A 113,395-nucleotide genomic window follows, 5' to 3' on the forward strand; every position below is an offset into this window, starting at 1 on the left:
ATGCCTTGCTCACCGGGATCGGTGAAGGTGCTGAAAAAACATTGGTCAGCGCCTTGGCGACGGCAGCGGATCGTGGCACCGCTTTTGGCTGGTTCACGATGATTTCAGGGCTGGGGGCGATTCCCGCCGGTTTTATGTTCGGCGTTATCTGGCAACAATCCAACGCAGGCGTGGCGTTTGGGGCGTTCGGCGTGCTGGCAATCGTCAGCGCGGCGCTGTTGCAGATGCTGGTGCCGAAACAACGAGCGATGGCTTGAAACTCCATTCATCAACTTGGCGCCGAGCCGTTTGCGATAGCCAGTGCAATCAACAGGGCACCGACCGAACGGGACGTGGCTGCGTCGTGCTGGCATGTCGGGCGTCTTCCTCCGCATGCAGATAAATCGACGTTGTGCCGATCGAACTGTGTCGGAGATTTTGTTGAATGTGATGCACAGGCGTGCCGGCTTCGGCCTGATGGGTGGCAGCGGTATGGCGCAACCAATGGGTTGACGCCCGCCGCACCCGAGACGCTTTACCACTGTCCTGGGACTCCAACGCGTCGGCGATACGCCGGAAGGTGTCCTTGACGATCTGATAGATCGTCGTGGGGGTGAGTGACGACGAGCGCCCGGCAATCCCTAGAATGGCGGGCATGCGGCCGCTTTCAGCGGGCAGCGGCGCAAGCGCATAGAAGCGCCGATATCGCGCGAAGTCCTCCATCAATTCGTCACTGAGCGGAATTTGCCCTTCGACGCCGCCCTTGCCGACGGTGCGCAACCACCAACGGCCTCGAACACGCTGAAAATCGTTTTCGCAGGACGCGGCAGCCTCCGAAACCCGAAGCGCGGATTCGTACAGGAAGCGGAGCACCCAGCGAGCGCGTTCGTAGCGTTGGCATTCGCGCTCGGAGGCACGGGGCCAGTCATCAAGCGCTTGAAGGACATCGTCCCAGAGCGCCCGATCCAGATAGCGTTCCATTGTCCGACGGCTGCCGCGGCGCGCCCGTCGACGCTGCAGGACAAACGGACTGCCGGCGAGGTAGCCCGCCCGCACGAGGTAGTTGAATAGCCCAGCCAGTATCCCTAACGCCTGGCGCCGACTGCGCTCGCCAAGCGGTCCGGCGAACAAACGTCGGTGCTCGCCTCGACGGCCCAACCCCGCATCGCACCACGCCGCTGGCGGATCGGCCAGAAAGGTCTCGTAAGCGATCACATCCTCGCGTGTCAGGCTGGATACAGGCTTTCCGCGCACCTGCACGGACCAGAGCAGGAGCCGCTCGGCCTCCTTACGGTAGCTGCGGAAGGTGTGCGGTGAGTCGTGGTATTCGGCGAGCCAGAGTCCCATGGCCGCTACGTCGTTATCGGCGGCGATTTGACGCGCGACACCCACCGGTGCGCGGTTGGTGCCCGCCCGGCCGGAAAGGGCGGGCGACAATTCTTGCTGTCCCACCAAGTTCAGAAGAGGACTGCTCATGCTTTCCCATGTGCCGATATGCGAAGTTTGCAGCGTACAGCGAGAAGACCTTTGATTATACCAATTATCGTAAATTTCAAGGATAAATCATTACAAGTATAACGTAATACTGTAATATACATTTATCATGTCCTTCTAATTCGACCCTCCGAGCGACTGGAACTACCCATGAGCCGTGTCAGCGATACCCGCCAACGTACCCGTGAAGCCGCTGCCCAGCTCGTTGCCGGCGGCAAACGACCCCACGAAATCACCGTCGACCAGATCTATGCGGCCATCCAGCAGGGCAGCCGAACCACCATCAATGATGAGTTGAAGTTGTGGAAGGACGAGCGAACGAAGGTCGATGCACTCGGAGCGGATTTGCCACCTGCGGTGGCCGACGCCATGCGATCGCTTTGGGTCGCCGCTGTGGAACAGGGAGAGCGGACGTTTGCCGAACAGAGGGAAGCGCTGGAAGCGGAGTTGACCTCCACCCAAAGTGAACGCGATGAAGCCGCGGCATCGCGCGATGCAGCGATGGTCGATGAACAGCAACGAAGGCAGCAAGTCGCCCAACTCGGCGAGCAACTAGATGAACTGCAGCAGCACTTGGTCGCTGAAAGTGCGACCAAAAACGATGCGCTGGGCCAAGTCCACGCGTTGCAGCAGGAAATCGCCAGTTTGCGTACGGAGTCCATGCGTCAGCAGGAAACAGCAGCTGCGGCCCGGGAGAAGCAAGCCACCGAATTTCAGGCTCGTCTTGCCGAGCGTGACCTGGCCTTTCAGACCGAACTCGGTACCGCCACCCAGCGACTGGAAGCGGCGCAGGACCACATGCTCCGGCAGATCGACGAAGCACGCGAAGGGCAACGTCACGCTGAAAGGGCGCTGGCCAAGGCTCAGCGGCGACATGAGGAGCAGCAAACGGAGCTTACCGAATTGCGTTTGCGCTACCGCGAACAGCTTCAAAAGCTCGAACAACAGCGCGCACAGATCGAAGCTCTCAAGAACGAACGGCAGACTTTGACGCGGCAAGTGCTGTCGAACCGCGGGCAAATCGATGGGATGGAACTGGCGTTGCAGTTGCTGGCTGCCAAGGCCGCGGGTACAAAGAAAAGTACCGACGATACGCGCAAACCTGCCCAGCGGAAGAGACGTGTGGACTCCAAGAAGAGCGCCAAAGGGCAGTGACAAAGAGGCTTTTCAATGCCTCTGGCTTCAGCGCCCCGGGAGTTGTTCAGCGTAAGCCGCCAGTTCCGTAAGCGTTGCCGATTCGTCTTGGGCGGAAAGCCAGACGCCGTCGGCCAACTCGCGGTGAAGGAAGATCGATTGATTCTCCGTCCAACCAACTGACCGAACCATATCGTTGGGCAGTTCGATAAGCCACGAACCGTCTATTCGTCGCAGCACAGCCGTTGTTGGATGGGGCATGAGACTGGCTCCGATAGTGAAGGGCTTGGCCCAATTTTACCTCCGCGCGATCCCCAGCATGGGGTCACCCTCGACTTTGGAATCTGCTTGCTTGAAAACCACGACGCCCCCGCATATCACCCGACATATCCAACAACTGATCGCGAAAGTGGTTCCGGGGGGAAACCCTGCCTATCTAACGGTTCAACCCGACGCCGACGCCGTGGTCAACGAATGCTTCCCAAATGTGGCGGCCAAGATCTCGCGTGCCGGTGGACGTATGCTATGCGGCTGGCAGATATGGGAGTGGCCGCATGTGATGGTCGAGGCGGAGTTTCATGCCGTCTGGGTTGCGCCCGAGGGGCAGCTCGTCGACATCACACCCAAGCCGCACGAAGAGGCTGCGATCTTGTTCGTACCCGACGCACGTCGCACGTATACCGGTGTTGTTGTTGATAACGTCAGGTTGCCGGTACGAGACGACTTGCTCGTTCGCCACTTCATCAAGGCGTCCGAGGCCATCGTCCAGGTGATGAATCGTGGCGAGCGCACCGACCAATACGGGCAGATCAGCGTTCCAGCGCATGAAATCGAGCCGCTGATGAGGGCGCAGAGCTTTCTTGGTCAGTCCATTTCAGCGGGCCTCCGCGACCACGACTCTTGTCTGTGCGGGAGGGGCGGCAAGTACAAGCGCTGTCATGGGCCTGGCTTCGAGCGCCTCTTCAATGAGTAGCTTTGGTGTGCTTACTGCCTAGATACTCGCGTCAACACAGCTACTTAGCTGCATTTCTGCGAAGATATCCAGAATCCCGGCTATACCTCCAATGGATACTGAGTACTGCATCCCCGCGCCTAGACTGGCGCCAAGACGTTCTTGAGCTAACTCCTTGGGCTGAAATTGTTTTTCAGCCGGAGTGTCCTATTTTTACGCGTATCTCGGCCGGACCCCTGGTTGGCCGAATACATGGATTCGCCCCATACACTGCGCAGCTACCGCAAGGAGGTGGAACGACTGCTGGTCTGGGCCACGCAAGTACGCGGCAAAGCGGTCTCAAGCCTGACGCGTGAAGACGTCCTCGCCTTTGATGCGTTCCTGACCAACCCACCGCCGACGTGGTGCGACGACGCCCTGGGGCGTCGCGGCGATCATCGTCGCCTGCTCGCCGGCCCGTTGTCGGAACGCAGCCGACGCCAGGCCCTAGGCATCCTGGCGGGCTTGTTCCAGTACTTGGTGCGCGGCGGCTATTTGGCCGGCTCACCGTTTGCCCTGCAGCCTCGCAGGCGACGTCTGCGAGGTGCTGCGCCCCGCATCGAGCGCTTCCTCGATCAACCCCTATGGCTGGACGCCTTGGCAGAAGTGGAGCGCTGGCCGCAAGGCACGCTACGCGAGCAGCAGCGTTACGAACGGGCGCGCTGGGTGCTTCGGTTGCTGTACGCCACGGCCCTGCGTGCTTCCGAAGCAGCCCAGGCGCACGAAGGCGACCTGCGGCACGTGCGCGGTCGTTGGTGGCTCCACGTGGTCGGAAAAGGCGGAGTTGAGGGGCGGATTCCTCTAAGCGACACCGTGATGCAGGACTATGCGCGCTATCGAGCCTTCCTTGGGCTGCCGGCACCACCCGACACCATGAGCCGTCGCCCCTTGATCTGTGGGGTCGCCGGGCACGCACAGCCGCTGACGCCTACGGCGGTGTATCTGATCGTCAAGGACGCCTTCCGGCGGGTTTCGACCGCTTGGGAGGCGGAACAACCCTCGCGAGCCGCTCAACTCCGCCGCGTCTCGACGCACTGGCTTCGCCATACCGCCGCCTCCCATCAGGCGGATGACGGTATGCCGCTGCATCATATCCAGCAGAATCTCCGGCATAGTTCGATCGCGACAACGTCGATCTACTTGCATTCCGAAGATGATGCGCGTCACGCGCGCACCACTGCATCAGCTAGGGAGGCGTGACGACCCCGTATACCAACGATCGCGTTGGCACGCCCGACTGAGCCTTCGCGGCCACCTTCGAAGGCCACGGCATCCACAACCTAATCATCTACCCAATCAGCTGCGTTGTGATGGACGCCAGCACACACCATGCCACGACTACCAGCGGCGACCAGCGCGCACCGACCAGCATGGCGAAGCCCGCCAAGGCAATGGCGAAGTCGCGCGGTGAGAGGACGGCGCTCACCCACACCGGGTTGTAAAGGGCGGCGGCAAGCAGTCCGACCACGGCGGCGTTGACGCCAGCCAGCATGCGGGCAGCTGTTTCCCGCTGGGCAAGCGATTGCCAGAACGGCAGTGCACCGGAGACCAGCAGCAGGCCAGGAAGAAAGATACCGATGATGCCTACCGTTGCCCCCGCCAACCCGCCGCGGCCTGCGTGGAGTTGGTCACCCAGATAGGCGGCAAAGCTGAACATTGGGCCGGGTACCGCCTGGGCTGCTCCATAGCCGGCCAGAAAGGCGTCCTTGCTGACCCATCCGGGACCGACGACATCGTGCTGAAGCAGCGGCAGCACCACGTGGCCGCCACCGAAGACCAGCGCGCCACTTCGATAGAAGGCCGCGGCGGCCTGCAGCAGTTCGGGCCACCCGGTCGATGCGACCAAGGCCAGCACCAGCAAGACGGCAAAGCTACAAAGCAGGATGCCTCCGACATGCTTGCCATAGACCAGCGGAAAACGATCGCCGGTTGGGTGCTTGACCTTCCGGCACAGCCACAGTCCGAGTACAGCGCTTCCAGCCACCACGCTGAGCTGCATGAGGGCACTGTTGCTGATGGCGACCAGTCCTGCAGCTGCAGCCGCCAGCAGAGCCCGGTTTCTGTCCGGTGTAAGCCTGCTGGCCATGGCGTACACACCTTGCGCCACCACGGCGACTGCTACGAGTTTGAGCCCATGGATGGCAGCCACCCCGAGCGGACTGTGCAGACGGTCGCTCACCGTGGCAAAGGCGAATAGCAGGAGCGCCGAGGGCAGCGTGAAGCACAGGAAGGCAACCACGCCGCCCAACCAGCCGGCCCGGATCAGGCCCAGCGAAAAGCCAACCTGGCTGCTGGCTGGCCCGGGCAGGAACTGGCACAGCGCCACCAGATGCCCGTAGTGGCGCTCGTCCATCCAACGCCTCCGCTCGACAAATTCCCGGTGGAGATATCCAAGATGGGCGATCGGTCCGCCAAACGAGGTCAGTCCCAGCTTGAGAAATGCCGCAGCAACCTCGCCGACCGTTCCACTGCGTGCTGAACTGGCAGCACCTGCTGGAGTCGACTGGTTCATGCGCAGTCGAACAGCGCCATGAAGCCGTAGTCCATGTGCAATTGCATATGACAGTGGAACAGGGATAGCCCTCGCTGATCGGCGGTGAAGTCCACGTCCATTGTCTGGTAGCCGCCCAGCATGGCGACGTCCTTCAGGATGCCGGCCGTCGGCTGGTCCGCGATCCGGGTGATCTCGAAGCTGTGTCGATGCAGATGCATCGGGTGGATGTCGTCGCTGGCGTTGTGCATGCGCAGCCGATAGCGCTTGCCATACCGTAGGCGGAACATCGGCTTCATCGTCTTCATGTCGAACGCCTGGCCATTGATGGTCCAGCGGTTGAAGCCGTGATCGGCCGCGTTCTGCTTGGCGAACGTCATCTCGATGATCTCGTCCACCTTGCCTGGTTGCGCACCGGCTTTGGCGAACCGCCGGTAGTCCCACGTAAAGGGTTTGGGTGCCTCCCACTTGGGCTTGCCCGGATGGCCGGCGTACTCGACCACGACGCCCATGCCACGCTCCCGATCGTCATCGGTAAGATCGCCCAGGATCCATACGCCCGGCCGGTTCATCTCCACGATGGCGCTGATGCGCTCGGCCGTGCCGATCCACAGCACCGGAACCTCCGCGGGATTCGGTACCGGATTGCCGTCGAGCGCCACCACCTTGAAGGTGTGGCCCGGCAGGGCGAGGCTGCGGATCTCCGTCGCGCTGCCGTTGATGATGTGGAACAGCACCCGCTCGCCCGGTTTGACTCGCACGGGCTCGCCATGGCCAAGCATCCGGCCGTTGATGGCGAACGCCTGGTAGCCGACTTCGTAACCGTGCGCGGCGCCGCCGGCCAGCGAGGCCTTCATGGCCGACTCGCCGGCCTCTTCCAGCGACGGCTCGCGCTGTCCGGGCGCCAGGAAGTCCATCGCCATGTCGCCGCCCTTGCTGAAGAACGGATCGAACTCCTTGAGCACGAGGAACACCTCGCGGTCGTAACGGCCCGGCTCATGCCGGGGCTCGATGTACACCGGCCCCACCTGGCCGCTGTACTGGCCCATGGTCAGGTCGCTGCCGGCCACGACATGCGTGTGATAGAAGCGCAGACCCGCAGGCCCCGGCGTGAAGGCAAGGCGGCGCATGCCGTGCGCGGGGATGAAGGGCGTTCCTTCCTCGGCGGCCCCGTCGACCGCGACCGGCAGAAACTGTCCGTGCCAATGCAGCTGTTCGGGTACATCGGTGTCGTTGTGCACGTCGATGACGACCGGCTGCCCCTCCTTGAGCCGGATCAGCGGCCCCGGAAACTGCCCGTTGTAGGTGGTCGTCGAAATGACGTGGTTTGGCGCCAGCTCAACCAGGCTTCGCGCGATGCGCAGCGAATAGTCGGGCTTGACCACTGACGTCGACAGCGCGCCGGGAGCGACTGCGCCACTTGCCAGCGCGGTTGACAGCTGCCCGCCGATCACGCCGGCTGCACCGGCCGCGCCACTTAGGCGAAGAAAATCACGTCGGTTCATCACGTCACGAAACTCCGTAGTGAAGGTGTGGGAGTTCAGCAGCTGAGCGCGCGATGGGCGAGGATGCGCGCATCAAGCGACCACCGACCGCCACCTTCGATCAGCAGATAGAGACAGCCAAGGAGCATGCAGAAATCGTTTCTGGCCTCGTGCGCCATGCTCCAGAACCCGTAGCGGGAAAGACTGGCGACGTGAAAGATGCCCAGGTCGTGGCCAAGCCACATCGGCACCTTGGTCGACACGATGGCCACCATCATGACGATGATCAGGGGGATGCACGCCAACCGGGTCAGCAGGCCCAGCACGATCAACAGCCCGCAGGTCAGCTCGAACACGCCGACGAATGGGCCGAGGAACTCAGGCCAGGGCAGACCGATCTTTGCGAAGCGCCCCGCGCCGAGGATCGACGGGAAGATCAGCTTCTGCAGGCCCTCCGGGACGAACACCACCAGTCCGACCAGCAGGCGGATCAGTAACGTCCATCCGTCGGTGCGCGTTTCCAACAGCCGCTTCATCATGAGGCGTCACTCCTGTCGTCGTGGAATATCTCGCCGAAAAGCTCTTTGACCTTGGCCTTGGCGGCCTCGAATGCGCGCCTGCCCTTGGGCGTGATGCGGTAGACGCGTCGTCGCACGCCGCCGGCCACAGCCTGCGACGAGCGCAGGTACCCCTTCTTCTCCAGGCCATGGAGCAACGGGTACAGGGTCCCGGGGCTGAGCCGGTAACCGTGGTGGGCCAGTTCCTCGATCATCTCCTGGCCGAAGATGGGCGCGCCAGCCGCATGATGGAGAACATGCAGTCGGATCAGGCCGGCGTAAAGGTCACGATCGGTCATGAATCTAACGATATCGAAACTCGATATCGTTATTCGATATTGGTGACCTGGATTTGTCAAGTAACCTGTGTTGGCCAGCGCCGTGGAGAGATATTGCACAGAAGGTAGTGTGGCCCTGTCCAAGGGCTGAAAGCCTTGCCAGCCATGGCCTTGAGTGGGCACGCCGGGCGATGGATTTCTAGCAGGCTGTTGGGAAGCACCGTCCGGCGCTGTTTTTCAGCTTTGATCTATGTCTCTCTTGCCGGGCAGGCATTGCACGGCACGTTTTCCCGTCCAGCAGACGCACATCTCCCACCATCACTCAGGCCGGCGACGGATACCATCATTTACCGATGCCGCCGAGGGAGTGGCTCGTCAAGCTATACCTGCCGTTTCAGGAGGCTTAAGGTCATGCTCTGTCCGTGGCGCGCTAGCGTATGCGACCGAAGGTTTATGACATCTCCCGGCGTCGAGGTGTCGTCTTCCGGGTGCTGTTCGGCCTCGGTGCTTTGCAGGACGCCGACGTTATCTCGCACGCGCCTGCGCTCTGGCTGCAGCAGTGATCGGTCAGGTAGCCGATCAGATCGTTCATGGCCTCGATCACCGGGGCGTAGTAAACGAACCGGCCACTTTGCTGGCTGGTCACGAGACCGGCGTGCGACAGTTCTTTCAGATGAAACGAGAGCGTGGCATTGGCCAACCCCAACTTCTCGGCGATCACGCTCACGGCGAGACCGTCCGACGCATGCTCGATCAACAGCCGATACACCGCCAAACGCGACTCCTGGGCGAGTGCCGAAAGGATCGTAAGGGCTTGTTTAGTTTGCATGGTGCGGATGGCTGGCTCAGAACGATGTGAGGCGATCTTCGTGGGCAGTGTAATGCTTGCGCTCATGGCCGGATCAAACCGCCGGGTCGTGGCTGGGTGCTTTTCCGATCGCATCCAGGCGACTCGACAGCGCGAGCCGATCGAGGGCCGCCACGTTCAAGTTGAGCAGCAAGCTGATCCGTTGCTGCAAAAGATTCCTCGCCAGCACAAAGGCTTTGTAAACGGTGGTTTCATCGCCTTGTGCCTTGGCCGGATCGGGGATGCTCCAATGTGCGGTGATGGGCGCCCCTGGCCATGCCGGACAAACCTCGCCGGCCACTTGGTCGCACACGGTAATCACGAAATCCATCATCGGCGCATCCGGTGTCGTGAACTCCGCCCAGCTCTTGCTGCGCAGTCCGTCGATGGGGAGATCAACCGCCTTGAGCACCTCCAGCGTCTGGGGGTAGACGAAGCCTTTGGGCTGGCTTCCAGCGCTGTAGCCCTGAAAGCGGTCGCGACCAAAGTGATGCACGGTCGCTTCGGCCAGAATGCTACGCGCCGAGTTGCCGGTGCACACGAACAATACGTTGTAATGACCTTGCATGACGAGGCTCCGTTCAAGTCTGTGGCGATTCGTACCAGCGCTTGCTGCCGTTGACGATCCGAACCACCGACAACATCACCGGTACTTCGATCAGCACGCCCACCACGGTGGCCAGCGCGGCGCCGGAGTGCACCCCGAACAGACCCACCGCGGTGGCGACGGCCAGCTCGAAGAAGTTGCTCGCGCCGATCAGCGCCGAAGGTCCGGCCACGCAATGGGGCACACCGAACCGGCGATTGAGCACATAGGCCAGACCGGAGTTGAAATACACCTGGATCAGGATCGGCACGGCCAGCATGGCGATGACCAATGGCTGGGCCAAGATCTGCTTCCCCTGGAAACCGAACAGCAGAACGAGAGTGGCCAGGAGCGCGAATAGGGAGGCTGGCCCCAGGCGCTGAAGCAGCATTTGCAGTTGGGTCTCGCCGCCTTGTGAAAGCACCCAGCGCCGAAGCGCCACACTGATCGCTACGGGCACCACGATGTAGAGCAGCACCGATAGTAGCAGTGTGTTCCAAGGCACCGTGATCGAGGAAATACCCAGCAGCAGCGCCACGATGGGCGCAAACGCCACCACCATAATGGCGTCGTTCAAGGCAACTTGGCTCAGTGTGAAGTTCGGCTCGCCGTTGCACAGGTTGCTCCAGACGAACACCATCGCCGTGCAGGGTGCTGCGGCCAGCAGGATCAGGCCCGCGATATAGGAGTCGAGTTGATCCGTAGGAAGGTAACCGGCGAAGACGTGGCGGATGAAGATCCATCCCAGCAGCGCCATCGAGAACGGCTTCACGGCCCAGTTGATGAAGAGCGTGACGCCGATGCCCTTCCATTGCCGGCGCACGCCACCGAGCGCGCTGAAATCAATCTTCAGCAGCATCGGGATGATCATCAACCAGATGAGGACCGCCACCGGTAGATTGACCTGGGCAACCTGCATGGCTCCCAAGGCTTCAAAGGTGCCCGGCAGCCAGTGACCCAGGATCGTGCCCGCTACGATGCACAGCAAGACCCAGACCGTCAGGTAGCGCTCGAAGAACCCGATGCGGGTGCCACTGACTGCATCCGCATCGTCGTTGACCACGTCGGCAGACAACTGGCTCATGCGTGTTCCTCTTCAGCGTCAGTGATGGTGCCAATATGATCAAGCGCCTGCTTCAATTCGTCCCGGCTCATCGTTTCCACCGGCAGGTTCACCAACGCGGTGACGCGATAAAGCACGAGTGTGTGGGCAAGCCGGAAGGCCTCGATCGCGGCGCCGACACCTTGGGCGGCCGCCGGATCGGGCTGACCCCAGTGGCTCTTCACGAAATCGCCGAACAGCACCGGACAGGTCTCGTTCGCGGCGTTGTCGCAGACAGTGATCACGATATCCAGCGGCGGCGCACCTTCCCCCGTAAAGCGATCCCAAGACTTGCTGCTGAGGCCGTCGGTGGGAATGCCGACGGCCTTGAGCTCTTCGATCGCATAGGGATTGACGCGACCAGTCGGCTGACTGCCGGCGCTGAAGGCTTCAAAGCGGCCTTTGCCCAGATGGTTGAGGGTCGCTTCCGACAGGATACTGCGGGCGGAATTGCCTGTGCAGATGAATAAAACGCGGCACGGATGCATAACGGTCTCGGATTGGATTCTATATTTCCATAATGATAGAATCATCCAATCAAAGCAACAGGAACCGTACCCATGACGATGCAGGATCTGCCTCACATTGCTGCCGATGTGCTGGAAACGCCGAGCTTGGCCAAACTGGCTTTGCCGGCGGGCTCCAGCCATCCGCCGCGCATCCTGATCCTGTATGGGTCGCTGCGCCCGCAGTCGTTCAGTCGCAAGCTGGCGCTGGAAGCCGAGCGCATCCTGCGGCAGTTCGGTGCCGAGACACGGGTGTTCGATCCGCACGAGTTGCCGATCCTGGACAGCGTGCCAGCCAACCATCCCAAGGTGCAGGAATTGCGTGCGCTGTCGCTGTGGTCCGAAGGCCAGGTCTGGGTCAGCCCGGAACGCCACGGCTCAGTGACCGGTGTCTTCAAGAATCAGATCGACTGGCTGCCGCTGGAAGACGGTAGCGTGCGCCCGACGCAGGGACGCACCCTCGCCGTAATGCAGGTCAGTGGCGGATCGCAATCCTTCAACGTCGTCAATGCACTGCGCGTGCTCGGCCGCTGGATGCGCATGGTGGTCATCCCGAACCCGTCGTCGGTCGCCAAAGCGTGGCAAGAGTTCGATGATGTGGGCCGGATGAAGCAGTCGCCATTTTACGATCGCGTCGTGGACGTGATGGAAGAGCTGTTCAAGTTCACCCTGATGGTGCGCGATCGCAGCGACTACCTGGTCGATCGCTACAGCGAGCGCAAGGGTGCGGCCGAGGCGCACGCCTTGTTGGTAGCCGCCGGTGCGATTGAAGTGCCTGCGCCGGCTCCGCTCGTGGTGGAATCGGTCAAGACCAACTGTTGTGCCAGTGGAGCCTGCTGACGATGACCGCTTCGACATCAATGACCGCCACGATCTATCACAACCCCGACTGCGGCACTTCGCGCAATACCTTGGCTCTGATCCGCCATGCCGGTATCGAGCCCACCGTGATCGAGTATCTCAAGACGCCGCCGAGCCGCGAGCAACTGCTCAAGCTCATTGACGAAGCCATGCTCAAGCCGCGTGAGACCTTGCGTGAAAAGGGAACGCCCTTCGCCGAGCTGGGATTGGGCGAGGCCGGCATCACCGATGACGTCATCCTCGACGCCATGTTGAAGCATCCGATCCTGATCAACCGCCCCTTTGTGGTGACCGCTCTGGGCACGCGGCTATGTCGTCCCTCGGAAGTTGTGCTCGACATCCTTCCGCCGATCACCCAGCCGTTCACGAAAGAAGATGGGGAAGTGGTCGCGGGCCGTCGGTAGCGAGGCCTCGGCGATCGTCCCGGAGGCGGGTCCGCGTCGGTGTTTTGCGCAGACCGTCAAGCCATTCGGGATTTCGTTGTTCTACATTTCGTCTTTTGGGGCTTCGGCCAGCATGTGTCGGATAGTGGATTCGCATGAGCACGATTCAGGACACGGCCTACCCTCGATTGAAAAAGGACCTCAGTGTCCGTGACTTGACGGCAATTTACACACCCACCGCCGACGAGTGCGCGTTTGCCGTGGGCGTCTCCGCCCGCAAGCCGACCCAGGCATTGCTGCTGATCCAGCTCAAGATCCTTCAACGATTGGGATACGTCGAGCCGCTATCAACATTGCCCCGCGCGATTGTCGATCATGTCTGCGGCAGCACCCAGCTGCGCGTTCCGACGGCGCGCGAATTGAAGGCGTACGACACATCGGGCAGCCGCTCACTGCACCTGCAGAAGATTCGCGACTTCGTCGGCGTGCGCCGATTTACGGACACCGATTGGGCTTGGCTTGATCAGATCGCTCGCGAGGCGGCTTCGACCAAACAGGAATTGGAGGACATCATCAATGTCCTTATCGAAGAGCTCGTGCGGCAGAAATACGAGCTACCCGGATTTACCCAGCTCGTACGTGCGGCACGTGCCGCACGCAACGCAGTCAACTCGGCCATTTTCAAATCGATCGACGGACAATTGTCGGCCGAACAACGCCAGGTGCTCGATGACCTCATCGTACGACGACGTGGCGTCACCCTGTGGGAGCAACTCAAACGTGAACCGAAACGGCCTACCGTTCGCGAGGTGGCCAAGTTCCTAGAGCATATCCGCTGGCTCAAAAGCTTGGGTCACGGACTACCCGATACTCGCGAGATGGCGGTGACCAAACGCCACCAGATGATGCTGGAAGCCCGTGCGTTGGACGCCAAGGACATCCGTGCCGTCAAGCCGCTCAAGCGTCATACGCTGGCCGTGCTGCTGATCCAGTCTCAGCTGGAGAAAGCCACCGACGATGTCGCGAGCATTTTCATCAAGATCATGCACGGTATCGACAACCAGGCTGAGGAGCGGCTGCGCCAGTACCGATTGGATCATGCTGAGCAGACCGATCGCTTGATTGGCCAGTTTCGCGAAGTGCTGGCCGCCATGCAGGAGGGCGAGTCGGCCAAAAAGCGCGTGGAAAACATGGAACGGGTGCTGGGCGACGATCCGGAACAGTGGATCATCCAGTGCGATGAGCATGCCGCCTTTGCGGGAAATAATTATCTGCCTTTCATGTTGAAACCCTATAGCGACAAGCGTGCCTTGCTGTACCAGTGCCTGGAGGTGCTCGAACTTCAATCCAGCTCACAGGACGACACGCTGGTGAGAGCCATCGCATGGATCCGGGAATGGCGCACGGCACGCCGCGAACACCTCGATGTCGCGGTGCTTCCCAAAGGGATCGACCTGAAGCGCTGGCTGCCTGATGCCTGGTACCGCTTGGTCGTGGTGGCGTCGCCCGACGACGAGCCACGCATTCACCGAAAGTACCTTGAACTGTTCATCTGCATGTCGATCATGAAAGACTTGCAGTCCGGCGACCTGTACTCGGCGCATAGCAACGATTTTGATGACTACCGCGAACACCTTGTGTCGTGGGACGAGTACGGCGGGGAACTGGGCCGCTACTGCGATATCACCTCGCTACCCAAGGACGGTGCCGCCTTTGTCGCCCAGCTCAAGACAGAGATGTCGGCGCTAGCCAAGCACGTAGACGACAGCTTTCCCGAGAACGAATTCGTACGGATCGGCGACAACGGTTTGGTCATCCAGCGGCTCGACCGCAAGCAGGATCCACCCGAGCTGCCCCTGTTGGAAGCGCGCCTCAAGGAGGACATACCGTCCGTCAACATACTGGATCTGTTGACCGAGACCGAGCAGTGGCTCGACTTGCATCGGCTGTTCGGACCGCTGTCCGGTTTTGAAGCCAAGATCGACGACCCGCGAAAGCGCTTCATCACCACGTTGTTTTGCTACGGCTGCAATCTAGGTCCCACGCAGACAGCACGCTCGGTGCAGGGGTTGAGTCGCAAGCAGGTAGCTTGGCTCAACCTTCGCCACATCACCGAGGAACGCTTGGACAAAGCGATCGTGCGGGTGATCAACGCCTTCAATACCTTCGCTTTGCCAAAATTCTGGGGGACGGGCAAACATGTCTCGGCCGACGGGACGAAATGGAACATCTACGAGCAGAACCTGCTGTCGGAGTATCACGTTCGTTATGGTGGTTATGGCGGCATCGGCTATTACCACGTCTCGGATATGTACATCGCGCTCTTCAGCAACTTCATTCCGTGCGGTGTGCACGAGGCGGTTTACATCCTCGACGGCCTGATCAAGAACGAATCTGACGTGCAGCCGGACACGATCCACGGCGATACCCAAGCTCAGAGTGCGCCGGTGTTCGGCTTGTCGCACCTGTTGGGTATTCGACTCATGCCGCGTATTCGCGGCATCAAGCAGCTGGTGTTCTACAAGCCTGATCGGAAGGCCAAATACGGGCACATCAATAGCTTGTTCACCGAATCGATCAACTGGGAACTCATCGAACGCCACTATCCGGACATGCTGCGCGTGGCCATTTCGATCAAGGCAGGGCGGATTACCCCCTCGATGATCCTCCGGCGTCTGGGCGTGGCCAGCCGGAAGAACAAACTCTATTTCGCGTTCCGCGAGCTCGGTCGAGCCATCCGAACTCGATTCCTGCTGAACTACATCAACGATGTCGAGCTGCGCCGCGTGATCCACCAGTCGACTAACAAGAGCGAGCAGTTCAACGACTTCGCCCAGTGGCTGCACTTCGCGAATGACGGAATTATTGCGGAAAACATTCGTCATGAGCAGCGGAAGGTCGTGAAATATAACCATCTCGTGGCCAACATGGTTATCCTGCACAACGTCCATACGATGTCGCGGACACTGAAAGTGCTTCAAGAGCAGGGCGTGCCGCTCAGCGAAGAGCTGTTGAATAGGCTATCGCCATACCGACGCGAACACATCAATCGGCTAGGCCATTACTCTCTGGACTTGGATCGGTACCAGAGTGCCATGGCTAAAGACATCAAGTTTGCCTTGTAGCCTCAATGGCTTAGGGTCCGTTTTGCGAAAATTTCCGGAATCCCGGCCGAACCTCAACTGGTTCATCGAGCATCCATTCCAGAACTGGACGCGCCGCAGTTCGCAGCTGATCGGCACGGTGTTCCTGATGCTGGATTTCCGCACGCCACTGGCGCCGCTGCGCGAGGAGTTCAAGCGCCTGTGCGAGGCCTCGGAGCAGTGGGATCGTCGCGTATGCGTGCTGCAGGTCACCGACGCCACCGAGCAGACGATGCAACTGCGCATGCTGGTGAGCTCCACCGATTCGGGCCGCAACTTCGACCTGCGTTGCCAGGTGCGCGAGGGACTGATCGCCTTCGTTCAGGCGCACTACCCGCACGCGCTGCCACGCTGGCGCGGCGAGCTGGATCGTGGCCACGAATCCGCCGCGCCGATGCCGCCGGCGCCGGCACCGCAGCGCGCGCCGTCGGCCGAAGACGGCGGCCCCGAGCGTCGCGCCAGCTGAACGGCAGCCGACGTTCTGCGACGTCTTTCACGGCGTGCGGACCAGGCCGATGCCAAGGTCACGACGACGCCGACGACGGGAGTCACGCGCATGTTTCCCAAACGGGTGCTGCTGGTGGAGGACGACCCCGATACCCGCGAGATCACCGCACTGCTGCTGCAGCACGCAGGCTACACGGTGATCGTGGCGCACGACATCGCCAGCGGCGTGGCGGAGTCGGAAGCACGGCAGGATTTCGGCGTGATCGTGACGGACATGTACCTGGGCCGCGGCCAGACCGGCATCTCGCTGATTCGCAGCCTGCGGGACAGCGGCTCGCGCACCCCGATCGTGCTCACCTCCGCGCACGAGGAAGCATCCATCGCCGCCCGCGACATGAAGGTGCTGTTCCTGCCCAAGCCGTACGGCCGGCAGGCCCTGCTGTCGGTGGTGGCCATGGCGCGCGTGTGCGGCGTCTGAACGATGCTGCCGCCTCATCGCTGCGGCACGACAGTGTCACGCCCACTTGCCGCACCGCGCGGTCTGCCGGGAGCTCGCCCGCGGCCCGGGAGATTGCGCCTGTCCCATCGGAATCGACCCGCGCACGGCGGCAGCACCCGGTATCGGCACGCACGCCGAGCGGAGCAAGTGAATGGTCGCCGCCGACAGCCCCGGTTGCTCCCACCTGGCGTGCTCGTGGCAGTGCCAGCACCTGCACGCTGGCTTCGGCATGGTTTTGAACCGGGGTAGTTCAGCTTGCCTTGTGGCGGGAGGCGCGCTTTTTCGCTGACGCTTTTCTCGTCGCGGACTTCTTCCTGGCCGTGGTCGTGGCGGTTCGCTTGTCCCCTTTCTCGCCCGCCGCCGACTTCTTCGCCGGCGTGCGCTTGTTGCTGGCCAGGCTCTGCTGCAGCAGCGACATGAAGTCGACCACGTTGGTGGTGGCGTTCTCCGGCATCGTCTCCTCGTCTTCCGACTCGGTGGTCACCACGCCTTTCGACTTCATCCGCTTCTCGATCACCTTGCGCAGGCGATCACGGAACTCGTCGCGGTACTCGGCCGGATTCCACTCGTCGCTCATCGACTCGATCAGCTGCTCGGCCATCTGCAGCTCCTTGGCCGAGATGCGGTAATCCGACGCTGTCCCTGCGGGAATCTTGTAATCCTCGGCGTCGACCAGCTCCTGTGGGTAACGCATCAGCATCAGCATCAGCGCATCCCCCCGCGGCACCACTGCGGAGAGGTATTCGCGCGTGCGGATCACCACCCGCGCGATGCCGATGCGGCCGGTGCGCTTGAGCACCTCGCGCAGCAGCACGTAACCCTTCTCCGCCTTCTTGCCCGGCACCAGGTAGTAAGGCTTCTCGAAGTATTCCGGGCCGATCGAGTCGGCCTCGACGAAGGCTTTCACGTCGACCGCCTCGCGCCCCTCGGCGGCGGCCGACTTGATGTCCTCCGGCTCCAGCACGACGTAGTTGCCCTTGGCGTATTCGAACGCCTTGACGATCTCCTTCCAAGGCACCTCCTCCCCGGTCTCGGCGTTCACGCGCTCGTACCGGACCGGCGTGTTGCTGCGGCTGTCCAGCATGCGGAAATGCAGGTCCACGCTGCGCTCGCCGGTCATCAGCGACACCGGCACGTTGAGCAGGCCGAACGACAGGGTTCCGCTCCAGATGGGTCGTGCCATGGCTTCAGACTCCGGCGGCGAGCAGGTCGACAGACTATTCCGGTTTGCGCGTGCAGGGGCTGTCAAACGTGCCGTGCGAATCACGCACACGCTTCACCTGCGGCGCACGCCGGGCGCACTACGGTGCGTCGCGTCGCCACCGCGGAGCCATCCGATGCCTGTCGCCGAACGCAGCAAGGCTGCCCGAACCGCCGTCGAACGCCGGCGTCCGATCCGGGCTGCCACCGGACAGGCCGAACGACGCAAGCCTGCCAGCGGTCCGGTGTGGACCTCGCTGAATTCGGTGGACCAGTCGGCGCAGAAGGTCGGCGAGTTCGGCACATCCAGCGCGATGGGCCGCCCGGTGCAGCCGGAGCAATTGGCGCCGTCCCATGTCTTCCTCGCGGCGCCGTCGTGCGCCAGCTGCCTTTCCGGCGCGGTGCTGCCGGTGGCGGGCGGCCCGACCGGCTGAGCGATCATGGGCAACCTGCGCGACTATCAACGCAAGCGCGATTTCTCGAAAACGCGCGAACCGGCCGACAACGCGGCGGGACGCCGGGGCAGTCGCGCGATCTTCGTGGTGCAACTGCATCATGCCAGCCGCCGGCACTTCGATTTCCGCCTGCAACTGGGCGACGTACTGAAGAGCTGGGCGGTGCCGAAAGGACCCAGCTACGACCCGCAGGTGAAACGCCTGGCGGTCGAGGTGGAGGATCATCCGGTGTCCTATGCCGGCTTCGAGGGCGACATCGAACACGGCTACGGCAAAGGCCACGTCGACCAGTTCGACATCGGCGTGTGGACCACCGAAGGCGACGCCGAAGCGCAGTTGCAAAAGGGTCACCTGCGCTTCGAGCTGTTCGGCAAGCGGCTCAAGGGCGGCTGGCACCTGGTGCGCAGCGGCCGCAAGGAACGCCAGCCGGCGTGGTTCCTGATCAAGGCCAAGGACGCGTTCGCCGGCGACGTGGAAGCGGACGACCTGCTCGACGCGAAGATGATCCGCAGCACCCGCGCGGCCGCGACAACACCGGCGACCAGGGCGGCGGCAAAGAAGTCCACCGCACGCAAGAAAGCCGTGCCGAAGGGGAAAAAAGTGCCGCGCTTGCGCCTGGCCAAGGCTGCCGCCGCGCTGGACGGGGCGCGCCCGGCGCCACCCGGCACCGAGTTTTTCAAACCGGAACTGGCACGCCTGCGCGAGTCGCCGCCGCCAGGCGAGCAGTGGCTGCATGAGGTGAAGTGGGACGGCTACCGCATCCTCGCCGCGATCGCCGACGGCGAGGTGAAGCTGTGGTCGCGCAACGCGCTGGCCTGGAACGGGCGGCTGCCAGAGATCGTGCAGGCGCTCGAATCGCTGGGATTGCATTCGGCCCGGCTCGATGGGGAGCTGATCGCGCTCGATGCCCGCGGACACAGCGATTTCAACGGCCTGCAGGCCACCCTGTCCGGCGAAGCACAATTGCCGCTGGTCTACATGCTGTTCGACCTGCCCTACCTCGAAGGCAGCGACCTGACCCGGGTACCACTGCTGCAACGCAAGGCGCTGCTGCAACGGCTGCTGGCCCACGCGCCGAAACACCTGGCATTCAGCAGCCATGCGGTCGGCGACGGTGAAGGCGCGTTCCGCACGGCGACCGAGCAGCAGCTGGAAGGCATCATCTCCAAGCGCGTCGATTCGATCTACCGACCCGGGCGCGGCGACGACTGGCTGAAGATCAAGCGGCTGGAAAGCGACGAGTTCGCGGTGGTCGGCTACACGCCGCCCAAGGGCAGTCGCAGCGGTTTCGGTTCGCTGCTGCTGGCCCGACCCGATCCGGAGGTGTCGAACGGCTGGATCTATGTCGGACGCGTCGGCACCGGCTTCTCCGACGAACAGTTGCGGCAAATGAGCAGGACCATCACCGACAAGAGCAGCAAGAAACCGACGGTGAAACTTGCCGCGATCGATCCGCTGCTGCGCGGTGCACACTGGGTCGAACCGAAGGCCGTGGCCGAGGTGTACTACCGCGGCATCGGCAACAAGAACCTGCTGCGCCAACCGAGCCTGAAGACCATGCGTACCGACAAGTCCGCCACAGACCTGCGCGACAGCGATCGCGCCCCATCCACGCGCTCCGCCAGCAACCGGCGACGGCGCGGCGGCGGGATGTCCGCCGCCGACATCACCATCACCCATCCCGACCGCGTGGTGTATCCCGACGACGGCATCACCAAGCAGGAAGTGGCCGACTACTACACCCGCGTGATGGACTGGTTCCTGCCTGGCGTGGTTGACCGTCCCACCTCGGTCATCCGTTGCCCGGAAGGTACCGGGAAGGCCTGCTTCTTCCAGAAGCACATGATCGCCGGCCTCGAGCACGTCGGCAGCGCGAGGCTCAAGGAGGAATCCGGCGGGCAGGCCAGCTACATCTATCCGCGCGATGCCAACTCGGTGATCGAGCTGGTTCAGTTCGGCGTGCTGGAGTTCCACCCCTGGGGCGCGACCGTCAAGCAGCCGGACCTGGCCGACCGCGTGGTGTTCGACCTCGATCCCGGCGAGGACGTGGCCTGGGACCGCGTGGTGGCGGCAGCGCGGCTGGTGCGCAAGCTGCTGTCGCAAATGGGGCTGGAATCATTTTTGCGCACCACCGGCGGCAAGGGCCTGCACGTGGTGCTGCCGTTGAATCCGGGCTGCCCGTGGCCGCAGGTGAAGGGTTTCGCCCAGGCGTTCGCCAGCTCCTTGGCGCAAGCCCATCCGCTGGAGTTCATCGCCACCGCCAGCAAGGCACGCCGCGGCGGCCTGATCTACGTCGACTACCTGCGCAACAGCCGCGGCGCCACCAGCGTCGCCTCCTATTCGCTGCGCGCACGCCCCGGCGCGCCGGTGGCGATGCCGTTGCGCTGGACCGAACTGGGCAAGCTGAAAAGCGGCCACGATTTCGACATCCATTCCGCGCCCCAGCGCCTCGCGCGGCTGCGCAGCGACCCGTGGGCCGGCATCGGCGAGCTGCGCCAGAACCTCGACGACGTGATGGAAAAACTCGGCTGAGGATCGCCCGCGCCTTTCGCGCGATGCTCTTCGTCGCATGATGCAAAAGGCATCGCGCACGGAGTGCGCTCCCACGGATTCGCGACGAAACCATGCAGGGCGGGCCGTGCCCGCCCTGCGTCGGCGTTGGACCAGGTCGACGTCGACGGCGTTACGCGGTAGCGCCAAGCGCGTCGATGATCGCGTCGGCAAAGGCAGGGATGTCGCCCGGGCGGCGGCTGGTGATTAGCTGGCCGTCACGCACCACCTCGCTGTCCTGCCAGTGCGCGCCGGCGTTCTCCAGATCGGTGCGCAGCGACGGCCACGAGGTGACCTGGCGATTCTTGACCAGGCCGGCTTCGATCAGCGTCCATGGAGCGTGGCAGATCGCCGCCACCGGCTTGCCTGCGTCGTCGAACGCCTTGACCAGCGTGATCACCGCGGGCACCCGCCGCAGCTTGTCCGGGTTCATCACGCCGCCAGGCAGGACCAGCGCGTCGTAATGCTCGACCCTGGCCTCGTCCAGGGGCACGTCCACCGGCACGGCCCTGCCCCAGTTGCCATCGCTCCAGCCCTTGATCTCCCCGGCGTGGCCGGGGGCGATCACGTCGGTCTGCGCGCCGGCCTGTTCCAGCAGGCGTTTGGGTTCGGTCAGTTCGGACTGTTCGAAGCCGTCGGTGGCGAGGATGGCGATGCGGCGGCCGGTGAGGTTGAAGGACATGCGGCACTCCAGGATCGGAAAGCCGCAGCATCGCCGCTGCCACATGCAGGCAGCGTGCGGTTGTCGTGAGCGCGGCGTGACTCAAGCGCGAGCTACGCCCGCCACCCCGCCGCGAGAGAGCCCGCGGCATGACGAAGCAAACCGTCGTTCACCCCATCGTCATCCGCGCGAAAACGGGGTCATGTTCAGCCCTTCCGCCGCGACGCATCGTTGACGGGCCCTGCACCGGGACGCTGCGAAGGTGCAGGCGTCGCGCGATGCCGTCCGCGATCTCCGCAACTCCACGTGCACAAAGGAATACGAACATGTCGATTTCACTGCTGGTGCTCATCGTTCTCGTCATCCTGCTGATCGGTGCATTGCCGACGTGGGGTTACAGCCGCTCCTGGGGTTATCGTCCGACCGGCGGCATCGGCATCATCCTGCTGATCGTGCTGGTGCTGTGGTTGCTTGGCGTTTTCCACTGAGCGCCCCCGCCGACACCGTGATCGTCCTGGCCAAATCGGTGTAACCCGTGCGCGCGGCGGCAAAGTGCCAGGACTGCCTGCCAGGGCGCCGTGCCACGCAGACCGCACCGGGACTCGGGATTTGCCAGGGAACGACGCTGCCGGCGACTCGAGTATCCGCAATCCCGGGCAACGAGCGGTGAGCCGGCGTCAGCGCAGCGGTTCGGCGGCCCTGTCGCCCTGGCAACGGATCGGCCCGCCGTCGCGGCCGCGAGCCTGGGTGAAGCTGGAGCCGCGGCGGTTGATCACGATGCCGTTGGCACATTGCTGGTTGGCGTCCAGCAGGTAACTGGCGGTGACGCGCTGCGCCTCCTGCTGCTGGCGCTGCAGCTGCACGGCGCGGCGGGCCTGGTATTCGCGCGCCTGGTCGGCGACCTGGCGGTAATTGCTGGCCAGCTCCTCGCGACGCTGGCGCAGGTCGCGCTCCAGTTCGTCGTGGCGCTGGCGCGCACTGGCACGGGCTTGTTCGGCCTGCAGCGCGGCGGCGCGCTCGGTTTCCTGGATCAGCTCGTCGGCATGGCGGGCGGCAAGCCAGCGCGACACCCCGTTCCAGCCCAGGATCGCCACGACGAGGGCGGCGACAGCGGCGGCGATTTTCCAGCGCAAGGCAATCGTCATGGCTCCCGCTCCCGCGCGGCGATTCAGCGACCGAAGATGATTTCTTCACCCTCGTGGTCACGGTCCCAGCCGCGCAGCTGGTCGCGGATGTGCGCGATGCCTTGCCGGCCGAGCGCATTGCGCTCCTCATCCAGTACCTGGCCGTCGAGCAGCTCGGCCAGTCGCTGCGCGGTGGGCAGCATGGCGTCCCAGGCGTCGAGCGCGGGGACCGGCCCGGGCAAGGTCATGAAGAAACTGACGCCGGAGGTCTGCAGCGCATCCAGCCGGGCCAGGTCGAAATTGCCCGGCTTGAGCATGTTGGCGACGCTGAAGATGGGGCCCAGCTCGCGCTTGCCATCCACCAGGCGGTGATAGATGCCCATGTCGCCGAATTCCAGCCCGGCCTTTTCGGTGGCGACGACCAGGTCCGGTCCGTTGAAACGCGCGCCATCGCGCGCCACCACGAACAAGGTGACGATGCGTTCCACCGGCGTGTCGGCCGGGCGCCGACCCAGCTCCGAGCGCGGCACCGGCTTGGTGACAGGCGGCGCCGGAGCCGGTGCCGGTGCGACGGCGGGCGCTTCGGCGACGGGTTCGGCGGGCGCGCGCAAGGTATCCACGATCGAGGCGGCGTGGCCGGCCAGGCGTTCGGTCAGGCGCTCGGCCGGCTTGGCCGCATGGCGTTCGCCGGAAAGCGTGGCACCCAGGCGCTCCAGTTCCTCGCGCAGGCCGACGTCGAGCTCGCCTTGCTGCGGCGTCGCCGAGGTGTCGCCCAGGCTGAAGGCCGGGTCGTCGGCCAGGCTGGAGCCGCCCATGGTGGGCTCGCGCCGCGCGTGTCCGTGCGTGTGCGTATCGCCCGCTGCCCTGCGCTTGCCCTGCTCTTTCCGCGGCTGGCCGAACAGCCAGATCAGTGCCAGCACGACCAGCCCCACGATCAGCATCGGAATGCCGACGGCGGCGTTCCACGCAAAGGCAAGCAAAGGTTGCACGGTCATCATCGGTTCCTCAGGCAGCTCCCGCCAGTTTAGCCGCTTCGGCCAGGTCGACCTGCACCAGCCGCGACACGCCGGGCTCGCGCATGGTCACGCCGCACAGCTGGGTGGCGGCTTCCATGGTGGCCTTGTTGTGGCTGATGAAGATGAACTGCACGTGTTCGCTCATCTCGCTTACCAGGCTGGAGAAGCGGCCGACGTTGGCCTCGTCCAGCGGCGCGTCGACTTCGTCGAGCAGGCAGAACGGCGCGGGGTTGAGGCCGAAGATGGCGAACACCAGCGACACCGCGGTCAGCGCCTTCTCGCCGCCGGACAACAGCGAGATGTTGGACGGGCGCTTGCCCGGCGGGCGCGCCATGATCGTTACGCCGGTGTTGAGCAGGTCGTCGCCGGTGAGTTCCAGATAGGCATGGCCGCCACCGAACAGGCGCGGGAACAGTTCCTGCACGCCGGCGTTGACCTTGTCGAAGGTTTCCTTGAAGCGATGGCGGGTTTCGCGGTCGATCTTCTTGATCGCGCCTTCCAGCGTTTCCATCGCGCTGACCAGGTCGGCCAGCTGGTTGTCCAGGTAGGTCTTGCGCTCGCTCTGTTCGGCGTGCTCCTGGATCGCGGCCAGGTTGACCGGCTCGATCCGCGCGATTTTCTGGCCGATGTCGGCGAGCTGTGACCGCCACTGGTTGGCGTCGATGTCGTCGGCCAGTTCGGCCAGCAGGGTTTCCAGTTCGAGGCCGGAAGCGGTGATCGCTTCGGCGAGTTGTTCGGCGCGCAGCTGCAGCGCCTGGGCGGCGAGGCGCTTCTCGGACAGGCCCTCGCGCAATGCCGACAGGCCCTGCTCGGCCAGGTGGCGCTGCTGTTCGAGCTTGCGGAATTCGAGGTCGCAGTCTTCCAGTGCGCGGCGCGCTTCCACCAACTGCTTGTCGACCAGCAGGCGCTGGTCCAGATACGCCTGGCGCTCGGCTTCGAGTTCGGCGATGGGGTCGGAGCCGGCGGCGAGCTGTTCGGCGATCTCGTTGCGGCGCGCCTCGATCTGGCGCAGCTGGGCATCCATGCGACCTAGCGCCTGTTCCAGCGAGCTCAGCGACGAGCGCTTGGACTCCAGCGAGAGCGCCAGCGAGTGCGACTGGTCGGCCGCCTCGCGCGCATTCATGCGGGCTTCCTCGCGCGCCTCGAGCAGGCTGCGGCGTTCGTTTTCCAGTTCGCGGCGCTGGTCTTCCAGGTCACCCATCAGGCCGACCGACTCGTCCAGCCGCGCACGCGCCTCACGGGTCTGGTTCTGCAATTCGTCGATCTGCGTGGAAAGGTCGGCCAGCTCGCCGCTGACCTTTTCGGCACGGGCGCGGGCGGTCTCCAGCTTGCCGCGGTGGCTTTGCAACTGGCCGGCCAGTTCGGACTGGCGACGGTGCGCGTTGTACAGCTCGCGCTGGGCGTCGTCGCGCGCGCGTTCGGTTTCGAATTTGCTGGTGCGCAGGTTGTCGAGCCGTTCGCTGGCTTCTTCCAGTTGCGCTTCCAGCATGGCGATCTGTTCGGCCAGCGTGCGCAGCTCGCGCTCGCGCGCCAGCACGCCGACCTGGCTGCCTTGCGCCCGGCGCACGCGCGCCCAGCCCGGGCCGAGCCATTCGCCGCCGCGCGTCATCACGGATTGATACGGTGCCAATGCGGACAGCGAGGCCACCTGCCGGTGGGCGTCGGCCAGCGATTCGGCAGTAAGTACGTGACCGAGGATGGCCATCGCCGCCGCCGGGCCGCGTACGTGGGCGGCCAGCGTGCCAGCGGCGCCGACGCCGCCCTCGGCGTTGTCGAGCAAGGCGATGTCGGCGTTGTCGAGCGCATCGAACTCCGCCGCCAACGCATGCGAGCCATCCACCAGCACCGCGTCCAGAAAACCGCTCAGCGCCGTTTCCACGGCGGTCTCCCAGCCGTTTTCGACCTGCAGCGACTCACCGAGGCGGCGTGACGTGTTCAACCCGAGACGAGCCAGCCAACTGCTGGCAGCGTTTTCTTCCTGGCCGAGCGCGGCATGCTGCAGCGCTTCGAGCGAGGCGTGCCGGCCACGGGCGGCCTGCAGTTGCTGGCGGGCCTCGTTCAGCGCCGACTGCACCTGGCGCTCTTCTTCCTGCACTTTTTCATGGTTGGACTTGTACTGGTCGAGCAGGCTGCCCAGGGTTTCCACGCGCTCGCGCTGGGCGTCGTGTTCGCCATGCAGCTGCTCGCCGGCGGCGGCCAGTGCGGCCACGTCGGTGGCTTTCTGCTCGGTTTCCAGTGCTTCGCGGCGGCGCGCCAGGTCGATGCCCTGGCGGTCGAGGTAATTGAGCTTGGTGCGTTCCACTTCGGCGGCGCGGTTGGATTCGCCGGCGTTGCGGGTGTGGCTGTCCCAGCGCTGTTGCCAGTCGGCCAGCCTGGCCTCGGTGCTGCGCTGGGCTTCGGCGGTGTCGTCCTGCAACTGCTGCAGGGCTTCGAGTTTCGGTTCGCCTTCGGCCAGCGCCTGGCGCAGGATTTCGACCTGCGCGTGATCGGTGGCGATGTGCGCGGCCAGTTCCGCGTGTTCGCGCTCGCTGTCGGCGTGGGCGCGCTGCAGGCGTTCGGCGCTCTCCTTGTTGTGGCGCACTTGCTGCTCGACACGGGCGATCTCGGCGCCGACCTTGTAGACCTCGGCCTGCACCGCGTTCAGGTGCTCGCTGGCGTCGGTGTGGCGTTCGCGCATGACCTCGATCTGCGCCTCGATCTCGCGCTGGCCGGCCAGCTGCTTCTCGATCTCGATCTCGGCGGCGGACAAGCCGGCGCCTTCGCTGTCGTGCTGGCTCTTGAGGCCGCGGTATTCGAGCGCGCGCAGCTCGGCTTCCTTGCGCGTCTGTTCTTCCTTCAAGGCCTTCCAGCGCTCGGCGGCGCGGGCCTGGCGGTTCAGGTGTTCGAGCTGCTTGTCGACTTCGTCGCGCACGTCGCGCACGCGGTCGAGGTTTTCGCGGGTGGCCTTGATGCGGCTTTCGGTCTCCTTGCGGCGCTCCTTGTACTTGGAGATACCGGCGGCTTCCTCCAGGTGCGTGCGCAGTTCGTCCGGGTGCGCCTCGATGATCTGGCTGATCATGCCCTGCTCGATGATCGAGTAGCTGCGCGGGCCCAAGCCGGTGCCGAGGAACAGGTCGGTGATGTCGCGCCGGCGGCAGCGCGCGCCGTTGAGGTAGTACGAGGATTGCCCGTCGCGGGTGACCTGGCGCTTCACCGAGATCTCGGCGTACTGGCCGTACTCGCCCTGCACCGAGCCGTCGGCGTTGTCGAAGATCAGTTCGACCGTGGCCTGCCCCACCGGCTTGCGCGTGTTGGAGCCGGAGAAGATCACGTCGGTCAGCGAGTCGCCGCGCAGGCGGCTGGCCGCGCTTTCGCCCATCACCCAGCGGATCGCGTCGATGATGTTGGATTTGCCGCAGCCGTTGGGGCCGACCACGCCGATCATGTTGCTCGGCAGGTGCAGGGTGGTCGGGTCCACGAAGGACTTGAAACCGGCGAGTTTGATCGTGCTCAGGCGCATGCAGTGTTCAACGGTAGGGTGCTACGGCCGGTGCAGCCGGATGACAGGGCACTGTGCCAAACGCGGGGGCCTGCTGCAATGCGTGTCCGCGTGAGATTTAGTGTAAAGAATACGATACAACTCATTGATAGATATTATTTCTCGACGGCATCTATGGAAACGGCATGGATCCCGTTGTCCATCAACCCCTGCAGCGCCGCGTAGACCATTCGGTGCCGGCGGATCGGCAACAGCCCGGTGAACGCGGGGCTGGCGATCCGCACGCGGAAATGGCCCTTGCCCTCACCCGCATGCCCGGCGTGCAGGTGGCCTTCGTCGACGATCTCCAACTCGGTCGGCGCCAGGGCCTGGGTCAGGCACTGGCGGATCTGCTCGATCATCGCCTCGCTCACGCCGGCAGGGCCTTGCGGAATGGCTTGATCTGCACCTCGGCGTAGACGCCGGCCGCCACGTAGGGGTCGGCATCGGCCCAGGCACGGGCGTCGGCCAGCGACGGAAACTCGGCCAGGATCAGGCTGCCGCTGAAGCCGGCCGGGCCCGGATCTTCGGACTCGATCGCCGGGAACGCGCCGGCCACGAACAGGCGGCCCTCATCCAGCAGCGCCTGCAGCCGCGCGATGTGCGCGGGCCGCGCTCCCTTGCGCTTCTCCAGCGAGTCGGCAACGTCCGTTCCGATGATGGCAAACCACATGATCAAGCCTCCTGGTGGGATGGGTCGCGAGTCTGGCTCATGCGTGGCGCGCGGCTGCGGCCAGCTGCGCGGTGTCGACACGCACGAAAATCGAATCGCCCAGCGCGGTGAGCACTTCGCCCGCGTGGACCTCGCACAGCACGCGGGTCTTGCGCCCGACTTCGCCCTCGACGCGCGCCTTCAGCGTCAGCGGCACGTCCATCGGGGTGGGCTTGAGGAACTTGATGCCGAGGCTGCCGGTGACGCAGTCGATACGCGGCTTGCTGTCCGGCGCGCGCTGCTCGGCACGGTAGTGGTATGCCATCGCGGTCCAGTTGGAATGGCAGTCCACCAGCATCGCGATCAGCCCGCCGTAGACCAGCCCCGGCCAGCCGTGGAAATCCGCTCCCGGCAGGTGCGTGCTGACCACGTGCACGCCGTCCTCGTGCCAGTGGCTCTTGATGTGCAAGCCGTGAGGATGGGCGCTGCCGCAGCCGTAGCAGACGCCGTCGGGCGCGGCCAGGTCCTGCAGCGCGGGCACGTCGGCGCTCATGCTTCCGGTCGCATGTAGGGGAACAGCAGCACGTCGCGGATCGAGGACGCGCCGGTCAGCAGCATCACCAGGCGGTCGATGCCGATGCCGAGGCCGCCGGTGGGCGGCAGGCCCACTTCCAGCGCGCGGATGTAGTCGGCGTCGAAGTGCATGGCCTCGTCGTCGCCGGCGTCCTTGGCGTCGACCTGGGCCTGGAAGCGTGCGGCCTGGTCTTCCGGGTCGTTCAACTCGGAGAAGCCATTGGCGATTTCCTTGCCGCCCACGAACAGCTCGAAGCGGTCGGTGATGCCCTTGTCGGTATCGTTCTCCCGCGCCAGCGGTGACACCTCCACCGGATGCTGGGTGATGAAGGTCGGCTGGATCAAGGTGTGCTCCACCGTCTTTTCGAAGATCTCCAGCAGCAGCTTGCCCCAGCCGTAACCGTCCTTGATCTGTATGCCGAGCCGCCTGGCGTGCGCGGCCATCGCTTCGCGGTCGCGCAGCTCCTCGCGCCGGATCTCGGGGTTGTGCTCCAGCACCGCGTCTTCCATGCGCCAGCGGCGGAACGCCGGGCCCACGTCGATGTCGGCGCCGTCCCAGTGCAGCCGCGTCGTGCCCAGCACGGCCTGCGCGGTGTCGCGGATCACGCTCTCGGTGAGGTCCATGATCTCGTGGTAGGTGGCGTAGGCCTGGTACAGCTCCAGCATGGTGAACTCGGGGTTGTGTCGGGTCGACACCCCTTCGTTGCGGAAGTTGCGGTTGATCTCGTAGACGCGGTCGAAGCCGCCGACCACCAGGCGCTTCAGGTACAGCTCCGGTGCCACGCGCAGGTACAGATCCAGATCCAGCGCGTTGTGGTGGGTGACGAACGGTTTGGCCGTGGCGCCGCCGGGGATCACGTGCATCATCGGCGTCTCCACTTCCATGAAGCGGCGCGACGGCGCTTCCAGCCATTGACGCATGGTGCCGATGATCCTTGAGCGCAGCATGAAGGTGCGGCGCGCTTCCTCGGTGACGATCAGGTCCACGTAGCGCTGGCGATAGCGCTGCTCCACGTCGGCCATGCCGTGATGCTTGTCGGGCAGCGGGCGCAGGCTCTTGGTCAGCAGGCGCAGGTGATCCACGCGCACCGAAAGCTCGCCGGTCTTCGTGCGCATCAGCGTGCCTTCGGCACCCACGATGTCGCCCATGTCCCAGCCCTTGAACGCCTCGTAGACCTCGCCAACCGTGCCGGCATGGATGAACAGCTGGATGCGTCCGCTGAAATCCTGCAACTGCACGAAGCTGACCTTGCCCTGCACGCGCTTGAGCACGATGCGTCCGGCCATCCTCACCCGGCGCGCAGCCGCTTCGACGGCTTCGGCCGTGTGCACGTCCTTGTCGGCGAACTCGGTTTGCAGGTCGCCGGCAAAACTGTCGACCTTGAAGTCGTTCGGAAACGCGATGCCCTGCCCGCGCAGCGCCTTGAGTTTTTCGCGGCGCTCGGCGATCAACTTGTTCTCGTCGGGAAGGGTGTCGGTGACTTCGCTCATGGATGGTTCCGTGGCTGCCAGCGCGCGCTGGACAGTGGATGTCTCGTGGATGGGGCGGCGCTCAATTGCCCTTGTCGAAAATCTGCTTGACGCCGCGTTTGGTGGCATCCCAGCCCTCGCGCGCGCCGTGGCCGATGGCGACGCCTGCCTTCTTCGCGCCATGGCCGATGCCGGTGCCGGCCTCTTTCGCGCCGTGCCCGATCTTCCTGGCCACATGCCTGGTCGCGTGACCGACATCGCGGGCGCCGTCGGCGACGCCGTGGCCGACCGCCTTGGCATCCTGCTTGATGCCCTGCCCGGCGCTGCCCTGCGACGACTGCGCTGCCGCGCCGAACGCCATCAGCGCGACCAAGGCGATCAGGAAGATGCCGATCTTCTTGCTGTTCATGCGCGTCACCTCGTCAATGGGCTGGTCGAAGGGAATCGGGCGTCAGGCATCGATGCGCTTGGCGCCGGCTTCGAGGCCGGATTTCAGGCTTGCCTCGATGAACTCGTCGAGGTCGCCGTCGAGCACCTTCTGGGTGTCCGAACGCTCGATGCCAGTGCGCAGATCCTTGATGCGGCTCTGGTCGAGCACGTAGTTGCGGATCTGGCTGCCCCAGCCGATGTCGGACTTGGTCGCTTCCAGCGCGTCCCTCTCGGCATTGCGCTTCTGCACTTCCAGTTCGTACAGCTTGGCGGCCAGCATCTTCATCGCGCGGTCGCGGTTGGCGTGCTGGCTGCGCTCGGTCTGGCAGGCCACGACCGTGTTGGTGGGCACGTGGGTGATGCGCACCGCCGACTCGGTCTTGTTGACGTGCTGGCCGCCGGCACCCGACGAACGGTATACGTCGGTCTTCAGGTCGGCCGGGTTGATGTCGATCTCGATGCTGTCGTCCACTTCCGGCGAAACGAATACCGAGGTGAAACTGGTGTGCCGGCGGTTGTCCGAATCGAACGGGCTCTTGCGCACCAGCCGGTGCACGCCGATCTCGGTCTTCAGCCAGCCGTAGGCATAGTCGCCCTCGACGCGGAACGTGGCGGACTTGATGCCGGCCACGTCGCCGCCGCTGACTTCCATCAGCTCGGCTTTCCAGCCACGGTGCTCGCACCAGCGCAAATACATGCGCAGCAGCATTTCGGCCCAGTCCTGCGCCTCGGTGCCGCCGGCGCCGGCCTGGATGTCGACGAACGCGTTCATCGCGTCCATCTTGCCGGAGAACATGCGCTGGAACTCCAGCTTGCCGACCTGCGACTCCAGCTTGGCCAGGTCGTCGATCACCGACTGCGCGGTGTCGTCATCGCCGTCGGCGACAGCCATCTCCAGCAGGTCGCCGGCGTCGTCCAGGCCGGCAGTCAGCGTGTCGATGCCGTGGACGATGGTGTGCAATCGGGCGCGTTCGCGGCCCAGTTCCTGCGCGTTGGCCGGGTCGTCCCACACGGTGGGGCTCTCCAGTTCGCGGGTTACTTCTTCCAGGCGCTCGCGCTTGGTGGCGTAGTCAAAGATACCCCCTAAGCGCTTCGACGCGACCGCGGAGGTCGTCGATCTGCGCATGGATGGGATTGGTCTCGATCATCGTGAAATCTTGGTGGGAGGCAAGCACGCAAGAATAACAGACCCGTTTGCAGCCGGCGCCCCTTGCAGGGCGGGCACTGCCCGCCGACCTTTGATCCATGGCGACGGAAACCGGCGGGCGGGGCCGCCCGAAGCAGCCGGCCGCATTCAGGCGAGCGCCTGGGCATGTACGCCTCTGACGGCACGCCCCGACGGATCGGCCGCGTTCGCGAACGCCGGATCCCACGCCAGCGCTGCGGGCGAGGAGCAGGCAATCGACTTGCCGCCGGGCACGGTCGCGGCGCAGGCCTCGCCGGGAAAGTGTCGTTCGAAGATGCGTCGGTAGAAATACGCCTCCTTGGTCGCTGGCGTGTTGAACGGGTAGCGCGCCGCAGCCGCGGCGAACTCGCGGTCGCTGACCGCCTGCTCCGCGTGCGCCTTCAAGCCGTCGATCCAGCCATAGCCGACGCCATCGCTGAACTGCTCCTTCTGTCGCCACAGGATCGAATCCGGCAGCGCGCCGTCGAACGCTTCGCGCAGTACCGCCTTCTCGATGCGCCCCTGCCCTGCCATCTTGTGCTTCGCATCGAGGCCCATCGCCACGTCGATGAACTCCAGGTCGAGGAACGGCACGCGTGCCTCCACGCCCCACGCCATCATCGCCTTGTTCGCGCGCAGGCAGTCGTAGCTGTGCAGCGCGTCGAGCTTGCGCACGGTCTCCTCGTGGAATGCCTCGGCCGACGGTGCCTTGTGGAAGTACAGGTAGCCACCGAAGATCTCGTCCGAGCCCTCGCCCGACAGCACCATCTTCACACCCATCGCCTTGATCCGCCGCGCCAGCAGGTACATCGGCGTGGCCGCACGGATGGTGGTGACATCGTAGGTCTCGATATGGCGAATCACCTCGGGCAACGCATCCAGCCCTTCCCAGAACGTGTAGACGAAGCCGTGGTGCACGGTGCCCAGCGCGTCGGCGGCGACCTGCGCCGCAGCCAGATCGGGCGAGCCGTCCAGCCCGATCGCGAACGAATGCAGGCGCGGCCACCACGCTTCGCTGCGGTCGTCGTCCTCGACCCGCTCGCGCGCGAACTGCGCGGCGCAGGCGGCGACCAGCGACGAATCCAGCCCACCGGAAAGCAGCACCCCATACGGCACGTCGGTCATCAGCTGACGATGCACGGCCTGCTCAAACGCCTTGCGCAAGGCCGGAGCAGCCACGTCATGGCCGCGCGTGGCGGCGTAGTCGCGCCATGGCCTGGCGTAGTAGCGCTGCAACTCGCCGCTGGCGCTGTCGTACACATGGCCGGGCGGAAACGGCGCCACGTCGGCACACACGCCGACCAGCGCCTTCATCTCCGAGGCCACGCACAGGCGGCCTTGCGCATCGTGGCCCCAATACAGCGGGCAGACGCCGATCGGGTCGCGGGCGATCAGGTAGCGCTGCGCCTCGCCGTCCCACAACGCGAACGCGAAGATGCCGTTGAGCCTGCCCACGAAGTCGCTGCCGTGCTCGCGATACAGCGCGTTGATCACCTCGCAGTCCGAAGCGGTGGTGAATTCGTAGCTGCTGGCCGCACGCAGTTCGCGGTGGTTGTAGATCTCGCCGTTCACCGCCAGCGCCAGCGCGCCGTCGCGCGAACGCAGCGGCTGCGCGCCGCTGGCCGGGTCGACGATGGCCAGCCGCTCGTGCACCAGGATCACCCCGGCGTCGACGAACACCCCGCTCCAGTCCGGCCCGCGATGACGCTGGCGCTGCGACAGTTCCAGCGCCTGCCGGCGGAGCGCGGCCAGGTCGTCGCCCGGCTGCAGGTCGAATATTCCGAATATCGAGCACATGGTGGAAGTTTCCTCGTCGCTGTCCGTGGGTCCCGCTCTTCTGAAAAGTCGGCCATGGATGGCCGGGTTTGCTCTGCGCGGATGGACCCACGCAAAAGTAAATGCACAGCCATGGATGGCCGGGTTTGCCCTTGCGCGAATGGACTCGCGCATGAATCAAGCGCACAAAAAAAGGCCCGCTCGTGGCGGGCCTTCATCGCGTATTTTTGGTGGAGACTTGAAGCTACGCGCGGGCCCGCCAACGGTTGGCGTTGTTGTTCGCGCGATTATTGTTGTGGCCGGCCAGCACGAGGCCTCGCGCGGAGAGCGCGGCAAGGGTCAGGCTGCAGGCGGCGATGGAGTTCATGGCCCCAACTTGAGCAGATTCCCCGGCGCTTGGCAAGTACGGATAGCATCCAGTTACCGCAGGAGCCCGCTCGCGGGCGATGCTTTGGGGCCGTGACCAAGCAAAAGCATCGCCCGCGAGCGGGCTCCTGCGAGAGAGAGGCGGGATCAGGGGCTGGTGATCCAGCGCCTGGCGTCGTCGATTTCCACGCCGTGAAACAGGCGGAACTGGGCGGGGATGGCGAAGCTGAAGGCCGTGGCGGTACCGCGCAGCCAGGGTACGTCAGTGACCAGCGCCACACGGTCCCAACTGCTGAAATGCCGCGCGCCGAGTTTTGCGTCGTTCCACATGGCGCCGGGGTCGAAGCCGGTGAAGTCGTCGGCAGTGACGTAGAGCAGGCGCAGCTTTCGATTGAGCGCGAACGCCGCCTCGACATCCGGCACCACGATGTTCTCGTAGTCTTGCGCGGTGACCTGGCCGTGCGCGCGAAAACCCAGCGTGCCGGCAGGCAATCCTTCGATCTGTGCGATCACGGGCGTGCTCCTGGGATGGGGTGCCCCAGTTTGGGTCCAGGCACGTGAAAAGCGTGCAAGTCGAAGGCATGGGAGCAGGCTTTCGAGACTCCTGCATTTCCGATCAGGCGGGCTCGATGTGCCGCAGCAGCAGGCGCGGCGTCTCGCGACCCTGCCAGTCGTTGATGGTCAGCTCGTAGGCCGTGCGCAGCCGAGGCGGCGGTGGCTGGCCGTCATAGGCATTGAACATCACCGCGTCGTGCACGGCGCCGTCGCGCGGGTCGCGCAGTTGCAGGCGCAGATGGGTCTCGCCCATCACCTTCCAGCCGGCGCAGTCGAACAGGTTGTCGAACAGCGGTTCGGGGAACGCCTGGCCCCATGGGCCGGCGGCGCGCAACTGGCGGGCCAGCGCCAGCGTGGCGGCGCCGGGCGGCAACTCGCCGTCGGTGTACAGCACCGCCTGCAGCCGCTCGGGCTCGATCAACTCGCGCGCGACCGCGTCGAAGGCGGCGGCGAAGCGCGGGTAGTCGGCGGCTTTCAGGCTCAGACCGGCAGCCATTGCGTGGCCGCCGAAGCGTTCGATCAGGCCGGGCTGGCGGGCGTCGATCACGGCCAGCGCGTCGCGGATGTGGAAGCCTTGGATGGAACGGCAGGAACCACGGAGGTTTTCGGTGTCGTCTTCGCTGGCCGGGGCGAAGGCGATCACCGGGCGGTGCAGCCGCTCCTTGAGTTTCGAGGCGACCAGGCCGACTACGCCGGCATGCCACGACGGCTCGAACAATGCCACGCCGATCGCATCGAGCGGCCCCAGGCCAGCCACCATCACCTCGGCCTCGGCCACCATCGAGGCCTGCAGGTCGCGCCGCTCGCGGTTGATCGCGTCGAGCTGCTCGGCGTAACGGCGCGCCTGTGCCACGTCGTCGGTGAGCAGGCAGGCCACGCCCAGGCGCATGTCCTCCAGGCGCCCGGCCGCGTTCAACCGCGGCCCGACTGCGAAGCCGAGATCGCTGGCGCACAGCGTGGTCAGGCTGCGCCTGCCCGCTTCGACCAGCGCGGCGATGCCGGCGCAGGCGCGGCCGCTGCGCATGCGCTGCAAGCCGGCCTCGACCAGCACGCGGTTGTTGAAATCCAGCGGCACCAGATCGGCCACCGTACCCAGGGCGACCAGGTCGAGCAGCACCGACAGGTCGGGTTTCGCCGCGCCGAAAGCGCCCTGCTCGTGCAACTTCGCACGCAGGGCGAGCAGCAGGTAGAACATCACCCCGACACCTGCCAGCGCCTTGCTGGGGAACGCGTCGCCGGCGAGATTCGGATTGACCATCGCATCACACGCCGGCAACCGCTCGCCGGGCAGGTGATGGTCGGTGACGATGACCTTGATGCCGCGCGCCTGCGCCGCCGCCACGCCGGCCACGCTGGCCACGCCGTTGTCGACCGTGACAATCAGCTGCGGGGTGGGCTGCATCGAGGCGACGAAGGCCGCGCTCAGCCCATAACCGTGCACGAAGCGGTTCGGGATCGCGTAATCCACCCGTCGTGCACCGAGCAGACGCAGGCCGCGCACGGCCACGGCAGTGCCGGTGGCGCCGTCGCAGTCGTAGTCGCCGGCGATCAGGATGGTCCAGTCATCGCGGATCGCCTCGGCCAGCAGTTCGACCGCCTGCGCCATGCCGCCCAGCAATTGCGGCGACAGCATCCGCGCCAGCCGGTGCTCGACCTGGCCGGGTTCCAGCACGCCGCGCGCGGCGTAGACCTGCTGCAGCACCGGGTGCACCGCATCCGGCCAGCCATGCGGCGTGCCCCGGCTTTCGCGCCGACGCAGCTGCAGCACGCTCAACGCCCTGCCCCGCGCCAGAAGCGCCAGCGATGAGCGGGTTTGTGCAGCCAGCGTTCGCCGCTGGCGAAATGCAGCGTGACGGGCTGGCGTTCGAGCAGCGGCTGCAGCAGCGGCCACCAGCGCGAGGCCAGCTCGTGCGCCGGCAGATCCTGCAGGTCGATCAGCCAGCCGGCACCCGCGGCTGCGACCGCATCGGCCGTGCGCAACGGATGCGCGATGCCGGCACGCGCGGCCAGTGCGCGCAGCAGCAGGTCGTCGCTGACCACGCCGGCCAGGGCACTGGTCGGCGGCGCAGGCAGGCGTCCGCCGCCCCACAGCCACAGACTGTTGACCAGCGATTGCCCGCGCATCCGTCGTTGCGCATTGAGCGGATGCTGGTGCAGCAGCACCTGGATGTCGTTTTGCAACACGCGCCAGCGGCGCCCGTGCGCGCCCTGCGGCAGGTGCTGCGCGAGGTCCTCGCCCAGCGCCTGCGATGGCGCGGCCAGGCCGGGCAGCGGCGTATCGGCCGGCAGGCGCAGATGCCAATGATCCGGGGTGGAAATCTCCAGTTGCATGCCGGCCTCGTCGAACACCGGCCGCAGCGTTTCGGCCAGCGCCTGCGCCTCGTCCAGGCCCAGGCCCATGCGACCGCAGGCCAGCAGGCGTACCCCGTTCATGTCCGGCTGCACCCAGGCCAGGTCGGCCGACAGCCACAGCGCATCGCCCGCGTCGCCGGCGAGAAACTGGCGGGTGATCGCCGCCGCGGGCACGTGCGCCTCGACGCCGGTGAAATGCCCGCCGAGGCCATCGAGATAACCGACGCCGCCATCCGCCAGGCGTTCGGCGCGCGGGAGCCACGCGTGCAGCGGATGGGTCGGCTCGACGTGCGCCAGCGAGGGCAGCCACAGTTGCAGCGACGGCTCCGGTTTGGACATCTCTTCAGGCCTCCAGTTGCTCGACCAGCGCCAGCCACTCGTTTTCCAGCGATTCCTTCTCGCCGCGCAGCTGCGCCTGGCGCTGGCCGATGCGCATCATTTCGCTGGTCGGGCCGTTGTAGGTGGCCGGGTCGGCCAGTTGCGCCTCCAGCGCGGCCAGCTCGGTATCGATGCTGGCGGTGCGCGTCTCGATTTTCTTCACCCGCTGGCGCGCGGCTTTTTCCTCGTCACGCTGGGCGGCAGCCTGGCGCCTGTGCTCCTCCGGCGAAACCTCCACCACCTTGGCCACCACCGGCTTGGCCGCCTTCTTGTTCGCGGCAGTGCGGGTCTTCAACCAGCGCGCGTAGTCGTCCAGGTCGCCGTCGAACGGCGCCACCTCGCCGTCGGCCACGCGCCAGAAGCTGTCGCAGACCATGCCGAGCAGATGGCGGTCGTGAGAAACCAGCACCAGCGCGCCGTCGAAATCGGCCAGCGCGTCGGCCAGCGCCTCGCGCATGTCCAGGTCGAGGTGGTTGGTCGGTTCGTCCAGCAGCAGCAGGTTCGGCTTGTCCCACGCGATCAGCGCCAGCGCCAGGCGTGCGCGCTCGCCGCCGGAGAAACCGTCGACCGACTCGAACGCGCGGTCGCCGGCGAAATTCCAGGTGCCGAGAAAATCGCGCATGACCTGGGTGGCCACGCCCGGTGCCTTGTCCAGCAGATGGTCGAGCGGACTGGCGCCTTCGCGCAGGCTTTCCACCGTGTGCTGGGCGAAGTAGCCGATCTTCAGGTCCTTGTGCACCTTGCGCTCGCCGCCGAACGGTTCCAGCTCGCCGACCAGGGTCTTCACCAGGGTGGACTTGCCGGCGCCGTTCGGACCGAGCAGGCCGATCCGTTCGCCCGCCTCGATGCTGAAGCGCACGTCGGCGAGCACGATGTTCGCCACTTCGTCCGCGTGCGTGGAAGGATCGGCCAGGTAGCCGGCGGTGATGTCCTCCAGCTGCAGCATCGAATCGGGCAGTCGCCCCGGCGCGGGAAACTGGAAGCTGAAGGGGCGCTCGGCGCGTACTGCCTCGGTGCCGGCCAGCTTCTCCAGCCGCTTCATCCGCGACTGCGCCTGCTTGGCCTTGGTCGCCTTGGCCTTGAAGCGGTCGATGAAGGACTGCAGGTGCGCGCGCTCGGCCTGCTCGCGCTCGTGCGAGATCTGCTGCTGGCGCAACTGCTCGGCGCGCAGGCGCTCGAACGCGCTGTAATTGCCGGTATAGAGCTTGGCCTTGCCGTCGTTGAGGTGCAGCGTGTGGGTGATCACGCCATCGAGGAACTCGCGGTCGTGCGAGATGATCAGCAAGGTGCCCTGGTAGCGACGCAGCCATTCTTCCAGCCACAGCACGGCGTCGAGGTCGAGGTGGTTGGTCGGCTCGTCCAGCAGCAGCAGGTCGGACGGACACATCAGCGCACGCGCCAGGTTCAGCCGTCCGCGCCAGCCGCCGGAAAATTCCTGCACCGCGCGCTCGTGCGTTTCCGGGGGAAAGCCCAGGCCATGCAGCAGGCGGCCGGCGCGGGCGCGGCCGTCGTAGCCGTTCAGTTCCTCGATGCGGTGATGCGCCTTCGCCATCGCCTCCATGTCGCCGCGATCGCCGGCTTCCGCTTCGTCGTTGATGGCGGCGGCCAGTTCCTCGTCACCGGCCAACACGTAGTCGATCGCGGCGTCCGGCAGCGCCGGCGTCTCCTGCGCCACCGAGGCCAGCCGCAGCTTGCCCGACATCTCCAGCTCGCCCGCATCGCTCTCCAGCCTGCCCTGCAGTGCGGCGAACAGGCTGGATTTGCCGCAGCCGTTGCGGCCGATCACGCCAAGGCGCCAGCCGCTCTGGATCACCAGGTCGATGTCGGAAAGCAGCAAACGACTGCCGCGGCGCAGGGCGAAATGTCGAAACGAAATCATGGAATGGGCGAGTCCTGCCCGCGCAAGCGGGCACTGCAGCCGCCCATGATAACGGCGATGGCTCGCCCATGGCCGCAGCGAATGCCCAATCCATCGCAATCGCCGCGACCCGGCATGGCGTAACATTGCCGGGTCTGATACAACGACGCCGCATGCAGCCTTGTATGGAGAGGGGAGCCATGGTCAAGTTCACGAGCAGTTTGCCGATCGCCATCCTGCTGGCCGCTGCCGCCGGTCTGGCCGTGTCGCCGCAAGCCAATGCGGCGCAATCGCGCGCGCATGGCGACAGCCTGCTGATCCACCGCGTGCAGCAGGAAAGAGGCATGAACCTGCCGCGCCGCGGGTTGAGCATGGCCCAGGTCGAGAAGACCTGGGGCGCGCCGCAGCGCAAGTTGTCGCCGCGCGGCGGCGATACCAGCAAGCATCCGCAGATCAACCGCTGGGAATACTCGAACTTCATCGTGTATTTCGAACACAGCCACGTCATCCACTCGGTGCTCAACACGCCGGCGGGCAACAACACCGATCCATCCGCGGTCCACTGATCCCCTTCATCCGGACGCGGCCCGTGTCGCCACGGGCCGCGTCTGCGTTTGCCTGCGCTTTACAATAGGCGGCCCATCCGCACGAGAACCCCGCCATGACCGACTCCACCCTGCGCCTGCCGGCAGAATGGGAACCGCAGGCCGCGGTACTGATCGCGTGGCCGCATGCCGGCACGGACTGGGCCGAACGGCTGGACACGGTGGAATCCACCTACGTGGCGCTGGCCGCCGCGATCACGCGGTTCCAGTCGCTGATTGTCGTGGTCGCGGACGCCGCGCTGCGCGCGCACGTGCAGTCGCAACTGCATGGCGCCGGCGTGGACCCTGCGAAGGTCCGCTTCATCGAGCTGCCCTACGACGACACCTGGCTGCGCGACTCCGGCCCGATCACGCTGAAGCGTGGCGACACCGGCTTCCAGCTCACTGATTTCCGCTTCACCGGCTGGGGCGGCAAGTTCGGCGCCGAACAGGACGACGCACTGGTCGCCGGCCTCGTCGACGCCGGCGTATTCGGCCATGCCGCGCACAAGCGCATCGACTGGGCGCTGGAAGGCGGCGGCATCGAGAGCGACGGCGCCGGCAGCATCCTCACCACCTGGCGCTGCCTGGTGCAACGGCATCCCGAACAGTCGCGCGAGGAGATGAGCGCGATCCTGCGTGACAGCCTGCACGCCGACCGCGTGCTGTGGCTCGACTACGGCTACCTCGAAGGCGACGACACCGACGCGCACATCGACACGCTGGCCCGTTTCGCGCCCGGGGATCGCATCGTGTTCCAGGCCTGCGACGATCCCGCCGACCCGCACCATGACGAGCTGCAACGCATGGCCGACGAACTGGCCGCCCTGCGCACCACGGACGGCCGCCCGTACCAGCTGCATCCGCTGCCGTGGGCCAAGCCCATCCTCGACGAGGGTCGCCGGCTCGCGGCGTCCTACGCGAACTACCTGATCGTCAACGGTGCCGTGCTGGTGCCCGCCTACGACGACCCTGCCGACGACCAGGCCGCGCGCATCATCGGCACCGCGCATCCGGGCCGCGAGGTAGTGCAGGTGCCCTGCCGCCCGCTGATATGGCAGAACGGCAGCCTGCACTGCATCACCATGCAACTGCCGGCCGGGATGATCTGAGCGGCTGCCTCGACCCAGGCGGGCAAAGCGCGGCGCAGGCCGGCCGTTGCCGCCCCACGCACAACCGCCACGACGCGCTTCGCTACACTAGCGTGTCACGCCACAGGCGGCAGGAACCATCATGACCCGCAAGACCCTCAAGGTCGCGCTGCTGCAGGAAACCGACCGCGGCAGCCGCGACGCCAACCTGGATGCGATCGAGACCGGCCTGCGCGAAGCCGCCGCTGCCGGCGCCGAACTGGTGCTGCTGCAGGAGCTGCACAACGGCCCCTACTTCTGCCAGCGCGAATCGGTCGAGGTCTTCGACCAGGCCGAGAGCATCCCCGGCCCCGGCACCGAGCGCATCGGCAAGCTGGCTGCGGAACTGAAGCTGGTGGTGGTCGCCTCGCTGTTCGAGCGCCGCGCCGCCGGGCTGTATCACAACACCGCCGTCGTCTTCGACCGCTCGGCGGCGATCGCCGGCGTCTACCGCAAGATGCACATTCCGGACGATCCGGGCTTCTACGAGAAATTCTACTTCACGCCCGGCGACCTGGGTTTCGAGCCGATCGATACCTCGGTAGGCCGCCTGGGCGTGCTGGTGTGCTGGGACCAGTGGTATCCGGAGGCGGCGCGCCTGATGGCGCTGGCCGGCGCCGAGCTGCTGCTCTATCCCACCGCGATCGGCTGGGACCCGTCCGACGAACAAGTCGAGAAGGACCGCCAGCGCGACGCCTGGATCACCGTGCAGCGCGGCCACGCGGTGGCCAACGGCCTGCCCCTGCTCGCCTGCAACCGCACCGGTTTCGAGAGCGATCCTGCCGATGCCGCCTCGGGCATCCAGTTCTGGGGTTCGAGCTTCGTCGCCGGCCCGCAAGGCGAGTTCCTCGCCCGCGCCGGCACCGATGCCCGCGAGCTGCTGCTGGCCGACATCGACCTGGGCCGCAGCGAGAACGTGCGCCGGATCTGGCCGTTCCTGCGTGACCGCCGCATCGACGCCTACGCCGACCTGCTGAAGCGCTTCCGTGACTGAGCCTTTGCGATCATCCTTGATCGCGAAGATCAAAAAGCGGCCAGCCATGGCCGCAGTTTCAAGTTTTGGCTTGTGCCACAGGGGCGTCACCCCCATTCATGGCTTCTCTCCCCGTTGACTGGCGTGCCGTCCGCATGAGTGTTCCCGAAACCGCAGTCGCCCCGCCGGCAGCCCTCGAAGGACAGCCGCTGGAGCGCGTGCAGCGCGATGGCGTCGAGTACGTGGTGCTGGGCACCGCCCACGTCTCGCGCAGCAGCAAGGAAGCAGTCGAGGCGCTGCTGGCCAGCGAGCATTTCGACGCGGTGGCGGTGGAACTGTGCGAAAGCCGCGCGCAGGGCATGCGCGATCCGGAAGCGTTCAAGCAGATGGACCTGTTCCAGGTGATCCGCCAAGGCAAGGCCGGCATGGTCGTCGCCAGCCTGGTGCTGTCTACCTTCCAGAAGCGCCTTGCCGAACAGTCGGGCATCCAGCCCGGCGCCGAGATGAAGGCAGCGATGGACGGCGCCGAGGCGCACGACGTGCCGCTGTGGCTGATCGACCGCGAAGTCGGCACCACGCTGAAACGCGCCTGGCGCAGCGTGGGTTTCTGGCAACGATTCGGCCTGCTCGGCGGGCTCGCCGCCAGCATCTTCGAGCGCAACGACATCGCCGAAGACGAAGTGGAAAAGCTCAAGCAGAGCGACCTGCTGGAAAGCGCCTTCAGCGAGTTCGCCAGCGGCTCGAAGCCGCTGTATGAAAGCCTGATCGGCGAACGCGATGCCTACATGGCGGCGCGACTGCGCGAGGAAGCCGCGCACACGCCGTCGGACGAGCCCCGGCGCGTGCTGGTGGTGATCGGCGCCGGCCATCTCAAGGGCCTGTGCACGCTGCTGCGCGAGCAGCACGAAGACCCGGCGCGTACCGTTGCCGAACTGGCGCAGACCCCGCCCAAGGCACGCTGGCCGAAATGGGTCGCCGCCGGCCTGGTGCTGCTGGTGTTCGCCGCCATCGCCTGGGCATTCCACCGCAATGCGGCGCTGGGCACGCAGGCGCTGATGGCGTGGATACTGTTCACCGGCGGCTTCGCTGCCCTGGGCGCGGTGGCGGCCGGCAGTCATCCATTGAGCGTCGCCGCCGCTTTCGTCGCCGCCCCGATCAAGCCGTTCCGCCCCGGCATCCCCGCCGGCGGCATCAGCGCGATGGCCGAAGCCTGGGTGCGTCGTCCACGCGTGGCGGATTTCGACAGCCTGCGCGAAGACATCGTGCACTGGACCGGCTGGTGGAAAAACCGCGTGGCGCGCACCCTGCTCAACTTCATCCTGGTCAGCGTGGGCACGCTTATCGGCGAGTACAGTGCCGGCTTCCACATCGTCAAGAGCCTGTTCTGACCCGCGTGCTAGCATTCGCGCCGCTGCGCGCGGCGCCCTTCGCGGCGAGCACACTCCGGCCCGGGTGGCGAAACTGGTATACGCAAGGGACTTAAAATCCCTCGGCCGCAAGGCCATGCGGGTTCGACCCCCGCCCCGGGCACCAGCCACCGCCAGACAGCAAAAAGCCCGCCGATGGCGGGCTTTTTGTCGGGCTGCCGTGACAGCCGCGATGCAATGGAGGCCTAGGTCGGAATCGAACCGGCGTACGCGGATTTGCAGTCCGCTGCATGACCACTCTGCCACCAGGCCGTTGCTTGATGCACGCGATCATCGTGACACGGAGATGATCGCATATTCCCCGGAAAACAAAACCCCGGCGATCCGGGGTTCCGTGCAAATCCTGGAGCGGGAAACGAGACTCGAACTCGCGACCCCGACCTTGGCAAGGTCGTGCTCTACCAACTGAGCTATTCCCGCATCGGAGCCGCAAATGATAGCAGAACCAGATCGCTTGTGAATAGCGCCCGGCCCTCCCGCGTGCGTCCCTGCGCCGTGGCTGATGGCCGGAAACGACAAGGCCCTGAACGAGTCAGGGCCTTGCGTCGCCACGGGCGAAATCTGGAGCGGGAAACGAGACTCGAACTCGCGACCCCGACCTTGGCAAGGTCGTGCTCTACCAACTGAGCTATTCCCGCATCGGAGCCGCGCATTCTAATACGTGAAACGGTGTCGTCAAGTCGGTTTGCCCGAGGCGTCGTCGCGCAGCATCGGCCAGGCTGCGCGCAGGTAGTACAGCCCGGACCAGATGGTCAGGATGCCGGCGATCACCAGCAGTCCTTCGCCGATGTGATACAGCCGCAGCGCCGTGGCTTCCTTCTCGTGCTGCACGATGAGCACCACCAGCGCCACCATCTGCATCACGGTCTTCAGCTTGCCGATCATGGCGACTTTCACGGTGGCGCTCATGCCGATCTTGGCCATCCATTCGCGCAGCGCCGACACGCTGATCTCGCGCCCGACGATGACCGCCGCGGTCACCGCCATCAGGATGCCGGACCAGCCGCTGCTCGGATGCGACTGCACCAGCAGGAACAGCGTCACCGCCACCATCAACTTGTCCGCCACCGGGTCGAGAAAGGCGCCGAACGCCGAGGTGAGCTTCATCCGCCGCGCGAGATAGCCGTCCAGCCAGTCGGTGATGGCGGCCAGGATGAACACGATGGCGGCCGTGATGTTGTGGCCACGGAACGGCAAGTAGAACACCACGACCATCACCGGCAGCAATGCCACGCGGAAAAGGGTCAGCCAGGTCGGCAAATTGATGCGCATGGTTCGTCCTGAGGATTTGTTGCAGTTTCGCACGCCGGCACGCCGCTGCCACGTGATGGTACCTGCCGGCATTCAGCCATGCAGGCTGGCATAGATTTTCTCGGCCAGGTTTCGGTCGATGCCCTTCACCTGCATCAACTCCTCGATGCCGGCTGCCTCCACGCCCTGCATGCCGCCGAAGGCCTTCAGCAGCAACGACCTCCGCCGCGCCCCGATGCCCGGGATGTCCTCCAGCACGCTGCGCTCGCGCGCTTTCTCGCGCCGCTTGCGATGGCCGCTGATGGCAAAGCGATGCGCCTCGTCGCGCACCGCCGCGACCAGGTGCAGCGCCGGCGAGGACGAGCCGGGATGCAGCTCGCGGCCCACGCTGCCCGCCTCATGTCGCGCCAGCACCAGGGTTTCCTCGCCGGCGCGGCGGCCCGGCCCCTTGGCCACGCCGACCACCTCGATGCCGTCGACACCCAGGTCGCACAACACCTCCAGCGCCTGTGCCACCTGGCCGCTGCCGCCATCGATCAGCAGCACGTCGGGACGCACGCCCTCGCCTTCGGCCACCTTGCGGAAGCGTCGGGTCAACGCCTGGTGCATGGCCGCGTAATCGTCACCGGGCGTGATGCCGGCGATGTTGAAGCGGCGGTAGTGCGATTTCTCGGGGCCTTCCGGGCCGAACACCACGCACGACGCTACCGTGAGCTCGCCCATGGTGTGGCTGATGTCGAAACATTCGATCCGGCGCGGCATGCTGTCCAGCCCCAGCACCTTCTGCAGATCGTCGAAACGCGTGCCCAGCGTCTGCCGGCTGGCCAGCCGCGCGGTAAGCGAAGCCTGGGCATTGCGCTCGGCCATCTGCAGGAACTGCGCACGATCCCCGCGCACGCTGGACTTCAGTTCCACCACATGACCGGCGTGCTGGCCCAGCACCTCGGCGAGGAGGGCCTGGTCGGGCAGCGCCATGCCCAGGATCAGCTCGCGCGGCACCGGCCGGTCCAGGTAGTACTGCGCGATGAACTGCGCCAGCACGTCGGCCGGCGTGGCGTCCAGCGGCAGCCGCGGGAAGAAATCCCGCGTCCCCAGGCTGATGCCGTTGCGGAAGAACAGCACGCTGACGCAGGCCATGCCGGCCTCGATGCGACAGGCGAGCACGTCCATGTCGGCGCTTGCCCCGCGCACGTGGTGCTGCGCCTGCAACTGGCGCAGCGCGGCGACCTGGTCGCGCAGTTTCGCGGCACGCTCGAACTGAAGCGACTGGCTGGCCTGCTCCATCGCCGTGGCCAGTTCGTCGATCACCGCGTTGCTGCGCCCCTCCAGGAACATCTCGGCATGGCGTACGTCCTCGCGATAGTCCTCGACGCTGATCAGCCCCACGCACGGCGCACTGCAGCGGCCGATCTGGTACAGCAGGCACGGGCGCGTGCGGTTGCGGAAGTAGCTGTCCTCGCACTGGCGCACCTTGAACAGCTTCTGCATCAGGTTGAGGCTTTCGCGCACCGCATGGGCGCTGGGGTACGGCCCGAAATAGCGACCCGGCAGGTTCTTTGCGCCGCGGTGGAAGGCCAGCCGCGGATAGTCCTCGCCGCTGGAGAGGTAGATGTAGGGATAGCTCTTGTCGTCGCGCAGCAGGATGTTGTAGCGCGGCTTGAGCGACTTGATCAGCTGCGATTCCAGCAGCAGCGCCTCGCCCTCGGTACGCGTCACCGTGATCTCGACGCGGGCGATCTGCGCCACCATCGCGGCGATGCGCGCCTCTGTCGGCGGCTTCAGGAAATAGCTGCCGACGCGCTTCTTCAGGTTGCCGGCCTTGCCCACGTAGAGCAACTCGCCGGCCGCGTCGAAGTGGCGGTAGACGCCCGGCGAAGTGGCGAGCGTACGGACGAAGGCCTTGCCGTCGAAGGGGGGCGGTTGCGGGGACTGCATGGAGGGATTCTAGCGGCAGCGGATGGCGACGCTCCCGATATGGAGCCTCACCGGTGCGAGCGCAACCACAGCTCGGCGCGTTCCAGATCCGCCTCGGTGTCGATGCCCGGGGGAAACGGCTCGGGCGTCAGCCGCACGGCGATCGCGTGGCCGTGTTCGAGCACGCGCAACTGCTCCAGCGATTCGGTCTGTTCCAGCGGGGTGCGCGGCAACTGCGTGTAGCTACGCAGGAACCCGGCCCGATAGGCATAGATGCCGATGTGGCGCAGGAACGGCGTGCCGGACGGCAGCGTGTGCCGATCCGTCGCGAACGCATCGCGCGCCCACGGCATCGGCGCACGGCTGAAATACAGCGCGCGCCCGTTGCCGGTGCGCACCAGTTTCACGACGTTCGGGTCGAACAGCTCCTCGGCGTCGATGATCGGCGTGGCCAGTGTGGCCATCGGTGCGTCGTCGCCCGCCAGCGCCTGGGCAACGGCGCGAATGCCGGCGGCCGGCGCGAACGGTTCGTCGCCCTGCAGGTTGACCACGATGCTGTCGTCGGCCCAGCCGAGCTGCTCCGCGCATTCGGCCAGCCGATCGCTGCCGGAGGCGTGGTCGCGGCGGGTCATGCAGATCTGCACCTCGCGCTGGCCGGCCAGCGCCTCGGCGATGCGCTCGTCGTCCACTGCCACCACGACACGGCCGGCGCCTGCCTGCAGTGCGCGCTGCGCCACGCGCACGACCATCGGCAGCCCGCCGATGTCACGCAGGGGCTTGCCCGGCAACCGGGTCGAGCCATGCCGGGCCGGGATGGCCACGATGAACGAGCGGGAAAGCGACATCGGTCAATCCTTGGGGTGCGCGCCGGCGCGGACGATCACGATACAACGAGTGCCGCGCCAGGTTCAGCACGCCTCGCGCAGGGCAAACCCGCAGCCGTTGGCCAGCTCACGGAAGCCGGGGAACGAGGTGGCCACGTGGCGGCAGTCGTTGATCCGCACCGGCCCGGTCGCGCGCAAGCCGGCCACCGCGAAGCTCATCGCGATGCGATGGTCGGTGAGGCTTTCCACCGTGCCGGCGCCGATCGGGCCGCCGTCGATGACCGCGCCATCCGGGGTCTCCTCGATCGCCACATCCAGCGCGCGCATGCCCGCCGCCATGGTGGCGATGCGGTCGGATTCCTTCACCCGCAACTCGGCCGCGCCGCGGACCACCGTGCGTCCCGACGCCGCGGCAGCAGCGATGAACAGGATGGGGAGTTCGTCGATCATGTCCGGCACCAGCGCGACGGGCAACTCGATGCCATGCAACGGCGCATGGCGGACCACCAGGTCGCCCACCGGCTCTCCGCCGGCCTCGCGTTCCCGCTCCACCACGATGTCCGCGCCCATCAGGCGCAGTGCCTGCAGCAAGCCGGTGCGGCGTGGATTGAGGCCTATCCCCGGCAGGCGCAGTTGCGAACCCGGCACGATGCTGGCGGCAACCAGGAAGAATGCCGCCGACGAGAAGTCCGCCGGCACCTCGACGTCGACCGCACGCAAGGCGTGGCCACCGTCGAGCCGGACACGACCCGGCGTGAACTCGATCGGCCATCCGAACGCGGCCAGCATGCGTTCGGTGTAGTCGCGGGTCGGGTGCGGTTCGAGAATCTCGCTCGTGCCTTGTGCATACAGGCCGGCCAGCAGCAGGGCGGACTTCACCTGGGCGCTGGCCACCGGCAACTCGTAGCGGATGCCGCGCAGGGTGTTGCCGCCGTGAAGCCGCAGGGGCGGCAGGCCGTCCTGGCTGTCGATGCGCGCGCCCATCCGCGCCAGCGGGTCGGTCACCCGGCGCATCGGTCGCTTCGACAGCGAAGCATCGCCCACCAGCACGCTGTCGAACGCCTGCGCCGCGAGCAAGCCAGCGAGCAGACGCATGCCGGTACCGGCATTGCCGCAGTCCAGCGGCTGCGTGGCGGCATGCAGGCCGTGCAGGCCGACGCCGTGAATGACGCGTTCACCCTCCGTCGGAATTTCGATGCGCACGCCGAGCTGGGCCAGTACCGCGGCCGTGGCGCGCGTGTCCTCACCCTCGAGAAAGCCGCGAATATGCGAACGCCCCTCGGCGATGGCCGCCAGCATCAGCGCCCGATGCGAGATCGACTTGTCGCCCGGCACGGCGATGCTGCCGTGCAAGGGACCACCTGCGCCGCTGAGCCAGTCCAGCCGTGCGCTCAAGGCAAGGCCACCGGGTAGGAGCCGAGCACGCGGATCGACGCGGCCGACTCGCCGATGTCGCGCACGGCGGCCTGCAGCGCATCGTCGTCAATGTGGCCGGACACATCGATGAAGAATGCATACTGCCACTTGCCGGTGTGCGCCGGGCGCGACTCGATCCGGTTCAGGCTGATGCCGTGCTTCGCGAACGGGCTGAGCACGTCGTACAGTGCTCCCGGCTTGTCGTTGACCGTGACCAGCAGCGAGGTGCGGTCGTTGCCCGAGGGCGGGAACAGCGTGCGGCCGATCACCAGGAAGCGCGTGGTGTTGTCGGCGCGGTCCTCGATGCCCTGCGCCACCGTCTTCAGCCGATAGACCTTGCCTGCGCTTTCGCCGGCGATCGCCGCGACATCATCGGCATGCAACGCCAGCCGAGCCGCCTCGGCATTGCTCGACACCGCGATGCACTCGACGTCGGGCAGGTTGATGCGCAACCAGGTTTTGCACTGCTGCAGCGACTGAGCATGTGCGTAGATGCGATGCACGTCTTCCAGCCTGCCGCTGCGCGAGTGCAGGCACTGGTGCACGCGCAGCTCGATCTCGCCGCAGATGGTGGCCTCGGAAGTGAGGAACATGTCCAGCGTCACCTGGATCATGCCCTGCCCCGAGTTCTCCACCGGCACCACGCCGAAATCGGCGTGCCCGGCGGCGACCTCCTGGAACACTTCCTCGATGCTGCCCAGCGGCAGGCCGTAGGCGGCATGGCCGAAATGCTTGCGCACGGCCTGTTCGCTGAAGGTGCCCTCCGGGCCGAGGAAGCCGATCTTCAACGGGTCTTCCTGCGCCAGGCAGGAGGACATGATCTCGCGGAACAGGCGCACCATCTCGGCATCGGACAGCGGCCCCTGGTTGCGGTCCACCACCATGCGCAGCACGTGCGCCTCGCGCTCGGGGCGGTAGTAGTCGATCGCCGAAAGCCCCTCGCCCTTCACCTTCGCCACCGTGCGGGCATGGTTGGCGCGCTCGGAGATGAGCTGCTGGATCTGCCGGTCGATGCTGTCGATGCGCTCGCGCATCTCGCTAAGCGGAGTCTTGGGGTCGTTCATGCCTTGGCCGTCTGGATGGAAAGAAGTCCATTTGCACGCGAGCATCCCATGCTCCGCGAATGATGTTCAACCATGGCGCGTGGCGAAGTCGCGCATGAAAGCGACCAGCGCCTCGACCGCCTCCAGCGGCACGGCGTTGTACAGCGATGCGCGCATCCCGCCCACTGCCTTGTGCCCCTTCAGCGCAAGCAGCCCGGCGGCCTCGGACTCCTGCAGGAATGGCGCATCCAGCGCACTGTCATGCAGGGTGAATGGCACGTTCATGCGCGAACGCGCGGTCGGCTCCACCGGGTTGCGGTAGTAGCCGCCGGAGCCGTCGATGCTCGTGTACAGCAAGTCGGCCTTGGCGCGGTTGGCTGCACCCATCGCGGCCAGCCCGCCCTGCGCCAGCAGCCACTGGAAAGTGAGCCCGGCAAGATACCAGCCCCAGGTGTTCGGGGTGTTCAACATCGAGTCGGCCGCGGCATGGTCGGCATAGCGGAAGATCCGCGCCATCGGCCGGCCCGCTCGTTGGAGCAGGTCGCGACGGATGATCATCAGCACCAGTCCGGAGGGGCCGATGTTCTTCTGCGCACCGGCATAGACCAGGCCGAATCGGCGCACGTCCAGTGGCGCGGACAGGATGTTGGAGGACATGTCCGCGACCAATGGCACCTCGCCTGTCTCGGGCACGTCGGGGAACTCCACGCCGTGGATGGTTTCGTTCGGCGTGTAGTGCACATAGGCGGCGCGCGGATCGAGCTGCCAGCTTTCGCGCGGCGGCAGCTGCCGATAGCCGGCGGCCTTCGCGCTGGCGGCCACGTTGACCCGCACGTACGGCGCTGCCTCGCTGATCGCCTTGGCACTCCAGTGGCCGCTGTCGATGTAGTCGGCGCTTTCCCCCTCGCCCGCCAGGTTCATGGGGATCTGGGCGAACTGCTGCGTCGCGCCGCCCTGCAGAAACAGCACGGCATGGTCAGCAGGGATACCCACCAGCGCGCGCAAGTCCGCTTCGGCCTGCGCGGCCATGGCGATGAAGCGCTTGCCGCGATGGGACTGCTCCATCACCGAAGCGCCGCTGCCCTGCCAGTCGGTCAGCTCGTCGCGGGCACGTTCGAGCACGGCCAGCGGCAGCGCGGCGGGACCGGCACTGAAATTCCAGACTCTGCTCACGGGGTTTCCTGCGGCGTCGAGGTTGTTCCGCATTATGCCGCGGCGCAACATGCTTTCGTCAACCAGTGCTCAGAAGCGCACCAGCAGCACCAAGGCGATGGCCAGCGCCAGCGCGGCAGCCGTGGCGATCAGCCACCACACCTCGCCGGAAGGCCCGGCCGCTGCCTCGGGCAAGGGCGTCGCCCGCGGCGCGGATTCGACCGGTTCCGGTTTGGGTTCCATGCCAGGAGCCTCGAGCACGAAGCGGTGCATCGCCACGCCAATCTGGTCGCCGTCCTGCAGCGCCACGCATTGCGTCGCGACGCCGTTCACCCGCAACGGATGCCGCGCCGAGGGCAGGGTCGACTCCAGCATCAGCCGGCCCTCCTGCCAGCCGATGCGCAAGCCCACCGCCTCGCCCGCCGGCAGGCCCGGCAGGCAACGGCCGGCGGGACCGAACTCGAGCCCATCCTGCACTGGCAGCAGCCGCCCGGACAGCGGTCCGGCGACCGCGCGCAGCGCCACGATGCAGCGTTCGTGCGCCGGGACCTGACGCGGCTCACGCAGCGCGGGATCGTCGTCGTCGCGCAGCAACATGCGGCAATCGCCGATGCTGACGACGTCGCCCGGACGCACCAGCGCACGCTCGCGCACGGGCCTGGCGTTGACGTAGATGCGGTCGGCCGAGGGCAGCACCTGGAGCACCCAGCCGCGACGATCCTGCTCGATGCGAACGTGCCGCGCGGCCGCCTGGCCGGCGGCCAGCACCAGGTCATTGGCGGCGTCGCTGCCGATGCACAGTCGCGCCTGCGTCCAGCGGAAATCCTCGCGAGCGGCATTGGGAAATTCGATGCGCATGGCGTGCCAGGTCGATCAATCGCGAGACTCTACCATGCGCCTGCATCGCAGTAAGATGGCCGCTTTGCCGGAAGCATGCCATGCCGAGCATCCATATTCGCCGCGCCCACCAGTTGTCGATCGCCGAGGCCCGCGCCCGCGTCGAGCAGGTGGCCGCGCGCATGCACGAGAAGTTCGGCCTGGCCGGCGACTGGCAAGGCGACACCCTGGGTTTCTCGCGCCCCGGTGTCACCGGTTCCATTGCCGTGGAGCGCGAGGCAATCGACGTGCAGGCGAGGCTGGGCATGATGCTGACGCCGCTGACCGGCATGATCGAACAGGAGATCCGGCGCAAGCTGGAGGAGCTGTTTGCCTGAACTTGCGACGGCCTTGATGATTCTTTAACCACGCCGCCATTCGTGGCATAATCGACGGCTTACGCAGCCATCTCGGCTGCGCGTGAAGCCCGGGACATATGGCCAAAGACGACGTCATCGAAATGGAAGGCACGGTCCAGGAGACCCTGCCCAACACCATGTTCCGCGTGCAGCTGGAGAACGGTCACGTGGTGATCGCGCACATCTCCGGGCGCATGCGCAAGCACTACATCCGTATCCTCACGGGCGACAAGGTCAAGATCGAGATGACCCCGTACGACCTGAGCAAGGGACGCATCACCTACCGCATGAAGTAGGCGGCCCCGACGGGATCGACGTACCGATATGACAAAAGCGGCGCATGGCGCCGCTTTTGCGTTGTGGAGCCAGCCCTCAGCGGGCCGTTACTCAACGATGGCCGGGAGCTTGGCGACGGCCTTGCACTCCACCTTCAGTTCGCCGTCGGCCACGCTCAGCTTGACCACGCCGCCGTCGACCAGCTTGCCGAACAGCAGCTCGTCGGCCAGCGCGCGCTTCACCTTCTCCTGGATCACCCGCGCCATCGGCCGTGCGCCCATCTGCGGGTCGAAGCCGTGCTCGGCCAGCCAGCGGCGGGCGTCGGCATCCACGTCCAGGCTCACCCGCTTCTCGGTCAGCTGGCTTTCCAGCTCGATCAGGAACTTGTCGACCACGCGCAGGATGTGCTCGAAGTCGAGCGCGGCGAACTGGATGATCGCGTCCAGCCGGTTGCGGAACTCCGGCGTAAAGATGCGGCGGATCACTTCCATCGCGTCCGATTCGTGCTTCTGCTCGACGAAGCCCATGCTGCGCCGCGCCGCGATCGCCGCGCCCGCGTTGGTGGTCATCACCACCACCACGTTCTTGAAGTTCGCCTCGCGGCCGTTGGTGTCGGTCAGCACGCCGCGGTCCATCACCTGCAGCAGGATGTTGAACACGTCCGGATGCGCCTTCTCGATCTCGTCCAGCAGCAGCACCGCGTGCGGGTGCTTGGTCACCGCCTCGGTCAGCAGGCCGCCCTGGTCGAAACCGACGTAGCCCGGAGGCGCACCGACCAGCCGCGACACCGAATGCCCTTCCATGTACTCGGACATGTCGAAACGGATCATCTCGATGCCGAGCTGCATCGCCAGCTGCTTGGTCACCTCGGTCTTGCCCACGCCGGTGGGGCCGGCCAGCAGGAAGCAGCCGATCGGCTTGGACGGGTCGGCCAGGCCCGAGCGGGCCATTTTGATCGACGCGGCCAGCGCCTCGATCGCCGGGTCCTGCCCGAACACCACCATCTTGAGGTTGCGCTCGAGGTTGCGCAGCACGTCGCGATCGGAGGCGGAGACCTGCTTCTCCGGAATCCGCGCCATCTTGGCCACGATGTACTCGACTTCGCTGACGTCCACGGTACCGGTGCGCTTGTCTTCCGGCAGCAGTCGCTGGCGTGCGCCGGCCTCGTCGATCACGTCGATCGCCTTGTCCGGCAGCAGCCGGTCGGGGATGTGCTTCACCGACAGGTCGACGGCCGCCTTCAGCGCGTCGTTGGTGTAGGCGACATGGTGGTGTTCCTCGAAGCGCGAACGCAGGCCCTTGAGGATCTCCACGCTGTCGGCCACGGTCGGTTCGACCACGTCGATCTTCTGGAAGCGGCGGGCCAGCGCACGGTCCTTCTCGAACACGCCGCGGTATTCCTGGAACGTGGTCGAACCGATGCAGCGCAGTTCGCCCGAGGCCAGCATCGGCTTGATCAGGTTCGAGGCATCCATGGTGCCGCCCGAGGCGGAGCCGGCGCCGATGATCGTGTGGATCTCGTCGATGAACAGAATCGCACCGGGCTGCTTCTTGAGCTGCGCGATCACGCTCTTCAGGCGCTTCTCGAAATCGCCACGGTACTTGGTACCGGCCACCAGGGCACCGAGATCCAGCGCCCAGATCGTGGCGCTCTCCAGCACCTCGGGCACTTCGCCGTCGACGATGCGCTTGGCCAGGCCCTCGGCCAGCGCAGTCTTGCCCACGCCGGCCTCGCCGACATACAGCGGATTGTTCTTGCGCCGGCGGCAGAGCACCTGGATGGTGCGCTCGATCTCGTCGGCGCGCCCGATCAGCGGGTCGATCTTGCCTTCCAGCGCCAGTTCGTTGAGGTTGCTGGCGAACTCGTGCAGCGGGTTGCCCTTGGGCTCGCCGCCCTCCTCGCCCTCGCGCTCGCCGCCGGACACGCCGGCGGCCGGCTCGTCGCCGATCTTGGCGATGCCGTGCGAGATGTAGTTGACCACGTCGAGCCGGGTGATCTCCTGCTGGTGCATGAAGAACACCGCATGCGAATCCTTCTCCCCGAAGATCGCCACCAGCACGTTGGCGCCGGTGACCTCCTTTCGGCCGGACGACTGCACGTGGTAGACGGCGCGCTGCAGCACCCGCTGGAAGCCCAGCGTGGGCTGCGTGTCGCGCTCGTCGCCCGGCGGCAGCACCGGCACCGTCTCGCCGATGATGCGGGTCAGCTCGCCGGCCATGCGCGGCAGGTCGACGCCGCAGGCGCGCAGTGCGCCGAGCGCCGACTGGTTCTCCGTCAGCGCCAGCAGCAGGTGTTCCACCGTCATGAACTCATGACGCTGTTCGCGGGCCTGCTTGTAGCAGTGGCCGATGGTGACTTCCAGATCCTTGCTGAACATTCGGATCGTCTCCGCTAGCTTGTTGGGCGGCCTTCAGCGCCGCGATGGGCACGAAATGGGGGCGTTCAGAGCTTTTCCATAGTGCACAACAACGGATGCTGGTGCGAGCGGGAATACTCGTTGACGTGGGTGACCTTGGTTTCTGCCACTTCCCGCGTGAACACGCCGCACACGCCGCGTCCGCGGGTATGCACGTGCAACATGATTTGCACCGCCTGTTCCTGGTCCAGGGTAAAGAAATTGCGCAGCACTTCCACCACGAAATCCATCGGTGTGAAATCGTCGTTCAGCAGCAGCACCTGGAACAGCGGCGGTCGTGCCACTTCCGGCTTGGCGGTTTCCAGCGCCAGGCCGCGGCCGCTGTCTTGTTCGTGTTCGTTTTCGTTGGCCATGGTGTCGTGGGAGGCATTCGCTTTCGGTTGAAGTATACGCCGCCGCCAATCGTGCCCGGCGCGTCGGCGTTTACTGCAGGTAGTGGCACAATGGACACTTTTCCACCCCTGAATTTTCATGGCCGACCCCAAGCCCCGCCCCGAGATCTGGCGCCCGCACGTCACCGTGGCGTGCGTGGTGGCTGAGGCCGGGCGCTACCTGATGGTGGAGGAGGAGGTTGCCGGCCGACTGGTCTGCAACCAGCCGGCCGGGCACCTGGAGGACGGCGAAACGCTGGCCGCCGCGGCCGTGCGCGAGACCCTGGAAGAAACCGGCTGGACGGTCGAGCCGCAGCACCTGATCGGCGTGCAGCAATGGCGCAGCAGCGAGCACGGCGAGGCAGTGATCCGCTTCAGTTTCGCCGCCCGGGCACTCGGGCACGACGCCGATCGGCCGCTGGACACCGGTATCCGCCGCGCCTTGTGGATGACTCGCGACGAAATCGCCGGCCTCGGCGAGCGCCTGCGCAGCCCGCTGGTGCTGGCCAGCATCGACGCCTGGCTGGCCGGCCAGCGACTGCCGTTGGCCAGCCTGAGCTGGGTGCCGGGAGGGTCGCGCGGATGAAGGTGATGCTGGGCGTCTCCGGCGGTGTCGATTCGTCGGTGGCTGCCTTGTTGCTGCAACGGCAGGGCCACGAGGTCGAAGGCCTGTTCATGCAGAACTGGGAAGAGGACGACCGCGACGGTCCGTGCACCAGCGACGCGGACCGCAAGGACGCGGTGGCGGTCTGTGGCCGCCTGGGCATCCCGTTCCACGCGCGCAACTTCGCGGCGGAGTACTGGGATGGCGTGTTCGAGCACTTTCTTGCCGAATACCGCGCCGGCCGCACACCCAATCCGGACGTGCTGTGCAATCGCGAGATCAAGTTCAAGACCTTCCTCGACGAGGCTCGCACGCTCGGCACGGAAAAGATCGCCACCGGCCATTACGCCCGCGTCGATTGCGTGGACGGACGCCACCGGCTGCTGCGGGCGACGGACGCGGCCAAGGACCAGAGTTATTTCCTGCATGCGCTGGGCCAGCAGCAACTGGCCGCCACGCTGTTTCCGCTGGGCGGGATCGAGAAGCCGCGCGTGCGCGAACTGGCCCGCGAGGCGGCGCTGCCGACCCATGCGAAGAAGGATTCCACCGGCATCTGCTTCATCGGCGAGCGCGACTTCCGCAGCTTCCTGGCGCGGTACATTCCCGCACGCCCGGGCGAGATGCGCACGCCCGACGGCCGGCGGGTCGGCGAACACCAGGGGGTGATGTATTACACCCTGGGCCAGCGCAACGGACTCGGCATCGGCGGCCGGCATGGCGCCAGCGGCGAGCCGTGGTTCGTGGTGGGCAAGGACGTGGCGGCCAACGTGCTGGTCGTCGCCCAGGGCGGCGAGAACCACTGGCTGCTGTCGCGGCGATTGCATACCGAGGCACCACACTGGATCGCCGGCGAGCCGCCGGGCACCGAGTTTCGCTGCACGGCGCGCACGCGCTACCGTCAGACCGACCAGGCGTGCTCGGTCAGCGTCGGCGAGACCGGTCTTGCCGTCACGTTCGATGTGCCGCAGCGTGCCGTCACGCCGGGTCAATCGGTCGTTTTCTACGCTGGCGAGGTCTGTCTCGGCGGCGCGGTGATCATGGCAACCGATGCCGCCTACGGCGGCTTGCTGCCAGCCTTCATCCTCACCACCACAGCGCAACTCAAGGAATCGCAAATCCGTGTTTGAAACCCTAGGCATGAACGAGGAACGCGTACTCGCCCTGGCCGGATTGTTTCAGGCCTGCTCGCTGGCCCAGCAACTGGCCAACGACGGACGCTGCGACGAGATCGCCATGCAGGCGGGCGTGGCCAGCATCTTCCGCATCGACGCGCCCTCGGTGGTGGCCGTGTACGGTGGCGTCTCGGGCGTGCGACTCGGCCTGCGCAACCTGGTCGCCCAGCTCGACGAGAGCGATCGCGACATGTCGGTTACCCGCATGGTGGTCACCGTGATGCGGCTGGAACGCAGCCTTGCCGGCCGCCCGGAGCTGCTGGAGAAGCTGCAGCAGGGCATCCAGGCGGCGCAGCGCCAGGTCGAGCATTTCGGACAGGATTCGAGCCAGGTCAGCGGCCGTCTCGCCGAGCTGTATGCCTCCACGCTGTCCACCTTGCGGCCGCGGGTGATGGTCAGCGGCAATCCGCAGCAGCTGCAGCAACCGGCCGTGGTCGAGAAAGTGCGCGCCAACCTGCTCGCCGCGGTGCGTTCGGCGGTGCTGTGGCGCCAGGTCGGCGGACGCCAGTGGCAGCTTCTGGTGTACCGGCGTCAATGCAGCATGCTGGCCCGGGGCCTGCTGACCGGTGTCACGCTGGACCATCGCTGACCGACGCGCGGCATGCCATGAACGCGAACAGGCCCCGGCCATGCCGGGGCCTGTTCGTTTCACCACAGCGGGATCACTCGCCCGCGGAAGCGTCTCCCGTGGCGCCCTCACCCGCTTCGCCGACCGGCGCATCCCCGGACTCGACGACGGCCTCGTCGCCGTTGTCCTCTTCCGCGTCCAGCCGCATCACGCTGACCAGCGTTTCGTCGGCGGGCAGCTTGATCAGGGTGACGCCCTGGGTATTGCGGCCCAGTTGCGAGACTTCCGCCACGCGCGTGCGCACCAGGGTGCCCTGGTCGGAGATCAGCATCAGCTCGTGCGCCTCGGTGACCTGCACCGCGCCGACCAGCGCGCCATTGCGCTCGGAGCACTGGATGCCGATGACGCCCTGCGTGCCACGGCCCTTCTTGGTGAACTCGGCCAGTTCGGTGCGCTTGCCGTAGCCCCGCGCGGTGGCGGTGAGGATGTCGCCTTCCGCCGCCACGATCAGCGATACCACCTCGGCGCCGCCGACCAGTTTCATGCCGCGCACGCCCGCGGCGGTGCGGCCCATCGAGCGCACGGTGTTCTCGTCGAAACGATTGACCTTGCCGTTGGAGGCGAACAGCAGGATGTCGCTGTCGCCGTCGGTCAGCTCGACGTTGACCAGTGCGTCGTCGTCGTGCAGCTTGATCGCCAGCTTGCCCTTCTGCAGCTGGAACGCGAATTCGGTCAGCGGGGTTTTCTTCACCGTGCCGTGCTTGGTGGCAAAGAACACGAAGCGATCTTCCGTATACTCGCGGATCGGCAGCACCGCCTGCACCTTTTCGCCCTCGCCCAGCGGCAGCAGGTTGATGATCGGCTTGCCGCGCGCGCCGGGACCGGCCTCGGGAATCTGGTAGACCTTGAGCCAGTAGACGCGGCCGGTGCTGGTGAAGGTGAGCAGGGTGTCGTGCGTGTTGACCACCCACAGCTGCTCGACCACGTCCTCGTCCTTCAGCGCCGAGGCCGAGCGACCCTTGCCGCCGCGCCGCTGCGAGCGGTAGGTGCTGGCCGGCTGGCGCTTGACATAGCCGGTGTGCGACAGCGTGACCACCATGTCTTCCGGGGCGATCAGGTCGAGGACGTTGAGGTCCTCCTGCGAATGCTGGATCTCGGTGCGACGCGCGTCGCCGAACTCGGCCTTGATCGCTTCCAGCTCCTCGCGGATCACCTGCAGCAGGCGGTCCGGGTTCTCCAGGATCTCGATCAGGCCGCGGATGGTTTCCAGGATCTGGCGGTACTCGTCGGAAAGCTTTTCCTGTTCCAGGCCGGTAAGGCGGTGCAGCCGCATCGCCAGGATTTCCTGCGCCTGCACGTCGGACAACTGGTAGCCATCGGCCTTCAGGCCATCGCGCGGGTCCATGTCCTCCGGTCGCGAGGCACCGGCACCGGCCGCCGACAACAGCGCGCCGACCACGCCCGGCTGCCATTTCCTGGCCAGCATGCGCTCGCGCGCCTCGGCCGGCGACGCCGAAGTCTTGATCAGCTCGATCATCTCGTCGATGTTGGCCAGTGCGACAGTGAGGCCTTCGAGGATGTGCGCGCGGGCGCGGGCCTTGCGCAGCTCGAAGATGGTGCGGCGGGTGACCACCTCGCGCCGGTGGCGGATGAACGCTTCGAGGATGTCCTTGAGGTTCAGCAGCTTCGGCTGGCCGTCCAGCAGCGCCACCATGTTGATGCCGAAGGTGACCTGCAGCTGGGTCTGCTGGAACAGGTTGTTCAGCACCACGTCGCCCATCGCGTCCTTGCGGATCTCGATGACGACGCGCATGCCGTCCTTGTCGGACTCGTCACGCAGCTCGCTGATGCCTTCGAGCTTCTTTTCCTTGACCAGCTCGGCGATCTTTTCGATCAGCCGCGCCTTGTTCACCTGGTACGGCAGCTCGTGGACGATGATCGTCTCGCGGCCGTTCGACTCGGTTTCGATCTCCGCCTTCGCGCGCACCAGGATGCGGCCGCGACCGGTGCGGTAGGCCTCGATGATGCCGGAGGAGCCATTGATGATGCCGTGGGTCGGGAAGTCCGGGCCCGGGATGTAATGCATCAATTCGTCGATCGACAGCGCGGGCTCGTCGATCAGCGCGATGGTCGCCGCGATTACCTCGTTGAGGTTGTGCGGCGGGATGTTGGTGGCCATGCCGACCGCGATGCCGGCCGAACCGTTCACCAGCAGGTTCGGCACGCGCGTGGGCAGCACCAGCGGCTCGTGCTCGCTCTCGTCGTAGTTCGGGCCGAAGTCGACGGTTTCCTTGTCGATGTCGGCCAGCAGCTCGTGGCTGAGCCGCGACATGCGCACCTCGGTGTAACGCATGGCGGCGGCGCTGTCGCCGTCGACCGAGCCGAAGTTGCCCTGGCCGTCGACCAGCATGTAGCGCAGCGAGAACGGCTGCGCCAGGCGCACGATCGCGTCATACACCGACTGGTCGCCGTGCGGATGGTATTTGCCGATGACGTCGCCGACCACGCGGGCCGACTTCTTGTACGGCTTGTTCCACACGTTGCCGAGTTCGTTCATCGCGAACAATACGCGACGATGCACCGGCTTGAGTCCATCGCGTACATCGGGAAGCGCGCGGCCAATGATCACGCTCATCGCGTAATCGAGGTAGCTCTGCCGCATCTCGTCTTCGATGTTGACGCGAATGATTTCTTTGGCGGTTTCTGCCATGGATTGGCTTCCCTGGAGACAAAAAAAGGACGCTGGCGCCGCGTCTCAAGCGCGTGCGCGAGCGACCCGAAATGAACCGCTGGATTGTAGCATGGATGGCTGCAAAATGACAGGTTTTAAGCTTTTGAAATCAATGACTTGTATTGCCATCGCGAGACCGGCGCGAGGCCATCGGAAATGTGCTCAAGAATTGAGCAACGCGCCGGACGCGCAGGCCCCCAGCGAGGTCGTCTCGGCAACCAGCGGGCGAACACGGCAAGCGCCGCAAGGACGGCCGGATGCCGCATCGGAACCCGGGGAATCAATGGCCGAACAAGGCCTGCATCGACAGGGTGTCAGGTCGCTCGATCACGCCGCGCTCGGTGACGATCGCGTCGATCAGCTCGGCGGGTGCGACGTCGAAAACCGGATTCCATGCCTGCGCTCCCTCCACCACCACGCGCCTGCCCCCGCTGGACAGAAGCTCGGCCGGGTCGCGCAGCTCGATCTCGATCTCCTCGCCGTTGGCGGTCGCCATGTCCACCGTCGACGACGGCGCCACCACCATGAACTTGACGCCATGGTATTTCGCGCTGATCGCCAGTTGGTAGGTGCCAATCTTGTTGGCGGTGTCGCCGTTGGCCGCGATGCGGTCGGCACCGACGATCACCCACTGCACGGCGCCGGATTTCATCAGGTGCGCGGCGGCAGAGTCGGCGATCAGCCGGGCGGGGATGCCCTCGCGTACGAGTTCCCACATGGTCAGCCGCGCGCCTTGCTGCCACGGACGCGTCTCGCCGGCATAGACGCGCGCGATCCGGTTGGCGGCGACGCCGGCGCGGATCACCCCGAGCGCGGTACCGTAACCGGCGGTGGCCAGCGAACCGGTGTTGCAATGGGTCAGCACGCCCGAGCCCGGCGCGATCAGTGCTGCACCGAGCTCGCCCATGCGGCGATTGGCAGCCAGATCCTCGTCCTGGATCAGCTGCGCCTCGTGCAACAGCGCACCGGCATCGGCACCGGCAGCGATGCGTTTTTTCATCCGGTCCAATGCCCACATCAGGTTCACTGCCGTGGGCCGGGCCGCGCGCAACTGCGCCAATACCGGTTCCAGCGGAACGCCCTGCTGTGCCGCCATCGCCACGCCCCAGGCGGCGGCAATGCCGATGGCCGGCGCGCCACGCACGGCCAGGTCGCGGATGGCCTGGGTGACCTGGGCCGCATCGCGGCAGTCGATCCAGCGTTCCTCGCCCGGCAGCAGGCGCTGGTCGAGCAGGCGCAGGTGATCGCCTTGCCACTGCACGGCGCGGATGGAATCGTGGGTATCGGCGGATGTGGTCATCCGGTGATTATCGCCTGTCGTGCGTGGATTCCGCACGAGAGGCGATCACGTGCGGGCGCGCGATTCAGTCGCGCTGGCGCAACCACTGGTGGATCGCCGGCGGCACCTCGCGCTGGGCGCGGCCGGACACGTAGATGCCGATGTGGCCGCCCTTGAATGCGAGCTGGGTGTAGTCGGTGGTGCCCACGTGCTTGCCCAGTGCGTGCGAGGCATCCGGCGGCACCAGGTGATCCTGCTCGGCGAAGATGTTCAGCACCGGCTGGGTGATCATGCCCAGATCCACGCTCTGACCGCCGATGTCCAGCGTGCCCTTGACCAGCTTGTTGCCCTGGTAGAAATCCTTGATGAACTGGCGGAACGCCTCGCCGGCCTGGTCGGGCGAGTCGAAGATCCAGCGCTCCATGCGCAGGAAATTTTCCAGCTCCGTCGGGTTGTCGAGGATGTCCACCATGCCGATGTACTTCTGCTGGTTCAGCCGCAGCGGCTTCAGCGTGAGGTAGACGTAGTTCATCAACCCGGCCGGGATGTTGCCCATGGTGTCGACGAACAGGTCCACGTCCATGCGGCGGCACCAGTGCGACAGCATGTTGTCCGGCGTGTGGAAATCCACCGGGGTGACCATGGTGATCAGGTTCTTCACCTTGTCCGGGTGCAGCGCGGTATAGCACAGCGAGAACGCGCCGCCCTGGCAGATGCCGAGCAGGTTGATCGCGTCGAGACCGTGGCGTTTGCGTACCACGTCGACGCAGCGGTCGAGGTAGCCGTTGATGTAGTCGTCCAGGGTCAGCCAGCGGTCGGCGCCGTCGGGATAGCCCCAGTCGATCAGGTAGACATCCTCGCCCTGCTCCAGCAGGTTGCGCACCATCGAGCGGTCGGCCTGCAGGTCGGTCATCCACACCGTGTTGACCAGGGCGTAGACGATCAGCAGCGGGGTCTTCGAGGTCGCCTTGCCGTGGCCGGTGAAGTGCCAGACCTTCAGCTTGTCCTCGCTGTAGACCAGCTCGCGCGGGGTATTGGCGTATTCCGGCTCGCGCATGTTGCGCAGGTTGGCCATGCCGGCGGCCAGTTTGCGCTGGAAGGTGGCGATGTCGGCCAGGGCCTGGGTCGGGTCGATGCGCAATGGTGTCTGCATGGCTGCTCTCCTTATTTGCGCTTGCGCTGGCCGGAGCCCGATTTGGACGGGCTGGTGGGCTTGCGCGCCGCTTTCGCCGGCGCCTTCTTCACGGCGACCGCAGGCTTGGCAGCGGCGCGCTTCTTCACTGCGGGTACCGCCGGACGATCGGCGAGCCGGCGCTTCAACGCCGCGAGTTCCCGGCGCAAGGCCATGATCTCCCCGGCATGGTCGGCGGACCCATCGGCCAGATTGGCACGGAATTCGCGGCGCAGCGCCTGCAGGCGTTCACCGAGGCTGGACACTTCGCTGCGCGTGGGCACGCCGAGCTGCTGGCACATCTGCTCGGTCTGCTGTTGCTGGAGCTGGCGCACACGCATCTGCGTGTTGACCATCTCGCCATAGGCATCGCGGAACTCGTCGGACAGCGCGATTCCCGCATAAGCCTCTTCGGAGGCGTCCACCCACAAGTCGTACAGCCCCTTGAGCGAATCGACCTGGCGCCCCGGTTCGGCCAACCGCGCCTGCAGGCGTTGCATGCCTTGCGCGTTGGCGCGCTGGATCAGTTCCTGATAGCGGGCGGATGCCCGCATCGACTCCAGCAAGGCCGTGGCCAGGGCTTGCTGCTGCATCTGCTGCTCGCGGTTCAGGCCGAATGCCGGGGTCGGCCCCTGCAAGCCCGACAGCTCACCGAAACCACCGCGCTGGGCCGCCTGCAGCCAGGACTGCCATTGCCGCGCGAAGCCCTCCGCGCCGGCAGTGTCGATGCCGCCGAAAGCCTGCGCGAACGGCTGACTGGCTCCACCGAACATCTGCTGCAATTGCTGACGCCAGTCGGTGGCCGGCTGGGCCGCGCCGCCGCTGGCCGCTGCCTGCATCCAGTCGAAGTATCCCTTCAGCCCGGCCAGGGTGCGTTCCAGCATGTCATTGCCCGCGGCAGGCGCCGGGGGCGGCGCGAACGGATTGGCCGCGGGAGGCTGCTGGAACTGGCGCGTCCAGGCGTCCCACGACTGCTGTGCCAGCGCCTGGTAATCCCTGATGAAATCGTTCGCCGGATCGGCCATCGGTGCATCCTCGCGCAAGGTCCATCCATCCTAGCAAAAGCAGGTTGCACAAAATCACCGGCCCCGAAACGCGCAAGGCCCGGCATGGGCCGGGCCTTGCGGAATTGCCTCGTGGCGGAGTTCAGACGCTGGCGCGCTCTTCCTCGGTCACGGCCTTCATCGACAGGCGGATGCGGCCCTGCTTGTCGACTTCCAGCACCTTGACCTTGACGATGTCGCCTTCCTTGAGCTTGTCGGAGACCTTTTCGACGCGCTCGTCGGAAATCTGCGATACGTGCACCAGACCGTCCTTGCCCGGCATGATCGTCACGAACGCGCCGAAGTCCATCAGCTTGGCGACCTTGCCCTCGTAGATGCGGCCCGGCTCGACGTCGGAAGTGATCTGCTCGATGCGCTTCTTGGCCGCTTCGCCCGCCTCGCGATTGACCGAGCCGATGATGATGGTGCCGTCATCGCTGATGTCGATCGTGGTGCCGGTCTCTTCGGTGATCGAGCGGATGGTGGCGCCGCCCTTGCCGATCACTTCGCGGATCTTGTCCGGGTGGATCTTGATGGTGATCAGGCGCGGGGCGAACTCGCTCATCTCGGTGCGGGCGGTGCTGAGCGCCTTGCCCATTTCGCCGAGGATGTGCAGGCGGCCGCGCTTGGCCTGTTCCAGCGCCACCTTCATGATCTCCTCGGTGATGCCGTCGATCTTGATGTCCATCTGCAGCGCGGAGATGCCTTCGGCACTGCCGGCCACCTTGAAGTCCATGTCGCCTAGGTGATCCTCGTCGCCCAGGATGTCGGACAGCACGACGAAGTCGTTGCCCTCCTTGACCAGGCCCATGGCGATACCCGCCACCGGCGCCTTCAGCGGCACGCCGGCATCCATCATCGCCAGCGAGGAACCGCACACCGAGGCCATCGACGAGGAACCGTTGGACTCGGTGATTTCCGAGACCACGCGCACCACGTACGGGAACTCCTCGATGCTCGGCTTGACCGCCTGCACGCCACGCTTGGCAAGACGGCCGTGACCGATCTCGCGACGCTTCGGCGCGCCGAAGCGACCGGCTTCGCCCACCGAGAACGGCGGGAAGTTGTAGTGGAACAGGAACGGGTCCTTCGACTCGCCGCCGGGAGCGTCGATGATCTGCGCGTCACGCGTGGTGCCCAGGGTGATGACGACCAGCGCCTGGGTCTCGCCGCGGGTGAACAGCGCCGAACCATGCGTCCGCGGCAGCACGCCGACACGGGCGGTGATCGCACGCACGTCGTCGAGCTGGCGGCCGTCGATGCGCACCTTGGTCTTCAGCACGCTGTCGCGCATGGTGTGGTATTCGAGCTCCTCGAATTCCTTGGCCATCGCGGCGGTGGACCAGCCGTTTTCTTCGGCCTGTGCCTTGAGCCCGGCCAGCACGTCGGCCTTGATCGCGGAGATCGCGTCGCGACGCTCGAGCTTGTCGCGCACCTGGAACGCGGCGGCCAGCTGGTCGCCGACCGCGCCCTTGACGGCAGCGGCCAGCGACTCGTTGCGCGCCGGTGCCTGCCAGTCCCACGACGGCTTGCCGGCCTCGGTGGCCAGTTCGGCGATCGCGCGGATGGCGGTCTGCATCTGCTGGTGGCCGAACATCACCGCGCCGAGCATCACGTCCTCGGACAACAGCTGCGCTTCGGATTCCACCATCAGCACGGCGCCGGCGGTACCGGCGACGACCAGGTCCAGCTGGGAGGTCTTCAGCTCGGTGGTCGACGGGTTCAGCAGGTACTTGCCGTTGGCGTAACCGACGCGGGCGGCGCCGATCGGGCCCTTGAACGGGATGCCGGCCAGGCTGAGCGCGGCGGAGGCGCCGAGCAGGGCCACGATGTCGCCGTCCACTTCCGGGTTCAGCGAGACGACCTGGGCGATGACCTGCACTTCGTTCTTGAAGTCATCCGGGAACAGCGGGCGCACCGGGCGATCGATCAGGCGCGAGGTCAGCGTCTCCTTCTCGGTCGGACGGCCTTCGCGCTTGAAGAAGCCGCCGGGAATGCGGCCGGCGGAATAGAACTTCTCGACGTAGTCGACGGTGAGCGGGAAGAAATCCTGGCCTTCCTTCTGCTTCGTCGCGGCGACGGCGGTGACCAGCACCACGGTGCCGCCCATGCTGGCCATGACCGCACCGGATGCCTGGCGGGCAATTTCGCCCGTCTCCAGCGTGACTTCGTGATTACCGTACTGGAATGACTTGGTTACTTTTGCCACGTGACTGTTTCCTGATCTGAATTGGGAAAGGCGCCCGCGCACGGGCGCTGCATGATCCTCGCGTCCGCGAACGGCGCCCAGCGTTACCGGCGCAGGCCGAGGCGTTCGATCAGGGTCTGGTAGCGCGCAAGATCGCGATCCTTCAGGTAGCTGAGCAGGCGCTTGCGCTGGTTGACGAGCTTGAGCAGGCCACGACGCGAGTGGTGGTCCTGGATGTGATCCTTGAAGTGACCGGTGAGATGGTCGATGCGGGCGGACAGCAGGGCCACCTGGACTTCAGTCGAGCCCGTATCGTTCGGCACGCGGCCGAAATCAGCAATGATCTTGCTGGTCTGTTCTGCGGTAAGGGACATGGTTGTACGTTTCCTTGAAAGGCGATGCGAAGCTTGCGCTTGCATCATCGCGAGATGACGCAAGCGCAAGCTTCGCCCTGGTTGGAGTGAAAGCGTTGAAATAACTTGTCTATTCTACTGATGCCAGTGGTGTTACAACAAGTGCGCAGCCCGCTTTTCAGGCAAATCCGCCCGCTGGCGGCAGGTTGAAGCCGCGCAGGATGCGGCTGCGGCGCATGTCGTCCAGTTCGAGCACGGCGAGCAAGGCACCATCGGGCGCGAATGCCGCGCAGCGACCGGCGGGTACCGAGGGGTCAAGCTGGATCGGCTGGCCACGCGAAACGGCCATCGCCTGCGCCTCGTCCAGGTGAACCGACGGCAGGTCGCGCAGACCCTCAGCCACCGGCAGCAGATGGCACAGCAAGGCCTCGTCGCCCTGCTCCGCTGCCTGCTCGAGTTCGGCCATGGTGACCATGCGCGGATCGCGGAAGGGATCCACCCAGGTGCGCCGCAGCGAAGTCAGGTGCGCGCCGCAACCCAGGGTGGCACCCAGATCCGTCGCCAGCGAGCGCACATAGGTTCCCGAGCCGCATTCCACCAGCAACTGCAAGGTGTCGCTGTCGCGGGAGAGCAGCTCCAGTCGATGCACGACCACCTCGCGCGCCGGCCGTTCCACCGACTCGCCGCGGCGCGCCTTCACGTACAGTCTTTCGCCATCCTGCTTGAGCGCCGAATACATCGGCGGCACCTGACGGATCGCTCCACGCAGCGGTGCCAGCGCGGCTTCGATCAGCTCAGGGTCGAGTCGGGGCACCGGCTGGCGTGCGATCACCTCGCCCTCGCGGTCACCGGTGTCGGTGCTGATGCCGAGCCGGCATTCAGCCAGATAACCCTTGCTGGCGCCGAGCAAGGTGCCGGCCAGCTTGGTGGCCTCGCCGAAACACAAGGGCAGCAGACCGCTGGCCAGCGGGTCGAGCGCACCGGCGTGGCCGCCCTTGGCCGCGCGCAACAGCCGGCGGACGCCTTGCAGGGCCTGGTTCGAGCTCAAGCCGATCGGCTTGTCGAGCAGCACGATCCCGTGCAGGTCGCGGTACTGGATGCGGGGTGGTTTGCGCATTCGTGCCGCCAGGCTCAGACCGCGTTGGCGTCATCGTCCGGCTTGGGTGCATCCGCCTGTTCGCGCAGCAGGCGTTCGATGCGCTCGCCCTTGTCGACCGAATCGTCGTACTTGAACTTCAGTTCGGGCACGCGCCGCATGCGCATGCCGCTGTGCGCCAGCGCGTGGCGAATCTCGTGCCCCATCTGGTTGAGCGCCTTCACCGCCGGCAAACCCTGCTCCGGTACCAGCGCGGTGACCCACACCGTCGCCCAGTCCAGGTCCCGGGTGATCTCGACATCGGAAACACTCACCGACGGCAGGCCGTGGTCGCGCACCGCGGCATGCACCAGCAGCCCAAGCTCGCGGCGCAGCTCGGCTCCGATGCGGTCGGTACGTTTGAAATCGCGGGAAGGCATGATTGGAAAGCCGGGAATAGGGAATCGAGAATAGGGAATCGGAAAGGCAAAGGTGCGTCACGGGAGCATGGAGGCCAGGGAAGTCGGGACAGCCGCTCTGACTATTCCCGATTCCCTATTCCCTATTCCCGCTCGCACCTTGCGATGCCGCAGGCATCACAAGGTGCGAGCCACTTCCGTGCGCTCGAAGCATTCGATCTGGTCGCCGACCTTGACGTCGTTGTACTGCTTGACGGCGATGCCGCACTCCATGCCGCTGCGGACTTCTTCCACGAGGTCCTTGAAGCGACGCAGCGATTCCAGCTCGCCCTCGAACACCACCACGTTGTCGCGCAGCACGCGGATCGGCTTGCTGCGCTTGACGTGGCCCTCGGTGACCATGCAACCGGCCACGGCGCCGAACTTGGAACTGCGGAACACGTCGCGCACCTCGGCGATGCCGATGATGTCCTCGCGCACTTCCATGCCGAGCAGGCCGGTGGCCGCCTGGGTGACCTGATCGATCACGTCGTAGATGATCGAGAAGTAACGCACGTCCAGGCCATTGGTTTCGATCACCTTGCGCGCCGATGCGTCGGCACGGACGTTGAAGCCGATCACCAGCGCCTTGGACGCAGCGGCGAGCGTGGCGTCGGATTCGTTGATGCCGCCCACGCCGGAGGACACCACGTTGACCCGCACGCGCTCGTTGCCGATCTGGGTCAGCGACTCGCGCAAGGCCTCCACCGACCCCTGCACGTCGCCCTTGACCAGGATGTTGAGCGTCTGCTGCTCGTCGCCCTGGCCCATCTTGGCGATGATGTCTTCCAGACGGTTGCTCTTGCTGACCATCCGCGTCTCGCGCCGCTTGAGCTCACGCTCCTGCGCCACTTCGCGGGCCAGACGCTCGTCCTCGACGCAGACGAAATCGTCGCCGGTCTCGGGCACGCCGGACAGACCGAGCACCTGCACCGGAATCGACGGACCGGCTTCGTCTACCTGCTTGCCGGACTGGTTGATCAACGCGCGCATGCGCCCGTACTCGATGCCGCAGACCACGAAGTCGCCCTTGCGCAACGTGCCCTGCTGAACCAGCACGGTGGCCACCGGACCGCGGCCGCGATCCAGGCTGGATTCGATCACCACGCCGGAGGCGCGGCCGTCGGCCACCGCCTTGAGCTCCATCACCTCGGCCTGGATCGAGATCGCTTCGAGCAGTTCCTCGATGCCCATGCCGGTCTTGGCCGACACCGGCACGAACTGCACGTCGCCGCCCCAGTCTTCCGGCACCACTTCCTGTGCAACCAGGCCCTGCTTCACGTTGTCGGGGTTGGCGCCGTCCTTGTCCATCTTGTTGACCGCCACGATGATCGGCACGTTGGCCGCGCGGGCATGCTTGACCGCCTCGATCGTCTGCGGCTTGACGCCGTCGTCGGCAGCCACCACCAGGATCACGATGTCGGTCGACTGCGCACCGCGGGCGCGCATCGAGGTGAACGCCGCGTGGCCCGGGGTGTCGAGGAAGGTGATCACGCCGCGCGAGGTCTTCACGTGGTACGCGCCGATGTGCTGGGTGATGCCGCCGGCTTCGCCGGATGCCACCTTGGTGCGCCGGATGTAGTCGAGCAGCGAGGTCTTGCCGTGGTCGACGTGGCCCATGATCGTCACTACCGGCGGCCGCGGAACCTTCTCGCCTTCCAGCTCGATGTTCTGGGTATGCGCCGCGAGCGTCTCCTCGGCGTTGTTCTGGTTGTCCGCCACCGGCGTATGGCCGAGTTCCTCGACCACCAGCACGGCGGTGTCGTGGTCGACGGTCTGGTTGATCGTCGCCATCACGCCCATCTTGAACAGGGCTTTCACCACCTCGGAGCCCTTCACCGCCATCTTCTGGGCGAGATCGGCCACCACGTTGGTGTCGCTCACCACCACCTCGCGCACCACCGGTGCGGTGGGGCGGGAGAACCCGTGCGTTCCGCCGGACACGCCGCTGCCGCGCGCCAGCAGGTCGCGACCGCCACTGCGCCCGCCCTTGCCGCGTTTGGTGCTGGAGGATGAGCGGCGTGCGCGATCGGCCTCGCTGAGGTGCATCTGGCCGCCGGCGAAGCGCTTGCTGCCGTCGCGCTCGTGCTTGCTGCCGACGTCCTCGCTGCGCTCGCGGCCATGCCGTGCCTTGCCGCCGCGAGCCGCATCGCTCGCTGCCGGCGCGGGCGCCGGTGCGGGAGCCGGTGCCGGGGCGGGCGGCTTGACCAGTTTTTCGCGCTTGCGCGGCTCGTGGATGCGCGGAAGGATCATGCCCAGCTCGCGCTGGTCCATGCGCTGCACGCCCGGCTCCTCGTCGACGGGTTCGCTGGCGACCACCGGCTCCTCGGCAGGCGCTTCCGGCGCGGGTTCGGCGAGATCCGCCGCGCTCTGCGCTTCGGCGGCCGTTTCGGCACGCCGGGCTTCTTCCTGGCGCTGTTGTTCGTCGAGCTCGCGCTGGCGCGCGTCCTTCTCGCGGCGCTGCTCGGAATCCAGCCGTTCGCGCTCCTCGCGCTCGCGCTGCTGCTGCGATTCCTGCAGCTTGCGCACGGCCTCCTCGCGCTCGGGTTCGGCGCTGGCCTCCTCGGCAATCACGCTGCGCTTGACGTAGGTGCGCCTGGCGCGCACTTCCACGTTGACCGTCTTGGCGGGGCCGGCGGCGCCACGACCACCGGAGCCGGCCACCTTCAATTCGCCCACCGTGCGTCGTCGCAGGGTGATCTGGCGCGGTGCCGCATCCGCAACCTCGGCGGCGGCTTCGGCCTTGCCGTGGGTTCGGCGCAGGAATCCGAGCAGTTTCACCTTCTCGGTGCTGCTGATGACCTGCTCCTGGTCGGAGAATTTCATGCCCGCTTCGCCAAGCTGCGTCAGCAACTTGTCGACCGGCATGCCCAGTACCTGGGCGAGTTGTTTGATCGTGACGTCCGACATTCTGTTCTCTGCTCCGCCGTTCCCGCGCTTGTCATTTCGTGCGGCATCATGATCGCCGCCCTTTCCATCCCTGGTGAAGAACCCCGGGGTTCTTCCCGGCGCACCCGTCCGGGGTGCCGCCGTACCCGCGCTCAGCCACCCTGCTCCAGCCGCGCGATCATCGGCGCGCGGGCCGCCATGATCAGCGCCGCAGCGCGCTCCTCATCCATGCCCTCGATATCGATGAGATCGTCCACTGCCAGGTCGGCCAGGTCGTCGACCGTGCAGACCTCACGCGCGGCCAGCGCATAGGCGGTTTCCTCGTCCATGCCTTCCAGGGCAAGCAGCTCGGCGCTGGGCTGGTGATCGTCGACGCCCTCCTCCACCGCCAGCGCCTCGGTCAGCAGCGCATCGCGGGCGCGGGCACGCAGCTCCTCGACGATGTCCTCGTCGAAGCCCTCCACGGCCAGCAGCTCGGCGCTGGGCACGTAGGCGATTTCCTCGATGCTGGAGAAACCCTCCTGCACCAGGATGACCGCGATCTCCTGGTCGACCTCGAGCTTGTCCATGAACAGGACGCGTGCCGCTTCCTGCTCGGCCTCGCTCTTGGCGGTGACCTGGTCCTGCGTCATCACGTTGAGCTGCCAGCCGGTCAGCTTGCTGGCCAGGCGCACGTTCTGGCCACCGCGGCCGATCGCCTGGGACAGCTTGTCCTCGGCCACCGCGATGTCCATCGAGTGCTTTTCTTCGTCCATGATGATCGACTGCACCTCGGCCGGCGCCATCGCGTTGATGACGAACTGGGCCGGATTCTCGTGCCACAGGATGATGTCGACGCGCTCGCCGTTGAGGTCGTTGGAGACCGCCTGCACGCGCGAACCGCGCATGCCGATGCACGCGCCGATCGGGTCGGTGCGGCTGTCGTGCGCCAGCACGGCGATCTTGGCGCGGTCGCCCGGGTCGCGCGCGCAGCCCTTGATCTCGACCAGGCCCTGGCCGACTTCCGGCACTTCCAGCTTGAACAGCTCGATCATGAACTCCGGCGCGGCGCGCGACACGAACAGCTGCGGGCCACGAACCTCGGATTTGACCTCGTAGAGATAGCCGCGCACGCGGTCGCCCACGCGCGCCGACTCGCGCGGAATGGTCTTGTCGCGCGGGATGAACGCCTCGGCGTTGCTGCCGAGGTCGAGATAGATGTTGCCGCGCTCGACGCGCTTGACGATGCCGGTGACCAGTTCGCCGACGCGATCGGCGAAGGCGTCCACCACCTGCTGGCGCTCGGCCTCGCGCACGCGCTGCACGATCACCTGCTTGGCGGCCTGCGCGGCGATGCGACCGAATTCGGCGTTCTCGACCTGCTCCTCGATGTACTCGCCGACCTGGGCGTCGGCACGCTCGTCCAGCGCATCCATCAGGCGCAGCTGGTACGCCGGGGATTCCATCTCGCCGTCGTCGGCGATGATCTCCCAGCGGCGGAACGTCTCGTACTCGCCGGTAGCGTGATCGATCGACACGCGGATATCCGGCTCTTCGTCCGGGTACCGCTTCTTGGCGGCCGAAGCCAGTGCGGCCTCCATCGCGTCGAAGATCACGTCTTCCGATACGCCCTTTTCGTTGGCGACCGCATCGACGACCAGCAAAAGTTCTTTGCTCATTGCTGCAACTCCACAGGCGCCAGGCGGCGTCCAATTGTTGATTTTTCTGCGCTCGTCCATGAACACGTGGATCAAAGGTCCGCCATCCGTGGCAGGCTTTTCAATGGGTTCTGCTAACTCTTCGCAGGGCGCTTGCCGCCGGGCTTGGGCTGGGGCGCATAACCGAGCGCGACCCAGTCCGGCACCACGCGCGCACTCTCGACCTGGTTGTGCTCGAAATCGAAGGTGCGGCCTTCCGCTTCGAGCGAAATGCGGTCGCCCTCCACCACGGCCAGCTTGCCGCGCAGGCGACGGCGGCCATCCAGCGGTGCCTTCAGCAGCACCTTCACTTCCTGTCCCGCGGCCTTGCGGAACTGCGCCGCGGTGAACAACGGCCTGTCGATGCCCGGCGAGGAGACTTCCAGCACGTAATGGCCGGGAATCGGGTCGTCCACGTCGAGCAGCGCCGACAGCTCGCGACTCGCCTTCTCGCAATCCTCGATGCCGACTTCACGACGCTCCGCGCCATCCGCCTCGGGCAAATCAAGGTAAACGCGCAGGGTACTCTGCCCCTGCGATGGAGTGAACTCCACGCCAAGGCATTCCAGGCCCAGATCGGCCAGTACTTCGCTGAATCGTCGTGCCAGAGCCTGGGTATCCATCACTCACCTGAACTCGGTCGCGGAAACAAAAAATGGGCTCCAACGGCCCATTTCCCTAACTCGCCGATGATCGTCCTCGTGTCGCGTTCCATGTCCGGCGCTCGCGTTTCGCGCCGTGCGGTACATCCTTGCAGCCAACAAAAAAGCCTCACGAGGAGGCTTTCTTGCATCAAGAAAGATCTGGTAGCGGGGGCAGGATTCGAACCTGCGACCTTCGGGTTATGAGCCCGACGAGCTGCCAGACTGCTCCACCCCGCATCAGAGTCCGCAAAGTCTACCGGGATGGCGGGTTTCTTGCAAGCACGAAGATCGTCGCGCTGGCCGGAAAACCATCCGCCGACATGGGCGTCAGACGCCGAACGCGCGCTGGCACCATGCCAGCAGCGGCCCCCAGTACAGGCCGAGCGCAAGCAGCGCCAAGGCATTCACCGACAGCACCACGCGCAGCGAGGTGTCGGTCTTGACCTCCACCACCGCGCCTTCCTCCGGCGCATCGAAGTACATGACCTTGATGACGTAAAGGTAGTAGTAAAGCCCGATGAACGCGGTGACGACGCCCACGATGGCCAGCCACAACATGTCGGCGTGGATCGCCGCCTCCAGCACCAGCACTTTGGCCCAGAAGCCGAACAGCGGCGGCACGCCGGCCAGCGAGAACATCGCCAACAGCATCAGGAACGCCATCCACGGCGCCTTCTGGTTCAGACCCTTGAAATCGCTGATCTCCTCGCACTCGAACCCGGCCCGGGCGAGCACCAGCATCACGCCGAACGCCGCCGCGCTCATCAGCGCATAGCAGATCACGTAGAACAGCGCAGCCGAGTAGCCTTCAGGGGTTGCCGCCGAGAGGCCCAGCAACACGTAGCCCATGTGCGAAATGGTCGAGTACGCCATCATGCGCTTGAAGTTGGTCTGCACGATGGCGACCAGGTTGCCGATCACCAGCGATGCGGTGGCCAGCGCGGCCAGCATCGGCTGCCAGTAATGGCTGAGATCGCCCATCCCGACCTCGAGCAGGCGCCAGGCCAGGCCGAATGCCGCCAGTTTCGACACCGCGCCGATGAACGTCGTCACCGGCGTCGGCGCTCCGTGATAGACGTCCGGCAGCCACATGTGGAACGGCGCGACGCCCAGCTCGAAACCGATGCCCACCAGCATGAATATCAGGCCCAGCAGCAACAGCTTGGGTGCCGTGGTGTAGGCCATCACGCCATGCAGCTGCGCCAGATCCAGTGTCGGCGTGCCGCCCATGCCCGACGCGCCGTAGACCATCGACATGCCGTAGAGCAGCATGCCGGAAGCAAGGGCACTCAGCACGAAGTACTTGATCGCCGCCTCCGGCGGCAGGCGGGCATCGCGGTTGAGCGCGACCAGCGCATAGGACGACAGCGACAGCAGCGCCAGGCCGAGGTAGATCGTTACCAGGTTGCCGGCCGACACCATCACCATCACGCCGAGCGCGGCGAAAATCATCAACGCGTAGAACTCGCCGCCGAACAGCTTGCGGTCGATCATGTAGGGCCGCGCGTACACGAACACCACCGCGGTGATGCCCAGCGCGAAGACCTTGAGGATCTCCGCCACGTGGTCGCGCACGAACATGCCGTTGAACGCGGTTGCGGTCTGTTCGGGCTGGCCGGCGACCACCAGGTAGATCGCCACCAGCAGCACGGCGATGGAGGTCCAGTGCAGCTGCGGGCGCTGCGCCGGTTTCATGAACGCGTCCAGCAGCAGGATCAGGCACACCGCCGCCACCAGGTAAAGCTCCGGCAGCAGGGTCAGGATGTCATAGAGAGTGGGCATGTTCGCTTCTGCTCAGATCTTGTGGACGGCAAGTTGCTGCACCAGGTGCGCCACCGAGCTGTCCATCAGGTGGATCAGCGGCTGCGGCCACACGCCGATGGCAAGGACCGCAACGGCGAAGCCGATCAGCACCCAGGTTTCACGCGGGGTCATCGGCGTCATGTGCTTGACGTGTTCGGTGGTCACCGGGCCCCACAGCACGCGCTTGACCAACCACAAGGTGTAGCCGGCACCGATGATCAGGGTGAACGTGGCAAACAACGCGATCCACGGGCTGGCGCTGAAGCTGGCCAGGATCACCATGAACTCGCCGACGAAACCGCTGGTGCCCGGCAGGCCGCAGTTCGCCATCGCGAACAAGACGTAGAAGAGGCCGAACCACGGCATCATGTTGATGACGCCGCCGTAGTCCTTGATCTGGCGCGTGTGGGTGCGGTCGTACATCACGCCGATGCAGGTGAACATGGCGCCGGAGACGAAACCGTGCGAAATCATCTGCACCATCGCGCCCTGCATGCCCAGGCTGGCCATGTCGGTATTGCCGCCTTCGCGCACCAGCATGAAGGCCATGAAGATGCCCAGGGTGACAAAGCCCATGTGCGCCACGGACGAATAGGCCACCAGCTTCTTCATGTCCTCCTGCACCAGCGCGACATAGCCGATGTAGACGATCGCGACCAGGCTGAGCACGATCACGATCCACGCGAAGTGCGCACCGGCGTCCGGGGTGATCGGCAGGATGAAGCGCACCATGCCGTAGGTGCCGATCTTCAGCATCACCGCCGCCAGCCACACCGAACCGCCGGTGGGCGCCTCGACGTGCGCGTCGGGCAACCAGGTGTGCACCGGCACCATCGGCACCTTGATCGCGAAGGCGATCAGGAAGCCGAAGAACAGCCAGGCCTGCTCCTTCATCGTCAGCGGCAGCGCCGCCAGCGTCGCCAGATCGAACGTGTGCGCCTTCTGGTACAGGTACAGCAGCGCGATCAGCATGAACACCGAACCGGTGAACGTGTAGATGAACAGCTTCAACGTCGCGTACACGCGCCGCGGACCGCCCCACATGCCGATCAGGATGTACATCGGGATCAGCACCGCCTCGAAGAAGGCGTAGAACACCAGCGCGTCGGTGGCGCAGAACACGCCGATCAGCAGGCCCTCCAGCAACAGCATGCAGGCCATGTACTGGTGCGGACGGTTCTGGATGACCTTCCACGCGCCGGCGATGACCAGGATGCCGACGAAGGTCGTCATCAGGATCAGCGCGACGGAGATGCCGTCCACCGCCAGGGTGAAATGCACGCCCCAGGTCGCGATCCACACATGGGTTTCCTGCAGCTGCATCACCGACCCTTCCGGGTCGTAGCGCAGCAGCCACAGGCTGATCACGAAGGTCGCGATGGTAATAAGCAGCGCCAGCCAGCGCGCCAGCATCGGCCGGGCGGAACCGGCCAGCAGCACCGGCACCGCGCCGACGATGGGCAGCCAGATCAGCAGACTGAGAAGATGATTGAACATGGAGCCTGCTTCCCCTAGTTGCCGAACAGTCGATAGCCGCCAAACAGCACGATCACGCCGATGATCATGGCGAACGCGTAGTGGTAGAGGTAACCGGTCTGGAGTCTCCGCAGCAATGCCGCGCCGCGATGGACCAGCCGCACCGACCCGTTCACCGCCACGCCGTCGATCACGCCGGCGTCGCTGAACTTCCAGAACAGGCGCCCCATCTTCTGCCCGCCGCTGGCAAACAGCGTGTACTCCACTTCATCCGCCCAGTACTTGCGGTCGAGCACCGTCCACAACGGCTTGAGCGCCTGCTTGATCCGGCCGGCCAGCGCGGGATTGAACACGTAGATATAGGTACAGATCACGAAGGCCGCCACCACCAGCAGGAACGGCAGCTGGGTGAAGCCGTGCAACGCCATCGCCGCCGCGCCATGGAACTCCTGGCCCAGCTCGGCCAGCACGTTGTTGGCCTCGTCCACGTGGATCGCGCTGCCGAACCAGTTGCCGAACAGCATCGGCGCAACGGTGACGTAGCCGATCAGCAATGACGGGATCGCCAGCAGCACCAGCGGCACGGTCACCACCCACGGCGACTCCTTCGGCGCATGCGCCAGCACGCCCGGTTCATGGTGGTCGTGATCGTCATGACCGTGACCATGCGAGGCGACGACAGTGAAGCGCTCCTTGCCGTGGAAGGTCAGGTACATCTGGCGGAACGTGTACAGGCCCGTGACCAGCGCACCGGCCATCACGCAGAAGTACGCATAGTTGGCGCCCCAACGATGCGACAGGCCGACCGCCTCGATGATCGCATCCTTCGAGTAGAAACCCGAGGTGAACGGCACCGCCACCAGCGCCAGCGAGCCGATCCACATGGTGATCCAGGTGATCGGCATGTACTTGCGCAGGCCGCCCATGTAGCGCATGTCCTGCTCGTGGTGCATCGCGATGATCACCGAGCCGGCACCGAGGAACAGCAGCGCCTTGAAGAAGGCGTGGGTCATCAGGTGGAATACCGCGCCGGAATACATCGACACGCCCAGCGCCACCGTCATGTAGCCCAGCTGCGACAGCGTGGAGTACGCCACCACGCGCTTGATGTCATTTTGGACTATGCCAATCAACCCGGTGAACAGCGCAGTCGTGGCGCCGATCACCAGCACGAAGCTCAGCGCAGTCGAGGACATCTCGAACAGCGGCGACATGCGCGCCACCATGAAGATGCCGGCGGTGACCATGGTCGCGGCATGGATCAGCGCCGAGATCGGGGTCGGGCCTTCCATCGAATCGGGCAGCCACACGTGCAGCGGCACCTGTGCCGACTTGCCCATGGCGCCGACGAACAGCAAGATGCAGATCACGGTCGCTGCATCCCACTGCGTGTTCGCGGTGATCTGCAGCGTCTGGCCAGCCAGCCCCGGCGCCGCGCTGAACGCACTGGCGTAGTCCAGCGTGTGCAGGAAGGTCAACACCGCGGCAATGCCCAGCAGGAAGCCGAAGTCACCCACACGGTTGACCAGGAACGCCTTCAGGTTGGCGAAGATCGCGGTCGGCCGCTTGTACCAGAAGCCGATCAGCAGGTAGGACACCAGGCCCACCGCTTCCCAGCCAAAGAACAGCTGCATGAAGTTGTTGCTCATGACCAGCATGAACATCGAGAAGGTGAACAGCGAGATGTAGCTGAAGAAGCGCGTATAGCCCGGGTCGTCGCGCATGTAGCCGATGGTGTACAGGTGCACCACCAGTGAGACGAAGCCCACCACCACCAGCATCATCGCGGTGAGCCTGTCCACCATGAAACCGACGCTGGCGTTGACCTGCCCGATCTGGAACCAGGTGTAGAGGTTCTGGTTGTAGTTGTCCGCGCCGCCCACGGTGAGCTGGTACAGCACATGGAACGACAGCGCGACCGACACGATCATGCACGCGATGGTGACGGTGTGGGCGACCGCGCGACCCGCGCGGCCGAGGAACGGGCTGACGAAACCGGCCACCAGCGAACCGAGCAGCGGCGCCAGTGCGATGGTCAACAGGACGCTCGTGGAAAGACCCATGGGTTCAGCCCTTCATGCTGTCGATGTCGGCGATATTGATCGTGCTGCGCGTACGGAACAGCAGGACCAGGATCGCCAGGCCGACGGCAGCTTCCGCCGCAGCCACGGTGAGGATGAAAAACACGAACACCTGCCCCGACACGTCGCCCAGGAAGCGCGAGAACGCGACAAAATTCATGTTGACCGCAAGCAGCATCAGCTCGATCGACATCAGCAGCACGATCACGTTCTTGCGGTTGATGAACAGCCCGGCCACGGCGATGCAGAACAGCACGGCGCCGAGCACGATATAGTGTGCGAGCGAAATCATGGCTTGGATTCTCCTGCGGTGCCCTCGTCGGCGGCGGCCGGCGTCGGGCGTACGGCGTCCATCTTGACGATGCGCACGCGATCGCGCGGATCGACCCTGACCTGCCGGCTGGCGGATTCGTAACGCGCACCGCGACGTTCGCGCAGGGTCAGCGCTACCGCAGCCACCAGGCCCACGGTGAGCACCAGCGCAGCCACTTCGAACGGCAACAGGAATTTGGTGTACAGCGCCTGGCCCAGCCACGCGGTGTTGGACATGCCGGCCACCGCAGCCGGGTCAGCGCCCAGGTCGCGCGCATGCATCGCCCGCACGCCGATCAGGCCGAGCATCTCGACCAGCATCACGATGGCCACGATCACCCCGACCGGCAGGAACTTCACGAAACCCTCGTGCATTTTCTCCAGGTCGATGTCGAGCATCATCACCACGAACAGGAACAGCACCATCACCGCGCCGACGTAGACCACCACCAGTGCCAGCGCGAGGAACTCGGCGTCCAGCAGCATCCACAGGCAGGCAGCGCTGAAGAAGGTGAGCACCAGCGCGAGCACGGCGTGCACGGTGTTCTTCAGCGTGATCACCGAGAGCGCCGCCGCCACCGTGACGAGGCTGAAGGCGTAGAAGCAGATGATTTGCAGCGTTTGGGGATTCATCGAAGGGCCTCAGCGGTACGGCGCATCTTGGGCACGATCCGCAGCGATCTGCTGTTCGAAGCGATCGCCGATGGCAAGCAGCTTCTGCTTGTCCACCACGTTCTCGCCGCGATTCTCGAAGTGGTATTCGTGGATCGAGGTCTCGACGATCGAGTCGACCGGGCAGCTCTCCTCGCAGAAACCGCAGTAGATGCACTTGAACAGGTCGATCTCGTAGCGCGTGGTGCGGCGCTGGCCGTCGCTCTCTCGCGGAGCCGAATCGATGGTGATCGCCAGCGCCGGGCAGACCGCCTCGCACAGCTTGCAGGCGATGCAGCGCTCCTCGCCGTTCGCATAGCGGCGCAACGCATGCAGACCGCGGAAACGATTCGACTTCGGGATGTGCTCCATCGGGTAGCGCATGGTGTACTTGGGCTTGAACATGTAGCGCATCGTCACGCCCATGCCGGCAACCAGCTCCGCCAGCATCAAACTCTTCAAATAACGGGTTACCGCGTTCATGGGTTACGCTCCCACCCCGATGCTGACCAGGTCGTAGTACTTCAGCAGACCGGCGACGAACACCCAGGCAATGGCAATGGGGATGAATACCTTCCAGCCCAGGCGCATGATCTGGTCGTAGCGGTAGCGCGGGAACGTGGCGCGGAACCACAGGAAGAAGAACGACATCACGAACGCCTTGATGAACAGCCAGATGAAGCCGCCTGCCCCCAGCCAGCTGATCCAGCCGGGCGCGTCGGCGGAGATCCAGCCCTGCAGCGGGCTGAGCCAGCCGCCGAGGAAGAAGATCGCCGACAGGAAGCTGACCAGGATCATGTTGGCGTATTCGGCCAGGAAGAACAGCGCGAAGGCCGACCCGGAATACTCCACGTGGAAGCCGGCGACGATTTCCGACTCGCCTTCGGCCATGTCGAACGGCAGGCGGTTGGTCTCGGCCACGCCGGAGACGAAATAGATCACGAAGACCGGCAGCAACGGCAGCCAGAACCAGTCGAACAGGCCCTTGCCGCCGGCCTGCGCGTTGACGATTTCGCTGAGGTTGAGGCTGCCGGCCAGCACCATCACGCAGACCAGGCACAGGCCCATGGCCAGCTCGTACGAGATCACCTGGGCCGCCGAACGCATGGCGCCCAACAGCGCGTAGCGCGAGTTGGACGCCCAGCCTGCGATGATGATGCCGTAGACGCCCATCGAGGTCATCGCCAGCAGGTAGAGGATGCCTGCGTTGGCGTTGGAGAGCACCATCTTGCCGCTGAACGGGATCACCGCCCAGGCCGCCAGCGCGGGGACCAGCCCGATCAGCGGCGCCAGGAAGTACAGGAAGCGGTTGGCCTTGGTCGGCAGGATCACTTCCTTGATCAAGAGCTTCACCACGTCGGCGAACGCCTGCAGCACGCCGCCGGGGCCGACCTTGTTCGGTCCCATGCGCACGTGCATCCAGCCGATGACCTTGCGCTCCCAGTACACGAACATCGCCACCGCGATCACCAGCGGCAGCACGATGCACAGGATGTAGATCAGCGGCCACATGACCTGGTTGATGAGTTGATCAGCCATGATGCCTATGCCTTGCTCAAGGTGATGGCTGCGCCGTGCGGCGGCAGCGTGGCGGTAAGGTCTTGGGCTGCCTCGATCCACACGGCGCCGTCGGGCACGGCCGCATCGACCAGCACCGGCAACTGCACCTCGCCGATGCGCGCCTGCGCGCCGGCGGTCAGGCCTTGCCGCCCCGCCTCGGCTTCATTGAGGCGGATCGCCGGCGCACGATTGAGCGGGTGCGCATTGAGCGCGGTGGCCCGGCGCAACACCGCATCGACGCGGTAGATCGGCCAGGTGGCCAACCGGGTGAGCGCGGCAGGCGCCGCACGCGTCGACAGGCCCTGGCGCGCTGCCTGCGCGCGCTCGCCGATGCCGTCGCGCAGACCGGCGATGTCGTCGAACTCGAAACCGGCCAGCTGCATCGCCCCGCCGAGCGCACGCAGGACCTTCCAGCCCGGCCGCGCCTCGCCCGGCGCCTTGGCACCCGCGATCACGCCCTGCGCCAATCCGTCGACGTTGACCAGGGTCGCGTCGATTTCGGCCAGCAGTGCAATCGGCAGGATGACGTCCGCCACCTCGCGCAGCGCGGCACCGCCGAAGGCGCTGAACGCCACGACCTTGTCAGCGCCGCGCAGCGCCTTCAGCGCCGCGGCGCCATCGGCGAAGTCGTGCGGCGGCTCGACGCCGTACAGCAGGTACGCCTTGCGCGGTTGCGCCAGCATGGCCTGGGCATCGAGCCCGCCATTGCCCGGCACCACGCCGATGCGACCCAGGCCGATGGCGTTGGCGCCCACCGGCACCTCATCGACGCCAGCACCGGTGGCTTCGCCGATGAAGTGCGCGATCGCGCGCAGCCACGAGGCCTGCGGGTGTGTCGCGGCGGCTTCGCCGAGGATCACCGCCGAGGTACCCGCCTTCAGCGCGGCAATCACCCCACCATCGCCCTGCCCGCTGCGGGCGCTGTCCAGCGCACCGGCCAGCGATGCCGGCGCCGTGGCACCGGCTTCCACTGCAGCCTTGGCCAGCCCCAGCATGGCGTCGACCAGCGCTTGCGGAGCGACGATCGTCTCGCCCGCCAGCTTGTAGTTGAAATCGAAACGAGCCGGATTCACCACGAAGACGCGCGCGCCCTTCTTGGTCGCCTGGTGCAGCCGGTGATTGATCAGCGGCAGTTCCTGGCGCAGGTCCGAGCCGACCAGCAAGGCGGCCTGTACCCTTTCCAGTTCGGCGACCGGCATGCCGAACGGTACCGCCACGGCGTGATCGGCAAAATCGAGCTGGCGCAAACGGTGGTCGAGGTGGGCACTGCCCAGGCCACGCGCCAGGCGCACCAGCAGGTCGCCTTCCTCGTTCGAGATCGACGGGTGCGCCAGGATGCCCAGCTCGCTGCCCGGCGCCTTCTTCAGTGCCTCGCCGGCGAACGCCAGCGCGTCCTCCCAGGTGGTGTCGTGCCACTGGCCGTCGCGCTTCACCTGCGGAGCATGCAGGCGATCGGGGGCGTACATGCCCTGGTGGCTGTAGCGGTCGCGGTCGGACAGCCAGCACTCGTTGATCGCCTCGTTGTCGCGCGGCACCACCCGCAGCACCTCGCCGCGGCGCGTGTGCAGCCACAGGTTGGAACCCAGCGCGTCATGCGCACCGATCGACGGCTTGGCGATCAATTCCCAGGCACGCGCCTTGAACTGGAACACCTTGTCGGTCAATGCGCCGACCGGACAGACGTCGATGATGTTGCCGGACAGCTCGGTTTCCACCGTCTTGCCGATGTAGGTGCCGATGACCTGGTCCTCACCGCGGCTCATGCCACCCAGCTCGTAGGTGCCGGCGATCTCGCTGGTGAAGCGCACGCAGCGCGTGCAGTGGATGCAGCGCGTCATCTCGGTGGCCACCAGCGGCCCGATGTTCTCGTCGGCCACCGTGCGCTTGCGCTCGGTGAAGCGCGACACGCTGCGACCGAAGCCCAGCGCCACGTCCTGCAGTTCGCACTCGCCGCCCTGATCGCAGATCGGGCAATCCAGCGGGTGGTTGATCAGCAAGAACTCCATCACGTCGCGCTGGTATTGCAGCGCGAGCTTGGAGCGGGTCTGCACCTTCATGCCCTCGGTGACCGGGGTGGCGCACGCGGGCAGCCCCTTGGGCACCGGGCGCCCGCCCATCTCCACCTCGACCATGCACATGCGGCAGTTCGCGGCGATCGGCAGCTTGCGGTGATAGCAGAAACGCGGGATCACGACGCCGACGGCATCGGCTGCCTCGATGATCATCGCATTCTTGCGGATCTGCACCGGCTTGCCGTCGATCTCGATGCTGACCAGGTCAGGAGCGGTGCTGGTTGGCTGCGTACTCATGCAGCAACTCCTTGGGGAGCAGGGGATGGAGAATGGAGAATGGGAGATGGAAAGGGCCGCCGGATGTCGCGGCGCGATTCCCTGTTCCCGATTCCCGATTCCCGATTCGCGCGGATGGAGAGCATGGTCATGCCTTGACCTCATCGCGCGAATCGACGATCGAGTGTCCGTGCTCCACGTAGTACTCGAATTCGTTCCAGAACCGGTTCAGGAATCCCTGCACCGGCCATGCCGCCGCCTCGCCGAAAGCGCAGATGGTGTGGCCCTCGATCTGCCCGGCAATGGCCTTCAGGCGGTGCAGGTCCTCCTGTGTGCCGTTGCCTTCGACGATGCGGGTCAGCACGCGATACATCCAGCCGGTGCCTTCGCGGCACGGCGTGCACTGGCCGCAGGACTCGGCCTTGTAGAAGCGCGAGATGCGCTGGCAGACCCTGACCATGCAGGTGGTCTCGTCCATCACGATCACCGCGCCCGAGCCCAGGCCGGAGCCGGCCTTCTGCAGGCAGTCGTAGTCCATGGTGCTTTCGAGCATGATCTCGGCCGGCAGCACCTTCATCGAGGAGCCGCCCGGGATCACTGCCTTGAGCTTGTGGCCGTTGCGCACGCCGCCGGCCAGCGCCAGCAGATCCTTGAACGAGGTACCGAGGCGGACTTCGTAATTGCCGGGGCGATTGACGTGGCCGGACACCGAAAAGATCTTCGGGCCACCGTTGTTCGGCTTGCCGAGGTTGAGGAACCAGTCCGCGCCGCGGCGCAGGATCGCCGGCACCGAAGCGTAGGTCTCGGTGTTGTTGATCGTCGTCGGCTTGCCGTACAGGCCGAAATTGGCCGGGAACGGGGGCTTGAAGCGCGGCATGCCCTTCTTGCCTTCCAGCGACTCCATCATCGCGGTCTCTTCGCCGCAGATGTAGGCGCCGGCGCCCAGGGCGGCATGGATGTCCACGTCGATGCCGCTGCCCTGCACGTTCTTGCCGAGCAGGCCGGCGGCATAGGCTTCCTTCAGCGCCGCCTCGAAGTGTTCGAACGGCTCGTGGTGGAATTCGCCGCGCAGGTAGTTGTAGGCCACCGTAGAGCCCGTGCAGTAGCAGGCAATGGCCAGCCCCTCGATCACCGCGTGCGGGTTGTAGCGCAGGATGTCGCGGTCCTTGCAGGTACCCGGCTCGGACTCGTCCGAATTGCACAGGATGTATTTCTGCATCGTGCCCTTGGGCATGAAGGACCACTTCAGCCCGGTCGGGAAACCGGCGCCGCCGCGGCCGCGCAGGCTGCTCTTCTTGATCTCCTCGACCAGCGACGCCGGATCGGGCTTCTCGGCGAGGATCTTGCGCCAGGCCTTGTAGCCGTCGACCTGCTCGTAGCTTTCCATCGCCCACGGCGTGTCGAAGTGCAGCGTCGTGTAGACGACCTGGTGTTCCTGGGGTGCGGGTCCGACGGCCATCAGTGACTCCCCTCCGCGCCGTGGGCGGCCGGACCGTCGAGGGTCAGGCCATCCAGGATCGCGTCGAGCTTTTCGGTGGTGAGACGTTCGTGGTAATGCCCGTTGACCGTGGCGGCCGGGGCGTACACGCAGGCGGCGATGCACTCTTCCTCGGCCTTCAGGTAGACGCGCCCGTCGGGCGTGCTCTGGCCCAGCTTGATGCCGAGCTTCTGCTCGCAGTGGCGGACCAGCTCCTCGGCACCGTTGAGCCAGCACGAGATGTTGGTGCAGATAGCCACGTTGTTGCGGCCCACCGGCCGGGTTTCGAGCATCGAGTAGAAGCTCGCCACCTCATAGGCCCAGATGGGCGGCAAGTCCAGATATTTCGCCACCGCGGTGATCAGCTCGTCGGTGAGAAAGCCGCGGTTCTGCTCCTGCGCGCCGAACAGCGCCTGGATCAGCGCCGAGCGCTTGCGATCCGGCGGAAACTTGGCCACCCACGCGTCGATGTGCTTGCGCGTGTGCTCGGAAAGCACGAGGAGCGGATCGACGTGCTTCACCTGGTTGTAGTTGCCGGTGGCTTTCATGGATGGAACTCCGGGAATCGGGAATCGGGGCTCGGGAATCGGCAAAAGCCATCCCGCATCGCGACGATCCCGACTCCGTGACAGCAGTCGTGGCTGGTAGAAACATGAAGGCACGCGCGACCGAGATGCGCTCTGCCCATTCCCGATTCCCGATTCCCGATTTCCCGGATCATCGATCCACCTCGCCGAACACCAGGTCGTAGGTGCCGATCATGGCCACCACGTCGGCGAGCATGTGGCCGCGCACGACGGTGTCCATGGAGGAGAGGTGGGCGAAACCGGGAGCACGCAGGTGCACGCGGAACGGCTTGTTGGCACCGTCGGAAACCAGATAGCAGCCGAACTCGCCCTTGGGCGCCTCGACCGCGCAATAGGTTTCGCCGGCCGGCACGCAATAGCCTTCGGTGAACAGCTTGAAGTGATGGATGAGCGCTTCCATGCTCTCCTTCATCACCTCGCGATGGGGCGGCACGACCTTGTAGTCGTTGAGGATCACCGGGCCGGGATTGGCGCGCAGCCATTCCACGCACTGGCGGATGATGCGGTTGGACTGGCGCATCTCCTCCACGCGGCACAGGTAGCGGTCGTAGCAGTCGCCGTTGACGCCGACGGGGATGTCGAAGTCCACCTCGGCATATTTCGCGTACGGCTGCTTCTTGCGCAGGTCCCATTCCACGCCGGAGCCGCGCAGCATCACGCCGGTCATGCCCCACTGCTGGGCCAGTTCCGGGCTGACCACACCGATGCCGACGGTGCGCTGCTTCCAGATGCGGTTGGTGGTGAGCAGTGCCTCGTATTCGTCCACCTTCGAGGGGAAGTCGGCGGTGAACGCGTCGAGGAAGTCGAGCATCGAACCTTCGCGCCAGCTGTTGATGCGCTTGAGGTCGGCACCCTTGTGCCACGGCGACTCGCGGTACTGCGACATCTGCGCCGGCAGGTCGCGGTAGACGCCGCCCGGGCGGTAGTACGTGGCGTGCATGCGCGCACCCGACACCGCCTCGTAGACGTCCATCAGCTCCTCGCGCTCGCGGAACGCATAGAGCATCACCGCCATCGCGCCCAGGTCGAGTGCGTTCGAGCCGATCCACATCAGGTGATTCAGGATGCGGGTGATCTCGTCGAACATGGTGCGGATGTACTGCGCGCGCTCCGGCGCCTCGATCCCCAGCAGAGTCTCGATCGCGCGCACGTAGGCGTGCTCGTTGCACATCATCGACACGTAGTCGAGCCGGTCCATGTAGCCGATCGACTGGTTGAACGGCTTGGACTCGGCCAGCTTTTCGGTGCCGCGATGGAGCAGGCCCACGTGCGGATCGACGCGCACGATGGTCTCGCCGTCCATCTCCATGATCAGGCGCAGCACGCCGTGCGCAGCCGGGTGCTGCGGGCCGAAGTTCATCGTGTAGTTGCGGATTTCCTGGGCCATCTTCAGTTCTCCCGCCACTTGTCGGCGGCTTCAGCCCGGGCCTGCAGCAGGTCGGCGTCGTCACGGATCGTGCGCGGCACCAGCACGCGCGGCTCGATCGACACGGGTTCGTAGATCACCCGCTTCTGCTCGGGGTCGTAGCGCACCTCGACATTGCCGATCAGCGGGAAATCCTTGCGGAACGGATGGCCGACGAAACCATAGTCGGTGAGGATGCGGCGCAGGTCCGGGTGCCCTTCGAAGATGATGCCGAACAGGTCGAACGCCTCGCGCTCGAACCAGTTCACGCCAGGCCACACCGGAGTCAGCGACGGCACCACCGGCAGGCTGTCGTCCGTGCAGAACACGCGCAGGCGCAAGCGACGGTTGTGCTCGATCGAAAGCAGCTGGACCACCGCGGCGAAGCGGCGCGGCTGGCTGTCGCCGCTGGGGCGCTCGGCCCAGCTGAAGCGGCCCAGCGCCTGCCCTTCGACACCGCGCGAGAAACCCGAGCCGCTGACCGTGGTGGTGTCCCACTCGACCTGACCGTAGCCGAGGTAATCGATGCCGCACAGGTCGATCAGCTCGCCGAAGCGGAACGCCGGCTCGTCGCGCAGCGCGATGGCCACCGCAACCAGGTCGGCGGCGGCCAGGTCGGCAATGATCTCGTTGCGCTCGGTGCTGACTTCCAGCGTGTCGCCGAAGCGCGCGACAAGCTGGTCGGCAAGCGACTTCGCGGAGGTATCGGACATGTCGGGCCTCACGAACGCGCGATGGTGCTGGTGCGACGGATCTTCTTCTGCAACTGCAGGATGCCGTGGATCAATGCTTCGGCCGTCGGCGGGCAGCCCGGCACGTAGATGTCCACCGGCACGATGCGGTCGCAGCCGCGCACCACGGAGTAGGAATAGTGGTAGTAGCCGCCGCCGTTGGCGCAGCTGCCCATCGAGATGACCCACTTCGGCTCGGGCATCTGGTCGTAGACCTTGCGCAGTGCCGGCGCCATCTTGTTGACCAGGGTGCCGGCCACGATCATCACGTCGGACTGGCGCGGGCTGGGGCGGAAGATCACGCCGTAGCGGTCGAGGTCGAGCCGCGCCACGCCGGCGTGCATCATCTCCACCGCGCAGCAGGCCAGGCCGAAGGTCACCGGCCACATGGAGCCGGTGCGCGCCCAGTTCATCAGCGCGTCGACGCTGGTGGTGGCGAAGCCGCGTTGCACGACGGGGTTGTCGCCGGCCGGGCGCAGGATGTCGTCGACCAGGTTCAGCGGCTCGGGGTTGTGCATCACCCGGCTGATGGAATCGATCACTCCCATTCGAGCGCTCCCTTCTTCCACACGTAAGCAAAGCCGATCACCAGCAGCAGCAGGAACAGCCCCATCTCGATCAGCGCGATCAGGCCGATCTGCTTGAACACCACCGCCCACGGAAACAGGAAGGCGATTTCCAGGTCGAAGATGATGAACAGGATGGCGAGCAGGTAATAGCGCACGTCGAAGCGCATGCGTGCGTCCTCGAATGCCTCGAAGCCGCATTCGTAGGGGGCGAGCTTCTCCGCCTCGGGGCGACGCGGGCCGGCGAGCAGGCCGACCACCAGCAACACCACGCCAAGGCCGGCGGCAACGGCGATGAACAACAGGACAGGCCAGTATTCGGCGAGCACGATGCAACCTACCTCCGCGCCGCTTGGGCGCATCAGTGACCGGTGGGAACTTGGATCAAGTGCTCACGGTCCGACGACTTCAGTTCGGTGCATCGGCGTGGCCTGGGCCTCCGACTACGCCGGCGGATCGAAGCCACCGGCGCCCGATGTCTCGCAAAACGCGTTTGCGAATCCGCGCATTGTATCAGTGCGATGGGGTACAACAAGCCTTGACGGCTGCTGCGTTGCGAACTAACGCACGGCTTGCGCCGGGCGCGTCACATGGTCTGCGTGGGTCGCTCGGAATTGAGCGTGCCGGCGAGGATGTTCTCGATGCGGCTGCGCGCGGCCTCCGCGTCGCTGGATTCGTTGAAATGGATGCCGATGCCGGCGGTACGATTGCCCTGCGCGCCGACCGGGCTGATCCACACCACCTTGCCCACCACCGACAGCCGCTCGGTCTCGTCGGCCAGGGTCACCAGCAGCACCACCTCGTCGCCCAAGGCATAGGACTGCGCCGTCGGCGCAAACAGGCCGCCATGCTTGAGGAACGGCATGTACGCGTTGTACAGCGACGCCGCGTCCTTGATCTTCAGCGAGATGATGCCTTGCCGGCCAGCCATCGGTTTCATGCCACGCTCCCCGCCGGGCCTGCGTCCCGGTCAACGGCGTCGATCTTAGCAGGTCGGCGCAGCGCGTCAGGCACTGCCGCGCGTCACTGCCCGGTCGTTTCGCCGGCCAGCAGCGACTGCCGTTCGTTGACCAGGTTGCCCCAGGTGGCCGGCGGCGCCCAGCCGGCAACCCATGCCGGCACGGAAGCGGCGGCCATCGGCCGCGATATCGAGAAGCCCTGCAACTGGTGGCAGCCCAGCGACGCCAGCAGATCCCCCTGCACCGGCGTCTCCACCCCTTCGGCGATCACCGCCTTGGCCAGCATGCGCGCGGTGGTGATCACGCCCGCGGCGATCGCCATGTTGCGGTCGTCATGCAGGATGTCGCGCACGAAACTCTGGTCGAGCTTGATGTGCTCGATGTCGAGCTGCTGGATGTGGCTCAGCGACGCCGAGCCCGTGCCGAAATCGTCCAGCCCCACGCGGATGCCGCGCCGCCGGCATTCCTCGATGACCACCTTGGCCCGCGCATGGTCCATGCTTGGCCCGGTCTCGGTGATCTCGATACCGAAGCCGACGTCCATCACGTCAGGATAGGTGTCCAGCGCGGCGTCGATGTCCGCGAAGAACGCCGGGTGCAACAGGTGGCGGGTGCTGATGTTGACCGACACCGGAACGGGCACGCCGGCATGCAACCAGCCCTGGCAGCAGCGCAGCGCCTCGTCCAGCACGTAGCGTCCGATCGGCCGGGCAAGTTGCGGGTCGTCCAGCACGTGCATGAAGTTGGCCGGGCCGATCAGCTCCTGCTCGCGATCGTTGAGGCGCAGGAGTGCCTCCATCCCGGCCACGCCGTTGATCCCGGGCAGGCCGTCGATGTAGACGATCGGCTGGAACAGGAGCTGCAAGCGCGACTGCTGCAGGGCCTGGGCGATCCGCTCGCGCATCGCCTGCAGACGCACCTGCTCCAGCTCCATGGCCGGCTCGTACAGCGAGCCGCGATCCTTGCCTGCCTCCTTCGCCTCGTACATCGCCATGTCGGCGTGGCGGACCAGCCCCTCGGCGCTGGAGCCGTCGAGCGGAAACAGGGTCCAGCCGATGCTTGCCGACAGGAACAACTGCTCCTCGTCCAGGTTGAACGGCACCCGCAGCGCCTGCAGGATGCAGCGGCTGATCACGTCCAGCTGCTCGCGGCTGTCCAGGCCAGGGATCAGCAACGCGAATTCGTCGCCGCCGAGGCGGGCCAGCACGTCGGCGTCACGCAGCATGCCGCGGATGCGCGAAGACGCCTCCGCCAGCACGCGGTCGCCGCCGCTGTGGCCGGCGGTATCGTTGACGCTCTTGAACCGGTCCAGGTCCAGGATGCCCACTGCCAGCAGGGAATCGTCGGCGGTGGCTCGGGTCCGCGCCTGTTCCAGCAGCTCGAACAGCAGCCGCCGGTTGGGCAAACCGGTGACCACGTCGTAGAACGCCAGCCGCTCGACGCGCGCCTCGTGCAGTTTCCGCTCGGTGATGTCGCGCTGCTGCCAGATGCAGCCCTGCGCCACGCCGTCAATGCAGATCGGCATGAAGTCGCGCAGCAGTACGCGCCCGTCGGCCAGCAGCACTTCCTCGTCGCGCGACTCCTCGTTGCGCGCCACGATGCCGGCCATGCGTTCGAGCTCGCGTTCGGGCTCGCAATAGAGATGACTGATGCGCGCGTGCAGCGCGGCCGACGGCAGGCCCTCCAGTTCGCCCGGCGATTCGGCCAGCCCGAACAAGGCACAGAATGCCTCGTTGGCGAACTTCACCAGCCCGTTCGCCGTCGTCACCAGCACCCCGGAATGCTGGTTGGACAGCACCGTGCGCACGTGCTGCAGGTTGAAACGCAGATCGCGCTCGGCCAGCAGCCGCGCCGCGTGCGCCCGCTGCATCTGCATGCCCAGGCCAAGCTCGACCGCCATCTCCGCGAACACCTGGACCTCGACCGGAGTGAATGCGTCGGCCTGGTCGGCACCGACCACGAACACGCCCACCACCGCCTCGCCCACGCGCAGCGGCAACGCCAGCACCGCGCCGTCCCCCAGCGTCGTGCCCGGCAGCGGCCATTCGCGCGGCGCGCCCGCGGCGTACTGGCGAACGCACGGCTCGCCGCGGCGCAAGGCGACGACCGCGGCATCGCCGGCATGCTTCTGCTCGTCCAGGGCGAGGCCCTCCCCCGGCGTCACCACGCCATCCATGCCGGCGTGGGCATGCAGGCGCAAGCTTGTGGCCGCGTCGTCGGCAAACAGGCCGATCCACGCGAAGCGGTAGCCGCCCACGCGACAGGCCACGTCGCTGCTCTCGGCCAGCAGCAGGGTTTCGTCAGCGCTGTGCGTGACCACCTTGATCATCTCGCTGAGCAGACGCAAGGCGCGGCGCTGGCGAGCCTCCTGCTGCACCGAGCGCTGCAACTGATGGCGTTGCGACTGCGCCTCCAGCCCCAGCCCGATGCTCGCGGCGGCCTGCTGCAGCAGCTCGGTCAACCGTGTCGAGAAGTACGCGGGGTCGGATGCGCGGATCACCAGTCCGGCGCGCACCTCGCCGAACACCATCACCGGTATCGCCATCGCGGCGACCACGTCATGGCGCTCGTAGGCGGTGCGCAATCGCTGCAGGCCCGGCACGCGGCGCAGATCCGGCTCGATCTGCGGCACGCCGCGCCAGAACGAGGGCCGCACCAGCGACAGCGGGGTCTGTTCGGGGTAGATGTCCTGCATGTCCGCGGCCACCGCCACCGGCGCCACCCGCTGGAACCATCCGGCCGCGTGGTCGGCCTCGCCGATCATCACCAGCATCGCGCCCAGGCGCCGCTGCAGCACCTCGATGATGGCGTCGTAGAGTTCCGGAGGTTCCACCGCGCGAACCAGCAACTGGCCGATCTCGGACAGCGCCGCGTAATAGCTCTCGCTGGTCGCAGCCGTGGCGCCCGTATTGACCCGCATCGCGTCCGGCTCTTCGAGGTGCATGCCGTCTTCCCCTGCTTGCGCAGCAACCTAGCTGGGTCGGTCCAAGGGCGCAACACCGGCGGCGGGGGTCGGCTCGTCGGCTTGGATCTGGCACCAGCCCCAATGGTCGAATATCCACGGCGAGCACAAGTCCAGCGACAGCCGCACGAAACACGGCGCCGCACGCGCAGCCGCGGGCAGCTGCAGGCGCAATGTGCCGTCCGCGTCATGTCGCAGCGGCGCGCTCTGCCAGGCCCAGCGCTGCGATGTTGCCGGGTTCACCAGGTCCAGCCGCAGCCAGCGCCACCACACGCGGGGCGGGTGCCACGGCAGGGCTGCCGGCATCGGAGCGTCCGGCTCGAAATAGGTTTCGTCGCGCTCCGCCATTCGGCGCAGGCGCTTGCCGCTCAACGCGAGTTGGCTGCGATGCGCCTGCAGGGCGGCGCGCTTGCCGGCGAGCTGGGCGGCCGTGGCAGGCATCTTCAAGGCGCGCCGATCCCCCTTGTCGCCATGCACGAGGTAGGCGAGCAGCGCCGGCGGCGTGGCGTGGCCGGCCAATGCCAGCCGCACCAGCACGTGCGCCGCGCTGTGGTCGGGATGCCGATCCTGCAATGACGGCACGGCGATCAGGTCGGGGGCGAAGCGGTCGATCGCATCGCGGATGGCGGCCACGGCCAGGTCGGTCGATCGCAGCAAGAGGCCGGTGACGCCGAGGTCGGGCCAGTCCAGGGATTGCAACGCAGTCGCCGGTACCCCCAGCGCGGCGAGCGCATGCTGCAATTCGGCCGCGCGCCGCTGCGCCCAGCGGCGCCGATCCGCCGCGCCGAGGCGCCAGCGGCGTTCCAGCGCGCGCTGCGGCCAGGGATTGTTGTCGCCGGCGGTCAGCAGCAGGATGCGCACCTCGCCACCGGCCGCCAGCACTTGCTGCAGCAGCACGCCGGTGGCCAGGGTTTCGTCATCGGGATGCGGCGCGATCACCAGCAGACGGGTGCTCGCGGAGAACTCTGGCCCGCCGTCGCCCCGGGCACTGTCCATCAGCGCCACCGGGACAGCAGCTCCAGCAGCAGCAGATCCGGGCGCAAGGGGCCGCGCAGGCCCTCGCGTGCACGGTTGCTGGCGTCGTGCCAATCGCCCAGCGCCGCCGCGTCCAGCGCGCTGCCCAGTGGCGGGCGATCGCCCAGCGAACGGGCGCGCAGTTCGTCGGCCGCGGCCTGCGCGGCAAACCACAGCCGTTGCGCCGGCTCGTCGTCCAGCCAGCGCTTGACCACCTCGGCCGCCTGGCCGCGCCCGCCGGCCAGCGCCGCCAGGTCGCGGCGGACTTCGGTGCGCTGCTCCAGCGCGCCATGCCGGCTCCATTGCATGGCGAGTCCCGGGTTGCCACCGGCTGCCGCCAGCGCCGCCCTGCCGTCGGCCACGCCTTCGCGCTGCAGCCAGGCCAGCGCCAGCGCCGGTTCGGGCAGATGGAACTCGATCCGCTGGCAACGGCTGCGGATCGTCGGCGGCAACCGCCACGGCGCATCGGCCAGCAGGATCAGCATGGTTTGCGCAGCCGGTTCCTCCAGCGTCTTCAGCAAGGCATTGGCCGCCGCGGCGTTCATCGCGTCGGCCGGGTCGATGGTGACCACCTGCCAGCCGCCGAGCTGGCTGCGCATGGCCAGCCGGGCGGACAACTCGCGAATCTGGTCGACCACGATCTCGGTGCGTGGCGTGCCGTCCTTGCGCAAGCCGAAGGTCAGTTCCACCCGGTCCGGATGCGAGCCGGCCGCGGTCAACCGGCAACCCCGGCAATGCCCGCAGGCTTCGCCGTGCACCGGCTCGGTGCACAGCAGGCCGCGCACGAAACGCTGCGCGAACGCACGCTTGCCCAGGCCGGCGGCACCACACAGCAGCAGGGCGTGCGGCAGCGCGCCGCGCTCGCGACGGGCCTGCAGCCGCGACCAATGATCCTCGTGCCATGGCAGTGCGTTCATCGGGCCGACCCTTCCAGCCACTCGATCAAGGCATGCGTGGCCGTCTGCAGCACCTGCCCGGGAGCTTGGCTGGCGTCGATGACGCGGAAGCGGTTCGGCTCCTGTGCCGCGCGGTCGCGGTAGCTGGCACGCACCCGCTCGAAGAACGCGTCCGCCTCGGACTCGATGCGGTCGGCCTCGCCGCGACCGGCGGCACGGGCGCGCCCGGCCGCGACCGGCAGGTCGAGCAGCAAAGTGAGATCGGGCTTCACGCCGTCGCAGGCCCAGCGCTCCAGTTCCTCGATGCGCGCGGCGGGCTGGCCGCGTCCACCGCCCTGGTAGGCGTAACTCGCGTCGGCAAAGCGGTCGCACACCACCCACTGCCCCGCAGCCAGCGCGGGCTCGATCACCTCGCGCACCAGCTGTGCGCGCGAGGCGAACATCAACAGCAATTCGGTCTCCGCCGCCAGCGGGGCCAGCGCCGGGTCCAGCACGATCGCGCGCACCGCCTCGCCCACCGGCGTGCCGCCAGGCTCGCGCGCCTGCACCACCGACAGCCCGCGCTGGCGAAGGCAGGCCAGCACGCCGGCCAGCAAGGTGCTCTTGCCGGCGCCCTCGCCGCCCTCGAGGCTGATGAACCTGCCGCGCGCGGGACTCATCGGCAGCGCTTCCGCTGGTAGCAGTCGACGTTGCGGTTGTGCTCGGCCAAGGTGCTGGAGAACACGTGGCTGCCATCGCCGCGCGCCACGAAATACAACGCATCGCCGGCGGCGGGATGCAGCGCGGCCGCGATCGCCGGCCGGCCCGGCAGGGCGATCGGCGTGGGCGGGAGGCCGGGCCGGGTGTAGGTGTTGTAGGGCGTGTCGGCGGCGAGATCGCTCTTGCGGATGTTGCCGTCGTAACGCGCGCCCATGCCGTAGATCACGCTGGGGTCGGTCTGCAGCAGCATGTGATGCTCCAGGCGCCGGACGAACACTCCGGCGATCTTCGCACGCTCGTCGGCGCGGCCGGTTTCCTTTTCCACGATCGAGGCCAGGATCAGCGCCTGGTACGGATTGGCCAGCGGCAAGTCCGGCGCACGCCCCGGCCAAAGCGCCGCCAGCGTACGCTCCATCGCCGCATGGGCGCGGCGCAGGATGTCCAGCTCGCCGTCGCCCTTCACGTAGGCGTAGGTCTCTGGCAGGAAGCGTCCTTCCGGCGCCTCGCCGCCGGCGCCGATGCGCTGCATGATCGTCGCGTCGTCGAGGCCGCTGGTGTCGTGCTGCAGCACGTCGGCCTGGGCCAGCGCGCGGCGCAGCTCGGCGAACGTCCAGCCGTCGACAATAGTGAAGTTGCGCTGCAGGACCTTGCCCGCCGCCATGTCCGACAGCAACTGGCGCGGCGTGATGCCGGGCGCGAGCGCATATTCCCCCGCGTGCAGCTTGCCGGCCACGTGCATCTGCTCGGCCAGCAATCGCCAGTACCACGGGCTGGCCGTGGTCAGACCCTGTCGCCGCAGCTCGGCGACGATGCCCCGGAAACTGGTGCCGCGGCTGACGTCGATGCTTTGCTGTTGCGGCGATACGTTCAACGCGGTCACGCTGAAACGATGGTAGTCGTTCCAGCCCACCGCCAGCGCCGCAGCGAGCGCCAGCGCCAGCACCACCAGCAGCAACCCGTGCAGCCGCGCAGCCCCGCGCATCGCTCGAACACTCATCCGCCCTGCTCCATCGAAAATCCCAGATCGCGCCAATGCTGCTGCAACCGGCGCGCCACTGCGCCGGGTGCCCAGGTCCAACGCTCCAGCGACTGTACCGGCACGATGCCGCGCACGCTCGAACTCAGGAACAGCTCGCTGGCCCCGGCCAGGGCCTCCAACCCGATCTCGGCCACGCGCGCCGACATCGCCTCCAGCACCTCGGCCCGCGCGACCCCGGCGATGCCGCAGCGGTCCACGGCCGGGGTCAGCAACTCGCCATCGATCACCGCGAACAGGTTGGCCATGGTCGCCGAAATCACATGGCCGTGGCCATCGCACAGCACGCCTTCGGCGATCGCCGGATCGTTCCACTCGGCGCGCGCCAGCACCTGCTCCAACCGGTTCAGATGCTTGATGCCGGCCAATCGCGGCTGCTCGGCCAGCCGCAGCCGGCACACCCGCATGCGCACGCCGTGGATGGCCGCCTCTCCCACCGGCGGCGGCGGGAACGCGGCCACCACGCGGGTGGGTCGCGGCGTTGCCGGCGGCGCATAACCGCGCTCGCCGATGCCGCGCGTCACGGTGATACGCACCACCGCATGCGCCATGTCCGCCCGGACCTGCTGCGTTTCGTGCCAGAGCTGGTCCGGGTCGGGCGCGGGAATCAGCAGGCGCTCGCAACCGGCCGTCAGCCGCTGCATGTGCCGCGCCCACAGCGGCGCGCGCGTGCCGACCAGGCGGATGCTCTCGAACAGGCCGTCGCCGTAACCGAAACCGCGGTCGAGCACGCTGACCCGATCCGCGGCCACGCCGTCGACCAGCAGCCGCGCCGCCATCAGCCCGGCTTCCCGAGCGCGCGCAGCAGGCCGCGTGCCTTGGCGCGCGTCTCGTCCAGCTCGGCGACGGCTTCCGAGTCGGCGACGATGCCCGCGCCGGCGCGCAGGCTCACGTGCTCGCCGCTCAGCGTCAGGGTGCGGATCAGGATGTTCAAGTCGAGATCGCCATTGCAGTCCAGGTAGCCCAGCGCGCCGGTATAGGCGCCGCGCGGCGTGCGCTCCAGCGCGGCGATGATCTCCATGCAGCGTACCTTGGGGCAGCCGGTGATGGTGCCGCCGGGAAAGGTGGCGGCGATCACCTCGCCCGGCGTTACGCCGGCGCGCAGCCGTCCGCGTACATTGGAGACGATGTGGTGAACATGGGCGTAACTCTCCACCACCATCAGCTCGTCGACCTCGACCGTGCCCGGCGCGCAGACACGACCCAGGTCGTTGCGCTCCAGGTCGAGCAGCATCACGTGTTCGGCACGCTCCTTCGGGTGGGCGCTCAGTTCGCGGATGCGCGCGTGCTCGTCGTCGCCGCTCAGCCGCGGGCGCGTACCGGCGATCGGACGCGTCTGCGCCACGCCGCCGCGCACTTCCACCAGGCGTTCGGGCGAGGAACTCAGCACGGCCCAGCCCGGCTGTTGCAGCAAACCGGCGAACGGCGCCGGGTTGGCGCGGCGCAAGGCGTCGTAAAGCGCCGCCGGCTGGGGAGGCAGCGCGTAGCGTGCGTTCCAGCCGCGCGACAGGTTCACCTGGAACGTGTCGCCGGCCCGGAGATGTTCGTGAATGCGCTGCACGCCATCGAGGAAGTCGCCGGGCGGGTCTTCCTCGATGGTCTCGAGTGCGGGCAACGGCGGCCATGCCGCCGGCGATGCAAGATCGGCTTCGAGCCGGTCGAGCAACGGCTCGAAGCCGGCCTCGGCGACCAGCCAGGTGCATTCGTGCCAATGGTCGACGATGATCGCCGCCGGGCAGCGCACGGCCAGCGCCAACGGCAGCGTCGAGCTGGGCGGCAACTTCAATCGGGGCTCGATCTCGGCGGCCAGTTCATAGCTCAGCAGCAAAACCCAACCGCCGTGGAACGGCAACTCGTCGGCGCCAGCCGGGCACCGCCCGGCAAGCCACGCCCGGTCCAGCGCATCGAGAAAGCGACCCGGCTGCACGCGACCGTCCCCGTCGCGCAACACGCCATCGGCGACCAGTTCCAGGCGCTCGCCGGGAAACGCGAACAGGATGTCGTAGCGCGATTGCGCGCTGCCGTGCACGACGCTCTGCAACAGGCAGGGATAGCGCTCGGGGAGCGCCGCCGCCGGCGCGAGAAGATCGCGCCGGCCGTCCAGCCGGCGCCGATGGCAAGCCATGCCCGCGTCGGTCAAACGCGACGGAACGCCAGCGTGCCGTTGGTGCCGCCGAAGCCGAACGAGTTGGACAGCACCACGTCGAGCTTCGCCTCGCGCGCGACGTTGGGCACGAAGTCGAGGTCGCAGCCTTCGCCCGGCTCGTCCAGGTTGATCGTGGGCGGCAGCACCTGGTCGCGCAGCGCCAGCACGCTGAAGATCGCCTCGACGCCACCGGCCGCGCCCAGCAGATGGCCGGTGGTGGATTTGGTGGAGCTCATCGCCAGCTTGTACGCGTGGTCGCCGAACACCTTCTTCGCCGCCATCACCTCGCCGAGGTCGCCCAGCGGCGTGGAGGTGCCGTGGGCGTTGACATACTGCACGTCGGACGGATTGAGGCCGGCGTCGTTCAACGCGGTCTGGATGCAGCGCGCCGCGCCTTCGCCGCCTTCGCTGGGCGCGGTCATGTGGAATGCGTCGCCGCTCATGCCGAAGCCGACCAGCTCGGCGTAGATGCGCGCGCCGCGCGCCTTGGCATGCTCGTACTCCTCCAGCATCACCACGCCGGCGCCGTCGGACAGCACGAACCCGTCGCGATCCTTGTCCCACGGGCGACTCGCCTTGGTCGGCTCGTCGTTGCGGGTGGACATCGCCTTGGCCGAGCAGAAGCCGGCCATCGCGGTGCCGGTGGTGGCGAACTCGGCGCCGCCGGCGATCATCGCGTCGGCATCGCCGTACTGGATCATGCGTGCGGCCAGGCCGATGTTGTGCGCGCCGGTGGTACAGGCAGTGACGCAGGCGATGTTGGGGCCCTTCAGGCCGAACATGATGGACAGCTGGCCCGAGACCATGTTGATGATCGAGCTGGGCACGTAGAACGGCGACACGCGGCGCGGGCCCTTCGCGGCCAGTTCCAGCGTGGTCGATTCGATCGTGTACAGGCCGCCGATACCGGCGCCCACTGCCACGCCGACGCGCGGCGCATTGGCATCGGTGATCTCCAGGCCCGAATCGCGCAGCGCCTGGGTGCCCGCCGCCACGCCGTAGTGGATGAACGGGTCCATCTTCTTGACGTCCTTGAGCGGCATCCATTCGGCGGGGTCGAAGCCGCTGACCTGGCCGGCGATGCGCGTCGAGTAGGCCGAGGTGTCGAAATGGACGACCGGCCCGATGCCGCTCTCGCCCTTGACCACCCGATCCCACGCGCTGGCGATGTCGTTGCCGACGGGCGAGATGATGCCCATGCCGGTCACTACTACTCGACGCTTGCTCATGCTTGTTCCTTCGTTATTCCCGGGAAGCTGCCACGACCGATGGCCGGCGCGGCGCGCTCCGGGTGCGTCGTCCGTGGCGCCCGACGATGCGCGATGCACCATACGGGTTCGGACGTTGCGAAATTCAGAAACGAAAACTGCGCCATTCAGGCGCAGCATTCGATACCGCTGCCCATCCTTGCCGGCTCGCACAGGGCGTGCCAGGCGGGATGGACATGCCTCCGGAACCGATCAGTCCTTGGAGTGGGCCTTGATGTAGTCGACGGCCTGCTGCACGGTGGTGATCTTCTCGGCATCCTCGTCCGGGATCTCGGTCTCGAACTCTTCCTCGAGCGCCATCACCAGCTCCACCGTGTCCAGCGAGTCCGCGCCCAGATCATCCACGAACGAAGCGTTCGCCGTGACTTCATCTTCCTTCACGCCCAACTGCTCGACGACGATTTTCTTGACGCGTTCTTCGATGGTGCTCATGTTGCCCATACCTCTCAAGGGGTGATTGTTTGTCGGTACCGGTCCGACTGCATGGCTCAAGACCGGCGGCATTGTAGTGGCTAAGCGCCAGCGCTGCCACGATTCGCCGGCGATGGCTGGACCTGCCTGCCGCTGACCGACGCGAAAGGGCGATTGTCGCCCAAAACGAGGCCGCTGGCGACAGCTGCGTGCGCATGCCTCACGGCATGTACATCCCGCCGTTGACGTGCAAGGTCTCGCCGGTGATGTAGGACGCCGCAGGCGAAGCCAGGAATCCCACGGCCTTGGCGATGTCGCCGGCATCGCCCAGACGGCCGAGCGCGATCTGGCCGAGCAACCCGTGGCGGGTCTCTTCCGGCAGTGCGCGGGTCATGTCGGTGTCGATGAAGCCGGGCGCCACCACGTTGACCGTGATGCCGCGCGTGCCGATCTCGCGCGCCAGCGATTTGGAGAACGCGATGATGCCGGCCTTCGCCGCCGCGTAGTTCGCCTGGCCGGGGTTGCCGGTGAGCCCGATCACGGAGGCGATCGAAATGATGCGGCCCTTCTTCGCCTTCATCATGCCGCGCATCACCGCCTTCGACGTGCGGTACACGGAGGTGAGGTTGGTGTCGATGATCGCCTGCCAGTCCTCCTCCTTCATCCGCATCAGCAACTGGTCGCGGGTGATGCCGGCGTTGTTGACCAGGATCGAGACCGGGCCGAATTCCTTCGCGATGGCGTCGACCAGCGCCTCGACGGCGGCGCCGTCGGTGACGTCCAGCACGCGGCCGTGACCGCCGTGCGCAGCCATCCGCTCACCGATCGCGGCGGCGCCGCCTTCGCTGGTGGCGGTGCCGATCACGATGGCGCCCATGGCCGCCAGCTCGTCCGCGATCGCCGCGCCGATGCCGCGGCTGGCGCCGGTGACCAGCGCGATTTCACCTTGCAGTGGGTTGCTCATTGTCGGGTGTTCCTTCGGGGAATCGGAAAACTGAAAACTCACGCCCACTCGGCGCGGGCGGCATCGAGCTGGGCCGGATCGCCAAGCGGGCGCGCCTCGATGCTCTTGTCGATGCGCTTGATCAGTCCGGCCAGCACCTTGCCCGGCCCGCATTCGGCGATGCGCGTGGCACCGCCCGCGGCCAGTGCCTGCACGCACTCGGTCCAGCGCACCGGCAGGTACAACTGGCGCTGCAAGGCGCCGCGGATCTCCTCGACCGTGCCGTAGCTGCGCGCCTCGGCGTTCTGGATCACCGGCACGCGCGGAAGCTGCCAGTCGATCGTGGCCATCCGCTCGCCCAACCGATCGGCCGCCTCGCGCATCAGTGCGCAGTGCGACGGCACCGACACGGCCAGCTTGATCGCCTTCTTCACGCCCAGCTCGGCGAGCCGGACCAGCGCACGATCGACCGCCTCGGTGTTGCCGGCGATCACCAGTTGTCCCGGTGAATTGAAATTGGCCGGTGACACGACCTGCCCTTGCGCCACCTCTTCGCAGACAGCCGCGATCTGCGCATCATCGCCACCGAGGATGGCCGCCATCGCGCCCACGCCGGCCGGCACTGCAGCCTGCATCAGGCGCCCGCGCTCGGCCACCAGGGCGGCCGCGTCGTGCAAGGACAGCGAACCGGCGCAGACCAGCGCGCTGTACTCGCCCAGGCTGTGGCCCGCCAGTTGTGCCGGATCCACGCCACCCAGCTTCTGCCACACGCGCCACACCGCCACGCTGGCAGCCAGCAGCGCCGGCTGGGTGTGCTCGGTGCGGTTGAGCAGTTCCTCCGGCCCCTGCATGGCGAGGCTCCACAGATCGACGCCGGCGCCCTGCGAAGCTTCCCCGAACGCCGACTGCACCTCGGCGTGCGCAGCAGCCAGCTCGGTCAGCATGCCGACCGATTGCGAGCCCTGACCGGGGAAAACGAAAGCCAGCGAAGCGGAAGTGGAACTCATGGAGGCGCAAATCCCGTCGACGAAAACCGCCATGGTGCCAGCATCGACGGCCATACGCAGCTGTATTCCGCATTTTTCGGGACACAAAACACGATGCCGCCCGGCTGGGCGGCATCACGAAGAACTCGCCGGAACCGCGGTGGCTCAGTAACGCAGCAACGCCGAGGCCCAGGTGAAACCGCCGCCGAATGCTTCCAGCAACAGGTTCTGGCCACGCTGCACCTTGCCCGAACGCACTGCGTAATCGAGCGCGAGCGGCACCGAACCCGAGGACGTGTTCGCATGCTTGTCGACCGTCACGATGACCCGCTCCATCGACATGTTCAGCCGCTTGGCGGTCGCCTCGATGATGCGCAGGTTGGCCTGGTGCGGGATCAGCCAGTCGATGTCCGACTCCTGCATGCCGGCCGCCTCCAGCGTCTCGCCGACCAGGGCGTCCAGCGTCTTCACCGCGACCTTGAACACCTCGCGCCCGGACATGCGGATGCGCACGCCGTGATTGGGCTCGTCGCTGAAACCGGCCGACACGCCCACCGGGTTGTACAGCAGGTGCTTGTAGCCGCCGTCGGCGTGCAGGCAGGTGGCGTAGACGCCCGGTTCGCTGGACGCCTCCAGCACCACCGCGCCGGCGCCGTCGCCGAACAGCACGCAGGTTTCGCGCTCCGTCCAGTCGACCATCCGGGTGAGCGTCTCGGCGCCCACCACCAGCACCTTCTTCGACTGCCCGCTGCGGATGAACTTGTCGGCAACGCCCAACGCGTAGGCGAAGCCCGAGCACGCCGCATTCACGTCGAACGCCGCGCATCCGTTGGCGCCCAGGCGATGCTGCAGCAGGCAGGCGGTGGAAGGAAAGATGAGGTCCGGCGTGGTCGTGCCGAGCACGATCAGGTCGAGCTCGGACGCCTTGACGCCCGCCGCCTCCAGCGCGTTCTGCGCGGCCCGGAAGGACAAGTCGCCCGTGGTTTCGCCGTCGGCGGCGATGTGCCGCTGGCGGATGCCGGTGCGGGTCCGGATCCACTCGTCGCTGGTGTCGACGATCTTTTCCAGATCGGCATTGGTGACGATACGCTCGGGCAAGGCGCTGCCGGTGGCGACGAGGCGGGAATAAATCTGGGTCATTCAACTTTCCATCGGCAGGGACTGCGGGATCGGCCGCTGGGCCGACGCCGTACGTTACGTGCCCGGGTGGCGGAACGCAAAAACGGCGCGTCGCCGCGCCGTTCCGGTTGATCGCCCGGCGGGACCCCGCAGGGCCCCGGCAACCCGGTCAATCCTCGACCGACACCGCGGCCTTGGCCTGGATCACCTTCTTGCCACGGTAGTAGCCGTCCTTGGTGACGTGGTGGCGCAGGTGCACCTCGCCGCTGGTCGGGTCGGTGGAAAGCTGCACGGTGCTCAGCTTGTCGTGGGCACGACGCATGCCGCGGGTGGACGGGGTACGGCGGCTCTTGGCAACAGCCATGGTAGTTCTCCAACTGAAACGTGGTGAAATGAAGCGGGATGATCTTTGATCGAACGGCCCGGATCAGGCGAGCCGGGCCGACGTTATTTCTTCAGCTCGCGCAATACCGCGAACGGATTCTCCGAGCGCCCCGATTCGGCATGATCCTGCGCCGGGTCGTGGCCTGTCACTTCGTCGGGCAACCGGCTGTCCGGGTTGACCGGGACCAGCGGCAGCGCCAACAGCAATTCGTCCTCTATCACATCCGCCGGTCGCAGGCGGCCATCCTCGGACACCAGCAGCGGTTCGCAATCGGGCGGCAACCCCGCCTCGTCGCGCTCCTGGCCGATCAGCCCCAGCCGCGTGTGCACCGCAACCGGCAGCACGAACGGTTCCAGCGAACGCTGACAGATCAACGTCAGCGGCGCGCTGGCGCGAACATCCACGTAGCTGGTGCCGAGATCGTCGCGCCCGAAATCAAGCGTGAAACTGACCTCGCCACCGGTGCCGGCAAGTGCCTCGCCGAGGCGCCGCAGGCTCGCGATGGGCAGCGTTCCCTCGAATGAACGCCGCGCCGAGACCATGCGCCAAGCGTCCACGGACTCTGGCAGTGTCACGGACATAATCGCGGAATGGTAGGTTTGCCGGGTCGCCAAGTCAACCCGCGGCTGCGCCGGACCGCCGACGCCGACGTCTGTCAGGTGCATTTTGCCTGATCCCGCCCCGATGCGGCAGACTGGGCCACTCCCGCACGACGAAGCCGCGCCCTTGAATCCGTACCTCACGCTCAGCGTGGCGGCCTGCCTCGCCATCCTGATCCTGCTGGCCGGCACGGCCATGCTGCTGCGCAAGCACCAGAACCGGCGCGCCGGCAGCATCCGCGACCTGCTGGACCTCGCCGACCGGCTGGAGATCGACCTGAAAACCTGCCGCTCCGGCCTGCAGCAGGCGCATGCGGTGATGTCGCTGAACCCGGACCTGCCCGCCGCCAGTGAAAAGGACGCCCGTCACGCGGTCGATGCGGGGCTGCGCGCGCTGCTGCAGCAACGCTTGTGGATTCGCGACCGGTCCCCCGCCGCGAGCCAGCACGAACTGGACGAAACCGCCAGCTCGATGCGCGAGGCGCGCGACCGCCTGCAGCCGCTGCTGAAGGCACTGGCCCAGGCGCAAACCGAGCTGAACAGCGCGATGCGCGAGCAGATCCGCCGCGACTCGGACCACTGATGGACAAACTGCACACGCGACGCCGCATCGTGCTGGCCTCGACCTCCCGCTACCGCGCCGACCTGCTGCGCCGCCTGCTGGCGGATTTCGAGCAGGCCGCGCCCGATACCGACGAGACACCGCAGGCCGGGGAAGCTCCCGCGTCGCGTGCCCTGCGCCTGGCGATCGCCAAGGCAACCGCCGTGGCCGCGGATTTCGACGACGCGCTGGTGATCGGCTCCGACCAGGTGGCCGCGCTCGACGGCGCCATCCTGCGCAAGCCCGGCAGCGTGGAGGCGGCCCGCGAGCAGCTCAGCGCCAGCTCCGGCTGCGTCGTGCATTTCCACACCGCGTTGTGCCTGCTCGACACCCGTCATGGCCGCTCGCAAACCCACGTGGATGACACCCGGGTCCGCTTTCGCGAGCTGGGCAGCGCGGAAATCGAGCGCTACGTCACACGCGAGCTGCCGCTGGATTGCGCCGGCAGCTTCAAGTGCGAAGGATTGGGCATCAGCCTGTTCGAGGAAATCGACAATCGCGATCCCAGCGCCCTGATCGGCCTGCCGTTGATCGCACTCGCGCGCATGCTGCGCCAGGCCGGCGTCGCCGTGCCCTGAGCGGCGACGGGCGTGCCGCTACACTGCCGGACACGGCGCGGACCGCGCCCGCCTTGGCTCCAGACCGTCGAGAAACCATGTCCGCCACCATCGAGCCCCGCGCCGAAGCCCTGCAACAACGCCTGCAAGCCGCGATCGACCAGGTCAATCGCGTCCTGCTGGGCAAGCCGCATCAGGTCAAACTCGCCTTCACCTGCCTGATCGCCGGCGGCCACCTGCTGCTGGAGGATGTGCCCGGCGTGGGCAAGACCACCCTGGCGCATGCGCTGGCCGCCACCTTCGGGCTGGAGTTCCAGCGCGTGCAGTTCACCAGCGACCTGCTGCCGTCGGACATCATCGGGGTCAGCGTCTACGAGCGCGACAGCGGGAGCTTCCGCTTCCATCCTGGGCCGATCTTCACCGGCCTGCTGCTCGCCGACGAGATCAATCGGGCCAGCCCCAAGACGCAAAGCGCGCTGCTCGAGGCGATGGCGGAGAACCAGGTCACCGTGGACGGCCAGACCCACGCGCTGGCCCCACCCTTTTTCGTCGTCGCCACGCAGAATCCGCTCGATCTCAACGGCACCTTCCCGCTGCCGGATTCGCAACTGGACCGGTTCATGCTGCGGCTGTCGCTGGATTACCCCGACCCCGGCGCCGAGCGCGCGCTGCTCACCGGCAGCGATCGCCGCGACATGCTGGCCCGACTCACCCCGCAGCTGGACGCCGAATCGCTGCTGGCCCTGCACCAGCGGGCGCAGGCCATCACTGCCAGCAGCGCCCTGCTCGACTATCTGCAGGCGCTGCTGGCCGCGAGCCGGCGCCATCCGGAGATCCGCGCGGGCCTGTCGCCACGCGCGGGCCTGGCGTTGCTGGGCGCTGCCCGCGCCTGGGCCATGCTCAGCGGCCGCAGTCATGTACTGCCCGAAGACATCCAGGCCCTGTTCGTGCCGCTGGCAGCTCACCGACTGCCGGCCACGCGGGGGGCCGACGGAGCGCAGCTGGCGCGGCAGTTGCTGACCGAGGTGGCGGTGGATTGATGCGAGGCCTGATGCAACGCCTGCAACGCCGGGCGGAAAAGCGCCTGCCGGCGTTGACCCGCTACCGCCGCCCGGAGCGATTGCCGATCACCCTGCATCGCCGACGCATCTATATCGTGCCCAGCGGCTTCGGCCTCGGCTTCACCGTGCTGTTGCTGGTGATGCTGGTCGGCGCGCTGAACTACAACAACAACGCCGCCCTGCTGCTGACCTGCCTGCTCGGCGCAGCGAGTGCGGCGAGCATGCTGGTGGCATTCCGCAACCTCGACGGGCTGCGCCTGGATCACCTGCGCGCCGGCCACGCGATCGCCGGAGAGGCGATCGAGCTGGTGTGCTCGTTCCATTCGGATCGCCCGCGCGGCGCCCTCCGACTGGACCTGGACGACGAATCGACTGCCTTCGCCGTGGACAGCGCCGACGCCGCCCAGGTCCGCCTGCGCCTGCCGACCCACCGGCGCGGCTGGCAACCGCTGCCGCGACTGCGCCTGTGGACCAGTTGGCCGCTGGGCATGTTCCGCGCCTGGAGCTGGCTGCACCCGGAGCAATCCGTGCTGGTCTGGCCGCGCCCGGAGGCGACCGGTCCGGCGCCACGGGCGATGGCCGACGACGCCCGCCACATGCAACTTCACCGCGGCGAGGAACTGGCCGCGTTGCGCGACTATCGCGCCGGCGATCCGCAACGGCACATCGCCTGGAAACCCAGCGCCCGCCACGACGACCTGCTGGTGAAGGACTTCGAACAACCGCGCAGCCGGCCGCAGTGGCGCCTGGACTGGCGGCAACTGCACGGTCTGGACGATGAAGCCCGCATCGCGCGACTGGCACGCTGGCTCAACGAGGCGCAGGCGCAGCGCTGCAGCTACAGCCTGTGGCTGCCGGGCACCGAAATCGGCAGCGGCAGCGGACTGCAGCACTACGTCCGCTGCATGGACGCGCTGGCGGGCCTGCCGTGAGCGGGCGCAGGAAACCGGGCAAGCCGGCGATCGCGCTGCCACAACGCGCGTTCGACCTGCTCTGCCTCAGCGCAGCCTTCGTGCTGGCGGTCAACGCCAGCCACCTGCCGTGGTGGCTCAGTGCCGCGCTTGCCGTGATCCTGGGCAGCCGCTGGTGGCAGCGTCACCGCCACCCCGGTCGCGTGCCGCAGGCGATCAAGCTGCCGCTGCTGACCCTGCTGACCTTGGCGATCATCGCCTACTACGGCAACCTGTTCGGGCGTGCGCCGGGCACCGCGCTGGGCATCGGCCTGCTGGTGCTCAAGCTGCTGGAAACCGAAACGCTGCGCGACGTGCGCGTCGGGGTGGGCTTTGCCTGTTTCACCCTGATGACCGCCCTGCTGTTCGACCAGGGCATGGTCAGCACGCTGGTGGTGGCGCTGGGACTGGTGCCCGCGCTGGCCACCCTGCGGGCGCTGGAACCCGCGCAACCGGCGACCGGCATGACGCGCAGCTTCATGCCCGCGCTGGCGCTGCTGGCGGCGGCACTCCCGCTGGCCTTGCTCGCCTTCGTGCTGGTGCCCCGGCTGGGTTCGCCGTTGTGGGGCGCACCCGGCCGCGACCAGGCGCGCACCGGCCTCAGCGACCGCATGAGTCCGGGTGCCTTCACCGAGCTGTTGACCGACGATCACCCGGCCATGCGGGTCACCTTCGACGGCCCACCGCCGCCGCCGGACCAGCGCTACTTTCGCGCCTTCGTCATGGCCAGGTACGACGGCGTGAGCTGGAGCTATGACGACGTGGCCCACGCAGCACCGGTGCCGCTCGAGGTCGAGCAGTCGATCGGCTACCGGATCAACCTGCTGCCCACGCATCGCCGCGTGCTGCCGACCCTGGACGTGCCGATCGAGGCGCCCCCGGGGGCGGTCATGCGCAGGGACCGCGTGGTGGTAGCCAGCCGACCGGTCGACGATGCGCTCAGCTATGCGCTCGGTTCGGCCACGCGATATCGGCTCGAACCGCAGTTGGACGCGCGACCCCAGCGCTGGCTGCAGCTCCCCGCCCGCTTCAACCCGCGCACGCTGGCGCTCGGCCAATCCTGGCGCGAGCGCCACGGCAGCGACGACAACGCCATCGTCCGCGAGGCGCTGGCGCTGTTTCACGATGGCGGGTTTCGCTACACGCTCGCGCCGGCACCGTTGGGCCGCGACGCCATGGACGATTTCCTGTTCGCCACGCGCGAAGGCTATTGCGAGCACTACTCGTCCGCATTCACCGTGCTGATGCGCGCAGCCGGCATTCCGGCACGCGTGGTCACCGGCTACCAGGGTGGCTACTGGAACAAGCTGGGCAACTATCTGCTGGTGCGCAACTCCGATGCCCATGCCTGGAGCGAAGTGTGGCTGGCCGGTCGCGGCTGGGTGCGCGTCGACCCCACGGCCGCCGTGCGCCCCGAACGGGTCAGCCTGGGCGCTGCCGCTGCCGCGGGTGATCAGTTGGACTGGTACCGACGCGACTGGCTGCAGCAGTTCCGCAATCGCTGGGACATTGTCAACCGGTGGTGGGACCAGGGCGTTGTGGCGTTTGATACGCTACGTCAGCGCGGCTTGCTGACCCCGTTCGGCATCCGCGACACCGACACGAGGACGCTGGGTGTGCTGCTGGCCATCGGCAGCAGCCTGTTCATCGCCATCGGGCTGGCGTGGGCATTGCGGCGGCGGCAGCCGCGCGACCCGTTGCGGGAGGCCTTGCGCGCGCTGGAACGCAAGCTCGCACGGCAACGGATCGTCCGGCGGACCGGCGAAGGCCCGCAGCACTACCTGAGCCGCGCGGCACGTGCCCTGCCGGCGCAGCGCGGCCAGCTGACGGAGTTGATGCAGCAGTACCTGGAGCTTTGCTATGCCAGCGACGAACCCGCGCCTGAATCAGTCCACGCGTTCCGGCGCATGGTGCGGGATTTTCGGGTAACGAACGTGGTCAAATGACATCGATGCGATGGTGGACACCATCGTTCCTGACGGAGAAAACCTCATGTCTCTTTACCGTCCTCTCACCCTCGCCGCCGCGGTTGCCGTGCTGGGTGGTTGTGCGACGATCCCGCAACCGCTGCAGGGAAACTACGCCACCGTCTCCACCGCCAGTGCGCGACAGGGCGGCGCCGGCGACACCCCGGTTCGCTGGGGTGGCGAGATCATCAAGACCGAACCCGGCCCGCAGCAGACCTGCTTCTTCGTGCTGTCGCGCCCGCTGGACAAGCAGGCACGACCGCGCCTGGGCAATTCGGGCGAGAACGACGGCCGCTTCGTCGCCTGCCGTGACGGTTTCTACGACCCTGAGGTGTTCACCCGCGGACGCGAGCTGACCGTGACCGGCACCCTGCACGGCACCGTGACCAAGAAGGTCGGCGAATACGACTACGCCTACCCGCGCATCGAGGCGAACGTGGTCTACCTGTGGCCCAAGCGACAGCCCCGCGCAGCCTACCCGCCCGGCTTCTACGACCCGTTCTGGGGCCCGGGCTTCGGCCCGTACTGGGGCAGCCCGTGGGGCTATCCGTACTGGGGCGGCCCGCGGGTGATCGTGGTGCGTCCGCCGGCACCGCCACCGCCGCCGAAGAAGTAACCATCTGCCTACGAAAACGCCGGCTCGCAGCCGGCGTTTTCCGTTTTTCGTCAGGTCCGCGCCGGTCAGCCCGGCGGCCAATGCATGCGGCGTCCGGCCAGCAGATGGACATGGATGTGGAAGACGGTCTGGCCGCCATCCTCGTTGCAATTGATCACGGTGCGATAACCCTGCTCGGCGAAGCCTTCCTGCTTGGCGTAGGCCGCGGCGGCCAGCAGCAGTTTTCCGAGCAGGGCCGCCTGTTCCGGAGTCGCGTCGTTGAGCGTCGCCAGCGACTGCCTGGGAATGAACAGCACGTGCACCGGTGCCTGCGGATTCAGATCGCGGAAGCCCAGGACCTCGTCGTCCTCGTAGACGATGTCGGCGGGAATCTCGCGGCGGACGATCTTGCTGAAAATGGTATCGCTCATGCTTGACTCCCTCGATCCGGCGGCGCGGTGGCCGTCATCAGTCCAGTATCTGGCGACCGCCGAACGCATGCGCCAGCGTGCTGCGGTCGACGTATTCCAGTTCGCCGCCCAGCGGCACGCCGTAGGCCAGCCGGGTCGGGCGCACGCCACCGGCACGCGCCAGCTGCGCGAGGTAGTGCGCGGTCGCGTCACCTTCCACGGTGGGATTGGTGGCGATGATCATCTCCTCGATCTCGCCCTCGTCCAGGCGCCGGGTCAGTTTCGCCAGCCCCAGTTCTTCCGGCCCGAGCCCGTCCAGCGGCGACAGCCGGCCCATCAGCACGAAGTACTGGCCACGATAACCGGTGGCCTGCTCGATCGCCGCCAGTTCGGTCGGCGACTCGACTACGCACAACACCTGTCGATCACGACTGGCACTGGCGCACAACGCGCACAGCGGCTCCTCGCTGAAATTGCGGCAACGCTCGCAGTGGCCGATCTTCTCCATCGCCTGCGCCATCACCCGCGCAAGCCGCGACCCGCGCTCGCGCTCGCGCTCAAGCAGATGAAACGCCATCCGCTGCGCACTCTTGCCACCCACGCCGGGCAGGCAGCGCAGCGCCTCGATCAGTTCGGCAAGAAGTGGGGAGCTGTTCATGGGCCCTTGGCGGCGAATGGGGAATCGGGAATGGAGAGTCGGGAAAGCACGGCTCGCTGGCTCCCGCGCCTGGTCTCGCGATTCCCCATTTCCGATTTCCGGCTCAAAACGGCATCTTGAACCCGGCCGGCAGGTTCATCCCGGCGGTGACGCCGCCGAGCTTGTCCTTGCTGGCCTGGGCAACTTTGTTGACGGCGTCGTTCACGGCGGCGGCGACGAGGTCTTCCGCCATCTCGGGGTCGTCGGCAAAGGTCTGCCGGTCGATCTGCACGCGGCGCACTTCATGCGCGCCGGTCATCACCACGCTGACCAGGCCGCCGCCGGCGCTGCCGGTGACTTCGAGTTTCGCGATCTCCTCCTGCGCGCGCTTCATGTCTTCCTGCATGCGCTGCGCCTGCTGCATCAACTGACCGATTTGTCCTCTCATCATCTGGCTCCGGGTTCGTTGCCCAAGGGTTTGACGGATTGCGGCACGACGCGGGCGCCGAAGTCGCGCTTCAGGCTCTGCACCAGCGGATCGTCCTCGATCGCCTGCTCGGCCGCGCTCTGCGCGCTGTCGCGTGCCTTGGCCGCGCGCGCCGCCGGGGTCTGCATGGCGTCGGCCTGGCTCTCGCTGACGAAGCGCAGGCGGATGGTCTCGCCCAGCGCCTGGCTGATGCGATCCTCCATCTGGCTGACCATGGGCTCCACCGCCATGCCCATGTGCGCCGGCTGCAACGCCAGCACCAGGGTCTGGCCGTCACGCTCGCGCAGCACCGCGTTCTGCGCCACCACGCTGAACGGCCCGCGCAGCTGGGCCCGTTCGATCAGCGCCTCCCAATCCGGCCGGCCGCTCGCATCGCGTGCGATCGGCGCGGGCGCCGGGGCCTGCGCGGCGGGCTCGCGCGGTGCTGGCGCGGGTGTCGGCGTGGCAGCGCGAGTATCTGCGGACGGCGGTGCGGGTGCACGCGCGTGCGCCTGGCTCGTCGGCGCACGCGGCGCCATGCGCGCCGCCGCGGGTTCGTCGCCCGGACGGAAAGCGAGCATGCGCAGCAAGGCCATCTCGAAACCGGTGCGGGCGTCGGGCGCCAGCGTGAGGTCGCGCCGGCCCGTCACTGCAATCTGGTAGTACAGCTGCACGTCCTCCGGCGTGATGCGCCCGGCGAGGTCGGCCAGCGCGCCGTCGGCGTCATCCGCTTCCGGCCGGTAGCCGGGAATCAGCTGGATCAGCTGCAGGCGATGCAGCAGGCCGGCGATGTCGTCGAGCACGCCGCCGAAGTCGGGCGAATAGGAGGCGATCTGCGTGCACTCGACCAGCAGCTGCTCGCCGTCGCCCGAAGCCAGCGCCTCCAGTACGCCGAGCACCTGCCCGCGCGCCACGCTGCCCAGCATGGTGCGCACGTCGTCGGCGTGCAGCGCGCCGCCGCCATAGGCGATGGCCTGGTCAAGCAGCGACAGGCCATCGCGCAGCGAGCCGTCGGCGGCGCGGGCCAGCTCGCCGATCGCGCTGTCTTCATAGGCGATGTTCTCGGCACCCAGGATGTGCCGCATCTGGCCGGAGATCTGCTCCGGCAGCAGCCGCTTCAGGTTGAACTTCAGGCAACGCGACAGCACCGTCACCGGCAGCTTCTGCGGGTCGGTGGTGGCGAGCAGGAACTTCACGTGCGGTGGCGGCTCTTCCAGCGTCTTCAGCAACGCGTTGAACGCGTTCTTCGACAGCATGTGCACCTCGTCGACCAGGTACACCTTGAAGCGGCCGCGCGACGGCGCGTACTGCGCGTTCTCGATCACCTCGCGCACGTCGTCCACGCCGGTGTTGCTGGCCGCGTCGATCTCCAGCAGGTCGACGAAGCGGCCTTCGTCCACCGCCGTGCACACCGAACACTCGCCACACGGATCGGCCGACTGCCCGCGCTCGCAGTTCAGCGACTTGGCGAAGATGCGTGCAATGGTGGTCTTGCCGACGCCGCGGGTGCCGGTGAACAGGTAGGCGTGATGCATGCGGCCGGTGTCGAGCGCGTTGGTGAGCGCGCGCACCACGTGTTCCTGCCCCACCAGCTCGGAGAACTTGCGCGGGCGCCACTTGCGGGCGAGTACCTGATAGGACATGACTGCCAACGTGGGGACAAAGGTCGATTGTGCCAAGTCGGCGCACGCAAGTCAGCAAACGTCCGGCCCGAAATGGTGGCGGCCCCGCCAGCCACACCCCGGCACCCGAGTCATTCGCTACCGTTGCTTCCTTCCGGACCTGGCGGAGTTTGCGAACTATCGTCGCGGGGGGACCGACGGGGCCACCATGGACGTTGCACGGCGCTCGCCGTGACTCACTTCACTCAATTGGCGGAGAGGGCGGGATTCGAACCCGCGATACGGGGATAAGCCGTATACACACTTTCCAGGCGTGCTCCTTCAACCACTCGGACACCTCTCCACTTTTCGAAGCAACCCGGCAAGGACGCCCGGATCTTCCTTGCGGGGCATCCCGCCCGACAAAGAAGCGGAAGGATAGCCGCAGGCCCGGATGCAGGCAAGCAAATCGAACGGGAGTCAACCGGCGTCGGCGCGCGGCGCGGCCGGCGCCTGCAACGCGACGCGTTGCCCCGGCGTGGCGATACGGAAACCGCGTGCCGCCAGCGCATCGCCATCGGCCGCGCTGCCGTAGTGGTAAAGAAGCAACTGTCGCTGCAGCGCCTGCGGGTATTCCCGCGCGATGTCGTCGATGCCGGTGTGCGACGGATTGCCGAGCAGGCTGCAGTCGTGGGCGACCAGCGCCGCGCCGCCGGCATGCCGCGCCAGCACTTCCGGGATCGGCCGGGTGTCGCCGGTGTAGACGAAACTGCCCTCCAGCGCCAGGCCGTACGAGGTGCCCGGCACGTGATGGCGGGTGGCGAACACGTCGAACCAGCAGCCATCCAGCCAGAAGCCGCGACTGCACGGCACCAGCTGGAACGCCTCCCAGAAGTTGACTCCGCCTTCGGCCAGCGCACCGGGGTAATCGGCCACCCGCGTCTGCAGCCATGGCACCAGCGCGGCGTGGGTGAACAGGCGCATCCGCCCACGCCGCACGGGATCGAACCAGAGCCGGATGAACAACTGTTCCAGCTCCGCGACATGATCCATGTGGGTGTGCGTGATGAATACCGCGTCCGGCAGCGTGCCGTAGCTCGCCGTATAGCGATCGAGCGTGCCCGGTCCGCAGTCGATCAGCAGCATCGGCTCGCCCGCGCGCTCGAGGACGGCGGCAGAGGCGCCCAGCGCCGTCGCATGCGCGGCGCCCACGCCGAGAAAATGCAGTTGCCAGTTCATGCCGTCAGTGCGCGCTCGTAGCCATGCAGCAGAGGCTGCCAGATTTCGCGCTCGAACGCCTGCTCGCCTGCCGCGGCGGCGCCGAGCTTGAGCAACGACCGGCGCAGCCGCTGCAGGTTCGCCCGGCGCCAACCGGGTGCGGGCGCACGCTGGCGACCGCGGTCGAAGTCGATCAGATGCAGGCCGGCGGCCGAGACCAGGACGTTGT

107 protein-coding genes, 6 tRNA genes, 1 other RNA gene and 1 pseudogene (2 of these 115 running past the window's edge) are annotated in these 113,395 nt (G+C 66.5%); 28 read left to right on the forward strand and 87 right to left on the reverse strand.

Translation table 11 applies throughout. From position 1 onward, the window contains the following. Positions 1-257 carry the end of an MFS transporter gene (locus ACFCQI_RS16615; RefSeq protein WP_063107828.1) on the forward strand. Its footprint begins 922 nt before the window's first position, so the window shows 257 of its 1,179 coding nt (coding positions 923-1,179); the start codon falls outside the window, past its left edge; it ends in the stop codon at positions 255-257. Between the two features lie 49 nt (positions 258-306). Here ACFCQI_RS16615 and ACFCQI_RS16620 read toward each other — a convergent pair whose 3' ends face one another. Continuing rightward, a complete protein-coding gene (locus ACFCQI_RS16620) occupies positions 307-1,455 on the reverse strand; it encodes a site-specific integrase (RefSeq protein ID WP_063107827.1) in 1,149 nt (382 codons plus the stop codon). 168 nt (positions 1,456-1,623) lie between these two features. Between ACFCQI_RS16620 and ACFCQI_RS16625 the strand changes: the two genes are divergently transcribed. From ACFCQI_RS16625 to ACFCQI_RS16635, 3 genes are all read left to right on the forward strand, one after another. Then, positions 1,624-2,628 carry a DNA-binding protein gene (locus tag ACFCQI_RS16625; RefSeq protein WP_081666560.1) on the forward strand — a complete coding sequence of 335 codons (1,005 nt, stop codon included), beginning with the start codon at positions 1,624-1,626 and terminating at the stop codon, positions 2,626-2,628. A 331-nt stretch (positions 2,629-2,959) separates the two neighbouring features. After that, positions 2,960-3,580: an SEC-C domain-containing protein gene (locus ACFCQI_RS16630; RefSeq protein WP_395118478.1), complete on the forward strand. Its 621-nt coding sequence runs from the start codon at positions 2,960-2,962 to the stop codon at positions 3,578-3,580. A 219-nt stretch (positions 3,581-3,799) separates the two neighbouring features. Continuing rightward, positions 3,800-4,798 carry a tyrosine-type recombinase/integrase gene (locus tag ACFCQI_RS16635; RefSeq protein ID WP_395118480.1) on the forward strand — a complete coding sequence of 333 codons (999 nt, stop codon included), beginning with the start codon at positions 3,800-3,802 and terminating at the stop codon, positions 4,796-4,798. An 88-nt stretch (positions 4,799-4,886) separates the two neighbouring features. Here the strand turns inward: ACFCQI_RS16635 and chrA are convergent, their stop codons facing one another. From chrA to ACFCQI_RS16675, 8 genes are all read right to left on the reverse strand, one after another. Then, complete coding sequence (gene chrA, locus ACFCQI_RS16640) at positions 4,887-6,110, reverse strand: chromate efflux transporter (RefSeq protein ID WP_395118482.1); 1,224 nt, start codon at positions 6,108-6,110, stop codon at positions 4,887-4,889. Then, the gene (locus ACFCQI_RS16645; protein ID WP_395121388.1) at positions 6,107-7,594 is read right to left on the reverse strand and encodes a multicopper oxidase family protein; all 1,488 of its coding nucleotides are present in this window, start codon (positions 7,592-7,594) and stop codon (positions 6,107-6,109) included. Before ACFCQI_RS16645 ends, chrA begins: the two co-directional genes overlap by 4 nt. A gap of 35 nt (positions 7,595-7,629) precedes the next feature. Beyond that, a complete protein-coding gene (locus tag ACFCQI_RS16650; RefSeq protein ID WP_395118484.1) occupies positions 7,630-8,112 on the reverse strand; it encodes a DoxX family protein in 483 nt (160 codons plus the stop codon). Beyond that, a complete protein-coding gene (locus tag ACFCQI_RS16655) occupies positions 8,109-8,429 on the reverse strand; it encodes a PadR family transcriptional regulator (protein ID WP_395118486.1) in 321 nt (106 codons plus the stop codon). The genes ACFCQI_RS16650 and ACFCQI_RS16655 overlap by 4 nt, the downstream gene beginning before the upstream one ends. Before the next feature lie 430 nt (positions 8,430-8,859). Further along, positions 8,860-9,237 (reverse strand): ArsR/SmtB family transcription factor, encoded by a 378-nt coding sequence (locus ACFCQI_RS16660; protein ID WP_395121389.1) that lies wholly within the window; start codon positions 9,235-9,237, stop codon positions 8,860-8,862. 73 nt (positions 9,238-9,310) lie between these two features. Beyond that, positions 9,311-9,823: an arsenate reductase ArsC gene (locus ACFCQI_RS16665; RefSeq protein WP_395118488.1), complete on the reverse strand. Its 513-nt coding sequence runs from the start codon at positions 9,821-9,823 to the stop codon at positions 9,311-9,313. A gap of 13 nt (positions 9,824-9,836) precedes the next feature. Next, positions 9,837-10,925 carry an ACR3 family arsenite efflux transporter gene (gene arsB / locus ACFCQI_RS16670; protein WP_395118490.1) on the reverse strand — a complete coding sequence of 363 codons (1,089 nt, stop codon included), beginning with the start codon at positions 10,923-10,925 and terminating at the stop codon, positions 9,837-9,839. Further along, complete coding sequence (locus tag ACFCQI_RS16675) at positions 10,922-11,431, reverse strand: arsenate reductase ArsC (RefSeq protein WP_395118492.1); 510 nt, start codon at positions 11,429-11,431, stop codon at positions 10,922-10,924. The genes arsB and ACFCQI_RS16675 overlap by 4 nt, the downstream gene beginning before the upstream one ends. 72 nt (positions 11,432-11,503) lie before the next feature. Between ACFCQI_RS16675 and arsH the strand changes: the two genes are divergently transcribed. The 5 genes from arsH (at position 11,504) to ACFCQI_RS16700 (ending at position 16,761) form a co-directional block, all read left to right on the forward strand. Next, a complete protein-coding gene (gene arsH, locus ACFCQI_RS16680) occupies positions 11,504-12,289 on the forward strand; it encodes an arsenical resistance protein ArsH (RefSeq protein WP_395118494.1) in 786 nt (261 codons plus the stop codon). A 20-nt stretch (positions 12,290-12,309) separates the two neighbouring features. Further along, positions 12,310-12,714, forward strand: a complete 405-nt coding sequence (gene arsC / locus ACFCQI_RS16685; protein ID WP_395121390.1) for an arsenate reductase (glutaredoxin) — start codon at positions 12,310-12,312, stop codon at positions 12,712-12,714. 134 nt (positions 12,715-12,848) lie between these two features. After that, entirely contained in the window at positions 12,849-15,818 is a 2,970-nt protein-coding gene (locus tag ACFCQI_RS16690; protein WP_395118496.1) for a Tn3 family transposase, read from the forward strand. Positions 15,819-15,840: 22 nt separating this feature from the next. Continuing rightward, positions 15,841-16,302: a hypothetical protein gene (locus ACFCQI_RS16695; protein ID WP_395118498.1), complete on the forward strand. Its 462-nt coding sequence runs from the start codon at positions 15,841-15,843 to the stop codon at positions 16,300-16,302. Between the two features lie 90 nt (positions 16,303-16,392). Next, positions 16,393-16,761, forward strand: coding sequence for a response regulator (locus ACFCQI_RS16700; RefSeq protein WP_395118500.1), 369 nt, complete (start codon positions 16,393-16,395; stop codon positions 16,759-16,761). A gap of 271 nt (positions 16,762-17,032) precedes the next feature. On the opposite strand, the gene ACFCQI_RS16705 is transcribed toward ACFCQI_RS16700, so the two are convergent. After that, positions 17,033-17,965, reverse strand: a complete 933-nt coding sequence (locus tag ACFCQI_RS16705) for a Ku protein (protein WP_395118502.1) — start codon at positions 17,963-17,965, stop codon at positions 17,033-17,035. A gap of 250 nt (positions 17,966-18,215) precedes the next feature. Here ACFCQI_RS16705 and ACFCQI_RS16710 point away from each other — a divergent pair. Together ACFCQI_RS16710 and ligD are read left to right on the forward strand one after the other, a co-directional pair. After that, positions 18,216-18,416 (forward strand): annotated as a pseudogene (locus tag ACFCQI_RS16710) (short-chain dehydrogenase); the annotation flags it as partial. Between the two features lie 6 nt (positions 18,417-18,422). Beyond that, complete coding sequence (ligD, locus tag ACFCQI_RS16715) at positions 18,423-20,969, forward strand: DNA ligase D (RefSeq protein ID WP_395118504.1); 2,547 nt, start codon at positions 18,423-18,425, stop codon at positions 20,967-20,969. Positions 20,970-21,120: 151 nt separating this feature from the next. Here the strand turns inward: ligD and ACFCQI_RS16720 are convergent, their stop codons facing one another. Next, positions 21,121-21,669 (reverse strand): type 1 glutamine amidotransferase domain-containing protein, encoded by a 549-nt coding sequence (locus ACFCQI_RS16720; protein WP_395118506.1) that lies wholly within the window; start codon positions 21,667-21,669, stop codon positions 21,121-21,123. Between the two features lie 305 nt (positions 21,670-21,974). Here ACFCQI_RS16720 and ACFCQI_RS16725 point away from each other — a divergent pair, with 305 nt between their 5' ends. Then, positions 21,975-22,136, forward strand: coding sequence for a DUF3309 family protein (locus ACFCQI_RS16725; RefSeq protein ID WP_395118508.1), 162 nt, complete (start codon positions 21,975-21,977; stop codon positions 22,134-22,136). Between the two features lie 189 nt (positions 22,137-22,325). Here ACFCQI_RS16725 and ACFCQI_RS16730 read toward each other — a convergent pair whose 3' ends face one another. The 15 genes from ACFCQI_RS16730 to ACFCQI_RS16800 form a co-directional block, all read right to left on the reverse strand. Further along, entirely contained in the window at positions 22,326-22,793 is a 468-nt protein-coding gene (locus ACFCQI_RS16730) for a hypothetical protein (protein ID WP_395118510.1), read from the reverse strand. 23 nt (positions 22,794-22,816) lie between these two features. Beyond that, on the reverse strand, positions 22,817-23,767 hold the full coding sequence (zipA, locus tag ACFCQI_RS16735) for a cell division protein ZipA (RefSeq protein WP_395118512.1): 951 nt from the start codon (positions 23,765-23,767) through the stop codon (positions 22,817-22,819). 10 nt (positions 23,768-23,777) lie between these two features. Next, positions 23,778-27,287 (reverse strand): chromosome segregation protein SMC, encoded by a 3,510-nt coding sequence (smc, locus tag ACFCQI_RS16740; protein WP_395118514.1) that lies wholly within the window; start codon positions 27,285-27,287, stop codon positions 23,778-23,780. Positions 27,288-27,421: 134 nt separating this feature from the next. Beyond that, entirely contained in the window at positions 27,422-27,667 is a 246-nt protein-coding gene (locus ACFCQI_RS16745; protein WP_395118516.1) for a BolA family protein, read from the reverse strand. Between the two features lie 8 nt (positions 27,668-27,675). Continuing rightward, positions 27,676-27,978 carry a YciI family protein gene (locus ACFCQI_RS16750; RefSeq protein ID WP_395118518.1) on the reverse strand — a complete coding sequence of 101 codons (303 nt, stop codon included), beginning with the start codon at positions 27,976-27,978 and terminating at the stop codon, positions 27,676-27,678. Between the two features lie 37 nt (positions 27,979-28,015). After that, the gene (locus ACFCQI_RS16755; RefSeq protein ID WP_395118520.1) at positions 28,016-28,510 is read right to left on the reverse strand and encodes a PaaI family thioesterase; all 495 of its coding nucleotides are present in this window, start codon (positions 28,508-28,510) and stop codon (positions 28,016-28,018) included. Then, positions 28,507-30,021 (reverse strand): lysine--tRNA ligase, encoded by a 1,515-nt coding sequence (lysS, locus tag ACFCQI_RS16760; protein WP_395118522.1) that lies wholly within the window; start codon positions 30,019-30,021, stop codon positions 28,507-28,509. Before lysS ends, ACFCQI_RS16755 begins: the two co-directional genes overlap by 4 nt. A gap of 61 nt (positions 30,022-30,082) precedes the next feature. Continuing rightward, positions 30,083-30,409 carry a hypothetical protein gene (locus ACFCQI_RS16765; protein WP_395118524.1) on the reverse strand — a complete coding sequence of 109 codons (327 nt, stop codon included), beginning with the start codon at positions 30,407-30,409 and terminating at the stop codon, positions 30,083-30,085. Between the two features lie 42 nt (positions 30,410-30,451). After that, a protein-coding gene (gene prfB, locus ACFCQI_RS16770) for a peptide chain release factor 2 (protein WP_395118526.1) occupies positions 30,452-31,577 on the reverse strand; the annotation gives its coding sequence in 2 pieces (ribosomal slippage) (positions 30,452-31,501 and positions 31,503-31,577; 1,125 coding nt in all). A gap of 146 nt (positions 31,578-31,723) precedes the next feature. After that, a complete protein-coding gene (gene asnB / locus ACFCQI_RS16775; RefSeq protein WP_395118528.1) occupies positions 31,724-33,391 on the reverse strand; it encodes an asparagine synthase B in 1,668 nt (555 codons plus the stop codon). A 223-nt stretch (positions 33,392-33,614) separates the two neighbouring features. Further along, a complete protein-coding gene (locus ACFCQI_RS16780; RefSeq protein ID WP_395118530.1) occupies positions 33,615-33,737 on the reverse strand; it encodes a hypothetical protein in 123 nt (40 codons plus the stop codon). Between the two features lie 146 nt (positions 33,738-33,883). Continuing rightward, a complete protein-coding gene (locus tag ACFCQI_RS16785; RefSeq protein ID WP_395118532.1) occupies positions 33,884-34,249 on the reverse strand; it encodes an STAS/SEC14 domain-containing protein in 366 nt (121 codons plus the stop codon). A gap of 103 nt (positions 34,250-34,352) precedes the next feature. Further along, the gene (gene recJ / locus ACFCQI_RS16790; protein WP_395118534.1) at positions 34,353-36,065 is read right to left on the reverse strand and encodes a single-stranded-DNA-specific exonuclease RecJ; all 1,713 of its coding nucleotides are present in this window, start codon (positions 36,063-36,065) and stop codon (positions 34,353-34,355) included. Beyond that, entirely contained in the window at positions 36,062-36,982 is a 921-nt protein-coding gene (locus tag ACFCQI_RS16795) for a phosphoglycerate mutase (RefSeq protein ID WP_395118536.1), read from the reverse strand. The genes recJ and ACFCQI_RS16795 overlap by 4 nt, the downstream gene beginning before the upstream one ends. Positions 36,983-36,986: 4 nt before the next feature. After that, entirely contained in the window at positions 36,987-38,900 is a 1,914-nt protein-coding gene (locus ACFCQI_RS16800) for an ABC-F family ATP-binding cassette domain-containing protein (protein WP_395118538.1), read from the reverse strand. Positions 38,901-39,079: 179 nt separating this feature from the next. Here ACFCQI_RS16800 and ACFCQI_RS16805 point away from each other — a divergent pair, with 179 nt between their 5' ends. The 5 genes from ACFCQI_RS16805 to ACFCQI_RS16825 all read left to right on the forward strand — a co-directional run bounded on the left by ACFCQI_RS16805 (position 39,080) and on the right by ACFCQI_RS16825 (position 43,099). Next, positions 39,080-39,445, forward strand: a complete 366-nt coding sequence (locus ACFCQI_RS16805; protein WP_395118540.1) for a hypothetical protein — start codon at positions 39,080-39,082, stop codon at positions 39,443-39,445. 95 nt (positions 39,446-39,540) lie between these two features. Further along, positions 39,541-40,575 (forward strand): agmatine/peptidylarginine deiminase, encoded by a 1,035-nt coding sequence (locus ACFCQI_RS16810; protein WP_395118542.1) that lies wholly within the window; start codon positions 39,541-39,543, stop codon positions 40,573-40,575. Positions 40,576-40,696: 121 nt separating this feature from the next. After that, positions 40,697-41,587, forward strand: a complete 891-nt coding sequence (locus tag ACFCQI_RS16815; RefSeq protein ID WP_395118544.1) for a carbon-nitrogen hydrolase — start codon at positions 40,697-40,699, stop codon at positions 41,585-41,587. 134 nt (positions 41,588-41,721) lie between these two features. Continuing rightward, the gene (locus tag ACFCQI_RS16820) at positions 41,722-42,954 is read left to right on the forward strand and encodes a TraB/GumN family protein (RefSeq protein WP_395118546.1); all 1,233 of its coding nucleotides are present in this window, start codon (positions 41,722-41,724) and stop codon (positions 42,952-42,954) included. Between the two features lie 58 nt (positions 42,955-43,012). Then, a tRNA-Leu gene (locus tag ACFCQI_RS16825) sits at positions 43,013-43,099 on the forward strand. 72 nt (positions 43,100-43,171) lie between these two features. Here the strand turns inward: ACFCQI_RS16825 and ACFCQI_RS16830 are convergent. The 10 genes from ACFCQI_RS16830 to ACFCQI_RS16875 form a co-directional block, all read right to left on the reverse strand. Continuing rightward, positions 43,172-43,245, reverse strand: a tRNA-Cys gene (locus tag ACFCQI_RS16830). A 92-nt stretch (positions 43,246-43,337) separates the two neighbouring features. Next, positions 43,338-43,413 (reverse strand) — tRNA-Gly (locus ACFCQI_RS16835). Between the two features lie 142 nt (positions 43,414-43,555). Next, a tRNA-Gly gene (locus tag ACFCQI_RS16840) sits at positions 43,556-43,631 on the reverse strand. 37 nt (positions 43,632-43,668) lie between these two features. After that, positions 43,669-44,265, reverse strand: a complete 597-nt coding sequence (gene pgsA, locus ACFCQI_RS16845; RefSeq protein WP_395118548.1) for a CDP-diacylglycerol--glycerol-3-phosphate 3-phosphatidyltransferase — start codon at positions 44,263-44,265, stop codon at positions 43,669-43,671. Positions 44,266-44,337: 72 nt separating this feature from the next. Further along, the gene (gene uvrC / locus ACFCQI_RS16850) at positions 44,338-46,179 is read right to left on the reverse strand and encodes an excinuclease ABC subunit UvrC (protein ID WP_395118550.1); all 1,842 of its coding nucleotides are present in this window, start codon (positions 46,177-46,179) and stop codon (positions 44,338-44,340) included. 47 nt (positions 46,180-46,226) lie between these two features. Next, a complete protein-coding gene (gene kdsB / locus ACFCQI_RS16855) occupies positions 46,227-47,003 on the reverse strand; it encodes a 3-deoxy-manno-octulosonate cytidylyltransferase (protein WP_395118552.1) in 777 nt (258 codons plus the stop codon). A gap of 63 nt (positions 47,004-47,066) precedes the next feature. After that, positions 47,067-48,377, reverse strand: a complete 1,311-nt coding sequence (gene aroA, locus ACFCQI_RS16860; protein ID WP_395118554.1) for a 3-phosphoshikimate 1-carboxyvinyltransferase — start codon at positions 48,375-48,377, stop codon at positions 47,067-47,069. Beyond that, on the reverse strand, positions 48,374-49,462 hold the full coding sequence (gene pheA, locus ACFCQI_RS16865; RefSeq protein WP_395118556.1) for a prephenate dehydratase: 1,089 nt from the start codon (positions 49,460-49,462) through the stop codon (positions 48,374-48,376). Before pheA ends, aroA begins: the two co-directional genes overlap by 4 nt. A gap of 66 nt (positions 49,463-49,528) precedes the next feature. Next, positions 49,529-50,614, reverse strand: a complete 1,086-nt coding sequence (gene serC, locus ACFCQI_RS16870) for a 3-phosphoserine/phosphohydroxythreonine transaminase (RefSeq protein WP_395118558.1) — start codon at positions 50,612-50,614, stop codon at positions 49,529-49,531. 69 nt (positions 50,615-50,683) lie between these two features. Beyond that, entirely contained in the window at positions 50,684-51,451 is a 768-nt protein-coding gene (locus ACFCQI_RS16875; RefSeq protein ID WP_395118560.1) for an FHA domain-containing protein, read from the reverse strand. Between the two features lie 80 nt (positions 51,452-51,531). Here ACFCQI_RS16875 and ACFCQI_RS16880 point away from each other — a divergent pair, with 80 nt between their 5' ends. Together ACFCQI_RS16880 and infA are read left to right on the forward strand one after the other, a co-directional pair. Beyond that, positions 51,532-51,807, forward strand: coding sequence for a polyhydroxyalkanoic acid system family protein (locus tag ACFCQI_RS16880; RefSeq protein ID WP_395118562.1), 276 nt, complete (start codon positions 51,532-51,534; stop codon positions 51,805-51,807). A gap of 98 nt (positions 51,808-51,905) precedes the next feature. Further along, a complete protein-coding gene (gene infA / locus ACFCQI_RS16885; protein WP_007081871.1) occupies positions 51,906-52,124 on the forward strand; it encodes a translation initiation factor IF-1 in 219 nt (72 codons plus the stop codon). Positions 52,125-52,211: 87 nt separating this feature from the next. On the opposite strand, the gene clpA is transcribed toward infA, so the two are convergent. Together clpA and clpS are read right to left on the reverse strand one after the other, a co-directional pair. Beyond that, entirely contained in the window at positions 52,212-54,482 is a 2,271-nt protein-coding gene (clpA, locus tag ACFCQI_RS16890) for an ATP-dependent Clp protease ATP-binding subunit ClpA (protein WP_395118564.1), read from the reverse strand. 65 nt (positions 54,483-54,547) lie between these two features. Continuing rightward, positions 54,548-54,874 (reverse strand): ATP-dependent Clp protease adapter ClpS, encoded by a 327-nt coding sequence (gene clpS / locus ACFCQI_RS16895; protein ID WP_395118566.1) that lies wholly within the window; start codon positions 54,872-54,874, stop codon positions 54,548-54,550. Positions 54,875-54,992: 118 nt separating this feature from the next. On the opposite strand from clpS, the gene ACFCQI_RS16900 reads away from it, so the two are divergent. The 3 genes from ACFCQI_RS16900 to hflD are packed head-to-tail and all read left to right on the forward strand — an operon-like array spanning position 54,993 to position 57,257. Then, on the forward strand, positions 54,993-55,478 hold the full coding sequence (locus ACFCQI_RS16900; protein ID WP_395118568.1) for an NUDIX hydrolase: 486 nt from the start codon (positions 54,993-54,995) through the stop codon (positions 55,476-55,478). Beyond that, positions 55,475-56,623, forward strand: a complete 1,149-nt coding sequence (gene mnmA / locus ACFCQI_RS16905) for a tRNA 2-thiouridine(34) synthase MnmA (RefSeq protein ID WP_395118570.1) — start codon at positions 55,475-55,477, stop codon at positions 56,621-56,623. Before ACFCQI_RS16900 ends, mnmA begins: the two co-directional genes overlap by 4 nt. 10 nt (positions 56,624-56,633) lie before the next feature. Next, on the forward strand, positions 56,634-57,257 hold the full coding sequence (hflD, locus tag ACFCQI_RS16910; RefSeq protein WP_395121391.1) for a high frequency lysogenization protein HflD: 624 nt from the start codon (positions 56,634-56,636) through the stop codon (positions 57,255-57,257). 73 nt (positions 57,258-57,330) lie between these two features. Here the strand turns inward: hflD and gyrA are convergent, their stop codons facing one another. The 41 genes from gyrA to ACFCQI_RS17115 form a co-directional block, all read right to left on the reverse strand. After that, on the reverse strand, positions 57,331-59,946 hold the full coding sequence (gene gyrA, locus ACFCQI_RS16915; RefSeq protein ID WP_395118572.1) for a DNA gyrase subunit A: 2,616 nt from the start codon (positions 59,944-59,946) through the stop codon (positions 57,331-57,333). A gap of 301 nt (positions 59,947-60,247) precedes the next feature. Further along, positions 60,248-61,267 (reverse strand): S-methyl-5-thioribose-1-phosphate isomerase, encoded by a 1,020-nt coding sequence (mtnA, locus tag ACFCQI_RS16920; protein WP_395118574.1) that lies wholly within the window; start codon positions 61,265-61,267, stop codon positions 60,248-60,250. A gap of 64 nt (positions 61,268-61,331) precedes the next feature. Then, positions 61,332-62,399 (reverse strand): class III poly(R)-hydroxyalkanoic acid synthase subunit PhaC, encoded by a 1,068-nt coding sequence (locus ACFCQI_RS16925; protein WP_395118576.1) that lies wholly within the window; start codon positions 62,397-62,399, stop codon positions 61,332-61,334. Positions 62,400-62,410: 11 nt separating this feature from the next. Beyond that, positions 62,411-63,442, reverse strand: coding sequence for a poly(R)-hydroxyalkanoic acid synthase subunit PhaE (locus ACFCQI_RS16930; RefSeq protein WP_395118578.1), 1,032 nt, complete (start codon positions 63,440-63,442; stop codon positions 62,411-62,413). Positions 63,443-63,563: 121 nt separating this feature from the next. Further along, a complete protein-coding gene (pnp, locus tag ACFCQI_RS16935; RefSeq protein WP_395118580.1) occupies positions 63,564-65,669 on the reverse strand; it encodes a polyribonucleotide nucleotidyltransferase in 2,106 nt (701 codons plus the stop codon). 83 nt (positions 65,670-65,752) lie between these two features. Further along, a complete protein-coding gene (gene rpsO, locus ACFCQI_RS16940; RefSeq protein WP_136257158.1) occupies positions 65,753-66,022 on the reverse strand; it encodes a 30S ribosomal protein S15 in 270 nt (89 codons plus the stop codon). Positions 66,023-66,179: 157 nt separating this feature from the next. Then, positions 66,180-67,118, reverse strand: coding sequence for a tRNA pseudouridine(55) synthase TruB (gene truB / locus ACFCQI_RS16945; RefSeq protein WP_395118582.1), 939 nt, complete (start codon positions 67,116-67,118; stop codon positions 66,180-66,182). Positions 67,119-67,132: 14 nt separating this feature from the next. Continuing rightward, positions 67,133-67,516 (reverse strand): 30S ribosome-binding factor RbfA, encoded by a 384-nt coding sequence (rbfA, locus tag ACFCQI_RS16950; protein ID WP_395118584.1) that lies wholly within the window; start codon positions 67,514-67,516, stop codon positions 67,133-67,135. 156 nt (positions 67,517-67,672) lie between these two features. Further along, on the reverse strand, positions 67,673-70,444 hold the full coding sequence (gene infB / locus ACFCQI_RS16955; protein ID WP_395118586.1) for a translation initiation factor IF-2: 2,772 nt from the start codon (positions 70,442-70,444) through the stop codon (positions 67,673-67,675). 131 nt (positions 70,445-70,575) lie between these two features. Beyond that, complete coding sequence (nusA, locus tag ACFCQI_RS16960) at positions 70,576-72,081, reverse strand: transcription termination factor NusA (protein ID WP_395118588.1); 1,506 nt, start codon at positions 72,079-72,081, stop codon at positions 70,576-70,578. 113 nt (positions 72,082-72,194) lie between these two features. Further along, entirely contained in the window at positions 72,195-72,722 is a 528-nt protein-coding gene (rimP, locus tag ACFCQI_RS16965) for a ribosome maturation factor RimP (RefSeq protein ID WP_395118590.1), read from the reverse strand. Between the two features lie 181 nt (positions 72,723-72,903). Continuing rightward, positions 72,904-72,980, reverse strand: a tRNA-Met gene (locus ACFCQI_RS16970). Between the two features lie 90 nt (positions 72,981-73,070). Then, entirely contained in the window at positions 73,071-74,525 is a 1,455-nt protein-coding gene (gene nuoN, locus ACFCQI_RS16975; RefSeq protein WP_395118592.1) for an NADH-quinone oxidoreductase subunit NuoN, read from the reverse strand. Between the two features lie 12 nt (positions 74,526-74,537). Beyond that, the gene (locus ACFCQI_RS16980; protein ID WP_395118594.1) at positions 74,538-76,043 is read right to left on the reverse strand and encodes a NuoM family protein; all 1,506 of its coding nucleotides are present in this window, start codon (positions 76,041-76,043) and stop codon (positions 74,538-74,540) included. 14 nt (positions 76,044-76,057) lie between these two features. Continuing rightward, positions 76,058-78,085 (reverse strand): NADH-quinone oxidoreductase subunit L, encoded by a 2,028-nt coding sequence (nuoL, locus tag ACFCQI_RS16985; RefSeq protein WP_395118596.1) that lies wholly within the window; start codon positions 78,083-78,085, stop codon positions 76,058-76,060. Between the two features lie 4 nt (positions 78,086-78,089). Continuing rightward, a complete protein-coding gene (gene nuoK, locus ACFCQI_RS16990; RefSeq protein ID WP_136257167.1) occupies positions 78,090-78,395 on the reverse strand; it encodes an NADH-quinone oxidoreductase subunit NuoK in 306 nt (101 codons plus the stop codon). Next, the gene (locus ACFCQI_RS16995; protein ID WP_395118598.1) at positions 78,392-79,048 is read right to left on the reverse strand and encodes an NADH-quinone oxidoreductase subunit J; all 657 of its coding nucleotides are present in this window, start codon (positions 79,046-79,048) and stop codon (positions 78,392-78,394) included. Before ACFCQI_RS16995 ends, nuoK begins: the two co-directional genes overlap by 4 nt. A 9-nt stretch (positions 79,049-79,057) precedes the next feature. Beyond that, positions 79,058-79,549, reverse strand: coding sequence for an NADH-quinone oxidoreductase subunit NuoI (nuoI, locus tag ACFCQI_RS17000; protein ID WP_395118600.1), 492 nt, complete (start codon positions 79,547-79,549; stop codon positions 79,058-79,060). Positions 79,550-79,552: 3 nt separating this feature from the next. Further along, positions 79,553-80,605 (reverse strand): NADH-quinone oxidoreductase subunit NuoH, encoded by a 1,053-nt coding sequence (gene nuoH, locus ACFCQI_RS17005; RefSeq protein ID WP_395118602.1) that lies wholly within the window; start codon positions 80,603-80,605, stop codon positions 79,553-79,555. A gap of 5 nt (positions 80,606-80,610) precedes the next feature. Beyond that, entirely contained in the window at positions 80,611-82,935 is a 2,325-nt protein-coding gene (gene nuoG / locus ACFCQI_RS17010) for an NADH-quinone oxidoreductase subunit NuoG (RefSeq protein ID WP_395118604.1), read from the reverse strand. Between the two features lie 127 nt (positions 82,936-83,062). After that, on the reverse strand, positions 83,063-84,373 hold the full coding sequence (gene nuoF, locus ACFCQI_RS17015) for an NADH-quinone oxidoreductase subunit NuoF (RefSeq protein WP_395118606.1): 1,311 nt from the start codon (positions 84,371-84,373) through the stop codon (positions 83,063-83,065). Continuing rightward, entirely contained in the window at positions 84,373-84,939 is a 567-nt protein-coding gene (gene nuoE, locus ACFCQI_RS17020) for an NADH-quinone oxidoreductase subunit NuoE (RefSeq protein ID WP_395118608.1), read from the reverse strand. The genes nuoF and nuoE overlap by 1 nt, the downstream gene beginning before the upstream one ends. 169 nt (positions 84,940-85,108) lie before the next feature. Further along, positions 85,109-86,365 (reverse strand): NADH-quinone oxidoreductase subunit D, encoded by a 1,257-nt coding sequence (locus tag ACFCQI_RS17025; protein WP_395118610.1) that lies wholly within the window; start codon positions 86,363-86,365, stop codon positions 85,109-85,111. 2 nt (positions 86,366-86,367) lie between these two features. Next, on the reverse strand, positions 86,368-87,096 hold the full coding sequence (locus ACFCQI_RS17030) for an NADH-quinone oxidoreductase subunit C (protein ID WP_395118612.1): 729 nt from the start codon (positions 87,094-87,096) through the stop codon (positions 86,368-86,370). A gap of 8 nt (positions 87,097-87,104) precedes the next feature. Then, the gene (locus ACFCQI_RS17035; protein WP_008435613.1) at positions 87,105-87,662 is read right to left on the reverse strand and encodes an NADH-quinone oxidoreductase subunit B family protein; all 558 of its coding nucleotides are present in this window, start codon (positions 87,660-87,662) and stop codon (positions 87,105-87,107) included. Further along, a complete protein-coding gene (gene ndhC / locus ACFCQI_RS17040; RefSeq protein ID WP_395118614.1) occupies positions 87,653-88,009 on the reverse strand; it encodes an NADH-quinone oxidoreductase subunit A in 357 nt (118 codons plus the stop codon). Before ndhC ends, ACFCQI_RS17035 begins: the two co-directional genes overlap by 10 nt. A 257-nt stretch (positions 88,010-88,266) precedes the next feature. Beyond that, positions 88,267-88,620 carry a PilZ domain-containing protein gene (locus ACFCQI_RS17045; RefSeq protein WP_136257074.1) on the reverse strand — a complete coding sequence of 118 codons (354 nt, stop codon included), beginning with the start codon at positions 88,618-88,620 and terminating at the stop codon, positions 88,267-88,269. Between the two features lie 83 nt (positions 88,621-88,703). Next, positions 88,704-91,583, reverse strand: a complete 2,880-nt coding sequence (locus ACFCQI_RS17050) for an EAL domain-containing protein (RefSeq protein WP_395118616.1) — start codon at positions 91,581-91,583, stop codon at positions 88,704-88,706. A 27-nt stretch (positions 91,584-91,610) separates the two neighbouring features. Beyond that, positions 91,611-92,597, reverse strand: a complete 987-nt coding sequence (locus ACFCQI_RS17055; RefSeq protein ID WP_395118618.1) for a PIG-L deacetylase family protein — start codon at positions 92,595-92,597, stop codon at positions 91,611-91,613. Next, positions 92,597-93,532 (reverse strand): DNA polymerase III subunit delta', encoded by a 936-nt coding sequence (gene holB / locus ACFCQI_RS17060; protein WP_395118620.1) that lies wholly within the window; start codon positions 93,530-93,532, stop codon positions 92,597-92,599. Before holB ends, ACFCQI_RS17055 begins: the two co-directional genes overlap by 1 nt. Beyond that, positions 93,529-94,170, reverse strand: coding sequence for a dTMP kinase (gene tmk, locus ACFCQI_RS17065; RefSeq protein ID WP_395118622.1), 642 nt, complete (start codon positions 94,168-94,170; stop codon positions 93,529-93,531). The genes holB and tmk overlap by 4 nt, the downstream gene beginning before the upstream one ends. Further along, complete coding sequence (gene mltG / locus ACFCQI_RS17070) at positions 94,167-95,207, reverse strand: endolytic transglycosylase MltG (RefSeq protein WP_395118624.1); 1,041 nt, start codon at positions 95,205-95,207, stop codon at positions 94,167-94,169. Before mltG ends, tmk begins: the two co-directional genes overlap by 4 nt. Then, positions 95,204-96,025 carry an aminodeoxychorismate lyase gene (gene pabC / locus ACFCQI_RS17075; protein WP_395118626.1) on the reverse strand — a complete coding sequence of 274 codons (822 nt, stop codon included), beginning with the start codon at positions 96,023-96,025 and terminating at the stop codon, positions 95,204-95,206. The genes mltG and pabC overlap by 4 nt, the downstream gene beginning before the upstream one ends. Further along, positions 96,025-97,371, reverse strand: a complete 1,347-nt coding sequence (locus ACFCQI_RS17080; RefSeq protein WP_395118628.1) for an aminodeoxychorismate synthase component I — start codon at positions 97,369-97,371, stop codon at positions 96,025-96,027. Before ACFCQI_RS17080 ends, pabC begins: the two co-directional genes overlap by 1 nt. Before the next feature lie 11 nt (positions 97,372-97,382). Next, positions 97,383-98,621, reverse strand: a complete 1,239-nt coding sequence (gene fabF, locus ACFCQI_RS17085) for a beta-ketoacyl-ACP synthase II (protein WP_395118630.1) — start codon at positions 98,619-98,621, stop codon at positions 97,383-97,385. A gap of 231 nt (positions 98,622-98,852) precedes the next feature. Continuing rightward, positions 98,853-99,092: an acyl carrier protein gene (acpP, locus tag ACFCQI_RS17090; protein WP_007513179.1), complete on the reverse strand. Its 240-nt coding sequence runs from the start codon at positions 99,090-99,092 to the stop codon at positions 98,853-98,855. 199 nt (positions 99,093-99,291) lie between these two features. After that, positions 99,292-100,035 (reverse strand): 3-oxoacyl-ACP reductase FabG, encoded by a 744-nt coding sequence (gene fabG / locus ACFCQI_RS17095; protein WP_395118632.1) that lies wholly within the window; start codon positions 100,033-100,035, stop codon positions 99,292-99,294. 38 nt (positions 100,036-100,073) lie between these two features. Beyond that, positions 100,074-101,021 carry an ACP S-malonyltransferase gene (fabD, locus tag ACFCQI_RS17100; RefSeq protein ID WP_395118634.1) on the reverse strand — a complete coding sequence of 316 codons (948 nt, stop codon included), beginning with the start codon at positions 101,019-101,021 and terminating at the stop codon, positions 100,074-100,076. Positions 101,022-101,165: 144 nt separating this feature from the next. Further along, a complete protein-coding gene (locus ACFCQI_RS17105; protein WP_395118636.1) occupies positions 101,166-102,140 on the reverse strand; it encodes a beta-ketoacyl-ACP synthase III in 975 nt (324 codons plus the stop codon). 148 nt (positions 102,141-102,288) lie between these two features. Further along, entirely contained in the window at positions 102,289-102,483 is a 195-nt protein-coding gene (gene rpmF, locus ACFCQI_RS17110) for a 50S ribosomal protein L32 (RefSeq protein WP_136257062.1), read from the reverse strand. An 83-nt stretch (positions 102,484-102,566) separates the two neighbouring features. Beyond that, complete coding sequence (locus tag ACFCQI_RS17115; RefSeq protein ID WP_395121392.1) at positions 102,567-103,085, reverse strand: YceD family protein; 519 nt, start codon at positions 103,083-103,085, stop codon at positions 102,567-102,569. A gap of 145 nt (positions 103,086-103,230) precedes the next feature. Between ACFCQI_RS17115 and ACFCQI_RS17120 the strand changes: the two genes are divergently transcribed. The 6 genes from ACFCQI_RS17120 to ACFCQI_RS17145 all read left to right on the forward strand — a co-directional run bounded on the left by ACFCQI_RS17120 (position 103,231) and on the right by ACFCQI_RS17145 (position 108,855). Beyond that, the gene (locus ACFCQI_RS17120; RefSeq protein ID WP_395118638.1) at positions 103,231-103,686 is read left to right on the forward strand and encodes a hypothetical protein; all 456 of its coding nucleotides are present in this window, start codon (positions 103,231-103,233) and stop codon (positions 103,684-103,686) included. Then, on the forward strand, positions 103,686-104,282 hold the full coding sequence (locus ACFCQI_RS17125; RefSeq protein WP_395118640.1) for a Maf family protein: 597 nt from the start codon (positions 103,686-103,688) through the stop codon (positions 104,280-104,282). The genes ACFCQI_RS17120 and ACFCQI_RS17125 overlap by 1 nt, the downstream gene beginning before the upstream one ends. A gap of 77 nt (positions 104,283-104,359) precedes the next feature. After that, entirely contained in the window at positions 104,360-105,301 is a 942-nt protein-coding gene (locus ACFCQI_RS17130; RefSeq protein WP_395118642.1) for an AAA family ATPase, read from the forward strand. Then, positions 105,301-106,254, forward strand: a complete 954-nt coding sequence (locus tag ACFCQI_RS17135) for a DUF58 domain-containing protein (protein WP_395118644.1) — start codon at positions 105,301-105,303, stop codon at positions 106,252-106,254. The genes ACFCQI_RS17130 and ACFCQI_RS17135 overlap by 1 nt, the downstream gene beginning before the upstream one ends. Further along, a complete protein-coding gene (locus ACFCQI_RS17140; protein ID WP_395118646.1) occupies positions 106,251-108,218 on the forward strand; it encodes a DUF3488 and DUF4129 domain-containing transglutaminase family protein in 1,968 nt (655 codons plus the stop codon). The genes ACFCQI_RS17135 and ACFCQI_RS17140 overlap by 4 nt, the downstream gene beginning before the upstream one ends. Before the next feature lie 46 nt (positions 108,219-108,264). Continuing rightward, complete coding sequence (locus ACFCQI_RS17145) at positions 108,265-108,855, forward strand: Slp family lipoprotein (RefSeq protein WP_395118648.1); 591 nt, start codon at positions 108,265-108,267, stop codon at positions 108,853-108,855. 65 nt (positions 108,856-108,920) lie between these two features. On the opposite strand, the gene ACFCQI_RS17150 is transcribed toward ACFCQI_RS17145, so the two are convergent. The 8 genes from ACFCQI_RS17150 to ACFCQI_RS17185 all read right to left on the reverse strand — a co-directional run. After that, positions 108,921-109,265: a histidine triad nucleotide-binding protein gene (locus tag ACFCQI_RS17150; RefSeq protein ID WP_395118650.1), complete on the reverse strand. Its 345-nt coding sequence runs from the start codon at positions 109,263-109,265 to the stop codon at positions 108,921-108,923. A 37-nt stretch (positions 109,266-109,302) separates the two neighbouring features. Then, a complete protein-coding gene (gene recR / locus ACFCQI_RS17155; protein ID WP_395118652.1) occupies positions 109,303-109,902 on the reverse strand; it encodes a recombination mediator RecR in 600 nt (199 codons plus the stop codon). A 103-nt stretch (positions 109,903-110,005) separates the two neighbouring features. Then, entirely contained in the window at positions 110,006-110,329 is a 324-nt protein-coding gene (locus ACFCQI_RS17160) for a YbaB/EbfC family nucleoid-associated protein (protein WP_395121393.1), read from the reverse strand. After that, positions 110,329-111,990 (reverse strand): DNA polymerase III subunit gamma/tau, encoded by a 1,662-nt coding sequence (gene dnaX, locus ACFCQI_RS17165; RefSeq protein WP_395118654.1) that lies wholly within the window; start codon positions 111,988-111,990, stop codon positions 110,329-110,331. Before dnaX ends, ACFCQI_RS17160 begins: the two co-directional genes overlap by 1 nt. Before the next feature lie 82 nt (positions 111,991-112,072). Further along, an RNA gene (gene ffs / locus ACFCQI_RS17170) (signal recognition particle sRNA small type) lies at positions 112,073-112,169 on the reverse strand. A 50-nt stretch (positions 112,170-112,219) separates the two neighbouring features. Continuing rightward, positions 112,220-112,312, reverse strand: a tRNA-Ser gene (locus tag ACFCQI_RS17175). A gap of 116 nt (positions 112,313-112,428) precedes the next feature. Beyond that, positions 112,429-113,187 (reverse strand): MBL fold metallo-hydrolase, encoded by a 759-nt coding sequence (locus ACFCQI_RS17180; RefSeq protein ID WP_395118656.1) that lies wholly within the window; start codon positions 113,185-113,187, stop codon positions 112,429-112,431. Continuing rightward, positions 113,184-113,395 carry the 3' portion of a 3-deoxy-D-manno-octulosonic acid kinase gene (locus ACFCQI_RS17185; protein ID WP_395121394.1) on the reverse strand. 520 nt of this gene lie beyond the right edge of the window, so only the last 212 of its 732 coding nucleotides appear in the window; its start codon lies off the right edge, out of view; it ends in the stop codon at positions 113,184-113,186. Before ACFCQI_RS17185 ends, ACFCQI_RS17180 begins: the two co-directional genes overlap by 4 nt.

Source organism: Rhodanobacter sp. FW102-FHT14D06 (assembly GCF_043950705.1).
In the GTDB taxonomy this organism is placed as follows: domain Bacteria; phylum Pseudomonadota; class Gammaproteobacteria; order Xanthomonadales; family Rhodanobacteraceae; genus Rhodanobacter.

Coding starts and splice junctions, on each gene's coding strand:
- ACFCQI_RS16620 (WP_063107827.1), bottom strand. CDS start 1,455: ATGAGCAGTCCTCTTCTGAACTTGGTGGGACAGCAAGAATTGTCGCCC.
- ACFCQI_RS16625 (WP_081666560.1), top strand. CDS start 1,624: ATGAGCCGTGTCAGCGATACCCGCCAACGTACCCGTGAAGCCGCTGCC.
- chrA (WP_395118482.1), bottom strand. CDS start 6,110: ATGAACCAGTCGACTCCAGCAGGTGCTGCCAGTTCAGCACGCAGTGGA.
- ACFCQI_RS16645 (WP_395121388.1), bottom strand. CDS start 7,594: ATGAACCGACGTGATTTTCTTCGCCTAAGTGGCGCGGCCGGTGCAGCC.
- ACFCQI_RS16650 (WP_395118484.1), bottom strand. CDS start 8,112: ATGATGAAGCGGCTGTTGGAAACGCGCACCGACGGATGGACGTTACTG.
- ACFCQI_RS16655 (WP_395118486.1), bottom strand. CDS start 8,429: ATGACCGATCGTGACCTTTACGCCGGCCTGATCCGACTGCATGTTCTC.
- ACFCQI_RS16660 (WP_395121389.1), bottom strand. CDS start 9,237: ATGCAAACTAAACAAGCCCTTACGATCCTTTCGGCACTCGCCCAGGAG.
- ACFCQI_RS16665 (WP_395118488.1), bottom strand. CDS start 9,823: ATGCAAGGTCATTACAACGTATTGTTCGTGTGCACCGGCAACTCGGCG.
- arsB (WP_395118490.1), bottom strand. CDS start 10,925: ATGAGCCAGTTGTCTGCCGACGTGGTCAACGACGATGCGGATGCAGTC.
- ACFCQI_RS16675 (WP_395118492.1), bottom strand. CDS start 11,431: ATGCATCCGTGCCGCGTTTTATTCATCTGCACAGGCAATTCCGCCCGC.
- arsH (WP_395118494.1), top strand. CDS start 11,504: ATGACGATGCAGGATCTGCCTCACATTGCTGCCGATGTGCTGGAAACG.
- arsC (WP_395121390.1), top strand. CDS start 12,310: ATGACCGCCACGATCTATCACAACCCCGACTGCGGCACTTCGCGCAAT.
- ACFCQI_RS16690 (WP_395118496.1), top strand. CDS start 12,849: ATGAGCACGATTCAGGACACGGCCTACCCTCGATTGAAAAAGGACCTC.
- ACFCQI_RS16700 (WP_395118500.1), top strand. CDS start 16,393: ATGTTTCCCAAACGGGTGCTGCTGGTGGAGGACGACCCCGATACCCGC.
- ACFCQI_RS16705 (WP_395118502.1), bottom strand. CDS start 17,965: ATGGCACGACCCATCTGGAGCGGAACCCTGTCGTTCGGCCTGCTCAAC.
- ligD (WP_395118504.1), top strand. CDS start 18,423: ATGGGCAACCTGCGCGACTATCAACGCAAGCGCGATTTCTCGAAAACG.
- ACFCQI_RS16720 (WP_395118506.1), bottom strand. CDS start 21,669: ATGTCCTTCAACCTCACCGGCCGCCGCATCGCCATCCTCGCCACCGAC.
- ACFCQI_RS16725 (WP_395118508.1), top strand. CDS start 21,975: ATGTCGATTTCACTGCTGGTGCTCATCGTTCTCGTCATCCTGCTGATC.
- ACFCQI_RS16730 (WP_395118510.1), bottom strand. CDS start 22,793: ATGACGATTGCCTTGCGCTGGAAAATCGCCGCCGCTGTCGCCGCCCTC.
- zipA (WP_395118512.1), bottom strand. CDS start 23,767: ATGACCGTGCAACCTTTGCTTGCCTTTGCGTGGAACGCCGCCGTCGGC.
- smc (WP_395118514.1), bottom strand. CDS start 27,287: ATGCGCCTGAGCACGATCAAACTCGCCGGTTTCAAGTCCTTCGTGGAC.
- ACFCQI_RS16745 (WP_395118516.1), bottom strand. CDS start 27,667: ATGATCGAGCAGATCCGCCAGTGCCTGACCCAGGCCCTGGCGCCGACC.
- ACFCQI_RS16750 (WP_395118518.1), bottom strand. CDS start 27,978: ATGTGGTTTGCCATCATCGGAACGGACGTTGCCGACTCGCTGGAGAAG.
- ACFCQI_RS16755 (WP_395118520.1), bottom strand. CDS start 28,510: ATGAGCGCCGACGTGCCCGCGCTGCAGGACCTGGCCGCGCCCGACGGC.
- lysS (WP_395118522.1), bottom strand. CDS start 30,021: ATGAGCGAAGTCACCGACACCCTTCCCGACGAGAACAAGTTGATCGCC.
- ACFCQI_RS16765 (WP_395118524.1), bottom strand. CDS start 30,409: ATGAACAGCAAGAAGATCGGCATCTTCCTGATCGCCTTGGTCGCGCTG.
- asnB (WP_395118528.1), bottom strand. CDS start 33,391: ATGTGCTCGATATTCGGAATATTCGACCTGCAGCCGGGCGACGACCTG.
- ACFCQI_RS16780 (WP_395118530.1), bottom strand. CDS start 33,737: ATGAACTCCATCGCCGCCTGCAGCCTGACCCTTGCCGCGCTCTCCGCG.
- ACFCQI_RS16795 (WP_395118536.1), bottom strand. CDS start 36,982: ATGTCCAAACCGGAGCCGTCGCTGCAACTGTGGCTGCCCTCGCTGGCG.
- ACFCQI_RS16800 (WP_395118538.1), bottom strand. CDS start 38,900: ATGATTTCGTTTCGACATTTCGCCCTGCGCCGCGGCAGTCGTTTGCTG.
- ACFCQI_RS16805 (WP_395118540.1), top strand. CDS start 39,080: ATGGTCAAGTTCACGAGCAGTTTGCCGATCGCCATCCTGCTGGCCGCT.
- ACFCQI_RS16810 (WP_395118542.1), top strand. CDS start 39,541: ATGACCGACTCCACCCTGCGCCTGCCGGCAGAATGGGAACCGCAGGCC.
- ACFCQI_RS16815 (WP_395118544.1), top strand. CDS start 40,697: ATGACCCGCAAGACCCTCAAGGTCGCGCTGCTGCAGGAAACCGACCGC.
- ACFCQI_RS16820 (WP_395118546.1), top strand. CDS start 41,722: ATGAGTGTTCCCGAAACCGCAGTCGCCCCGCCGGCAGCCCTCGAAGGA.
- pgsA (WP_395118548.1), bottom strand. CDS start 44,265: ATGCGCATCAATTTGCCGACCTGGCTGACCCTTTTCCGCGTGGCATTG.
- uvrC (WP_395118550.1), bottom strand. CDS start 46,179: ATGCAGTCCCCGCAACCGCCCCCCTTCGACGGCAAGGCCTTCGTCCGT.
- kdsB (WP_395118552.1), bottom strand. CDS start 47,003: ATGTCGCTTTCCCGCTCGTTCATCGTGGCCATCCCGGCCCGGCATGGC.
- pheA (WP_395118556.1), bottom strand. CDS start 49,462: ATGAACGACCCCAAGACTCCGCTTAGCGAGATGCGCGAGCGCATCGAC.
- ACFCQI_RS16875 (WP_395118560.1), bottom strand. CDS start 51,451: ATGCGCATCGAATTTCCCAATGCCGCTCGCGAGGATTTCCGCTGGACG.
- ACFCQI_RS16880 (WP_395118562.1), top strand. CDS start 51,532: ATGCCGAGCATCCATATTCGCCGCGCCCACCAGTTGTCGATCGCCGAG.
- infA (WP_007081871.1), top strand. CDS start 51,906: ATGGCCAAAGACGACGTCATCGAAATGGAAGGCACGGTCCAGGAGACC.
- clpA (WP_395118564.1), bottom strand. CDS start 54,482: ATGTTCAGCAAGGATCTGGAAGTCACCATCGGCCACTGCTACAAGCAG.
- clpS (WP_395118566.1), bottom strand. CDS start 54,874: ATGGCCAACGAAAACGAACACGAACAAGACAGCGGCCGCGGCCTGGCG.
- ACFCQI_RS16900 (WP_395118568.1), top strand. CDS start 54,993: ATGGCCGACCCCAAGCCCCGCCCCGAGATCTGGCGCCCGCACGTCACC.
- mnmA (WP_395118570.1), top strand. CDS start 55,475: ATGAAGGTGATGCTGGGCGTCTCCGGCGGTGTCGATTCGTCGGTGGCT.
- hflD (WP_395121391.1), top strand. CDS start 56,634: ATGAACGAGGAACGCGTACTCGCCCTGGCCGGATTGTTTCAGGCCTGC.
- gyrA (WP_395118572.1), bottom strand. CDS start 59,946: ATGGCAGAAACCGCCAAAGAAATCATTCGCGTCAACATCGAAGACGAG.
- mtnA (WP_395118574.1), bottom strand. CDS start 61,267: ATGACCACATCCGCCGATACCCACGATTCCATCCGCGCCGTGCAGTGG.
- ACFCQI_RS16925 (WP_395118576.1), bottom strand. CDS start 62,399: ATGCAGACACCATTGCGCATCGACCCGACCCAGGCCCTGGCCGACATC.
- ACFCQI_RS16930 (WP_395118578.1), bottom strand. CDS start 63,442: ATGGCCGATCCGGCGAACGATTTCATCAGGGATTACCAGGCGCTGGCA.
- rpsO (WP_136257158.1), bottom strand. CDS start 66,022: ATGTCCCTTACCGCAGAACAGACCAGCAAGATCATTGCTGATTTCGGC.
- truB (WP_395118582.1), bottom strand. CDS start 67,118: ATGCGCAAACCACCCCGCATCCAGTACCGCGACCTGCACGGGATCGTG.
- rbfA (WP_395118584.1), bottom strand. CDS start 67,516: ATGCCTTCCCGCGATTTCAAACGTACCGACCGCATCGGAGCCGAGCTG.
- infB (WP_395118586.1), bottom strand. CDS start 70,444: ATGTCGGACGTCACGATCAAACAACTCGCCCAGGTACTGGGCATGCCG.
- nusA (WP_395118588.1), bottom strand. CDS start 72,081: ATGAGCAAAGAACTTTTGCTGGTCGTCGATGCGGTCGCCAACGAAAAG.
- rimP (WP_395118590.1), bottom strand. CDS start 72,722: ATGGATACCCAGGCTCTGGCACGACGATTCAGCGAAGTACTGGCCGAT.
- nuoN (WP_395118592.1), bottom strand. CDS start 74,525: ATGCCCACTCTCTATGACATCCTGACCCTGCTGCCGGAGCTTTACCTG.
- ACFCQI_RS16980 (WP_395118594.1), bottom strand. CDS start 76,043: ATGTTCAATCATCTTCTCAGTCTGCTGATCTGGCTGCCCATCGTCGGC.
- nuoL (WP_395118596.1), bottom strand. CDS start 78,085: ATGGGTCTTTCCACGAGCGTCCTGTTGACCATCGCACTGGCGCCGCTG.
- nuoK (WP_136257167.1), bottom strand. CDS start 78,395: ATGATTTCGCTCGCACACTATATCGTGCTCGGCGCCGTGCTGTTCTGC.
- ACFCQI_RS16995 (WP_395118598.1), bottom strand. CDS start 79,048: ATGAATCCCCAAACGCTGCAAATCATCTGCTTCTACGCCTTCAGCCTC.
- nuoI (WP_395118600.1), bottom strand. CDS start 79,549: ATGAACGCGGTAACCCGTTATTTGAAGAGTTTGATGCTGGCGGAGCTG.
- nuoH (WP_395118602.1), bottom strand. CDS start 80,605: ATGGCTGATCAACTCATCAACCAGGTCATGTGGCCGCTGATCTACATC.
- nuoG (WP_395118604.1), bottom strand. CDS start 82,935: ATGAGTACGCAGCCAACCAGCACCGCTCCTGACCTGGTCAGCATCGAG.
- nuoF (WP_395118606.1), bottom strand. CDS start 84,373: ATGGCCGTCGGACCCGCACCCCAGGAACACCAGGTCGTCTACACGACG.
- nuoE (WP_395118608.1), bottom strand. CDS start 84,939: ATGAAAGCCACCGGCAACTACAACCAGGTGAAGCACGTCGATCCGCTC.
- ACFCQI_RS17025 (WP_395118610.1), bottom strand. CDS start 86,365: ATGGCCCAGGAAATCCGCAACTACACGATGAACTTCGGCCCGCAGCAC.
- ACFCQI_RS17030 (WP_395118612.1), bottom strand. CDS start 87,096: ATGTCCGATACCTCCGCGAAGTCGCTTGCCGACCAGCTTGTCGCGCGC.
- ACFCQI_RS17035 (WP_008435613.1), bottom strand. CDS start 87,662: ATGGGAGTGATCGATTCCATCAGCCGGGTGATGCACAACCCCGAGCCG.
- ACFCQI_RS17045 (WP_136257074.1), bottom strand. CDS start 88,620: ATGAAACCGATGGCTGGCCGGCAAGGCATCATCTCGCTGAAGATCAAG.
- ACFCQI_RS17050 (WP_395118616.1), bottom strand. CDS start 91,583: ATGCACCTCGAAGAGCCGGACGCGATGCGGGTCAATACGGGCGCCACG.
- ACFCQI_RS17055 (WP_395118618.1), bottom strand. CDS start 92,597: ATGGACAGTGCCCGGGGCGACGGCGGGCCAGAGTTCTCCGCGAGCACC.
- holB (WP_395118620.1), bottom strand. CDS start 93,532: ATGAACGCACTGCCATGGCACGAGGATCATTGGTCGCGGCTGCAGGCC.
- tmk (WP_395118622.1), bottom strand. CDS start 94,170: ATGAGTCCCGCGCGCGGCAGGTTCATCAGCCTCGAGGGCGGCGAGGGC.
- mltG (WP_395118624.1), bottom strand. CDS start 95,207: ATGAGTGTTCGAGCGATGCGCGGGGCTGCGCGGCTGCACGGGTTGCTG.
- pabC (WP_395118626.1), bottom strand. CDS start 96,025: ATGGCGGCGCGGCTGCTGGTCGACGGCGTGGCCGCGGATCGGGTCAGC.
- ACFCQI_RS17080 (WP_395118628.1), bottom strand. CDS start 97,371: ATGGCTTGCCATCGGCGCCGGCTGGACGGCCGGCGCGATCTTCTCGCG.
- fabF (WP_395118630.1), bottom strand. CDS start 98,621: ATGAGCAAGCGTCGAGTAGTAGTGACCGGCATGGGCATCATCTCGCCC.
- acpP (WP_007513179.1), bottom strand. CDS start 99,092: ATGAGCACCATCGAAGAACGCGTCAAGAAAATCGTCGTCGAGCAGTTG.
- fabG (WP_395118632.1), bottom strand. CDS start 100,035: ATGAGCAACCCACTGCAAGGTGAAATCGCGCTGGTCACCGGCGCCAGC.
- fabD (WP_395118634.1), bottom strand. CDS start 101,021: ATGAGTTCCACTTCCGCTTCGCTGGCTTTCGTTTTCCCCGGTCAGGGC.
- ACFCQI_RS17105 (WP_395118636.1), bottom strand. CDS start 102,140: ATGACCCAGATTTATTCCCGCCTCGTCGCCACCGGCAGCGCCTTGCCC.
- rpmF (WP_136257062.1), bottom strand. CDS start 102,483: ATGGCTGTTGCCAAGAGCCGCCGTACCCCGTCCACCCGCGGCATGCGT.
- ACFCQI_RS17115 (WP_395121392.1), bottom strand. CDS start 103,085: ATGTCCGTGACACTGCCAGAGTCCGTGGACGCTTGGCGCATGGTCTCG.
- ACFCQI_RS17125 (WP_395118640.1), top strand. CDS start 103,686: ATGGACAAACTGCACACGCGACGCCGCATCGTGCTGGCCTCGACCTCC.
- ACFCQI_RS17130 (WP_395118642.1), top strand. CDS start 104,360: ATGTCCGCCACCATCGAGCCCCGCGCCGAAGCCCTGCAACAACGCCTG.
- ACFCQI_RS17135 (WP_395118644.1), top strand. CDS start 105,301: ATGCGAGGCCTGATGCAACGCCTGCAACGCCGGGCGGAAAAGCGCCTG.
- ACFCQI_RS17145 (WP_395118648.1), top strand. CDS start 108,265: ATGTCTCTTTACCGTCCTCTCACCCTCGCCGCCGCGGTTGCCGTGCTG.
- ACFCQI_RS17150 (WP_395118650.1), bottom strand. CDS start 109,265: ATGAGCGATACCATTTTCAGCAAGATCGTCCGCCGCGAGATTCCCGCC.
- recR (WP_395118652.1), bottom strand. CDS start 109,902: ATGAACAGCTCCCCACTTCTTGCCGAACTGATCGAGGCGCTGCGCTGC.
- ACFCQI_RS17160 (WP_395121393.1), bottom strand. CDS start 110,329: ATGAGAGGACAAATCGGTCAGTTGATGCAGCAGGCGCAGCGCATGCAG.
- dnaX (WP_395118654.1), bottom strand. CDS start 111,990: ATGTCCTATCAGGTACTCGCCCGCAAGTGGCGCCCGCGCAAGTTCTCC.
- ACFCQI_RS17180 (WP_395118656.1), bottom strand. CDS start 113,187: ATGAACTGGCAACTGCATTTTCTCGGCGTGGGCGCCGCGCATGCGACG.